The organism is Brevibacterium linens (assembly GCF_003999335.1).
Lineage (GTDB): Bacteria > Actinomycetota > Actinomycetes > Actinomycetales > Brevibacteriaceae > Brevibacterium > Brevibacterium linens.
In genome coordinates this window covers 285,967-401,309 of record NZ_CP026734.1, presented here as the reverse complement: position 1 = coordinate 401,309, position 115,343 = coordinate 285,967, and the positions used below count along the sequence as shown (strand labels likewise).

Genomic DNA, 115,343 nt, shown 5'->3' with positions numbered 1-115,343 from the left:
TGAGCCATCCCGAGGAAGGCCATCGTCACTCGGGTCGGGGCGGAATTCGAGATCGTGTCGGTGCCTGCGGTGATCATCGACACCGGGTACGGGCCGAAGCCGACGAGGAGCCCGAGCCCGGCGGCGCCGATGACGAAGAGCAGCAGGCAGCGCTTGATGCTGGAGAGTCGGCCGTCGAGCCAGGCGTAGCCGAACTGGTGGAAGCTCGCCCAGACGAGCAGATAGTTCGGATAGCCGGCGAGAGTGCTCTCGGTGACAATGCTGATGAGGTCGATGATGCCGGCCAAGCCGATGCCGGCGATGATCGACCACCAGCCCCATCGCTCCCACAGGATCAGACATGGTGGGGCGACGATGACGACGAGCAGGTACGCGGCGAGGAACCAGGTCGGCACGAGTGCCATCTGGGAGGCCAGCTGGACCGAGGCGGGTTCGGCGCCGGCGGCCAGGGCGATGACGCAGGTGGCCAGCCAGACGAGCAGCAGCGGGATGAGCGGAAGCCCGAGGCGCCGCAGGCGTGCCCGCAGCCACTCGGCGTAGCCGGTCTGTCGCCGCCTGGCCGAACGCCACGACAGGGCGTTGGAGTAGCCGCCGACGAGGAAGAAGATCGGCATCACCTGGAACACCCAGGTCAGAGGGTGCGTCCACCTGGCCTGGTCGAGCAATCCGTGAGGTTCGATGCCGTCGGTGGCGCTGACGGCGATGATCGTCCAGTGGCCGAGCACGACGACGGTGATCGCCGCGGCGCGGAGGAAGTCGACCTCGCGGCTGCGAGAATCCGGGGTCGCCTCATCGACCTTGCGAGCCTGGGCCAGGAACGAGCGGGGCATGCGGGGACGTCCTTGTCGGTTGGTCGAGGGAGCGGTCGGTCGAGGGGGCGGGCAGTGCGGGCCCCGCCCATCGCCGAGGCGGCCGGCCGCCTCGGCGAGGTCAGGCGCGGTATCTGATTTCGCCGCCGACGACGGTGAGCGCGACTCGGGTGTCGCGGATCGCCTCGGCGTGGGCGAACAGGGCTTCCTCGGAAGCGTAGCCGAGGAGCCCGTCGGCCGACGATTGTGAGAGGGTAGGGTCGCTCGACTGCGGGGCCGCCTCGGCGGTCACACCGGCAGCGGCGCGCGCGGCGACACTCGGGTGGTCAACGCTGAGACCTTCGGCCACGCATGGGTCGGTGTCGACGAGGATGAAGTCGGCGTCCATGCCCGGTGCCAGATATCCGCGCCGGTCCTCGAGGCCGGCGGCGAAGGCCGGTCCCTGAGTGTGCAGACGGATGGCCTCGACGGCACTCAGGCGGCGGTGCGGCTGGAAGGTCGTCGACGCGTCACCGGAGATGTCCGCCCTGGTCATCGCCGCATAGATCGCGGCGAAGGGGTTGGCGGGTTCGACGGGTCCGTCGGAGCCGAAGACGACGTGCGCGCCCGCCTTGAGCAGGTCCGGCCAGGCATAGGCGGCCAGCTGCGCGGACTCGTCGATGAGGTGGAGCAGGTGCAGATCGGAGATGCAGTGGCGTGGCTGCATGGACGCGAGCACCCCGAGCTCGGCGAATCGGGCGACGTCGGACGGTTGGATGAACTGGGCGTGTTCGACGCGGTGACGCAGGGGTCGGCCGAACTTCTCCTCCGCGGCCTTCGTCGTTTCCCGCAGGCGGTCGTAGACGGCGAGCACATGGTGGTTCGCCTGGTCGCCGATGGCGTGGATGGCCACGGAGATGCCCGCCTCGGTGGCGATGTGCGCCTGATCGAAGAGTTCGTCCTCGGTCATCTGCGCGATGCCGAAGTTCTCGGTCTCGCCGTCGGTTTCGGGGAACGGTGAGGACATGTGCGAGGTGTGCGAGCCGAGTGCCCCGTCGGAGAACAGCTTCAGTCCGCCGCACTGCAGCCAGTCGTCGCCGTCGCCGGTGTGCCACCCGGTTTCGATCGCCCACGGCACCTCGGGTGAGCGGAGGAACAGCGTGACCCGCATGTCCTGTCGACCGGCTTCGTGCAGGTCGTTCCACCCCAGTGTCGCGGAGATGCCGTCGAAGTCATGGATCCCGGTCAGGCCCTGGGACAAGAAGAGTTCCTGGGTGGTGGCCAGCCGTTCGACCTGGTCCTCGCGGCTGGGTTCGGGGATGAAGCGGGCGACGAGGTCAGTGGCGTCTTCGCGCACCAGACCGGTGAGCTGGCCGTCGTCGTCGTGGACGAAGCTGCCGCCCGAGGGGTCATCGGTCGTGGAGTCGATGCCGGCGATCTCGAGGGCGTGGGCGTTGACCCACAGGGTGTGCAGGTCGAGTGACCACATCGCCACGGGGTGGTCGGGAACCTCGGCGTCGAGGAGTTCCCGGTCCGGATAGGACGGGTCCTCCCACTTGTTGAGGTCCCAGCCGGAGCCGACCACCCAGGTGCCCACCGGAAGCGAATCGGCGCGTTCGCGGATGGCCTCGACCGCCTCGGCGAGCGATTTCGTCTGGGACAGGTCGAGGTCGGTGAGCGAATCGGCGTACATGATCGAGTGGATGTGGCCGTCGACGAATCCGGGCAGAATGACCTGCCCGCCGCAGTCGATCTCGTCGATCTCGAGGCCGGGGATGACCGTAGTGGCACCGACTCCACCCGCCGAGGCGAGCGCCGCCGTCGTCGACGATTCCGCGGCGGCGATGTCGAGAAGTTCGGCCCGGGTGCCGATGGCCACGATGGTCTCCCCATCGACGAGGATCGCATCCGGGGCCGCCTGTGTGAGGTCGAAGGTCGGGGCGGGGGCCTTGTCTGTGTTCGATTCGCTCGGGTCGGATGCGATCGACGCAGGGGTGTTCGAGTCGGGGGTACTCAAGGCGGGGGCACTCGAGGCGGCTCGGGGTGCGAAAGTGCGCACCACGGCGTTGGAGAACAGACGCATGGACACCAGTTTAGAGCGGGTGCGGCGAAGTCGCTGAGTGGTCCGATCACCACCCCTTCCTTGCTACCTGACGGCGGCCCAGATACCTCGCGCGAGGTTGCTGCGCCGCCGTCAGGTAGTAATTGGTGGGCGAAGGTGAGGGCGCAGCCCGTCTTTTCTACGAGGAGTAGAATTAAAGACATGACTCACTTCTTCAGCACCGATGACTCGCGGCTGGCGGCGAGCGCTCGGATCATCTTGCCCGCCGTCTGGCTCGGGCTCATCATCGGCATCTCGCTCATCGAAGCGCCGCTGAAGTTCACAGCCCCCGGCATCACGATCCCGCTGGGGCTGGGCATCGGTCGGCTGGTGTTCGGAGTGATGAACTGGGTCGAGCTCGTCATCGCCGTGATCCTGCTGTGGGCGCTGCTGAAGTCGGGTGTCGATCGTGTCTACCGCAGTGTGGCATGCGGGCTCATCGGAGTGCTCATCGTCAAGGTCATCGTCATTCGGCCGCTGCTCAATCAGCGCACGGATGCGGTTCTCGCCGGCGTCGACGAGGGTGGGTCGTCCTTGCATCTGCTCTACATCGTTGCTGACGGGCTGCTCATCGTGGGGCTCATCGCCGCACTCGTGCTGGCAGTGCGCCGTTGGGTGACGATCCGGCCGGCCGTCGAGGCAGACGACAAATAGAGGAGGCCGCCGGGTCTGCTCAGACCGAAAGCGCAGCCGCCTTCCGCGTCCTCACTTTGGTTGAGGAAGGCCGCGAAAAGGATCCGGCGGTCACGAACATCAGCGCCGTTCTCTTCGAGTGGCCAATGGAGGCCGACGCAGGAATTGGCACTGAACGGCGCCCTCACCGAGTGCCGAGGCGTCGTCACTCAGCGGCCTCCTCGGCGAATAATCGCTTTCTGATCAGATCATCGGTAGAAAACTCGATGCACCACACAAAACTCGATACCCAACTGCACAAAACCCGGTGGTCAACAGCTCGAAAGTCGATGCGCGAGCTCTGCATCATCCGTGGGGACTCCCGACCATCTGCTTCAGCTCCGGCACTTGTGTGAAGATCTTGTCCCGGAAGTCGTTGAGCCTGAATACGTCGTCGAAACTCAGATGGATGACCTTATACCCCAGACTGAGAAGCCGGTTGTGCTGTTCGCCTTCTCTCCGGATCAGCGAGGGTCCCACCAGAGCGTATTTCTCACTTCCGTCGACCGCGAGGATCGTTCGAGCCTGTTCGTTGAGAAAATCCACTCGCGCTATGAAGCCTTTGCTGTCTCGGACTTCGATCTGCTGTTCGAACCCCGTCAGATTCAAGGCGATGAGGTTGAATCGGCAGTTGCTCTCGGCAGGACTCTCTGAGAACGGATCGATCGCATCAACCATCCGCTGCGCGGTGACCTGGCCCGACCGCATGCGAGCAACCGCAGGGCAAAACGCCGTCGCGACAATTCGACGTGCCTCGGCCTGAAACTTCTCCGTATACCCGAATTTGGGATTGACGCCAGGGAATTGAGCGGTCGTCATCTGACGCAGCACCCATTCCATGGCTGCAAAAGCTTCACGTTGTCCCGAAATCCGAATGAGGTCCAAGGCCGTCCTGACCGCCGAGGTGGCCGTCAGATGACCGAATCGGACCTGATCCTCTGCGGGAACCTCGCCCCGTACACGGATGATCTCCTTCGTGTGCGAATTGCTCCGCGGGTGTCTGACCGTGATCGCTTTCGATGTGTCCTTGTACAGAGGGATTCCGTGGAGGACCGCTGCCGACTTGCCAACGATCACATCCTCTGGTCGATACCAGCGATAGCTGCGAATCCGAAGGGCACGGAGCTGAGTCTGGTACCTGAAATCATGCTTCAAGTCGGCCGGAGTTCTGTCGACATGGAAGCTGATCCAGTCGATGTCGCTGATCAATGCCGCAATTCGGCTGTGGTCTTTCACTCGGCACTCGCGGATCACCGAGTACACTCCGCGGCAGAGTCGAATAAGACAACAGTCCAACGCACTCTTGATCGTGTTGGAAGAGATGCCGGCGGCACTGAATTCTTCGCGATAGATCGTGTTCTTCATCTGGCGAGTATCGGCATCAGCGGCCCGAGTTCAGAAGCCCCTGCGCCAGGGTCGTGGACAACGTTTCGTCGTCCACAAGTCAACGACGGACGAGTCGAGTTCTTCTCCACAGGCCGCTGAGAACCGTCTTGGCTCAAGAATTTCTGAGATCACGCACCTGCTGAGCACCGCTGCGATGGGTTCCGTCCGTCGGAACCGAAGCTCGCACCGGCTGTCTGGATTCTCGCAAGTCGCCGGACGAGCAGGTCTTCCACAGTGTCTGGTGCGCGGGTGAGAACTCAGTCCACGTAAGCGCTAGTCCAGTAATCGCCTTTTGCGCCATCCGTGATCGACTTTCGTCCGAACCGTCATCGCCTTTTGATCGATGCATCGGGTTCGAACTCGATGATTCGGTCAAAAGGCGATGAGCGCCCGAAAGTTGCCTCAATGGGCGATGAGCGTGCAATCGAGACGCTGATCGGTGCTCTTTCGACGCTCTTTCGGCGCAGAAAGTCTGCTCCTACCGCGCCTTGTCGCAGCGACCGCCCTCGCCAGAGCGGCCAGGGCACGGCACCGCCCTCGCCAGGGCGGCCAGGGCAGGGCACCGGACGTTCGCAGCTGCCGACCACCCCGGCAACCACACGGGCAGAGTCACACGCGCGGACGATGCTCCGCAGCACACAACCAGATGCATCAGAAGTCCCCATCACCCGGCCCGGACTCAGAAATACACCGCCAGCGGGCCTCGAGGGCCGTCGACGACGTCGACCGGGGTGTCGAACACCCGGGACAGCACCTCACCGGTCATGATCTCCTCGGGCGTGCCGAACTCGACCACCGCACCGTCTTTGACCGCACAGATGTGGTCGGCGTAGTGACCGGCGAAGTTGATGTCGTGGAGGACGATGACGATAGTCCTGCCCATCTCGGCCGCCGCCCGGCGCAGGTGCTGCATCATCTGCACCGATCGCTTCATGTCGAGATTGTTCAGCGGCTCATCGAGCAGCACATAGTCGGTGTCCTGCGCCAGCACCATCGCCACATAGGCACGCTGCCGCTGCCCGCCGGACAGTTCGTCGATGAATCGGTTCTCCAGCTCACCGAGCTCGAGGAAGTCGATCGCCTGCGAGATGACTTCCTCATCGGCAGCCGTCAGGCGTCCCTTCGAATGCGGGAAGCGACCGAAGCCGACGAGCTGGCGGATCGTCAGCCGAGTGATGAAGTGGTTCTCCTGCCGCAGGATGGATACGATCTTCGCCAGGTCCTTGGACTTCGTCGACGACACATCGAAACCGGCCACCGAGATCGCTCCGGAATCGAGCCCGAGCAGCCGCCCGATCATCGTCAGCAGCGTCGACTTCCCCGCACCGTTCGGCCCGACCAGGGCGGTGACTCCCCCGGCCGGGATCTGCAGGTCGACGGGTCCGATCGAGACCTCGTCGTCGTAGGATTTGCGGACCGATTCGAGCGTGATCACAGGCGCCCCTTTCGCAGGATGACGAGCAGGAAGGCGCCGCCGCCGACGATCTCGATGATGATCGACACGACCCCCTCGGCGTAGAAGATGTTCTTCATGACGAAGTACGCCCCACCGAGGACGACGAACCCGAGGAGGGCGGCCATCGGGAAGAGACGCTTGTGGTCATAGGTGTCGGCGAACTGGTAGGCGAGCATCGCGACGAGGAAGCCGAGGAAGACCATCGGTCCGATCATCGACACGGACACCGCCATGAGGATGGAGACGAAGAAGAGGACTCTGATGAGTTCGCCCTTGAAGTTGAGCCCCAGGTTGCTCGTCATGTCCCGCCCCAGGGCCACCACATTCAGGCGTGAGGAACAGAGGTAGAGCCCGAGGCAGGCCAGCACACACAGCGGGATCGACACCGGCAGGTAGCTCGAATCCGAATTCGAGATCGACCCGAACAGGCGGGCCGAGAGGATGTCGAACTCGCTCGGAGTCAGCGTCCGCTGCATGAATGTCGCCACCGATCCGAGTCCGCCGCCGATGACCACGCCGATGAGCAGCATGAGCGCCACCGAGGAATGCCGCCCCGACAGCAGCCACCCGTAGAGCGCCAGCGACAGCCCGACCATGAGAATGAGTTGGACGACGAAGGGCACGAGCCCCTTGAGCTCGACGATCGCCGTGACCCCGAAGAAGTACATCGCCGAGGTCTGGATCGCCACGTAGAGGGACTCGAATCCCATGATCGAGGGCGTGATGATCCGGTTGTTCGTCACCGTCTGGAAGGCGACCGTGCCGAACGACTGGCACAGCGCGACCAGGGCGATGACGACGAGGTTCGTCAGCCGCAGCTCCGCGATCAGCCAGAACCCCGGGTCCGTGATCGGCATCGGATTGTCCCAGGCCAGGATGCCCAGAGCGATCCCCGCCGAGGCGACCGACAGCACGATGATCATCGTCCAGTACCGCCGCACGGACTTCGCCGTCGGCAGCGGACCCGACGACCGCTGAGCGGGCGAAGACCCTCGCCGAGGCGGCCGAACGACCCGTGCGCCCGCACCGGAACGATCCGTGCCGGTCGGGTCAATGACAGCGGGACGATCTCGGTCGACCGCCTCGGTGCCGGTGGACCGATCCCCGCCGTTCACGACGGTGGCCGCGGTCGGGTCGGCCGCCTCGGTGCCGGTGTCGACCGGGGATTCGTCCTTCGCGCGCATCGGCACTCACCCGACCTTCCGCTGACGCAGCAGCAGGGCGACGAACACGGCCGCGCCGACGACGCCGAGGATGAGGGAGACGGGCACTTCGAAGGGCATGACGATGATGCGGCCGATGAGGTCGCAGATGGTGACGATCGCGATGCCGAGCAGACACACCCACGGCAGATTCGAGCGCAGGTCGTCGCCGCGGATGAGCGAGACGATGTTGGGCACGATGAGGCCGAGGAACGGCAGGTTGCCGACGACGACGGTGACCACTCCGGTCGCAATCGCCACGAACACGGTGCCCAGCAGCAGGATCTGGTTGTAGTTGAGGCCGACGTTGGTGGCGATCTCCTTGCCGAGACCTGCCACGGTGAAGCGGTCGGCGAGAACGAAGATGGCGACGACGACGGCCGCGACGATCCACAGGGTCTCGTACTGGCCCCGCAGGATCGAGGTGAAGCTGCCGGCGAACCAGATGCCCAGGGATTGGAGCATGTCCGTCTGCACCGCGATGAATGTCGAGACGGCGCCGACGACGGCGCCGAGCATGATGCCGACGATGGGCACGATGAGCGAGGACTTCAGGGACACGCGGCGGAGAAAGACGAAGAAGACGAGGGTGCCGATGAACGCGGCGATGATCGCCCCGACCATCCGCGCCACGATCGAGGCATCGGGGTAGATGATGACGGTGAGCATGAGCCCCAGTCCCGCCCATTCGGTGGTGCCGGTCGTCGTCGGTTCGACGAAGCGGTTCTGGGTCAGCAGCTGCATGACCAGTCCGCACATCGCCATGGCGGCACCGGCCAGGACGAGGGCGATCGTGCGCGGGATCCGCGTGATCTGGAACATCTCTGCCCCGCCGTCGCCGCCGAAGACGTCATAGACGCCGGTGAGCAGCGAGATCGCGAGGAGGATGGCGACCCCGAGGATGCCCAGCACAAGCGGCCATCCGAACAGGGGTGTATTCGCCGAGGCGGCCCCACGTGGGGGCGAGGCTGCCGTCCCGCTGGGGGACAGAACCGCCGTCCCGTCTGGGGACGGGTCGGCCGTTCCCTGTGGGGACTCAGCCGTCCGGTTGCGTCGGGCTTCGTTCCGACGGCGGGCCGCCTCGGCGAGGGTCATCACTTCTGGTCTTCGAGCTTGTCGGCGAAGTCGTTGAAGAACTCGGTGTACGTCTGGATGCCTTCGTTGAGGTAGGTGTCCTCGGGGAAGTAGACGATCGCGTCGTCCTTGATCGCAGGGACATCCTTCAGCGCTTCGGAGTCTTCGAGAACTTCGGCGGCCGGGGCCGAACCTTCGTCGCGGTCCTCTGGGGCGAAGGAGGCATCGCGGTCGAGGACGATCATGAGGTCGGGCTGCGACTTCGCGATGGCTTCGACGGAGATGTCGTCGCCCTGGTGGTCTTCACTGCCCTCGTCGACCTCGAGGGCCGGGTCGAGATCGAGGATGTCGAAGACGGGACCGACGGTGCGGCCGACCGATGGTGCGGCGTAGCCGATGTCGCCGGCCGAGGTGATCAGGCCCATCACCTTGTCGCTGTCGTCGTAGGCGGACTGAGCACGTTCGATGGAGGCGTCGAAGTCGTCGACGAGCGCCTTCGCCTCGTCCTGCTTGCCGAAGACCTCGCCGAGCACCTCGGTCTGGCGGCGCAGTTCGGCGTCGAAGTCCTCACCGTCGCGGGGATCGAGTTCGAGCACCGTCGCGTCGGGAGCGAGCTTGGCCAGGTCGTCGTGGAACTGGGCGAATCGCTGGCCGTTGACGATGAGATCGGGCTCCGCTTCGACGACCTTCTCGAGGTCGGGTTCGCGGTGGTTGCCGAGGTCGAGGATCGAGTCGTCCTGGGTGTAGTCGAGGTCGTCGCTCATCAGGGCGACGGCGCCGCCGCTGAGTTCGATGCCCCAGTCGCTGAGGGTCTGGAACGTGCGGTTGTCGGTGGCGACGACGGACTTCGGCGGGGAGGCGACGGTCTGCTTGCCGTTGTTGTCCTCGACCTCGATCGTCGAGCCGGAGTCATCGGCCTGCGCCGAATCGGAGACGGCAGAGCCGCAGCCTGCCAGGGTGAGAGCGACAACGCCTGCCAGGGCGCTCAGTTGAAGGCGAGTCGAAACCATGGGTCCCACTTTCAGGAATGAACGAATAGGTCGAGCGTGTGCACACACTGAAAGTAAGCTTAGCCTATGCTTCAAAAATAAAGTCAAAGAAGTGTGACGTTATCTGCATCACACCTGAAGTGGGGCCGGATGGGCGTGCGGGCGGGCGGTGGGCTCCGCTGCGCCCCGGTCAGATGGCGGGCTCCGCTGCGCCCCGGTCAGATGGCGGCGATGAGCCTGTCGACCTCGTCCTGGGTGTCGGCGGCGGCTGTCGGGCCGCCGGATCCTCCGCGACTGACCTTGAGTCCGGCCTCTTCGACGATGACCGCCCCACCTGCGTAGTCGTAGATGCCCAGGCCGCGTTCGGCGTAGCCGTTGACTCGGCCCTCGGCGACCATGCACAGGTCGAGTGCGGCCGAGCCGCAGCGACGGATGTCGTCGTATCCGGTCATGAGGTTCTCGAGCTTGGCCAGTTGGACTCCGCGGTTGCTCAGGGCATAGGCGAAACCGGTGGCCAGGAGCCTGCCGGACAGCCCGGGCGGAGTCCCGCGCAGTCGTCGTGCCGGTATGGCGGCACCGGTCTCGCGGTGGTCGGCCAGACGTCCGTCGATCCGAAAGGCACCCAGGCCCGCGGCCGCCAGCCATGTAGCGTCCAGCCCGGGCGAGGCGACGAGTCCGATCTGCCAGTCGCCGAGTCCGAGGCCGGCGTCCTTCTCATCTGCCACCGCGCAGACGCCGACGGAGAAGGCATGGTGTTCGATGCTGCGGACATAGTTGACGGTGCCGTCGATCGGGTCGATATGCCATTCCAGCCGCGGACCGTCGTCAGCGATCTCGTTGAGTGCACCGGTCTCCGGATCGAATGCGTTGAGTCCCAGCAGGAAGTCCGCAGGGAAGAATGCGACCGGGTCGAGGGCTTCCGAACCCTCTTCGCCGACCATGAGGTCGTGGGGCCTGACTTGGTTGAGGTAGCCGCGCACGAGCGCCTCGATCTGCGCGTCGGCGCGAGTGACGAGGTCATTCGGCGAGGTCTTCGTGTCGACGACATTGGCGTCGAGGCTCGCGCCGAGCAGCGGCCTCCAGGCGAGCATCTGCTCCCAAGCCATGAGCGAGAGGTCTGAGGCGATGCGGATGAGCGGAAGGTCGACGATCTCAGCGGGCAGCGATTCGAGCTCGGAGTTCATACGGCCACTCTAGACACCCCGCCGCGCTCCTCGCCCGAGCGTCCGCCGGCAGAATCCTGCCCGTCCGCGCAGTCCGTTTCCCGGCTCTTCGCAGTTAGGGGTGTAATCGGGGTCTGAATCCTCCCGTCTCGAGCAAGCTTCGGGCGATGTAGTGGGTGAGGTTCCGGAACCCCAGCGCCGATCCACGTAGGTGTTCCAGCCTGCCATTCAATGCTTCCGTCGGACCGTTCGACGTCCCCGGCCGATCGAAATACGCCAACACATCCATAGCCCGCTTCTTCAACGTCCGCCCCAGCCGGCGCAGCTCAACAAGACCAGCAGGCACCCCGGACGAGATGGAGTCGATGATCGACTGCAGCGACTTCTTCCCCGCGGTTCGGTCCGGGTTGCGGTAGGCGGTGATGATGTCTTGGAACACGCTCCAGGTCACCTCCACATCAGCATGATTCTCATCAGCAAAGAGAGCGACGATCCGTTGCTGCTGCCGCTCGGTGAGTAACTGACACCCGGTGTGCAGAGTCCGCCGGGCCTGATACAACGGGTCGCCCTTCTTCCCGCGGTGCCCGGTCGTTTCCTGCTGAACACGCCTGCGGACCTCGTCCAGACTGTCCCCGGCGAGCTTGACGACATGGAAGGGATCCATCACTTCCACCGCGGCCGGCAGCTCTTCGACAGCAGCGGTCTTGAACCCGGTGAACCCATCCATCGCCACGACCTCGATTCCATCGCGGAAGGCCTTCGACTGCCGGGCCAGCCACGATTTGAACACGGCCTTCGATCGTCCCTCAACCATGTCCAGCAATCTCGCTGGTCCTGTCTGATCGCGGATCGGGGTGAGATCGATGATCACGGTCACGTACTTGTCACCCCGTCTGGTGTGCCGCCAGACATGTTCGTCGACGCCGATGACGCTCACGTTATCGAACCGGGAAGGATCGTCGATGAGAGCCCGATGTCCTTCGGCCAGGATCGCGTCATTAGCGGTGTGCCAGGATACAGCGAGCTTGGCCGCGATGACGGAGATCGTGGCGTGATCGACAACGAGTGCTTTCAAAGCCCATGCGAGTCCGGTGCGCGAGATCTTGGCCCTGGCTGGGGCTGCTTGGTCGGTGTCATGGCGCCACACGCGCCCACAGAGTTCGCACTTGTAGCGACGGAGTCGGATGAGCAGGGTGGTGGGACGGTGCCCGAAGGGTTCGTGAGCCAATTTCCGGGTCACAGTATCGCGGGGCCGGCCATGTCCGCCGCATCGGTGGCACCACTCATCGTCAGTGGTTGGGGTGCACAGGAGAACTGTTTCTGAATCGGTGACGTGTTGGCCCGTGCAGTGCAGGCCGAGTGTGTCGAGGTGGCAGAACGTGGTGAGGTCAGGGGTGGAGAACGTAAGGTGGTGCACGTCGAGGTCTTTCGGATGGTTTGTCTAGGAAATTCCATCTTCGAAAGGCCTCGACCTATTTCTGTGTAGCGACGCGCACCGGTTCTACACCCTCAACTGCGAAGAGCCGGTTTGTCTAGGAAATTCCATCTTCGAAAGGCCTCGACCTATTTCTGTGTAGCGACGCGCACCGGTTCTACACCCTCAACTGCGAAGAGCCCGTTTCCCACGGCCGCAGTCCGCCCCCTGTGTAACAAGACTGCAATACACCGGCGACTATGTACTTCTTGTATCTAATCCGCCCCCGGGGCCTCAGGAACTCCGATCGCACAGCTATTCTCGCCTCCCGGAAACGCACCTGCGGTTGCCGTCACCGCACTTCGATCCAGGTGATTTCACAAACAGAGGAAGTGTCGAATCCTGAAGCGATTTCCATGCCTCGAGCAGAATTTCACTTCGGAAATGTGTTCACCCAACAGGGCCATTGTCCCCGGAACGAGAATTCCCGCTTCCGGCACCTCGATGAATCGGTCACGCAACCGTCAGAGACCGTCCATGAATCGCACAAGGGCGGTGATCCATATCGATTAAGGATCACCGCCCTGGTTTCTGCGCGGGAAGTGCGGACACAGAGGGGGCAGGCGAATGCCATTCTTCCCCCGTGCTTCCTGTGATCAGGCGGGGTCGGCGACTCCGGCCTTCGGCTCACTGCGCTTGACCGGCCCGTGCCTGCGCACGATCTCCTGAACGGCCTGCGAGGAGGTGCCGGCCGCCTCGGCGATCGCACCGAAGGTCGCACCTTCTTCGCGGGCGCGCAGAATCGCCATCACATAGTCGGTGTTGATTTTGGAGCGCTGCCGTGCGACCTTTCGGACCGCACCGACTAATGCCGCCTGATCAACTGTCAATTCACGAGCTCGACGAGACATGGTTTCTTCCCCTGCATTCATGGTGTGGCCCGTTGCCACGAATTGGTGTAGTCCCATTAGATACCACGAATATGTCAAGACACCAAGAATTCCCGAATATAGGAACTCGGGCTACTGTGTAGCACCGTTCTGAGCACGTAAGATAACGAATATATAACATTACTTGGGTTTCAACGATGACCGTCGCTCGCAATGTTCCGGCATGGACGGTATCGATGTTCCGGCAACCCAAGTGGCACAATGCGGACATGACGACTATGGCCGATCCCACTGGAGCGAATCGGGCGACCGTCGACGAAGACGAGTCCCAGACGCCGCTTCCCACCGCACTCGCCGAACAGTTCCGCGCCGCGGGCATCCGTGATTTCAGCATCGACGATACCGACCGCGCCGCGTACTCCTCCGATGCCTCGCTCTTCCGACTAGTCCCTGCCGCCATCGTCTTCCCTCACGACGAGGGCGAGGTGGCTCGTGCCCTGTCTGTTGCGCGCCGCCTCGGTGTGCCCATCACCAGCCGCGGTGCCGGCACATCGATCGCCGGCAACGCCATCGGCCGCGGCATCGTCCTCGACTTCTCTCTCCATATGAACGCGGTCCTCGACCTCGATCCGGATGAGCAGGCGGCCTGGGTGCAGTCCGGCTGCGTCCACGCCCACCTGCAGAAACAGGCCAAACCGCACGGTCTGCGTTTCGGCCCGGACCCGTCCACCCACACCCGCTGCACGATCGGCGGGATGATCGGCAACAATGCCTGCGGGCCCCGGGCGCTGGGCTACGGACGCACGGGCGACAACATTCTCGCGCTGAAGATCATGCTCATCGACGGCACCGTCGTCATCCTCGATGACGCGGACGCCTCCACCACGTTCCCGCGGCTGCATGAACTCGTGGCACAGAACCTCGGCACCATCCGTACGAACTTCGGCACATTCTCCCGCCAGGTCTCCGGGTACGGACTCGAAGCCCTCCTTCCGGAGAACGGCTTCGACGTCCGCCGCGCCTTCGCCGGCACCGAGGGCACCTGGGGAGTCATCCTCGCGGCGAAGATGCGCCTGGTCAAGGATCCGAGTTTCACCTCGGCGGTGGTGCTCGGCTATGCGGACATGGTCGCCGCCGCCCACGATGCGCCGCTGCTGAAGGACTTCCCCGTCGCCGCCTGCGAGGGCCTCGATTCGCGCATGCTCGACCGGGTCATCGACACCAAGGGCGCCGAGGCGGTCCCGCCCCTTCCCGAGGGTGCGGGCTGGCTCGTCGTCGAACTCACCGGTGAGGACGAGGCCGCGCTCGAGACCGAGACTCAGCGCCTCATCTCCGAATCGACGTCACGCGACTCCGCAGTCCTCGACGCCCGGGCCGCGGCCGAGGTGTGGGCGATCCGCGCCGATGGCGCAGGTCTCGTCTCGCGCACCCCCGATGGGCGCGACGCCCACGCCGGCTGGGAGGATTCGGCGGTTCCGGTGGACCACCTCGGCGATTATCTGCATGACCTCATGGAGCTGCTCGAGGAGCACGGGCTGTGGGCGATTCCCTACGGGCACTTCGGCGACGGCTGCCTGCACATGCGCGTGGACTTCCCGCTCGAGGATCCGAACGGCGGGCAGGTGATGCGCGATTTCATGGTTGCGGCCACGAAGCTCGTCGCGCGCTACGGCGGGTCGGTCTCCGGGGAGCACGGGGACGGTCGGGCCCGCTCCGAACTGCTGCGCCTCATGTACACCCCGGCGGCGCTCGACCTGTTTTCCCAGGTCAAGCGGCTCTTCGATCCTCAGCATCTGCTCAATCCCGGTGTCATCGTCGACCCGGACGCCCTCGACGAGTCGGTCCGTCTCACTCAGCTGCCGCTGCGTCAGGAGCTGCCCGGAACCCTCGCGATGGCCTACGAAGGCGAGTCCGCCGGTTTCGCGTCGGCGGTGCACCGGTGCACCGGGGTCGGCAAGTGCCGTGCGGATTCGGCGGCCGGCGGCGGCATCATGTGCCCGTCGTACCAGGCCACACGGGATGAGCGGCATTCGACGCGGGGGCGTGCGCGAGTGCTGCAGGAGATGGTGTCCGGGGATCTTCTCGAGCCTCGCTGGGACTCCCCCGAGGTGCACGAGGCCCTTGACCTGTGCCTGTCATGCAAGGCCTGCGGGACCGAATGCCCGACCGGCACGGACATGTCCACGTACAAGGCCGAGGTGCTCTACCAGTCGTACAAGGGCAAGCTGCGGCCGATGAAGCACTATTCGCTCGGGTTCCTTCCGCAGCTCGCCCGTCTCATCACTCCTCTCGCACCCGCGGTCAACCGGGTCTCGGGGCTGACGGGGCTGACGACGCTGGCCAAGAAGATGGCCGGCATCGACGTCCGCCGGTCGATTCCGCAGTTCGCGTACACGACGTTCAGGAAATGGTGGGCCACCACCGCCGAGGCGGCACCGAAGTCGCACTCCCCCGCTGAGTCCCGCTCGAGCGCCGAGTCACCGGGCGCGGATTCGTCGCCGGCCGCGGATTCGTCAACGGCCGCAGAATCGCTGCGGCCCACGGCTGAGGTCGTGCTGTTCGCCGATTCCTGGTCGAACCATTTCGCTCCGCGCATCCTCGCCGCGGCCGTCGCCGTGCTCGAGCAGGCCGGGGTGCATGTGCGGGTGATCGATCAGACGGTGTGCTGCGGACTGCCGCTCATCTCGACCGGTCAGCTCGATGCCGCGAGGGCGCATCTGTCGGAGACGATCACCGCACTCGATGTCACCGGAGATGTGCCGATCATCGGCGTCGAGCCCTCGTGTTTGGCCACGCTCAAGGATGATTCGCTCAAGCTCGTCGCCGATGAGGCCTCGCACCGGGTGGCGAACCGGGTGCAGACACTGGCCCAGTATCTGCTGAGCATCGGTGCCGAACTGCCGGACCTGTCCGGGGTCGAAGCACTCGTGCAGCCGCACTGCCACCAGTCGGCGATCTTCGGCAACGCCGCCGATCAGGAGCTGCTGGCCCGGGCCGGAGCGGACACTGAGTTCCTCGGCGGGTGCTGCGGTCTGGCCGGGAACTTCGGCGTCGAAGACGGTCATTTCGAGACTTCGGTCGCCGTCGCCGAGGTGGCTCTGCTGCCGGCTCTGCGCAGACGCGGACGGGCCACCGGGGTGGAGGCTCGGGCCGATTCCGATAGCGTCACCGTTGCCGATACCGATACCGACGCTTCAGCTCATCGTGCGACGGAGGCTGTCTCAGATGCTTCGCGCGCTCGAGCAACGGGATCCGGCGCGGATGGGCGGTTGCAGGTCGTTCTTGCCGACGGGTATTCGTGCCGCACGCAGATCACGGATCTCAGCGACGCTGCGGGGGTGTCGCTGGCCGAGCTCCTCGCGTGGGGGTGGGGGCTGGAACCGCGGCGCTGAGTCCGAGGTCAGGGCCGCCTCGGCGAGGTTTCCGGCCTTGGCCGTCGTCTCGGGCCTTGGCCCTCGTCTCAAGCCTTGGCCGTCGCCTCAGTCCCTTGGCCGTCGTCTCAGGCCTTGGCCGTGAGCACCGGGACTTCGGCTTCGAGGAGGATGCGCTGGGCCTGCGAGCCGAGGATGAACTTCCCGATTGCCGAGCGTTTGCGCAGGCCGATGACGATGAGTTGGGCGTCGTACTCCTCGGCGAGGTCGTTGAGCGTGCCGGGCAGATCGTCTTCGTGATCGGGCTGGAGCACCTCGACCTCGACGTCCGATTCCCTGCCGAGGTCGACGATCCGCTTGATCTCGTCCTCACCGATCTCGGTCGGAGCTCCACTGGCACCTCGTCGCTGTGAGTTGATCACGACGGCAGCGCTCGACCGCAGTTCGGCCTCTGCGAAACCCGCACGCAGAGCAGCCTCACCCTCGGGAGCGGGTAGGTAGCCAATGAGAATCGTCATGGCCCCCAGTATATGGACTCATCCATGATTCGTTCACTTCGGGATCACTCTACGGTCAGGTAACCGCCACCCCACCCCCAGAACTACCTGACGGCGGCTGAGCAACCTCGCGCGAGGTTGCTGGGCCGCCGTCAGGTAGTAATTGTTAGGCGACGAAGGCTTCGGTGGGCTTGGACACCCGGTCGACCAGGTGGTCGGTGTAGGCCGGCATGGTGAGGAACTCGGCGAACTCCTCACCCAGCGCCGTCTCACGGAAGATCTCCACGGCCTCATCGAAGTGGTCATCGGCACGGCGCTGCATCAGAGCCAGCTCCTCTCCGAGGTAACGCTCCACCAGACGCGTGGTCAGCTGCTGACCGTTGTCCAGAGTCACCTCGTGGCGGATCCACTGCCAGATCTGCGAGCGGCAGATCTCGGCCGTCGACACGTCTTCGAGCTGGTTCTCCAGAGCCACGTGCCCATTGCCGCCGAGCCATTCGTTCATGTATCCGATGGCCACGCGGATGTTCACCCGCACGCCCTCTTCGGTCACGACCGGCTCGAGGCCGGTGCGGTCGAGGATGTTCTCGCTGGTCACCTGCACATCGGGGCGCTTGTTCTCCAGCTGGTGCGGCTGCGAGCCCAGAGCGGCGTCGAACACGGCCAGCGCTGCCGGAACCAGTGCCGGGTCGGCCACCCAGGTGCCGTCGAAGCCCTGCCAGGCCTCGCGGGCCTTGTCCTCACGCATGCGCTCGAACTCGGCGGCCACGAACTCCTCGTCCGGATGATCGGCCATGAGGTTGGACATCGTGCCGATCGCGTGTGCGCCGCGACGGTGGCAAGTGGCCACGAGCCGGTCAGTGAAGGCCTTCATCAGCGGCAGATCCATCGTCAGACGTTCGCGGTCGGGCAGAACGTAGTCGGTGGTGTTGCGCAGGTTCTTCACCACGGAGAACAGGTAGTCCCAACCGGCGGCCTCGAGACCTGCACAGTGCTCGCGCAGCTCGAAGAGGATCTCTTCCATCTGGAACACTGCGGTGATCGTCTCGATATGAGCGGTGGCCCGGATGGTGCCCCGTTCGATGCCGAGCATGTTCTGTGCCAGGACGAACACCTTGTTCCACAGGCGTGCTTCCTGCGAGGACTCGAGCTTCGGCAGGTAGAAGTACGGGCCGGAGCCGTTGTCGATGAGGTACCGAGCATTGTGGAAGAAGTAGAGACCGAAGTCGACCAGCGCTGCGGAGGTCGAGAACTCGGCTCCGTTGTCATCGACGTAGATCAGGTGCTTCTCGGGCAGGTGCCAACCGCGGGGGCGCAGCCCGATCGTCGGCTGGTTGTCGTTGTTGACGCCGGGCAGCTGACCGCGGATGGCGCGGAAGAGGTTGACCTGCCCGCCGATGACGTTGGCCCAGGTGGGGCTCGTGGCGTCTTCGAGATCGGCCAGCCACACCTTCGCCTGCGAGTTCAGTGCCGCCACGACCTCATCCTCGGTGACCGGCCCGGTGAGTTCCACGCGGCGGTCTTCGAGGCCGGGGGCACCGGCGGATCCGGCGACGGACCAGGAGCGGTCGGCGCGGATGCGTGCGGTCTCGGGCTTGAAGCGGGGGAGGGTTCCGCCGTTCATCTCGGCCGCGCGGGCCCGGCGCGTGCGCAGCACGTCGCAGATGGTGCCGGCGAACTCGTCGTGCAGCTTGGCGATGAACGTCAGAGCAGGCTCCGAAAGGACGGTGCCGAAGCCGGTTTCGAGCGGCGCGTTGATCTTGATGTAAGACATGGGCTTCTCCTCACCCGTCGTAGTGTGTGCCTGGAATGTGCGGCTGGTGCTGTGGGGGATCCTCGCCGAGGCGGCTGCCCCGTGTTCGTGAGCGTTCCCGTGGGATCGTGGCGGGGTTTCGATGCGTCTGTGGTGTGACGGAGCGGATCGACAATGTGAACCCCGTGAAAACACTGCCGATCCGCCCCGGGTTCTGGGTGGGTTTATCCCCGCTGGTCAGCGGGGCGAAAACCCGGTGCGGCTCACTGGAACTGAGCGGTTTCGGTGGAGCCGGCCAGCGCGGTGGTCGACGACTCGGGGTTGAGTGCAGTCGACACCAGATCGAAGTAGCCGGTGCCCACCTCACGCTGGTGGCGGGTCGCGGTGTATCCGCGCTCCTCGGCAGCGAACTCGCGCTCCTGCAGGTCGACGTATGCCTTCATCTGCTCGCGGGCGTAGCCGTGGGCCAGATCGAACATCGAGTAGTTCAGAGCGTGGAAGCCGGCCAGGGTGATGAACTGGAACTTGTAGCCCATGGCTCCGAGCTCGCGCTGGAACTTCGCGATGGTGGCATCGTCGAGGTGCTTGCGCCAGTTGAACGACGGCGAGCAGTTGTAGGACAGCATCTGGTCCGGGTACTCGGCGTGGATCGCCTCGGCGAACTGCTTGGCTGCTTCGAGGTCAGGTGTGGAGGTCTCCATCCACAGCAGATCCGCGTATGGAGCGTAGGACAGTCCGCGGGCGATGCCGGCTTCGAGTCCGTTCGTGATCTTGTAGAAGCCTTCGGCGGTGCGCTCACCGGTGACGAACTGCTGGTCGCGCTCGTCGATGTCCGAGGTCATCAGCGTGGCTGCCTCGGCGTCGGTGCGGGCGATGACCAGGCTGGGCACGTTCTCGACGTCGGCCGCGAGGCGGGCGGCGTTGAGGGTGCGGATGTGCTGCGAGGTCGGAACGAGGACCTTGCCGCCGAGGTGGCCGCACTTCTTCTCGGAACCGAGCTGATCCTCGAAGTGCACACCGGCCGCGCCGGCAGCGATCATCGAGCGCATGAGCTCGTAGACGTTGATCGTGCCGCCGAAGCCTGCTTCCGCGTCAGCGACGATCGGAGCGAACCAGTCATCGACCTGCTTGTTGCCCTCCGAGGTCTCGATCTGGTCGGCGCGCATCAGAGCGTTGTTGATGCGGCGGACGACCTGCGGGACCGAGTTGGCCGGGTAGATCGACTGGTCGGGGTAGGTCTGACCGGCGGCGTTCGCGTCGGCGGCGACCTGCCAGCCGGAGAGGTAGATGGCGTTGAGGCCGGCCTTGACCTGCTCGACTGCCTGGTTGCCGGTCAGTGCACCGAGTGCGTTGACGTAGTCACCGGAGTGGATGTCGCCGGCGGTGATCTGGTTCCAGAGGCGCTCGGCTCCGTGACGGGCCAGCGTGTGCTCCTCGATCAGCGAACCGCGCAGTTTGACGACATCCTCGGGCTCGTAGTCACGAGCGACTCCCGACCAGCGGGCGTTGGTGGCCCATTCGCGGCGGATGGCTTCAGCATCGTGCAAGCTGTTCTGCGTGGTGTTCTCAGTCATTGTCCTTCTCTTTCTCGATCTCTCGGGGTTGTTGATGTATCCAGTCTGCGGGGGCCGCAAGCGCTCTCGCATTGTTTTTTCGGATGAATAATCTCGATATTTCCGGTTTCAGAAATTTCGCGGTTCTGTCATACTGGTTTTCACGATTGTGAACCGGCCCACAGAAACCGAGGGAGGCGCCTTGAACAGCGTTGGCGCGGAATTTGAGAGCGAAGACCAGCAGACCGACCCGCTCAGCATCGGCAGAAGAATCCGTTTTTTTCGCAAGAAGCGTGGTTTGACTCTCAACGAGCTGGGGCAGGAAGTGGGGCGCGCAGCGTCCCAGATCTCGACGATCGAGAACGGCAAGCGAGAAACTTCTGTCACGCTCTTGGCCGCGATTGCGAAGGCACTGAAGACAGATGTCTCCGAGCTCATCGATCCGGCTCCGATCGACGAGCGTCAAGCCCTCGAATTGGAGGCCGAACGCAATCAGGCCTCCCCCATGTACTCCGCACTCGGGCTGCCGCAGGTGCGGATCAAGTCCCTGCCGGCCGATGCCCTCGAAGCGATCGTGGGTCTCCAGCGGCAGCTCGGCGAAGCCCTCGAACGGCGTGCGGCCACCCCGGAGGAGGCACGGCGGGCCAACCGGGAGCTGCGGGATCGGATGAGGGAGAAGAACAACTACTTCGCCGACCTCGAGGCCACCGCCGCGGAACTGCTCGACCTCGTCGGCTACGAATCCGGAACGGTGTCACAGCGGCAGACAGCGCTCATCGCCGAGAAGCTCGGTTTCAGCCTCCATTACGTCTCCGACCTGCCAGAATCGACTCGGTCGATCTCGGACACCGCGAACAAGCGCCTGTATCTGCCCAATGCCGATGCCGCCTTCGATCCGCGGTCGCACCTGCTCATGAGCCTGGCTCCGCATGTCCTCGGTTATGACTCCCCGAAGGACTTCCACGAGTTCCTCCAGCAGCGCGTCGAGGCCAACTATCTGGCTGCCGCGATCCTGCTGCCCGAGTCCGCGGCCGTGCCTATGCTCGAGGAGGAGAAGAAGAAGCGGGTGCTCTCCGTCGAGCATCTGCGCGATATGTTCGGCGTCGGCTACGAGATGGCTGCCCACCGGTTCACGAACCTCGCCACCGAGCATCTCGGACTGCCCGTGCACTTCATGAAGGTCCACAATTCCGGCACGATCCACAAGGCGTACTCGAACGACGGCCTGCCGTTCCCTACCGATCCGCTCGGAGCGATCGAGGGCCAGTTCGCGTGCAAGCGCTTCACCTCGCGCACCGTCTTCCGCGTCGCAGACCGGTTCAGCCCGTACTACCAATACACCGACACCCCGCACGGATCGTTCTGGTGCACAGCCCGCGTGCTGCCTGGCGGCGACTTCGCCATCAGCGTCGGCGTCCCGTTCTCCCACGTCCGCTGGTTCGAAGGTCGGGAGTCACCGATCCGCTCGCAGTCCGGATGCCCGGATCCGTCCTGCTGCCGGCAGGCCCCGGACGACCTGGCCGAGAAATGGGAGGATCAGGCGCTGCCGTCGGCCCGCATGCACGCCTCGCTGCTGGCCGCGGTTCCGCCCGGTGCCGTGCCCGGAGTCGACGACACCGAGGTCTACGAGTTCCTCGAACGCCATTCCGGCTGATCGTCGACAGAGATCGACGGCACAGGAATCCCACGCCGAGACGGCTCCCCCCACTCCGGGCGCCCCGTGACCGAGGCCGGTGAGCGTTCGGATCATTCCGCCAGGACTTCGGCCAGGCGGACGAGCATGAGTTCGCGCCACCACAGGTATTCGTGCCCGCCCACAAACGGTCGAGACACGATATCGATGCCGCGAGCGGCGAACTCCTCGGTGGCCTCGGCGACCGAGTCTGCAATGACCGTCTCCAGGGTCCCGTGGTCGACACAGAATGTCGGATGCGCGACGGCCTCGAGGGGCTCCGACTCGTGGGACTCCGACTCCCCGTCAGTGCCGTCAGATCTGTCGTCGGATCGGCTCGGCGCGAGATCCCAGATCCTGCGCCCCCGATCGTCGGATTCCCAGAACGACGGCGAAAGGCAGATCCCGCGGAACGCCTCCGGATGCCGCAGGGAGAAGAAGGCCGCGGCCAGTCCGCCATATGAGGTGCCCGCGACGATCGTACGGACCGGGACCTCCGGTGCCGTCTGACGAACGAGGGCGAGAACGTCGTCGCAGAACCGCGGATTCATCACGAGGTCGTCGGCGCGCTGACCGACGGCCGCGTCCTCATCGGGGCCGCCCTCCCCGACGGGAGCGTGGTCGATGGCGATGACCGCTGACGGCGGGGACACCAGCTCGTCGATCCCCGTGAGCAGTCCCCCGCGGATGAACCGCTCCCCGTCGAAGACGATGAGCACCGGCGCCGAGGCGGGGCCCCGCTGCGGTCGGTGGATCCAGGTCCGCCTCGGTGAGGAACCGAGGGTGATGACCTGTTCGTCGACGTCGGACCGCCCTTCCTCCTCCCTTCCGCTCGTGCCAGCGCCCGCTCTGGCTCCACCGGTCCAGTTCAAGGGCCGGGCATCGGGTGCGGCGAGTTCGAGGACCTGTTTTCGACGCATGTCCGTGACCGTGCGCAGGCCGTGATCACCGGTGGGAACGAAACCCTTCGCGAGGACATCGAGCCAGGTCGGACGGTCGGCGACCTGGAATCCTCGCGGCACGGACAGGAAGCGCAACGCCCCGCGATACCCCCGCGGAACCGCCAGTTCGATCGAATACCGCGTCGCGCCGGCACCGTCGACACTGTCGCCGCCCTCGTCCCCGGCCGGGCGTCGGACCATGATTCCGCCCGGCACATTCCGTCTGTTCGTGACGCCGTTGAGGTCGACGAAGATCTCCTGTCCGTCCTCGGGAGCCGCCTCGGCGGGAATGGATGAGGCCGGAAGATCCACCTGCAGCGTCCAGCTTTCGTCAGGACCGTTTTCGATCCACGTACACAGCGCGGGGACTTGCCGATTTTCGCTCACGAGCAGTATCCCTTTCACAGGATGGCAGGTTGGCCTCAACGGGCCGAGTTCTCGAACGCCCGATCGACGATCGTCTCGGCGATCGCCAGCGCCGAGGTGGCCGCCCACTTCGGCACGGACCTGACCATGGTCAGCCTGCCGCGCCTGGTCACAGTGAGTTCGTCGACGAGTCCGCCGTCGGCGGTCATCGCCTGAGCGCGGACTCCGCGGGTCCCGGGGACCACCGTGGTCGGGTCGAGCTCGGGGACGAAGCGGCGGATTCCGTCGACGAATGCGGTCCTGCTCACCAGCGGCCTGGCTCCGCGGGCCGCTGTCTTCGCTGTCTGGGCGGCGAACTTCCAGAATCCCTTGGATCTGGCGGTCGAGCTGATATCGGCGAGGTCGAATCCGTGGCGGTCGTAGGTTTCGCGGCCGAGGGCCACGAAGGTGTTCGGTCCGAGGATGATCCCATCGTCGAGTCCGCGGACGATCGAGGTTTCGGTGAAGGGGGCCTGCGGGTCGGGAACGGAGCCGATGATGCCGCGGACCACCTCGGTGCCGGTGGGGGCGTCTGTATCAGCAGCAGGGATCCGATAGAAGTCGCTGGTGAAAGGCACGATCCTCGGTTCGGCATTCAGTCCCGCGGCGGTCGCGAGGCGATCGGCCTGGAGGCCGGCGCAGACGATGACGATGTCGAAGGCGCCGAGCACTTCCTCGGCTGGAGCGTCCCGGACCGAGCCGTCGCGGCGCGACTTGCTGGGTGTGTCACCAGCGCGCGATCCTGCGCCACCAGTACGCGAGCCGTCGCGGTTCGCCCACGCGTCGGAGACCTTCTGCGTCCACTCGCCGATCGTCGATTCGGCCTGTCTGAACCAGTCCTGCCCACCGAAGCGATCGCGCAGCTCGTCGCCGATGCCGATGACGGGTTCGCGGCCTTCCTCCCCGCGGTAGGTGCGCGGCCGGTCGCGGACCTGTTCGTCGCGGCTGTCATGAGCGTCGGCATTCTCCGCGCCGCGGCCGTCAGGGCCGGCCGCGCCATCGTGTTCATCCCGCTCGTCGGCAGTGCCTTCACCCCGGGCGCTATCGCCGGATTCCGAGGCTGCAGCCGCATCCCCCGCCGGCAAGTCTTCTGCCGGGACCGGGCGCCCACGCAGTCGGACTTCGTTGCTCATGGCATCGACGCCGGTGACCTCGGTGCCGAAGCGGAATGTCCCTCCGGCGCCGCGCACATCGGAGGCGAGCGCGGCGGTGAGCGCCGAGAAGTCAGCAACGGCCGCATGGGGTGAGAAGAGTCCGAGGACTCCCCTGACCGCCGGTTCGACGGCTCCGATCTCGTGGCGTTCGAGCAGTCGCGCTCCGGGGACCTCATTGTCCTTGGCACGGGCGAAGATCTCTTCGAGTCGTTCGGCTTCGTCGGTGTTCTGGGCGATGAGCAGCTGCCCGCATTCCCGGTAGGGCACGCCGGCTTCGGCCATATAGGGAATGAGCAGCTCGAGGCCCCGTCGGGTGAGCTTCGCCTCCGTCGAGCCGGGTGTCTGATCGAGTCCGGAGTCGACGATTCCGGAGGTGTGACCGCTCTGATGTGCGGCGACGGTATCGGCCTTGTCGAAAACGGTGACCTCGGCGGCGGGGAACCTCATGGTGACTTCGCGGGCGGCGGCGACACCGAGGATGCCGGCACCGACGACGGCCACTCGTGAAATACTCATACAGCAATCTTGGCACCGTTCGGGGTGAAGGAGAAGGATGACGACCGTCTTGGAGTGGCCGGGCAAGGCCGCCGCCTTCGCCCTCGGCCACCGCCTCATCGCGGATGCCGACACCGGGCCCGGCCCCGGTGAACGGGGACCCGAGCACCACCTCGGTGACTGTGATACGGAACGCGAGCCCCGCCTCGGCGAGGGTGACGAGGGACCCGAGCACCACCTCGGCGAGGGCGCCCGCCGTCCTCACCTGCGCAAGGATGACGGATCGAGCGTCGCTCCCGATCCGCGGGAGAATCTGCTCATCGTCGGGGACAATCTGCCGGCTCTGCAGGCGCTGCTGGCCACGCATCGCGGGCGGGTCAAGGTCGTCTACATCGATCCGCCGTACAACACGGGCAACGCGCACACCTACAAGGATCACGGGCACGATCACGCCAGTTGGCTGTCCTTCATGACTCCGCGGCTGCTGCTCGCGCGCGAGCTCATGCGCGACGATGGGGTGCTGTTCCTCCATCTCGACGACAAGGAGAGCGCGTGGGCGCAGCTGCTCGGGCACGAGATCTTCGGTGAGGACAATTCGCTGGGCACGCTCATCCATCAGCGGGCCAAGGGCGGGGGCAATGCGCGGTCGTTCGTGCGCGGGCACGACTATGTGCATGTCTGGGCCCGCGAGGCAAGCCGGGTCGGGCCGTTCCTCACGGAGAAGAAGTCGCCGGCGAAGCTCGAGGTCATCGACGGCAGGCGGATGCTCGTGGAAACCGATGTGCTGCGCGCCGGTTTCGGCCGGTATGCGCGCGGGTCGGAGCGGCGGCTGATGTATGAGGACATCGTCGCCGTCAAAGGCGAGAGGAAACTCGCCGAGGTGGACGCGAAGCTGGCATCGGGCGAGTACATCCTCAGGTCGTGGGGAACCGAGGGCAAACACGCGGTGGTGCGGGTGACGCCGGCGGAGAAGGCGAGTTCGAAGATGTACTCGATCATCAAGGCGCTCGGCGGGCAGAACGATCTGGAGCCGCTGGGTCTGGCGGGGGTGTTCAGCTATCCGAAGCCGGTCGAGCTGGTCAAGGCGCTCGTGGCCTCGCAGACGTTCTTCGACCCCGATGCCATCGTCCTCGACTTCTTCGCCGGATCCGGGACCACGGCGCAGGCCGTGATGGAGGCCAATTCGCGCGACGCAGGTACGCGATCATTCGTGCTCGTGCAGACCCCGGAGCCGCTGCGGTCGAAGACTGCGAAGGCCGTAGTGGTCGGTGACGGAACGGGCCGGACCAGCGACGCCGAGTTCCCGACGATCAGTGAGCTCACCGCCGAACGCATCCGCCGTGCCGCCGCAGCCCACTCCCCCGGCCTGGACTTCACCCAGCTCGAGGTCAGCGAGGGCGAATAGTGGGCCACCCTACCCACCAGCCGGACACCTGAACACGACTCAGGTCAGCAGGAGCACCGTTCGCACCGCGAGTTCCGGACGATGCGTGACGGTTTTCGGGCGCTGCCCCCGCACGGATCGACCGAAACTCGGCACAGATACAGGCACAGGCAGGGTTCGCGCGCCCAGATACCCAGATACTGGACCCCTGCACGACATCGGTTCTGAGACTCTGCGAGCGACCAAGCGGACTCCTCAGACAGCATTCGGGTCGGAGTCGTAAGGTCGAGGTGAGCCAGCCGCTCACCGACAACCACTGCCTCTGATGAAAAGGAGCAATCATGTCAGTCGTCGCCATCAACGCGCTCTCCGTCCCCGAACCAGCTCGCGCGGAACTCGAAAAGCGCTTCGCCGAACGCAAGCATTCGGTCGACGGAGCTCCCGGCTTCGAGGGCTTCCAGCTGCTGCGCCCGGTCGCCGGCGGGGACCAGTACTTCGTCTACACCCAGTGGGCGACGAAGGAGGATTTCGAAAACTGGAAGCAGGGCCGCTCGTCCTCGCACGAATCGACCGGCAAGGCCCCGGTCTCCGAGCAGGCGAACCTCCTCGAGTTCGAGGTCGTCGACCTCGGCGACTGAAGCCCGCACCAGCACCCGGATCGGACGCGCCCGGCTCCGGGGCCGCCTCGTCGAGGGACCCTTGAAACCTCAGGCGCCTCCTCGGCGCGGTAATACCAATTGCCCAAGGACGTCGGCCTAAGCGTCGGCGTCCTTGTCCAATTCACTGAACGCTTCGACCTTCGTCGGGCTGCCGGCCACGAGGATCTCGTCGTCGGCGTAGAGGGTGACATCCCGGTCGGCGATGTCCCAATGGCCGCCGCCGCGACGTTTGAACGCGACGATCGTGACGTCATACGTCAAGCGCAGCCCCAGCGAAGCCAAAGGCACGTCGGTCGTGCGCACCGGCGGGGTGGTGCGCGCCAGGACGAAATCCTCGTCGATGGGCAGGAAGTCCGAGATATGCCCCCTGATCAGGTGGGCCAGCCGGCGGCCCATATCGTTCTCGGGGCTGATGACGTTGCCGATGCCCAACTGGTGGAGGATCTCCGCATGGGTTTCGCTGATCGCCTTCGCCCAGATGTGCCGATTGCCGAGCTTGAGGATCCGCGACGCCACGAGGATGCTCGCCTCGAGGTCGCTGCCGATGGCGATGACGACGCGGGAGACCTCGTCGATGCCCAGCTGTCGCAGCACCACCTCGTCGGTGGCATCGGCGCGGGAGGCATGGGCGAGAACGTCGGCGAACTCGGCCACGACCGATTCGTCGCGGTCGACGCCGATGGCCTCGACTCCATGCTCGGCGAGCTCACGTGCCAGTGACCCGCCGAAGCGGCCGAGCCCGATCACGGCCACAGCTCCGTCCTTCGCCAGCGGCGAGGGGTCGCCGGTGAAGAACGACGCGGACCGCGCCATCCAATTCTTCTTCTCGTTCATGGTCGTTTCCTTTCCGGCCCGGCGGCCTCAGCCGATCAGCGGGCGTTCCTTCGGCAGTTCGTAGCGGATGGGGCGCTCGCGCAGCGCCAGCCCGGAGGCGACGGTCACCGGGCCGAGCCGGCCGAGCACCATGGTCAGGATGAGCACGATCTGGCTGGGGCCGGACAGGTCTGCGGTGATCCCGGTCGACAGTCCGACGGTGCCGAAGCCGGAGATGACCTCGAAGAGGACCCGGCTGAGGCCGAACCTCGGATCGACGAGCAGGATGACCATCGTCGCTGCGAGCACCCAGCCGAGCGCCAGGACGATGACTGTCGTCGCCTGTCGGTGCACGTCACGGGAGATGCGGCGACCGAAGAGGGTCACGGCGCGGCCGCCGCGGATCTCCGTCCATGTCGTGGCCGCGAGCACCGCCATCGTCGTGATCTTGACCCCGCCCGCGGTGCCGGCCGGGCCGCCGCCGATGAACATGAGGACGTCCACCCCGAACCACGACACCGTGTGCATCTGGCTGATGTCGATCGAGTTGAACCCGGCCGTGCGCGTGATCGTCGATTGGAACGCCGCGGCCTGGACCTTCCCCCAGACATCGAAGTGGCCCATCGTCGCTGCGTTGTTCCATTCGATCGCGGCGATGAAGACGGTTCCGCCGATGAGCAGAACCGGAGTGAGCACGACAATGATGCGCGTGGTCAGACCCCACTTCAGCGGGGTTCGGTACCGCCGGACGAGTTCGATGAGGACGGGATAGCCGAGCCCGCCGAGGATGACCGCCAGCCCGATCGGACCGCAGATGAACGGGTCGGCCACATAGTCGACGAGGTTGTCCTGACGCAGCCCGAATCCGGCGTTGTTGAACGCGGAGATCGCATGGAAGATCGCGTCCCAAAGTGCCGCCGTGACGGGTTCGTCGTAGTGGAAGAAGAACCGGCAGAACAGCACCGAGGCGACCACGAGCTCCGTCCCGACGGTCAGTGCCGTGATGCGCAGGACGAGCGGCTTGACGCCGCCGATCGCGTCGCTCTTCGTCTCCGAGGCCACGGACTGGCGCAGCCGCAGGCCGGCTTTTCCGGCCAGCAGCAGGGCGAGCAGTGCGGTGAGCAGGAGCACCCCGAGGCCGCCGGCCTGGACGAGGCAGACGATGACGATCTGACCGAAGAGCGTGAAATCCTGACCGGTGTCGAGGACGACGAGTCCGGTGACGCTGAGCGCCGAGGTGGCTGTGAAGAGCGCCTTGAGCAGTGAGATGCCGCCGTCGGCGACGGTGGCCGCCGGGGTCATGAGCAGAGTGGTTCCGGTGACCAGTGCTGCCGTGTAGCCCGCGATGACGCGGACGATCGCCGCGCGATGTGAGCTGTGCACCTGACGAAATGTAGCACCATCGCAACGGTTCAGCGTCCCGGGCAGACAACTCACCGGTAACGGTCAGAATCCTGCTACTCTGCCTTATCGGAGCTGCCGTGATTCGGCTCACGCCGGCGGCACGGCCCAGTATCTGTTCGTCCGTCCACACAGAAGTCTCGAGGTACCCATGAGTCAATCGCAGGCAGCACCAACGGATCGAGGCCACGGCTTCGTCAAAGCCCTCGGCTCGCTCGATGCGCTCTTCATCGGATTCGGCGCGATGATCGGTTTCGGCTGGGTCGTGCTCACCGGCGAATGGCTGTCCGGCGCCGGCACCTTGGGCGCCATCCTCGCCTTCGTCGTCGGCGGCATCATCATGTGTTTCGTCGGCACCGTGTACTCCGAACTCGTGGCCGCCATGCCGCACGCCGGCGGTGAGCACAACTACCTGATCCGGGCGATGGGACCGCAGGTGTCCCTCTTCGGTTCATGGGCGATCACCGGCGGCTACATCAGCGTCGTCATGTTCGAAGCCGTCGCCGTACCGAAGACCGCCCTCTACCTCTTCCCGAACCTCGAGTTCGTCAAACTGTGGACGATCGCCGACTTCGATGTGTACCTGACCTGGGCGCTCGTCGGCACTGTCACTGCGATCATCATCTCCTGGATCAACATCCGCGGCGTGAAGATCGCCTCCCTCGCCCAGACCTTCGTCGTCTCCTTCCTCATCATCGTCGCCCTCATGCTCCTGGCCGGTGGCTTCACCGGCGGCGAGGCCGCGAACACCCAACCGCTGTTCACCGGCGGCGGATCCGGCTTCATCGCCGTCGTCGCGGTCGTGCCGTTCCTCTTCGTCGGCTTCGATGTCATCCCGCAGTCGGCGGAGGAGATCAACCTGCCGCCGGCGAAGATCGGCAAGCTCGTCGTCGTCTCGGTGCTCATGGCGATCACCTTCTACGTCATCGTCATCGGGATGACGTCTCTGGCGGCGCCCGCCTCCGACCTGGCCACACATGACCTCGTCACTGCGGATGCGCTGGCGGCCATGTTCAATTCCGCCGTCTGGGGCAAGATCGTCATCGCCGGTGGCCTGGCAGGCATCATCACCTCGTGGAACGCGTTCCTCATGGGCTCGTCTCGCCTGATGTGGGCGATGGCCGTGGCCGGCATGATCCCGGCCTGGTTCGGCAAGCTCCACCCGCGCTACCGCACTCCGGTCAACGCGATCCTCTTCATCGGGGCATTGTCAGCCCTCGCGCCGTTCCTCGGCTCGGCGGCGCTGGGCTGGATCGTCGATGCGGGGTCGCCTGCGATCGTCATCGCCTACTTCCTCGTCAGCGTCGCCTTCCTGGTCCTGCGCAAGCGCGAACCGGCGATGGACCGACCGCTGCGCATCGGAGGCAAGGGCAACTCCGGTTTCGCCATCGGTGTCATCGCGGCCGTGCTCACGCTCGTCCTCTTCGTTCTCTACCTGCCGATCACCCCGGTCTCCGCGCAGCTCGCCTGGCAGTCGTGGGCGATGTTCGGCCTGTGGCTGCTCATCGGAATCGTCTTCATGTTCCGCCTGCCGCGCGGAGTCAAGGCCGGCCCGAACGCCGAGAACGAACTGCTCGCCAAGGTCAAGGCGCTGCGCGGGAAGTGATCGCGGGCGTCCGGCTGGCCCAGGCGCATCCGTCACCGCCAGTCGCACTTCGCACGATTGCGAGCACCCCTCACCGTCAGCAACAGATCACCCCTTTGCATCGGGGCGAGCCGTCACTGACGGTGAGGGGTGCTCTGCTGACTGCAGGAACAGCCGCTGCGGGTGAGGGATGCGAACGCGGCCGCCGGCTCGAAGCAACGGCGACCGCGCTCGGTCTCGGGAGCGGGAGTCGACTCAGACGGCGGCGTCGAGGCCGCGCATCTTCAGACGCTCACGCTGGTTGGGGTTGACGCTCGGGCGGAACGGCATCTCGACCACCTCGGCGCGAACCGGGACTCCGGGAGCATCGGCGAACGGCTCCGGCAGATGCACCCAGTACTCGGTGCCGAGCTCGGTTGCCGACACCGGAACGTGCGCCATGGCGATATTTGCTTCGAATTCCGGCGAATACCACGGCGAGGTCACATACCCGACGGCCTCGCCATCAGCCGCGGCGGAGACGAGCCAGAAGTCCGGCGCGTAGTCCGTGATCGGTTTGCCGCCGATCAGCAGACCCACCAGCTGTGTGCGATACGGCGGGGTACCGGCCTCGATGAGATCGCGCACCTCCTCGAGGCGGGCCTTGCCGATATAGTCGGCCTCCTTCTTCCGCGGCACCTGATAGGACAGGTTGACCTGGAATGGGAGTGTCTCGAAGTCCATGCCCTGTCCCCACGAGAGGATGCCCGCGGCGATCCTGCGGTGGTGGCTGGGGGCGACGACCTTGAGGTTGTACGGCGCGCCGGCGTCGAGGACGGCGTTCCACATATCCTCGGCGTACTTCGTCGCATCCTTCAGGTAGATCTCGTAGCCCTTCTCCCCGGTGAATCCGGTCTGGGAGATGATGACATCGCGGCCGCCGACCTGGGCTTCCATGAGTCCGTAGCTCGGCAGCGTGCGACCCTCCTCCCCGACGAGGTCGGCGATGACGTCGACGGATTTCGGGCCCTGGACCTGCACGGGTGCGACGTCGATCTCAGCGATCGTGACGTCGAACCGGCCGCCGACGTTGACCCCCTGCAGCCAGAGCATGAGGTCGGTGTCGGAGAGGCTGAACCAGAACTCGTCGATGCCGACGCGCAGCAGGATCGGATCGTTGAGGATGCCGCCGGCTTCGTTGCACAGGATGACGTAGCGGGCACGCATCACCGGGATCTTCGTCGCGTCACGGGTGATGACGAAGTTGACGAACGCCTCGGCGTCGGGACCCTTGACCTGGATCTGCCGTTCGACGGCGACGTTCCACAGGGTCACATCGTTGACGAGGGACTGATACTCGGCCATCATCCCGCCCTCATCGCGGGTGATGTAGCCGCGCGGGTGGTACATCCGGTTGTAGATCGACGCCCGCCAGCATCCCTGCTGCATGGACAGTTCCCAGTAAGGGGACTTGCGGACACGGGTGTCGATGAGCATTTCGACCGGGGTCGGGCCGGACTGACGTAGGTTGATCGGGACTTGCCTGTCACTTTGGTCCACTGTGGGGACGTTGTTGTCCATGATGTTCCCCCTGCTCGCACAGTTTTATATTATGGAACTCAATTCCCATATCATGGGTACAATGAGTGTAGGATCGAAGGCACCGGGACGCAAGGGACTCGCACTTGCGAGTTTCATGAATCGACCTCCGAGAAGGAGACGAGGATGTCACAGTCAACGCTGCGCACGCTGTTGAGCACCGCCCGCTACGAAGTACTGCCCACGGCCGGCATCGTCGATCGCATCGAAGAGTACGTGGCACCGGGCCGCGAGATCACCGTGACCGCATCGACGGGGCTGACGCTTGAGGCGACGCTGTCCACGGCCGAACAGCTCCAGGCTTTGGGCTTCCGCGCCGTGCCCCACCTGGCCGCACGGATGATCCACGGCAGACCCGAGCTCACGGAGATCGTCGATCGCCTCGCCGAGGCGGCTGTGGACCGGATCTTCGTCCCCGCGGGGGACGCCACTCCCCCGGCCGGCGGGTACGTCGGAGCCCACGACCTCCTCGTCGATCTCTCTTCCATGGCCGCCCCGTTCCGCCATATCGGCGTCAGCGCCTATCCGGAATCGCACCCGATCATCCCCGATGATGTGACCGTCCAGGCGATGTGGGACAAACGCGACTACGCCACGCACCTGGTGTCGAATCTGTGCTTCGATCCGGCTCTCGTCGCCGCGTGGGTGGCCCGGGTGCGCTCGCGCAGCATCGAGCTGCCGCTGGTCCTCGGCATCGCCGGGAAGGTAGAGCTGGCGAAGCTCGCCCGCGTCGCGACGAAGATCGGGGTGGGCGAGTCCACGCGATTCCTGCGCAAGAACACGGCGACGTTCACGCGGATGGCCAAGCCAGGCGGCTACAACCCGCGGAAGTTCCTCGACAAGATCGGCCCGGTGCTCGACGACCCGGACATGGGCATCGCCGGCCTGCACATCTATACGTTCAATCAGATCAAGGACACCGAGGTCTGGCGCCGCAAGCAGCTCGCGGCCCTCGGCGGCGCCGAAGAGGTCTCGACGGCGTGGTGAGCAGCCACCGTAGACAGATAATAGGTCGCAATCGGACACGGCCACACGAATCCAGGTCACCATCGGATACTTTCAGCGCCGAAAAGTATCCGAAAGTGACCTATTTTCGCTCTATCTACCTGTGGGTGACCTTGCGCTTGAGGGTGCGCGAGAGCAGTCCCGCCTCGTCGACGAGCATTGCGCCGAGGCGGTCGTGGTGGTCGGCGATGCGCATCGTCGGTCCGGAGATGCCCACGGCGGCGACGACGTCTCCGTCGATGCCGAACACCGGTGCCGCCAGAGCGTCGAGGCCGATCTCGAATTCTTCGTGGACGATGGCGAATCCGCGTTCGCGCACCGTGTCGAGATCGTCGGTGAGCTCCTTGCGTGAGCCCAGGGTCTTCTCGGTGCGCCGTTCGAGCCGACCTGTCGGCAGCGGGATGACGTCGTAGGCGAACATGACCTTGCCCAGAGCCGAGCAGTGCGGCGGCACCTCGACGTCGGCCCAGTTCGTGGCCCCGAGGACGAAGGTCGAGTCGACCTGTGCGACCTGGACGACTCCCTTGGGGCCCGGCATGGCGAGGTTGACGGTCTCCCCGGTCTCTTCGCTGAGGCGCTGCAGGGTCGGATCGGCCGCGGAGACCAGGTTCTCCACCCGGTCAAAGCGGGAGGCATAGGTCGCGAACAGCGATCCGCCGCGATAGAGGCCCTCACCGTCGCGTTCGACGAGACCGTTGCGCTCGAGTGCGGAGAGCAGGCGTGAGACCGTCGACCGAGCCAATTCGGTCTCGTCGACCACCTCGGTGTAGGAGATCGGTTCGTCGGATCTGACGACCAACGACAGGATCTCTGCCGCCCGGTCGATCGACTGGGTCCCATTGCTCATCGTGCTCAGCTCCGTCGGGGAAAGGGGGTCGGCGGAATCGAGGCCCACCGACCGCACTCACCCTACCCCACGCCCTGAGACTCTGGCCGGGTTGCGCGTCGTGAGTTACAGTTTCGAAATGAGCAACAGCGAAGCGGGCTCGGGAGGCGTCCAATCCGTGGATCGGGCCGTGACGATCCTCGAGATCATCGCCCGCACCGGGCTCGCCGGGATCACCGAGATCGCCGGTGAGCTCGGGGTGCACAAATCGACGGCGTCGCGCATCGTCTCCACCCTGGAGGCCCGCGGACTCGTCGAAAAGGATCACCACCGCGGCCGATACCGCTTGGGCCTGTCCATCCTCCGTCTGGCCGGGGCGACGACCGCGCGCCTCGACATCGCTCAGGAGGCCCGCCCGATCACCAAGATGCTCGCCGAGGCGACCGGTGAGACGATCAATGTCGCCGTCCTCTCCGACGGCGCAGCCCTCTACCTCGACCAGGCCTCGTCGACGTCGTCGGTGCAGAGCCACAACTGGGTCGGTCAGCGCATTCCGCTGCACGCAACCTCCAACGGCAAGGTCCTGCTCTCGGGCCTGAGCGAGGACGGCATCCGCGAGACCCTGGGGGCGAAGCTGACCCGCTACACCCCGCACACGGTGACCTCGGTTCCCCAGCTGCTCACCCAGATCGCCGAGGTGGCCGCCACCGGATCCTCGCTCGTCATCGATGAGCTCGAGGTCGGGCTGACCGCGGTATCCGCTCCCGTGCGCAACGCCCACGGGGACGTCATCGCCTCGATCTCGGCATCGGGACCGAGCTTCCGCTTCACCACGGAGAAGGTCGCCTCGGCCAGAGACCTGCTCGCTCAGGCCGCCACCGACATCTCCGCCCGCCTCGGGTGGCGCGAACACTGATTCACAACGCTGAACCACGCGAGCTCGGCACGGACGCGCTGACGGCAGCCTCGCCGGTCACCCCTGAAGCCGCTCTCAACACGCTCGCTCGACCCGACGAAGACGGCACAGACAACCTCTTGACACTCCCGCCTCGGCGGAGGACGATCATCGTACGCAGTTCCACATAGCGCGCATCGTTGCATAATTCGCAACTATGCCGGTGAAGGCGACGAAGCCTTCAGAGAGGAGCCTGCTCATGGCTTCCGTCCCCGCCCAGGCCAGCGTCGTCGTTGTCGGAGCCGGCATCGTCGGCAACAGTCTCGTCCACCATCTCGCCGAACTCGGGTGGACCGATATCGTCCAGGTCGACAAGGGCCCGCTGCCGAACCCGGGCGGCTCGACCGGACACGCCTCGAACTTCATCTTCCCCGTCGATCACTCGCGTGAGATCACCGACCTCACCCTCGACAGCATGCGCCAGTACAAAGAGCTCGGCGTCTTCACCGAGTCCGGCGGCTTCGAGGTCGCCCGCACCGAGGAGCGCATGGAAGAGCTGCGGCGGCGCATGGCCTCGGCACGGGCCTGGGGCATCGAATCCTCCCTCGTCACCCCCGCCGAGGTCGCCGAGAAGGTGCCGTTCCTCGATCCCGATGTCATCCTCGGCGCGTTCTGGACTCCGACCGTCGGCGTCGTCGATTCGGTGCGGGCGGGCACGATGATGCGCGAATCCGCCGAATCGACAGGTGCGCTCACGGTCTCGCCCAACACCGAGGTGACCGGCATCGATGTCGACGTCGGGCAGATCACGGCCGTGCACACGACGAAGGGTGAGATCGCAACGCACCGCATCCTCGTCGCCTGCGGTGTGTGGTCTCCGCGCATCGCGGCCATGGCCGGTGCCGCGATCCCGCTGACTCCGGCCGTCCACCAGATGATCAGCGTCGGACCCGTCCCGCAGCTGGCCGAACGTCCCGGTGAGATCTCGTTTCCGATCGTGCGGGACATGGATACCTTCTGCTACGAGCGCCAACACGGCTCCGATATGGAGATCGGCTCCTATGCCCACCGGCCGATCCTCCACGACCCGGATGAGATCCCCTCGATCGAGGCGGCGAAGCTCTCCCCCACGGAGATGCCGTTCACGGACGAGGATTTCGATCCGCAGCTCGAACAGGCCGTCGAACTCATGCCCGAAGTGCTGTCGAATCCGGACGTCGAAATCCGCTATGCCATCAACGGTCTGCTCTCGCTGACCCCGGACGGGGGACCCATCCTCGGCGAATCACCCCAGGTCAAAGGCCTGTGGTCGGCGGCGGCCGTGTGGGTGAAGGAAGGGTCGGGCGTCGGTCGGGCCGTAGCCGAATGGATGACGAACGGCCTGCCCGAGATCGACGTGCAAGGTGCCGACATCGCACGCTTCCACTCTCACCAGCGCACCCGCGCCCACGTGACGGCGCGCACCTCGGAGGCCTTCAACAAGACCTATGGGATCGTCCATCCCGGCGAGCAGTGGAGTTCCGATCGCGACGTCCGCCGTTCACCGATGTGGCAGCGCGAGGTCGAGCTCGGGGCGGTGTTCTTCGAAGCCGGCGGGTGGGAGCGACCGCAGTGGTTCGAGTCGAATGCCGGACTGCTCGACGAGTTCGGCGACGCGGTGATGGATCGCAGCGCCGAATGGGATTCCCGTTGGTGGTCGCCGATCATCAATGCCGAGCACCTGGCGATGCGCAGGCGCGCCGGACTCGTCGACCTCTCGAGCTTCGTCATCTTCGACGTGTTCGGCCCCGCCGCCCTCGACGCGGTCCAGCACATCGCCCTGGCGCAGATGGATGTGGCCGTCGGTCGGGTCGTCTACACCCCGATCCTCGATGAGAACGGCGGGTTCCGTTCCGACCTGACCATCATGCGACTGGCACACGACCGCTTCCGCGTCGTCACGGGCGCCGCCCACGGAATGGTCGATCTCAAATGGTTCGCCGATCGCCTGCCCGATACGGGCGCGCAGATCGCCGATCTCACGAGTTCGTGGACGACGATCGGGCTGTGGGGACCGCGAGCCCGCGACATCCTCGGCGAGCTCACCAGCGCCGATGTCTCCCATGAGGGGTTCGGGTTCGGCACCGCCCGGGTCATCGAGATCGGTTCGCTCGAGGTGCTCGCCTCCCGCATCTCCTATGTCGGCGACCTCGGCTGGGAGCTCTACGTGCCGATGGAATCGGGGCTGACGCTCTGGGATGCGCTCATGGACGTCGGCCGAGGTCACGGACTCCTCCCCGTCGGTCTCGGCGTCTACGGCACCACTGGTCGGATCGAAAAGGGCTACCGCGCGTTCGGGGCCGAGCTCGATTCCGAGCGCAGCGTCGTCGAGGTCGGGATGAGCAGACCGAAGGTGAAGTCCCAGGATTTCGTCGGCAGGGCCGCACACCTGCGCCACCGCGAGGAGGAGCCGAAGACGGTCCTGTGCTCACTCACCGTCGATGACCACACGAGCGCCAGCGGTCAGATGCGGTACATGCTCGGCGGGGAACCCATCGTCTCTGCCGACGGCGATCCGCTGATCGACGGGCACGGCCGGACCTCCTATGTCACCTCGGCGGGGTCGGCTCCCAGCCTGGGCAGACACGTGCTCATGGCGTTCCTCCCACCCGCCGAGGCGGTGCTGGGCAACCGTCTGCAGGTCGTGTACATGGAGGAGTTCTATCCCGTCACGGTGGCATCGGTCGATTCGACGCCGCTGTTCGACCCCGACAACGAGTGCATCAGGAGATGAGATGAACATCCTCGTGTGCATCAAACGCGTCCCCGATATCGCCGGCTCCGTCACCGTCGATGCCACCGGCACCGGGATCGACGACTCCGGGCTCGGCCACACCATGTCCTCGCATGAGGAATGCGCCGTCGAGCTCGCGATCCAGACCGCGGCCGCGACCGGTGGGACGGTCACGGTGCTCACGGTCGGTCCCGCCGAGGCGGTCGAACAGCTGCGAGCGGCCGTGGCCGTGGGTGCGAACGACGGCATCCTCATCGAGGCGGCCGACCCGTCCGTGTTCGCACCCGAGGACATCGCGCAGATCATCGGCGATGTCATCCGCGATCGCGCCGAGGCGGGACAGACCTTCGATCTCGTCCTCACCGGCGACGATGCCGCCGACACCGGCGATTTCCAGGTCGGGATCCGCCTGGCCTACGACCTCGAGTACCCGGTGCTGACGAACATCCAGACGATCAGTGTCGGTGGGACGGATGAGGGCGGCGGGCCCGGCGGCGACCCCGGCTCCGGTCGCATCGAGGCGCGCGGGATCGGGCCGGCGGGAACGGAGATCTTCTCACTCGACCTGCCCGCCGTCGTCGCCGTCCACGAGGGCGGGGTCGACCCGCGCTACCCCTCGATCACCGGGCGGATGAAGGCGAAGAAGGCGCAAGTCGTCGAATACGACGCCCCCGAACCCGGGACGGGCAGCCTCCGCGTCCGACTCGAACTGCCCGAGGTGAAGGCGAGTTCGGTGACCATCCTCGGCGAGGGCCCCGAAGCGGCTCCCGCCCTGGTCGATGTACTCGAGGAGATCGGAGTGATCCGGCCATGACCATGGTTTTCGTCGAAACGGACCCGGCAGGCGAGGTCACACTCACCTCCGCCGAAGCCATCACCTTCGCCCGCAAAACCCCCCAATTGCTACCTGACGGGGGCGCAGCAACCTCGCGCGAGGTATCTGGGCCGCCGTCAGGTAGTCCTGAGGGGGTGGTGATCGGCCCGCTCAGTGATGCCGCCATCGAGGCGCTGGGGCGGCTCGGGGTCGGTGTCATCCATCATCTCGAGCATCCGGATCTTGCGGAGTATTCGGCGGCGGCCTGGGCGCAGGCGATCGTCGACGTCACTCCGGAGTCCGGAACGCTGCTCGCATCGGGCACCCCGCGTGGCATGGAGCTCATGGCCCACGCCGCTGTCCGCACCGGCGCCCGCATGGCTGCCAATGTCATGGCCGCCGACGAGGATGGTCTGCTGCGTCAGGTCCACGGCGGCACCGCCTTCGAACGCCTCCGCCTCGACGGGGATCTGCAGGTGCTCACGATCGCCGGCCACGCCTGCACTCCCGAAGAGACGACCCCGATCACCCCGGAGATCATCGCCTACGACCTCACCGTCGCCGAGGCGGACCTGGCCACCCGTGTCCAGCGCACCGAGGCAGAGGCCGCCGATGATGCATCCGGGCTGACCTCGGCCAGGGCCGTGGTCGGGGCAGGTCGCGGAGTCGGATCGGAGAACGGGTTCGCCGAAGTCCTCGAACTCGTCGACCACCTCGGCGGGGCCTTGGGCGTCTCCCGCGTGGTCACGGGCCTGGGCTGGCGCCCGCACGCCGAACAGGTCGGTCAGACCGGCAGTCGCATCTCCCCCGACGTCTACATCGCCTGCGGGATCTCCGGTGCGATCCAGCACATGGCCGGGATCGAAGGCGCGAAGACACTCGTGGCCATCAACACCGATGAGGAAGCGACGATGGTCCAGCGGGCCGACTACGCGATCATCGGCGACCTCCACGACGTGGTCGGAGCCGTCAACGAGGAGATCGTCCGCCGTCGCGGCTGAGCGCAGTTGGGCCCGGGCTCCGCCAAGGCCACTTCGGAGAGTACCAAAGCACTGAGAATTTCCGTTGGCGCGGGCCACCTGATTAACTATGGAACGATCGTTCAGACCTCGTTCCCAATCAGCTCCCGGAGGCAGTCATGGCCACTTTCGAACTCTCACCCGAAGTGCGCTGGTCGGATCAGGACCTGCTCGGCCACGTCAACAACGCACGGATGATTACCCTCATCGAGGAATGCCGCGTGCGCTGGATGCACGAGATCCGGGCCGGACACATCACCGGAGGCGGACTGCTCGTGGCCCGCCAGACCATCGACTACCTCGTGCCCGTCATGTACGGCCCCGAACTGAAGATGACCGTGACGGTGAAGAAGCTCGGCAACTCCTCATTCACCATCAACACCCGAGGTGACCAGGACGGACAGCAGGTCTTCGACCACGACTGCGTGCTCGTCCACATCGATCGGGACTCGCAGAAGCCCACCCCGCTGACGCCCGAGCTGCGCGCAGTCTTCGAACCCTACCTGCAGGACTGAGGCGCAACCCGCTCGCTTAGGTGGGAGAAATAGTCACGAGAATCGGCTCCGGGCGTGACCATTCAGCCCACCCAGTATGAGCCTATCGCCCGCCCGACAGCAGCGGGCACCTCCCGGGGGGACGCGCGATCATGGCCGATTCGTTCAAGCCGTCACCGCACCCATCCGCATAGTCTGAAGTCATGAAACTCGACGCGATCTCGATCATCACCGCAGACATGCCCGCCGCCATCACCTTCTACTCCGCTCTCGGTCTCGAACTCGCCGACGGCGGCCCGGACGCCCCACACACCGAGTTCTCCTCCGGGTCCCTGCGGGTCCTGCTCGACACCGAGGCGGTCATGCTCGGCATCGACCCCGAATGGACCCGGCCGACGGGCGGACACACGATGTCCTTGGCCTTCGACTGCTCCACCGCCGAGGCGGTCGATGCGACATTCGCCCGGCTCACCGGCCGTGGCGCTGAGAACTCCGCCCCCGTGGCCCGAGTCGTCCACGAACCCTGGGACGCATTCTGGGGGCAGCGCTACGCCGTGGTCTCCGATCCCGACGGCAACAAGGTCGACCTCTTCGCCACCCTCAACTCCTAATTGCTACTGTGAGTATTGATAGTGGCTGGTCTGGGACTGGCTGGCAGAGTAGGAACTGACCGTCTCATCGATCATCATGACTCTAATTGCTATTGACTCCAACGATGTCCTCGTCGGGATTTGTCTGATGATTGGTGGGCGGTCGGCACCGGCTCGGCCCACATCGATAACTTGATCAGAAGGTTGTCCGTTCCTGACCGAACGTGACTCATCACAGTAGTGTTTCGACGTGACTATCTCCCGGACCGGAGCCGACCGTTCGACGGTCGGACCTCATCCGTTCCGACACAGGAGAAGCACGAACCGTCATGACTATCATCTCGCATTTATACGCGTTTGTCGTTGGCGTCGACACCCACGCGAAGAACCACGTCTACAGTGTGCTCACCAAGTCTGGTGAGCACGTCGATACTGCCACGTTCCCGACGACCAAAGCCGGCATCAAACGAGCCCTGACGTGGGCCGGGCGTCGTACCGGCGGGGACCTTGAGACCCTGTGGGTGATCGAGGGTATCGGCACGTACGGAGCGATCCTGGCCGATCATGTCGCCGAGGCAGGCTATACGGTCGCCGAGGCCGCGAGCATGAATGCTCGCGACCGGCATGCCACGGGCAAGGACGACCGGATCGATGCCCGACGGATCGCTGGCGCGGTCCTGTCGATGGATGAGTCGCGGCTGCGGTTTCCCCGGCAGGCTGATGGGCCGCGTCAGGGACTGCGGATCTTGGTCAAGGCGCGGGAGTCCATGACTCGGGAGAAGACCCGGACGATCAATGCGCTCACTGCGCTGTTGCGTGGTCAGGACCTCGGTGTCGATGCGCGTCGGAAATTGTCGATGGTCACGATCCAGACGGTGGCGAAGTGGCGGATCAGGGACGAGTCTGTGGCACTGACCGAGGCTCGTCGGGAAGCCATCCGGTTAGCCAAACGTGTCGTCGAGCTCGATGCCGAAATCAAGGACTACGCCGCCCGGATCGAGGCCTTGGTCAAGGCCAGTCCGGGGGCGGTGTTGTTGGCTGAGCCGGGGATTGGTCCGATCACTGCGGCTGTGTTCTACCTGGCGTGGTCGCATCATGGGCGGGTGCGTTCCGAGGCGGCGTTCGCGAAGTTGGCGGGGGTCTGTCCGATCCCGGCGTCGTCGGGGAATGTGGTGAGGTTCCGGCTGAATCGCAGTGGTGATCGTCGGTTGAATTCTGCGTTGTACATGGTGGCAGTCACGCGGCTTTCTCACCATAAGAAGTCCCAGGCGTACATGGCTAGACGGCTGAGTGAGGGGAAGACGAAGAAGGAGACGATCCGGTGTATGAAGCGTGCCTTGGCCCGCTCGGTGTATCGGATTCTCGAGGCCACGAACCCGATCGGTCAAGCCGCTTGACAGACATAGAAGGATCCTGACGGGGGCCCAGCAACCTCGCGCGAGGTTGCTGGGCCCCCGTCAGGTAGTAAATGGGTGGGCGGACTGGTGGGACGAACGCCTAGAGCGCACCCTCATCCGATGAGCGAGCGCTCGTCTCTTCGCAGGTGAGCGGCATCGGCGTACCCGACTTCGGCCGCGGCCGCCGTGCGCGACCGGCCCGCATCAATGAGGTCTCGTGCGGCCTGCCAGCGCAGGATCTTCGCCAGATGCTTGGGCCCGTAGCCGAACCATTCCGCGCTCAGCCGGCGCAGCTGCCGCGGTGAATACGCGAACTGTGCGGCCGCCTCGGTGACGGTCTGGGCCGGCGAATTCGAGCGCACATCCAAGGCCCGGGCCAAGGCCATCGGACGCGGATCCAGCATGGCTCGGTCCGTCAGACCGCCGGCCGTATCAAGCAGCACCCGGGCAACTCCCATCACCGCAGCGGGCCCGCCCTCACCGACTTTCCCGCCACTGGCATGGCTGCCGCCGATGACAGCGTCGAGGGGCGTCACCCGATCGGCAAGCTCCCCCGCCGAGGTGGTCAACAGCTGCGCAAGCACGCCGGAGTCGAAGCGCAGGCCCACCGTCGGTGCGACCGAACCGTGGAACATCCGTGCCGTGGAATCGGCGCCGGCGATGAGTACCTGAGAATCGATGACGATGAGATCCATGCATCCGTCGGGGACGATGAGCGAGGGAGCCGCGGCAGGTGCGACAGTCGGCCCGGAAGCCAGACCGGCGGCATTGTTCCCACGATCAGGGTCTGCCGCCTCGGTGAGGGAATCGGCCTTGTCGGGAACGGAGACCCACAGGCTCGCCCGCAGACGTGGGATCCGGGTTTCGCGGTACACGGACTCGGCCTCCTGACGCTCTCGGCGGTAAACTCGTCTGTGTTCATCTGGTGCGAGCGGCGCGATCTGCCCCCAGAATAACGCGCGAATGGCCCGATAGAGGGTCGAACGCCCAAGCTCACGGGAAGGAATGATGGCTGCAGCATCCTCGGCGCCGGTATCGGCGCGCAGGCAGGCTCGCCATGTCACTGTCTTCCTCGATGTCGATGGCGTCCTCAATTCCTACCCTGTGCCAAAGCTGCGCGGCATGGCCGAGGGGCGGAAGAAGCTGCACGCGTGGCACTACGAACTCCATTACCGGCCGTCCGTCGTCGAATTCTTCGACCGCATCGTCGAGACCCACGAGGTCGATGTCGTCTGGCTGTCGACCTGGTCGCAGCGGTGCAAGTCCGAACTCGAACCGAAGTTCGGTCTGCGCAATTCCTTCGACGTCATCGAAATGCCCGATAAGACCCACAATCGCTTCGCTCACGATCTGCAGCAGTGGTGGAAAGCTCGTGCCATGGAGGACTGGCTGGCCACGCACGAACACGGGCGCGCGATCTGGATCGATGACGACCTGGCGTGGCCTGCCACCCGCAAGTACTTCCTCGAGAACTACTCGTCCAACCGCCTCAAACTCATCGCCCCGGACTTCTCCCACGGCCTGACGAAGGCCCATCTCAAGGAGATCCGGGAGTTCGCCTACCCGAGGACTGGCGTTCCGAAGACCGGCGACACCAAGCCCGGCGGCCCGAACGCCGGCGATTCGAAGACCAGAGAAGCCAAGACCGACGTTCCGACGACATCCGACCTGAAGGGGACTTCATGACGCGCATCGGCCTGCTCGATTCCGGACTCGGACTCCTCGGCACCGCCGACGCACTGTTCAACCTCGCTCCCGACGCAGATCTCGTCCTCGCGATGGACCCGGACTTCACCCCCTACGGCAGCCTGAGCACCGACACCCTCGAACAGCGGGCCCTGCAGTCGGCCGGGGTGCTCGCCGAATGGGAACCCGACGCCATCGTCATCGCCTGCAACACCGCCTCGGTGCAGGCCCTCGAGGCCGTCCGCGCCCGCCACGAACCGGCCATCCCCGTCATCGGCACCGTGCCGGCGGTGAAGATGGCCGCCGGCACCGGGCAGGACTTCGCGATCTGGGCGACCCCAGCAACCACGGGCAGCGAGTATCAGCAGAACCTCATCGACTCCTTCGCCGCCGACCTGCACGTGGCCAAGGTCGCCTGCCCCGGCTTGGCCGAGGCGATCAACGCCGCCGACCTGAACAAGATCGACACCGCCATCGAGGATGCCTTCACCCAGATGGGACCCGGAATGGAGACCGTGGTGCTCGGCTGCACCCACTACGGACTCGTCGCCGACCGGATCATGGCCGCCCGAGCCGGAGCCCTCACCGTCTTCGACTCCCCCATGCCGGTGGCCAAACAGACCCTGCGCCGCATCGGCCTCGAACCTGCCGGAGTCGGCGAGGAGCGTTCGGACACCGGACACGTGCTCGCGACCTTCGCCTCCGGCCGACGCGTCAGCCTCCCCCAGGCGCTGGAGGCCTACCCGGCCGGCAAACGACTGCTCGCCCGCGAGGCCTGAGCACCCCGCCTCCGCGTTCCCTCCGAGCCCGGTCTTTCCACGCCGCGCAGGCGTAAAATGGGGTAGACAGTCAATCGTCAAAGGAGGCGATTCGACATGTTGGCGCTCAGTATCCTCGCCGCACTTGTCGCACTCGGGATGACCGCGATCGTCCCCTTCGTCGACAAACTCGAGAAGGTCAACCTCCAGATCGTGACCATGCCCATCCCCGCGCAGGAGGGCATCACCCGCGACAATGTCACGGTCCGCGTCGATGCGGTCATCTATTTCAAAGTCGTCGACCCGCGCAAGGCCGTCGTCGACGTCGGGGATTATCAGCTCGCCGTCGGCCAGGTCGCCCAGATCTCGCTGCGCTCGATCATCGGCCAGAGCGAGCTCGATGACCTGCTGACCAACCGCGAACGCCTCTACCAGGGGCTGGCGATCATGATCGACAGCCCCGCCGTCGACTGGGGTGTCCACATCGACCGCGTCGAGATCAAGGACGTGGCCCTGCCGGAGACGATGAAACGCTCCATGTCGCGCCAGGCCGAAGCCGAACGCGAACGTCGATCCCGCGTCATCATCGCCGACGGCGAGCTGCAGGCCTCGAACAAACTCGCCAAGGCGTCCGAGGCCATGGCCCACACCCCGTCCGCCCTGCAGCTGCGCCTCCTCCAGACCATCGTCGAGGTGGCCGCGGAACGGAACTCGACCCTGGTCCTGCCCTTCCCCGTCGAGCTGCTGCGCTTCCTCGAGAACAACACCCCTGCCGCTCCTCCCACCACCGAGGCGGGAGCGAAGCCGTCCACGAATGCAGAAGCCACGACCGCGGGTTCAGAGACGGACACCCCCGCCGAGGCGGCTGACCGGTCCGAATCGGACACGACGTCGAGTGCCCCGGCCGACCTCGACGCCATCGTCCAGGCCATGTCCGAATCGCTCAAGCTCACCGGGCTGATGCCCGAGCAGGAGCGCGTGGCCTCGGACATGCCGGAACAGGAACGGACCACCTCGGAGTCGGCCGACCGGTCCGGCACGGTCGAACAGGAGGAGCACCTCGGGCACGCCTGACGTCTTCAGCGTCTGTCCAACCCTAAGGACTAGGCTGTATACATGGACCTCAAGCGCACTGGAAGAACAGTCATCGTCAACGGCGTCATCGCCCTCGTGATGGGTGCGCTGATGATGGTCTGGCCCGGCTCCTCCGCCGAGGTGGTTGTGCGGATCTTCGCCTGCTGGCTCGCCGTCATCGCCGTCTCCTCCCTCGTTTTCGCACCGCGAGGAGGCCGCACCGGCAGCTTGGTCACACGTGCGGTTCTGCTCATCCTCCTCGGCGTGCTCATCTTCCTCACCCCGATGCTGTTCGCGTCCATGGTCACAGTGCTGACCGGGTTCGCGATCATCTTCTTCAGCTTCCTCGCCCTGACCATGTCCTTCTTCATCCGCCGGATGGGTGTCAGGTCCTGGTGGGTGCTCACCACCATCGGGGTGCTGGGCATCATCCTCGGCGGTTTCTTCCTCTTCGCCCCGGGTGCCGGAGTGACGGCGCTGATCTTCACTCTTGCCGGATTCATCATCCTCGTCGGCATCGCCCTCATCGCCCTCGGCCGTCGCCTGCGCAGGGTCGACCGGCAGATGAGAACCGACCCGCACCGCAATCGTCCCGACGACGGCGACGGCGATGTCATCCGCGGGGAGATCATCGACTGATTCCGGCCGCCTCGGCGAGCTTCTCCCACTTCATTTGAGCCCGGGTCCGCGCAGATGCGGATCCGGGCTCGGTCTTACCCGCGTTTCGGGCTGCAGTGGTCATTGTCACACAGCGAATCTTGGTCCCCGGCACACCCCTGTGCCACCTTCCGACAGGGCCCGCCGATATAGCACCTGACCTGGAACATCACGTGAACACACGGCAAAACCTACCGACTGTGCATGAGCACTTCGTGAGTCTCGGACGCGGTGTTCACCGTCCGTTCACTTTCGCCGTAACCTGGCGGTCATTCGACCTGCGAATCATGGAGGCAGACAGACACTGCCTCATCGACTGAATCCCGCTAGGAGAACGAATGACCCAGGTTCTGGCCCCGGAGCGCCACACTCCGCCGCCGGCCGTCGGCCGCAGCAACGACCGCCTCTGGCATCTGGCCTTCGGTGGGCTGCTGGCGATCACCCTCATCGCCTTCACCCTGTGGTCCTTCGACTTCGTGGGCCGGGACGCTCCCCGCATGGTGCTCGTCACCACGGTCATCTTCGGCGCCTTCATGGCGTTCAACATCGGCGGCAACGATGTCGCCAACGCCTTCGGCACCTCCGTCGGCGCCGGCACCCTGACGATGAAGCAGGCACTGCTCGTGGCCGCGATCTTCGAGGTCAGCGGCGCCCTGCTGGCCGGCGGGAATGTCACTGACACGGTCAAGAGCGGCATCGTCGACCTCAGCGGGGTGGCGATCAATCCGATGGACTTCGCCTTCATCATGATGGCGGCCCTCCTCGGCGCCGCGGTGTGGCTGCTCGTGGCGACTCGGATGGGCTGGCCGGTGTCGACGACGCACTCGATCATCGGCGGCATCATCGGCGCATCTCTGACGATCGGCTTCGTCACCGGCACCGGCGGACTCGCCATGGTGCAGTGGTCCGAGGTCGGTCAGATCGCGATCTCCTGGGTGCTCTCCCCCGCCCTCGGCGGACTCGCCGCGTTCGTCATCTACGGGCTGATCAAGAAGTACGTGCTCGGCACGACACTGTCGCACACGCTCAGGCCGCACATGCTCGCCCCGGTCTCCGCAGCTGAGGGATCCGTCGACGCACAGATCGACACCGCCACCGAGGATGCCCCCACCGGCGAAGGATCGATCGGCACCCATTCGGCTCTGCAGCGGTGGGTTCCCCTCATCGCCGCCGCCGGCGCGGTCATCATCACTGCGATGCTGCTGTTCAAGGGTCTGAAGAACCTCGACATGAGCGTGACCACAGTCGGCGGCCTGCTCATCATGGCGATGATCGGCGCGGCCGTGTGGCTGGCCGTGTTCGTCTTCGCCAAGACCCTGCGCAAGCAGACGGTTCCCCGTGCCACCTACATCCTGTTCTCCTGGATGCAGGTGTTCACCGCCTCCGCATTCGCCTTCAGCCACGGGTCGAATGACATCGCCAACGCCGTCGGCCCCTTCGCCGCCGTCCTCGATGTGCTCCGCACCGACAGCATCAGCGGCGAGACGACCGTGCCGTTCGCGGCCATGCTCACCTGCGGCATCGCACTCATCGTCGGTCTCTGGTTCATCGGCCGCAAGGTCATCGCCACCGTCGGCACGAAACTCACCGAGATCCACCCGGCCTCCGGATTCGCCGCGGAGCTCGCTGCCGCGGGAATCGTCATGGCCGCCTCGGTGAGTGGTCTGCCGGTGTCGTCGACGCATATCCTCATCGGTGCGATCATCGGCGTCGGTCTGGTCAACCGTTCGGCGAACTGGAAGCTCATGAAGCCGATCGCGCTGGCATGGATCATCACCCTTCCGGCCGCCGCGGCCATCGGTTCGATCGGCGTCATCACCCTGCGCACCATGATGGGCTGACCCACTGACACGAACGCTCGCACGCGTCCGCCGGACCGCGTTCGAGACATCATGTCGAACGGATCCGCTCCTCGCCTCGTCGGCTTCCACGCGAAGTCTGCGGGGAGTTGGTCGTCCGAACCCTGGTCTCGGCAAAGACTCCTGTGCTATCTTGTTCGGCATGGGAACATTGAACAGCAGCGCAATGACTGCGCCTTGCTTCTTTATTCGTCACCGCAGCGCCTGACAGCGCGCCGGACGGATTCTTCTGCGATCGGCTGACCGACGACGGTCACCCTGATCTCCTCTGCAAGCGCGTTGTCCTCCCGGAGAGCCCTCGGCATCCGGGCGATGCGGCAATCGGCTGATCCCATTCCGATCCCCTGACCACTGCGATCATCAGTGATCGACCAGGTCATCGCGGATCGATCTGACTCACCACCATTGCGCTGCCTCGGGTGCCTCCATCTGATTCTTGGAGCACATCCCATTGCGATCCCGCACACCACGACACCATTCGACACGCAGACAGTCCCTTTCGCGTTCGGCCCCGCGGTCACAGCACGGCGGACGGCATGAACTCGGCCAGAATTTTCTGCGCTCATCGACCACCATCTCAACGATTGCGAGCCTGGCTCGTTCCACCTCCGGACCGATCATGGAGATCGGCCCCGGCGATGGGGCAGTCACCGCCGAGCTCTACCGACTCGGACGAGAGCTCACGCTCATCGAACTCGACGAAACGAGGTTGGATCACCTTGAAGTCACGTACCCGCGGGCCGAGGTCCGGCACGCCGACATCCTGACCACTCGGCTCGACCGGCCGGTCATCGTCGGCAATCTGCCGTTCCACCTCACCACTGCCATCCTCCGCAGGCTGCTGCGCTCCGGACGCTGGCAACAGGCCATCCTGCTCACGCAATGGGAAGTCGCCCGCAAACGCGCAGGAATCGGCGGATCGACCATGATGACCGCGCAATGGGCTCCGTGGTTCGACTTCCGCCTCATCACCCGCGTCCCTGCCGATGCGTTCACCCCGAAACCCAGCGTCGATGGCGGCATCCTCACCATCGATCGCTGTCCCACCGGATCGATTCCAACCGAGGCTCGATCCGATTATCAACAGTTCGTCCGTGCGGTCTTCACCGGTCGCGGGCGAGGAATGAAAGGAATCCTCTCGCAGATGAGCATCACCGATCACCGCAGCCTGCAATCGACCATGGACCGCAACGACATCAGAGGAGACACCTTACCCAAAGACCTCACCCCCGACCAGTGGACCGGACTGTTCACCGAACTGGCCGCCGAATCAGATCAGACGAATGCGAAGAAGGGATCGACCATGCGACACAACAAAGGAAACAAGAGCCCCATCACCGAGGCGGCCCCGCAGACACCGTTGATCACCGGAGCGATGCCCATCGTCGGCTCCAAACCGGCGACCGAGAAGCTGCAGGCGCCCATCCCGGGCACCGACCCGAAGGCGAAGAGCCATGACAAGGGCCATCTGCAGGCCGAACGCGGTTTCATGAACCAACATCAGAAACCGCAGCAGCCCCAGCCGAGGTGGAACCTGCCGCGGAGGTGAATCAACCCTGCAAGGCGTCCCGGTTCGAGGTACCAACTTCGCACCGGGACGCTGCTTTAATCACACAGCGCGGTCGTGCACCCGCCACTCGACGGTGCCGGATCCTGCGGTTGGGAGGAGGCCCTCGAGGTTCAGGTTCCCGGTCTCCTTGGACTTAGCCAGTATTCTGCCTACGTCGGCTATGGAATATGATTGTCAGCTCTCTCATTGTCTTCGGCGATCAAGAACCTGTGGCCTGGTCTCTCATGAGTTCTCTCCACTAGTTCTTCGAGAGCTTCGACTCCTCGCTTTTCGAGCCTGCGAAGTTGTCCAATCCGATCTCCGATCCTCTTCAGTCTCTGTTCGATGTCACGGTCGCTTCGTGTCGTGTCAACCCTGTAGCGAAGTCCTGTGAGGTCAAGGACGATGGATTCGCAATACTGCTTTCTTCGGTCCGGACCGAAATAGCGGATCATACCGGTCAATCGGTCGGGCGCCACCACTTCGCCCTTCCTTCGCTGCTCATCGAGCATGTTCCTATACAAGGAACGTCGAGAGTCCCCTGGACCGAACGTCAATCCCGGCCCTTGATACATCCGTCGGATGTACGAACCGTAGTCGTTCCTATTCGGCTCAGCGCTACTCAGGGAACTGTCGAATGCGATGGTCACGTTGTATGCAGCGCTCTGGCCGAAATTTTCCACGACAAAGTACATTCGACTCGAAGCCATTGCTTCAACAAACTTGGCAGTGACGTACGGCCGCGCACGGTCTCGACTGTCCTTGGCGCTCCGGATCATCGTGATCACAGCAATAATTGTTGTCACTAAAATACTTATGACTCCAACAAGCCCTGGGTCGATCATGCCGCCTGCACCTTCGCCAGCTCCTCCATCTGATCGATGACGAGCTGGATCGCCTCTTTGCGCCGATCCGGCGGGTACTTGTGCCGAATGAGCAGCAGCTTCACCGATGTCCGCAGCTTGGCACGAACGTCGTCGCGCACAGTCCAATCGGTCTTGACATCACGCTGCATGATGCCGACGAGTTCCCGGGCGATCTGCGCCAATGTGTCCGCCCCCTGGTTCTGCACTGCTGATTCGTTCTCCGCCACCGCATCATAGAAGGCCAGCTCCTTCCAATCCAGAGGGGGATCGAACTGCTGACCACGGTTGCCTTCGTCGGCCACCTCGCGCGCGAGCTCCACGAGCTCTGCGATCACCTCGGCTGATGTCAGCTGCTGATTCGTATACCTGTTCATCAGCTCTCGGATCCGCTCGGCGAACGCCTTCTGCCGCACGAGGTTGCTCTTCGTCAGCTGCGTCGCCCGGTCGGTGAGTACATCCCTGAGTGCTTCGATGGCCAGGTGGGGAGTCGGAGACTTCTGGGCTTGGTGGGTGAGATCCGGGGTCAAGTCCTGCAGCGACGGTTTCGCGAGCCCAGCGGCCTCATAGATGTCAACGATCTCCCCCGCATGGGTCGACTCCTCCAGCAGGCCCGCGAGCATCAGCTCGACGTCCTCGGATACCGGGCGTCCCGAAGCCTGCCGCTCCTGAGCGTCGAACTTCGCCATCCACACGCGCACCTCTTCGTAGAACTGCGCATCCGCACGCCTGTCTTTGAGTTCGTCGGAACCTCGGGCCAGTGCCCATGCTCGTGCCAGACTTCCGGACAGACGCCGATAGTTGTCGGCCAGGCCCGAGCCCTCAGGTGCATCCGTGGCCGAAGAGTTCTCGGTGCCGTCGTCGCCGAGCCCTCGAGGCTGTTGTGCCAGCGTCACATCCGCATGCGCGGGGTCGCGCAGATAGTTCGTCAACCCTAGAGCAGCCTTGATGTGACTGCCGGGCTTTCCGTCGAGTTTCGCCCGCCAGTCGTATCCGGCGCACAACGTGTCCAAGGCGTCGAGGAACTCGTGAACGACTCGCACAGCCTCGTCGAATTTGCGCCCCATCGGCTCGGTCTCCTGATCACGCGCCGTGTATTCGGCCAGCGCGTTGCGCAGGTTGTTCGCGATCGGAGCATAGGCAACCATGAGTCCGTCGGCTTTGCCCCGATAGGTGCGATTCACTCTCGCCAGGGTCTGCATGAGCAGCGCGTTCTTCAGAGGCCTGTCCAGATACAGCGTGTGCAGCTGTGGGGCGTCGAAGCCGGTGAGCATCATGTCCTTGACGATGACGAGTTCGAGTTCGTCGTCGACGTCTTTGATGCGCTTCTGAATCGTCTTGTTCTGCCCCTGCCTCCGGCGATGCTTGGCGATGAGTCCGGAATCCGACGAGTTCGATGAGTAGACGACCTTGATCTTGCCGGCGTCGACGTCGTCGCTGTGCCAATCCGGGCGCAGTTCGATGATCTCCTCGTAGAGTCGGGCGCAGATCTCACGCGTGGCGCAGACGATCATCGCCTTGCCGGGTGCGGCGATGAATGGCCGCATCGATTCTGAGCGCTGTTCCCAGTGCTCGACGATATCGGCGGCCAGCAGCTGCAGCCGTTCGTGGTTGCCGTAGACGGAGTTGATCACGGCGACCGACTGCTCCACGCGGGTGCGTTCGACATCGTCGAGGCCCGCGGTCGCCTCGTCGGCCGAGGTGTTGAGGTCGTCTTCGGAGACCTCCTGCCCCAGCCCCATCTCGATCAGCCGCGGCTCGTAGACGACCGGGACGGTGGCGCCGTCGCTGACGGCCCGGGAGAGGTCATAGGTGTCGATGACATCGCCGAACACCTCTTGGGTGTTGCGGTCGGCGAAGGAGATCGGGGTGCCGGTGAATGCAATGAACGAGGCTCTGGGCAGGGCGTCGCGAATGTGTCGGGCGAAGCCGTCGAGTTCGTCATAGTGGGACCGGTGTGCTTCATCGACAATGACGATGATGTTCCGGCGATTGCTCAGTTCCGGGTGGTCGAGCCCGTCGGCGCGTTCGCTGTCGGTGCGACCGAACTTCTGCAGCGTGCTGAAATAGATCCCACCCGTGGCCTTATGGGTCAGCGCCTCCCGGAGTTCCCGCCGGGAGGAGATCTTGACCGGATTTTCGGCTAGAAGTTGGGAGCGGTCGAAGGTTTCGAACAGCTGGGAGTCGAGTTCGGTTCGGTCCGTGACGACGACGATCGTCGGATTCTTCAGTTCGGGTCGGATCGCGACGAGATGGGCGTACAGTTCCATCTCCATGGACTTGCCCGATCCCTGCGTATGCCACACGACCCCCGCACGACCGTCGCTGCGCACCGCCTCGACGGTAGTGCCGACCGCCTTGGTGACCGCGAAGTACTGGTGCGGTTTGGCCACCCGTTTGGCCAGACCGTCCGCGCCTTCGTCGAAGGCCACGAAGTTGCGGATGATCTGTCCGAATCGCTCCTGATTGAACACCCCGTCGATGAGCACTTCGCTGCCGAGGCTCGCTCCCGTATCCGTGTGGTCGCGGCCGAGTGCAACCACCGCGCCGTCGTCGTCGACATTCCATGGTGAGTAGTGGTTGAAGGGGGTGAATGGGGTCCCATATTTCGCGTTCACTCCGTCGCTGACGACGGTGAGGGGGCAGCAGGAGAAAGCGTCGGGGAATTCCCGCAGGTACGTCTGCAGTTGCGCGTAGGCCTCTCGTTCGCCTGTGTTCGCGTCGCCGGCCCGTTTGATCTCCATGATCACCAGCGGGAACCCGTTAACGTAGAGAACGATGTCGAAGCGTCGTTCGATCTCACGGTTGCGGATCGTCACCTGGTTGATCGCCAGGTAGGAGTTGTCCTCGGGACGGTGGCTGAAGAGGCGGATCGTCGGGTTCTGTTCGGTTCCGTCAGCATCGATGTAGGAGATGCCCCGATAGCCATGGGTCAGGTATCCGTGGAACCTGAAGTTCTCCGCAATTGGATCCGCCGAGGCGGCCGCGAGGATCTCTCCCAGCGCTTCGTCGAGGTACCGCGGAGGAACGCCCGGGTTGAGCGTGCGCAGGGCCTGAGCTGCCCGAGTCTTGAGGACGAGGCCGTCCCATTCCGTCCGCCCATCGGTCTGCCCGGGTATGACCTCCGGGCCCGGTACGTGCTCCCACCCGTTCTCGACGAGGCGGTCGATGTGAAAGGTCTCCCATTCGGATTCGGGGATCATACTTCCTCGTTTCTGGCGATGAGGCGATAACTCTGTTTGGAACTCGACTGCGTGCCGACCCGTTCGACGATCCCTCGTTCCATCAGGGTTCTCAGCCGACGCCACACAGTGGTGTGACTCAAGCCCAATTGCGATGCGATCTCACTTGTCAGCGCATGGCCTGCACCAAGAGCCTGAACCACGGCATCGAGTTGCCCATCGATCCCGGGCTGACGAGACTGCATTTGTGAAGGTATCGCAGCAGCCATCGTCGGTTCGCCGGGCACAAGGTGGTAGCTGGCGTATCGTCTGCCGCCCTTAATTTCGGCTATTCGTCGATCAACAAGGTCTTTGAGGACGGCTCGGGCTTCGTCACCGGGCACGCTCCAGCCTTTGAGCATGGCGACGTTTGTTCGTCCGGCATTGATCATCATCGCGATTGCCAAATGATGAGTGTCCGACAGCCCGGCAAGACCCAGTCGGTTGATCCGGTCCATTGTCTGTGTCGACAACAGTGCCGTCCTCTGCATCGTCACTGTGAGGTGTCCTGGTGAAACGTCGAACTCGGGCGGAGACATTCCGACCGCTCTGAGTGCCGCTGTCACTCTGACCAGACCGGTTCCGCGGTTTTCAACGATGGTCTCCTTCTCCCCGATCACAGGCATATCGGAGAGGAGCTTCGCCAAAGTGGCATTTCGGGAGGTCGAGCCACCTTCGTCAGTGCCCAGCGATTCTGCCGCCACTTCCCCGTACAGTCCTCCGGGACTCCGCACTTCCAGTCGATCCGGGAACAGTTCGATCTGAATCTGGGTCCCCCGGGATTCCGGACTGTAGTCGCGATGAAGCAGGGCATTGGCGAAGACCTCTCGCAGAGCTTCGATCGGGTAGTCATAGCGGTCTTCGCGTCCGATTCCGTGAATGATCGCGGCTCGGCTCATGTGTTTGCGCATTGCGTCTATAGCCGCGTCAAGCTGATCGGGAATCGGACCGTCCAGGCTGAGGTTGTCGTAGAAGCGTTCCCCGGACGGCCCCAGGCTCGCTCGATCACGTCCAGGAAAGACTACGAACGAGATGAACAACTGAGGGAAGAACTGCTGAGGGTATTTTCCGACGGTCAGCAGTCCTGCCAAGGTGGGGCGAGTCTCTCCGCCGGCGGTCGTGAGAACCCCCAGTCCTGTCAGCACTTCGTCCTCGTTCTGGCCTTTGAACGCGCGCGGAGTGCGCTCTGTGGCCCTCTTGACGAGTTCGGTGCAGAGCTCGTCATCAAGGTGCTCTCTGCTTGCCTCCGCGACTTGTTCGCGGTCGTGAGTCTGCTGAATCGTATTCGTGAGCAGCTGGGTGACCTCATAGCCGGTCAGCTTCCGATCACCGTCCCCGCTGCGGATGAAAGAGCCCTGGTGCGCGCCACGGTCTGTGAGGTGGCAGGGTTTGTCCTTGGGCAGTGCTTCGGAAACAACAATGCGGACAATGGCGGAGCCCTCGAATTCGAGGACTTCGACTTCATCTCGAATCGGAGGTGTCAGTTTGTCAGCGCACGCACCGGCGAGAGCATCACGTATCGCAGCGGCGTCGAAGCCGTCAGCTGCGGTGAAGTCGGCCGATTCGTCGATGCCGAGTAAGACAGTTCCGCCCTGACCGTTGGCAAAAGCGCTCAAGGTCTCCGGAACCGTCTTCGGAAGCTTTCCAACCGATGCCTTGACCTCGACGTCGGCCGGCTCCACCCCGAGCGTTCGGAGGCGATGCACGGCTGCAGTCAGTTCAGCGTCTTGCACCTTTTCACCGACCTCCCTCCTTTTCAGAAACCTTACCACCTTTTCAATTCAGTGAAAGAGTTGTCGAAGTAGCTGTCCAAGTGGGCGCTCCCGGCTCAGACCGCGTCGCTCACTACCGCCTCCGCGTCCTTGACCGTGATCTTTCCGGACATCAGAAGCGGAAGCAGTTCGTCGCGGGAGCGGGCGAGAGCCCGGGACTCTGCCCCTAGCTTGGCTGCCAAATCTGCCCGCCGCTGCACTCCATGGCTGAAGCTTACGGCCGCACTGCGACCGGGCCAGCGGATGCTAGTTTCTGACAAATCTTTCCAACTCGTGCGAGGCATCCTTGTGCCTTCTGAAGAAGATACTGCCGCCGCCACAGTTTCTTTACTTCCAACCGCGGCAAGAATCAAACCAGCCAGATCCGCTTCCATAGCCCGGATCACCAAAATGTCAGTCGAGCACACACCACCGAACGGAGCCGAAACAACCTTATGAAAGTACGGACGCAGCTTCCCAAAGAGCACATCGCCTTCTTCGAACCTGGCCTTGGCACTTGTTATTTCACTTGTGTTCCCTTGGCCTGTCACCCAAAAATGCTCGCGCGGGAGGTGTTCAAGGCCAAGATAGATCGCCTCACCGGGCATCACCTCGGGTTTAACCTGGTCGCGGACGTTCTTAGCCAAGTCTCCAAGAGGTACATGTTCACCTTTCAGTGATAAGTATTCGAAGCGAATAAGATTATCCACCGTGGAAGATACACGCTCATTGGCGGCGATTTTGTCGTCGAGGGCGCCGAGGACTTCAGCGATCGCCCGCTGTTCAACCAACCCAGGCAAACGAGGCAAAGCAAAACTTCTGACGTCCGAAACATTCAGATGAGGAACTGTAGAACCTTCCGCGTAGCGGAGCAGAGCAGCTTGCTGGATGGGAGAGCTCAACAGGTAGTACAAATATTCAGCATTGACCTCGGTCGAGTTTGGCCGAATCAGTACCGTACGCTGCCCGGGAGCTACGTTGAGATTCTGCGGAATTCTAACGACGGGCCCAACAGGGGCTTCTCTAGCCAGGAGCAAGTCCCCAATCTCGGGTGAAAGCCGTCTGGTCCACTTAGCGAAGGTCTCTTCGCTTATTCGTCTCGCCTGCGAATAGTCAATTTGGTTACCTTTCATTGACGGGGTACCTACCGCAAAGAACATACCATTTGGATCTTCAGGCGCCGTCTTATGCTCGCAATCCACGATTGCTTTGCATACGTCCTGCAATGACACGGTTTCGCTCATCCCAAACGCTCCAACTGCTCGCGGACTACCGTTTCCAACCTGGCCGACTCGTCGAAGGCGTCGATCAGTTCCCCCTTGAGTCGCGCGATCTTCTCGTCGATCGGCTCCAAATCCTCGGGCTCGGGCGCCGACCCGACATAACGGCCCGGGGTCAGCGCGTATCCGGCTTCCTTGATCTCGGCCAACGGCACCGTCCGACAGAATCCGGGCACATCTTCGTACTCTCGTCCGGCCGCCTCGGCGGAGTCAGAGCCGATCCACGCATGGAACGTACCCGCGATCTCGGCGATGTCCTCATCGGACAGCGAACGCTCGGCACGGGAGATCATGTGCCCCATTTCGCGCGCATCGATGAAGAGGACTTCGCCAGCCCGAGCTCCCTTCTTCTTCGCGAAGAACCACACGCACACAGGAATACCGGTCGAGCGGAACAGCTGAGTCGGCAGCGCGAGCATGCACGAGACCAGGTCGGCCTCGACGATCCGAGCACGGATATCGCCCTCACCACCGGTGTTCGACGACATCGACCCGTTCGCCATGACCACGCCGGCCTTGCCCTCGTCGGTGAGTTTGGACAGGATGTGCTGGATCCAACCGTAGTTCGCGTTCTTCTCCGGCGGGACACCGAAGGTCCACCGCGGGTCCTCCTCGCTGCGTGCCCACACCTTGAGGTTGAACGGCGGGTTGGCCAGAACATAGTCCATCGGGGTATCCGCGTGGATGTCGCGGGCGAAGGTGTCTCCCCACTTCTCACCGAGACCCTGGACCTCGATCCCGTTGATCGCGAGGTTCATCTTCGCCATCCGCCAGGTCTCCTCGATGGATTCCTGGCCGTAGACCGCGATGTCCCTGGGGTCGCCGTTGTGGTCTTCGATGAATTTCTCCGACTGGACGAACATGCCGCCCGAGCCGCAGCACGGATCGTAGACCCGCCCCTTGAACGGTTCGAGGATCTCGACCATCGTGCGCACCACCGGTCGCGGGGTGAAGAACTCGCCGCCCCGCTTGCCCTCCGCGCGGGCGAACTCGCCGAGGAAGTACTCATAGACCTCCCCCATGAGGTCACGTGCCCGGAACTCTCCCTGCCGGGAGAAGCGCGTGCTGCTGAAGAGATCGACGAGCTCACCCAGACGACGCTGATCGAGATTGTCCTTGTTGTACAGGCGCGGCAAGGTTCCCCGCAGGGACGGGTTGGCCTTCATCAGCTGATCCATCGCCTCATCGATGAGAGCACCGATGGTCCTGCCGGCTTCGGCCCCCGAGGGTGCCTGCCCTTTGGCATTCTCTGCCAGGAAATCCCACTGCGCGGCGGAGGGAACGAGGAAGATACCTTCGCCGACGTAGGTATCCGGGTCCTGGAGCAGCTCGGCGATGTCCTCCTCGTCGATGCCTTGCTCTTCATAGTCGGACCGCAGCACCGACTGTTCCTCCTCGAACGCGTCCGAGACGTATTTGAGGAAGACGAGACCGAGAATCACGTCCTTGTACTGACTCGCGCTCAGCGAACCCCGCAGGCGGTCGGCCGCCTTCCACAGAGTCGCTTTGAGTTCGCTCATCGTCGTCGGCTGTTCGACGGCGTTCTTCTTCGTGGCCATGTCACCTTCCTTGTGATGGCTGCGGCTCGAGGCTGCTGCCCATCAGTTCCATCGTCCCGGCCGCGACACCGCTCAAGAGCGAATGCCCCAGCGTCTTCGCGGCACGTTCCTTCACCTGCAATTGTTGTCGATATCCGGCCAATCTCCGCATCGCGTCTTCGACTGCGTCGACCTGGTCGGCAGGAATGCGGGGAATCTGCCAGTTCGCATACTCCTTCGACTGCCCATCATTGATGACCGCGGCCAAGGTGTGCGGACCGATCGGGGCGCCACCGGCCCTCCGCAAGATCTTGTTCGGCGAGACCACCAGCGCCCCGCCCCGGTCATCAACCCACGCTGTCGGCGGATTCGAGCAGAAGACGACGTCTCCCGGTCGGGTTCTCATGCTGCGACGCAGCGAGCTTTCGGCGACGAAGGCATCAACTCGGAACACTTCGCCACCTCCCCTGGCATCGACGACCGGCACCGCACCAGTGTCCTCCGCCAGCGATTCGTCGATCCGACTGCCGCTGTGACGGGTGACCGTCCCGCCCTCGATCATCGTTCCGAGCGAAGTCGATCCCACCACCAGCGAGGCGGGGCGGTCGGTGACATAGATGTCGAAGACCTCGGTCGCCTCGGCGGTTTCGATCGAAGCGGCGCGCACGTCGTCGATGAAGTCCTGCCGCCCGGTCGCGAAGCTCACCGCTCGGGTGCCGGGCGGAACAACGGCCTCGCCGCCGAGGATCGACCGAAGATCACGCGACTTGACATACCGGAACGCGCGAGCGGGCAGCTCGTTCGGCACGGTTCCGGCAGCCAGCACTCCGGCCACATCGGTCGACAGATCAGACCGGTCGACCGGGACCTCGCTGAGATCGGCCACCCATGGGTGGTCGAGAGTGGCACCTCCTTTGAGCAGCCACAGTCCGCTGCTCTGTCGCGGAGCGTGTTTCCACAGACCGCGAGGCAGTCGCAGCGCACAGACGAGAGGTCCGTGGTTCGCAGAACGACTGCTTCGCAGTGATTCCGAACGCCGCTGCTCCGCAGTGCCGTCGAGTCGCCCGCAGAGCAGGTCGGCAGGACCGACGACGACCGCGTACTCGTTGAGGTTAAGATCGAGAATCACCTGATCGAGTCTTTCGAGCATCTCTGTGCTCTCCAAGCCGTAGACGGCGACGACTGACACCGTCGGTCGTTCGGCGTCGAGGGCCAGCCACCCGCGCAGAAGCGCCCTCCTTCGCAGGTCACGGATGTGGGGAGAGTCGGTGGTCACGTGCGAGGCCAAACCGTCCACCGTCTCCGCCACGGCGAGGAGGTCAACGTCCTCACACTCGAGGACGAGCTCCCCCGTCGCCGAGGATCCCAGCTCATCGGAGGCAGACTCGCCGTCAGCGACGGCTCCCTCGACGACGGAGGCGATGACATCCACGAGTCCGGGATCGAAACCTCGTCGCTCCTGGCTCCGGCTCAATCGCCCCGTTTCCAACCGGCCCAGGGCATCGGCGGCACCGAACGACGCAGCATAGAGGTCGTCGACGTAGTCCAGCGTGGCAGCGGCGAACTCGGTGTCGATGACCTCGCTGAGGAGAAATCGATCAGCAGGATCGAGGGAGGCGGCGATCTCGACGAGCATTGACTCACCGAGGTTGCTGAGATCGTCCTCGGCATTGTCCCTCAGACACAGAAGAACCAGCGCGTGGTCGATCGACACCCCAGTGGGAATGCCGGCGGCCGGAGCATCTTCGACGAACTCCGCATTGTTGCCGCGACCCGTGCGCCGCAGCCATTCGACGACAGCCTCGACATGGAAGAGTTCACGCCCGTCCGGGCCTTCGGTCCCCTCCGGGAAGGGGATTTCGCGACCTCTGACCGTGGTGCGTCTGCGCCATTGGGACACTGCCGGCCGGGAGACACCTGCCAAGTCGGCAATGTCCTGCATCGACATCATTGCGTCGCTCACTGTGCCTCCCGTTGCACTCGCGTTTTCCGTTGTGCCCCGATCCTAGGCGACCCTGCACAAGTTGATACATACATTCACTGTTAAGTCCACTTAACAGCGTATTCATTGCTCACTTCTATGCGGATGTCGTGAACTGAGTTCTCAACGACCGGCCGAACCATGCCGGCCAACGCACCCCGACCAGCGATAGGACGGCCCCGAATGAACTCGTTCCCACATCCGCCCCCTCACCACGACGGCGGACATCAACACCAACAGCCCTACAGTGCCCCATCCTCCCCGTTGCCCCTGACACCGCAGCGGTCCACGAAGCACATCTGGTTCGGGCTCGGCGGTCTGGTGATCGGGCTGCTCCTCGGAGTCGGAACGGTCGGGGGAATCGTCGGGATCAGTTCTCTTGCCGAAGCCGACGCGCAGGCGGCTCAGGCAGAGCTCATGGCCGACGGCTACGAGACATGCTCGCTCGGCTCGGTCGATGGAGCGACACTGAGCGCCGACAGGTTGAGCGTCGACTTCGACGGTGCCGGGATGTACTTCGGCCCGGATCTCGCCGACGTGTACTGCCTCGGCGACGCACTGGGCATGCCAGACTCAGTGAGCTCCCGGATGGGGCAGACACGGGCGCTCGACGGAACACAGACCGCGGAATGGGACTCGTTCTCCGTGTCGTGGAACTACCACCCCGATGACGGACTCGGTGCGATCTTCGAGTACGTCCCGGATTCGTGACCCTTCGCGAACAGTCCACCTGACTGCTCGCAGCCAGTCGGTGGCCTGCACCCCGCTCGCCGGTCGGCGCATCGCTGGCAGCCAGCCGAGGCGCCCCAAACGCCCATCACCGTCATGCACATCACACCGCTATACACACCCAAGGAGAATCATGTCCCACAACCCGCACGAACAGACCACCCGATTCGCCACTTCGAACAACAACCTGCCGCAGGAATCAGACAAAAGCTTCGTCCTCACCTGGCTCTTAGCGTGGTTCCTCGGCTTCTTCGGAGTCGACCGCTTCTACCTCGGCAAGGTCGGCACCGGCATTCTCAAACTGGTGACGCTCGCCGGATTCGGCATCTGGTGGCTGGTCGACGTCATCGTCGTCCTCGCCGGCAAGGCGACTGACAAGTCCAGGAAACCACTGTCGGGATACCGGCAACATCGCACTGTGGCGTTCGCGGTCACTGCCGGCTTCGTTGCAGTCGGCATCATCGGGAGCAGCATTGCCGGCGCCAGCAGCACCGAAGACGTCTCCGGACCGGCCGTCGCGGAAGACCAGCAGTCCGAGGAGACGTCGCCCGACGAGGACACGTCGGCGCAAGAAGCACCTGCGGAGGAGGCACCTGAAACCGCAGAGCCGGCGGGCGAGGAGCCCACGGCAGAGACCGCGCCAGACGAAGTCGACGCCGCATCCTGGGCAGACGACAAGTACGGAGCATTCAGCACCGTCAGCGAAAACGGAACCGGCGACTCGATCATCACGCTTCCATCCGATGCGGCCGCAGGGCTCGTCACTGCGACCAATACGGGCAGCGGCAACTTCGTCCTTGACGTCCTCGACGACTCCAATCAGTCGACCGGAGACCTCCTGGTCAATGAAATCGGTTCCTACGAAGGCACAACGGCCTATGGAATCAACTCCTTCGGAGAGGCTTCTTCTCTCCAGATCACATCCGATGGCAATTGGGACATCACGATCGAACCGATCTCCGCAGCACCGGAACTCGAACCGACCGGCACAGGAGACGCTGCGTTCCTCTACACCGGAGCGCCGACTCAGCTGACGGCCACCCATAACGGCGACTCGAACTTCGTCGTCTACGAAGACACCGACGAGTTCTCCATGGGGCTGCTCATCAACGAGATCGGCACGTACGAAGGCACTGTCCCCCTCTCGACCGGTCCGTCGCTCATCACCGTCAATGCCGATGGCGAGTGGAGTCTGACGACCAACTGATCCGCAACCGGCGAACAGGGCCGCCGAAAACAGACGGCGGCCGTGTTCGCACTGTTCAGACACGTTCGGCAGCTGAGTCGAGACGCGCCTCCGCTGCCCTTGTCACCCCCTCTCGCTACACTGATAACACGTTCGCGAGTTGTGGCCATCGGTACCTGGCCGGCCACACGGCAACCCGTCATCGACCGGGTGCCCCAGGGGAAGAACGGGCCCGGGCAGCCAGCCCGGGCAAGCTTCGATCCGGGTCAGCGCTGCCGAAGCGCGCCCGAGAAGGACGGTGTGCCATGTCCGCAGACTTCGACAACGACTCCGCCGACTCCCACAACGACGCCGAGAACCGTCGCAGGGCCGCTGAACAGTGGCCGGGATTCGACCCCGACGAGGCCCTGCACTGGTCGAAAGTGCTCCTCCACCACTCCCCCGACCCGCAGCGTGCCGGCATCAAAGCCCAGATGAGCTCGGCGATCAAACGGGGCATCCCGATTACCGGACCGGGTTGGGTGAGCACGGCCGATGCCGCGCGCAGTGATGGCTTCACACCGGTGCTCTATCAGACCCTGTTCGAAACGCTGCGAACCATTCCCAAGACGGCGTTCCGGTCCCACCCGTGGCATCGACGGAACACGCACGGAACCTACCTGCCCGGCACCCCCTATGAATCAGAACTCTGGGGCGACTGGCCGAAGCTCTTCCTCGCCGAAGGCTTCGACGCCCACGCGGCCACAGCACTGACCCTGCTGCGTGCCGAACCGAAGTTCCCCCGCCCGCGCACACGCGGCGAAGGCGAGAGTGCCTGACCCCGCGCGACGAAGGCGAGACTCCGGTCCCGCCCGTCACCTCGCCGCGGCCGCCTCCAGATACACGGCCGCGGCGAGCGCGGCAGCGATCGTCTCCCGCCTCCCGCCGATGTCCACGGTCACCGCGTCATCGGTGCGATCGACGACGTCGAGCGCGACATCGGGAAGCACACCCGCCTCGGCGAGCTTGCCCAGAACAACAGGATCGGCGTCGGAAACCCTCAGCACCATATAGGACCCGGCGGTCGCCTCGGCGAGGAGGGTCGGAGTATGGGAATCGACGGCACCATCGGCACCCGGGATGGGGTCGCCGTGCGGGTCGGACGTCGGGTGGCCGAGGAAGGCGTCGATGCGGTCGATGAGCCGATCCGAGGCGGCGTGCTCGAGGATCTCGGCCTCATCGTGGACCTCGTCCCAGCCGTACCCGAGCGACTTCACAAGGAACGTTTCGATGAGTCTGTGCCTGCGCACCATCGACAGGGCGATCGCCTTGCCCTGCTCGGTGAGCACGGGCGGACGGTAGGGCACGCGAGTGATGAGACCGAGTTCGTCGAGTCGTTTGAGCACCTCGGTGACATTGGCCTTCGTCGTTCCGAACCGCTTCGCGAGCTCGGTGGCCGTCATCGGGTCCCCGCCCCATTCCTGGGCCGACCAGATGGCCTTGAGGTAGTCCTGACTGACCTCGGAGACTTCACCTGCACGCATGCCCCCAGTATCCCATGGACGCATCGCCCCACCCGGAACTTCACTCGAAGTGAGCGATCGGGCACAGATGTTCCCAAACGATTACGACCGACCCACCCCATCGCCGAGGCGGCCCTGCCAGAATCACATTCATGACCTCCCATTCCCTCCCCTCCGACTCGGTTCACCCAGCCGATGACCCCGACCGACCGGACTCAGTGCGGCCCGCCGTCCCCGACGGCCCCTCACTCGCAGAGGGCGGCTGGTTGCCGTTCCGTGCGTTCCGCCGCTGGGCGAGGACCCGCAGAACGGACTCTCGCTCAGCAGCCCAGCGGGGACCCACCGCCCCGGACAGCCCGCGTCCGCGAGCAGAGCGGCTCACTGCACGCGGCCTGTTCCGTCCCGGCGAGATCGAATACGCGCGGCTGCGGAGCCTGCCGCCGTTCGACACCGATCTGCTCATCCTCACCAACGCGCGGATCATGCGGGTGCGCACCGACGCTCAGGGTTCCATCGCCCAGCTCTCGGAAGCGACGCTTCGGCAGGCAGCTGATGTCCGCGCCGAGGAATCCCGTGGACGGGCCACGGTGACCGTGGAGCTGCACGTCGGATCGTCGATGCGGTTGGAGGAGACCACCCCCGCCGAGGCGCAGCGCTTCGTCGACACCTTCACCGAGGTGGTTTCCCGCTCACGGACTTGAGCGCCGTCTCCCGAACCTGAACAGCCCCGTTCCCCGCCTGATCGGAGGCTTAATTTGGTCGGCCCTGCCCCTTAGTCTGCTACCTCAGAAGAGGGGGTGACGAATTTGTGAGAAACCTCCACTCGTAGAACGGATCGGGCCCATTTCGGGCCCTGTCCCTTTTTGTCTACCGGAGGTCGATGCGTGCAGGATCCGAACGAAGAGAAGTTGAAGCGCCCAGTCGTCGAACGTGAGCGATTCGGCGGCACCGACCGTGCGACGCGAATCAGCAGGGACATCGACCCCGAGAAGCGCGCTCCGATCGACAGCACGGAGATGAGCAAAGGCCCTGAGGAGCTCTCCGACGAACGCGGCTCCCGGGTCAACTGGCGAGTCTTCATCGTCGCCTCTCTCATCATCCTCGCATTCTCCGTGTGGGCGATACTGATGCCCGACTCGGCTCAGTCGACCATGAAGACGGCTGTGGACTGGATCGCAGAGAACCTCGGTTGGTTCTATGTCGTCACCGTCACCGTCGTCATCGGCTTCGTCCTCTGGGTGGCGCTGTCCAAGGAAGGCGGCGTCAGGCTCGGCCCGGACCACTCCCGTCCGCAGTACAACCTCTTCACTTGGGTCGCGATGCTCTTCGCCGCAGGCGTCGGCATCGACATGCTCTTCTACTCGGTGACCGGACCGATCACCCAGTATCTCCACCCGGTCAATGCCTCCCCCGAATCGGCGGCGGCCGCTCAGGACGCCGTCGTGTGGACGATGTTCCACTACGGCATCGCCGGCTGGTCGATGTACTCGCTGCTGGGCATGGCCATGGGCTACTTCGCCTATCGCTGGGGTATGCCCCTGTCGATCCGCGCGGTCCTTTACCCGCTGCTGGGCAAGCGCGTGCGCGGTGCCACCGGTGATGTCATCGACATCTTCGCCCTCGTCGGCACCGTCTTCGGCGTGGCCACCTCGATGGGCATCGGCGTCGTCCTGCTCAACGTCGGGTTCGCCACTCTCTTCGGTCTCGAAACCGGACTGGCTCTGCAGATCGCGCTCGTCATCGTGGCAGTCGTCATGACCGTCGCCGCCTGCACGTCGGGCGTGGACAAGGGCATCCGTCTCGTCTCCGAGCTCAACCTCTGGTCGTGCGCGGCGATGATGCTCTACATCCTCGTCACCGGCAAGACCGCGTTCCTGCTCAACGCCATGGTCGAGAACATCGGCCGCTTCATCTTCACCCTGCCCGAACGCACCCTGCAGACCTTCGCCTATGTCGACGGCGGCTCCGAATGGATGGGCGGCTGGACCCTCTTCTTCTGGGCCTTCTGGCTCGCTTGGGGTCCCTTCGTCGGACTGTTCCTCGCCCGCATCTCCCGCGGCCGCACCCTGCGTGAGTTCGTCATCGCAGCGATCACTGCTCCCGTGCTCTGTGACTTCATCATCGTCACGATCTTCGGCAACTCGGCTCTGTCCGAGGTGTTCAACGGCAACGATGAGTTCGCGAAGACGGCCATCGCCTCTCCGGAACAGGGCTGGTACGACCTGCTCGAGATGTTCCCGGGAGCGACTTTCCTCATCGGCCTGGCCACGCTGTCCGGTCTGCTCTTCTACCTCACGAGCGCGAACTCCGGCGCCATGGTGATGTCGAACTTCTCCTCCTCGATTCCCAATCCGGAAGAGGACGGCAAGAAGTGGCTGCGCATCTTCTGGGCGCTGGTGACCGCAGTGCTCACGATCGCCATGCTCGTCGCCGGCGGTGTGACGACGATGGAGTACGCGACGCTGATCTTCGCTCTGCCGGTGACGATCATCGCCTACCTCGTCATGGCCTCGTTCTCGAAGGTGCTGCGCATGGAGCGCGCCGAGCGTGAGAGACGGATCCGTCGTCGCCGCGCCACTGCCGCTCACGGCGGGCGTGCCCCGGAGAAGACCTGGCGTCAGCGTCTGGCGACTCTGCGGTCCTATCCGACGAAGAAATCCGTCGAACGCTTCGTCGCCGAGGTGGTCGGGCCGTCCCTGGACGCCGTGGCCACGGAGTTCCGCGAACTCGGCTACACCGTCGAGCACCTCCAGACCATGGACGAGGACACCGGCATCACGACGAACACGCTCAATGTCGACATGGGCGAGCAACGCGACTTCCACTACGAGGCCGCGGCCGTCGAAGCGAATGTGCCGTCGTTCGGTGCCCGCAACGCTCCCCGCGGAGACGACAAGTACCTCCGCATCGAGGTCTTCACCCAGACCGGTTCGGAAGGCTACGACCTCATGGGTCTGAGTTCGCAGCAGATCATCGACGACGTGCTCGACCGGTACGAGAACCACCTGTCGTTCCTCGCCTATTCGCACGAGCACTCCTACCAGTCGGTCGTCACCCCTCCCACGCCGCCGACCACGGATTCGATTCCGGCGGTGCCCACAGCTGCCGACGAGGTCGAGGAGCTCGAAGAATCGAAGCACTGAACCATGCCCCGCGCCGAGGCGGCCGTGCCCACCCGTGCACAGCAGCCTCGGTGACGGGGTGGGCGCAGAAGGAGCGGTGACCGATACGGTCACCGCTCCTTCTGTGTCGTGACGGGGAATCTGAGCGGGGACCGCTCGAATGTGTCAGGACCGCTACCAGCACACCATCGGTGCCGACCGCGGTGGTGACACAATCGAATCATGAAGTTCAGGGGCCCGACCATCGGCATGATCGTCCTCTTCGGACTGCTCATCGCCGGAATCTCACTTGCCGCCTTCACCTCGACGAATGCGGGAGTCGCATCGAAGCACAGTCCCGACGAATTCGGCGGCGACCCGTACTTGGCGCCGTCCGTGATCTTCGGAATCCTCCTCGCCGTACATTCTGTCGCAATCGCGGCGATGGCCATCCTCAGCGGGGACGATCATTCCGACAGCGCCGAGGCGAATCCGCACACTCCACGGCAGCCGAAGTCGGTCACCCAGTTCGTCCGTGCTCCGCTGTCGCGGGTTCTCCTCGTCGGACCTATCTGGGCGCTCTGCTCTTTGGTGGCACTGTTCATCGGCCATTCGTATGCCGCGGACCCCGGCTTGTCGGGAACTGTCTGGGGAGACCTCACCGGCAACCCGCTCTCCGCCCTGTCGATCGTGTTCCTCTGCTGGGCGACGGCGAACATGTCCTTCGCCTGGTCCTCTCTGGCCGAAGCGTTCAACCGGGATCGCCGCTCGGCCCCGCTCACGGTTCTCATCTGCGGGCTCGGCCTGGGGTGTCTGACGGCCGGTCTCTTCGGCTACTTCGGACTCGCCACACTTCCGACGATCATTGCGTTTCCGCTGGGTGTGGTCTGTCTGATCGTCTCGACTGCTCTGCTCATCCCGCTCAGATGGTGGGCGATCAGACGAGTCGACCGTTACGACTCCGGCGAACGGCCATCTGCTGGCAGTCGGCGAGGTCCCGGCCGGTCCACCCAACCGCCTGCAGACGCCCTCCAGCCCGGCGAGCGGGTTCTGACCAGCTACCTCGGAAAGGCATTGGACGCCCATTCGAACGGCAACACCACCGACCCGCAGATGCTCGTGTTGACCGACCGGCGGATCTTCCGTGCCTCGATCATTACGCCGGGGCGCACGTTCGTCCTCGAACAGGCCGAGCCCGGCCAACTGAGCGGCGGCTCATCGGAGCTGCACAGCAACCGTGTGATCACTACGGTGCTGTTCAACGACCGGCAGCCGATGAGCGTTCCAGGCGGAACTGCGGAGGCATCCGGTCGCTTCGCCGAGGCGATCACCGTCCTTGCTCGGACGGGTCGTCTTCCCCGCTGACCAGAGGGGCACATTCAGACATAACGCTGACCCCGACGCAACGGATCCGCAACATCGCAGCGCCGCGGACTCGCAGAGTTCCTGCGAGGATGGAGGTATGAATAGGGACAGACGCTCCAGGAGCACGACGCTCGTGTTCGGGATCGGGTTCGCAGTCTTCGCCTCGATTGCCTTCTTCCTCGCCAATGCCGGCATCAACCCGCTCCGCAATCACGTACTCAGAGGCATCAACCCGGACCAGGCGCCGAGCATCGGGATCCTGGTCCTGTTCTTCTTCTCGGCCATCGCCGCCTTCGCCTTCTATGAGGACAAGCCGCCCGCTGGCAGCGATGCCGCCCGTGCGCAGCAGGCCGCGGATCCGCATGGAGTGAAACGCAGACAGCCGCCCACCGCTTTCGTCCGGAATCCATGGCCTCGAGTGTTCGCCGTCGGACCGGTATGGGCCGTCTGCGGAGTCATCGCCGCATTCGTCTGGCACGCCTTCGCTAAGGACTCCGGCATTCCCGGAACCGTCTGGGGCGACCTCACCGCATCGCCTCTGCCGGCCTTCGCCCTGCTCTTCGGACTGTGGGCCACCGTCAATTTCAGCTTCACCCTCGGAGCGATCGCCGACGCCTTCCACCGCACGCTCTGGGCGATCTTCCTCATCGTCTCAATCCTCATCGCGATTCTGGCCATCACCATCGGCGTCGTGGCCTCGAACATTTTCACGATGTCGCCGGTCGCGGCTCTGGCAGTGACCGCCGTCTGCCTCCTCATCACCACGGTCGCCCTGATCCCTGCCCGTCTGTTCGCCGTTGCCCGCGCACGCGTCACCAACCGGATCGATGCCGCCCACGAAACTCGACTGCAGTCGCTGCTGACAGCCCTCGCCCCAGGTGAGGACCTCATGCTCCACTTCGCCGACAGGGAGAACCCTGCCGGACAGATCCTCGCCGCCACGAACCAGCGGCTCCTCCTGGCTGCACCCACCAGCACGGGAACCGGACCGACCCGACCGGGACAGGTCCGCATCCTCGACCAGGCCCATCCAGGACAGCTGCACGGAGCCAGCACCAAGTTCCTCCCAGCCGGGCACACCACCTCGGTGCACTTCCGAGACCGCCCGGACATGGAACTCATCGGAGGGGACCCGAGCGAGGCAGACACGTTCGCCGAGGCACTGACCTCACTGGCCAGGACCGGCCGTCTTCCGCAGGAGGAGGATACTTAAGCCATGGAACTCAGCCAGGTGGTCGCTCTGCTCACCGCTGGCGACTACACGATCTCCCGCGAGATCATCCAACGCGGTATCGCGTTGCTCTTCCTCATCGCCTTCGCTTCCGCGTTCAACCAGTTCCCGGCACTGCTGGGCGAACGGGGACTCACCCCTGCTCCACGATTCATCGCTCTGACCTCGACCCGACAGGCTCCGACGATCTTCCGCTGGAAGCGGTTTGCGTATTCGGACCGGCGACTCCGCCTCGTCTGCGTGGCCGGAATGGTTCTGGCCGCCTCGGCGATCATCGGGCTGCCCCAGGCCGGTCCCGCATGGGTGCCGATCCCGGTGTTCTTAGGCATGTGGGCGCTGTACTTCTCGATCGTGTCGATCGGGCAGCGCTTCTACGGATTCGGTTGGGAATCGCTGCTGCTCGAGGCCGGATTCCTCATCGGCTTCCTCGGCTCCCACGAGGTGGCCCCGACGTGGGCGATGATCCTGCTGCTGCGCTGGTTCGTCATCCGCGTCGAATTCGGAGCCGGAATGATCAAGATGCGCGGGGACTCATCCTGGCGCGACCTCACCGCGATGGACTATCACCATCAGACCCAGCCGATGCCGAACCCTGCCAGCCGACTCGCCCACCTCATGCCCGGCTGGTGGCACAGGAGTGAGACGCTGGGCAGCCATATCGTCCAACTCGCCGCGCCGTGGCTGCTGTTCCTGCCCCAGCCGATCGCCTCGTTCGCGGCTGTCGCCATCATCATCACCCAGCTCGCTCTCGTCATCAGCGGCAACTATGCGTGGCTGAACTGGGCGACGATCCTGCTCGCCTGCTCCGGAATCAGCGATACGTTCTTCCGGTGGATCGTGGGCGGCCCGTTCCCCGGATGGGGGTGGAATTCCGTGGCCGCGATCGTCACCGATCCCACCGTCACCGAGGCGGGAGGTTCGTCCGCGGGTGCCGGTCCCTCTCAGCCGATGCCCGTGTGGTGGCTGATCATCGTCCTCGTATTCGTCGCGTGGCAGGCCTGGCTGAACGTGCCAGCGCTGCGCAACCTCTTCTCTTCTGGTCAGCTGATGAACGCGAGCTTCAATCGGCTCGGGCTCGGCAACGCCTACGGCGCCTTCGGGTCGATGACCGAGACCCGCAACGAGATCATCATCGAAGGGTGGATCGACGACGGAGACGCCCCTGGCACAAGAGCCGACGATCCCGGCCACGATGACGCCGACGCAGGCTGGCGCGAGTATCGGTTCAAGGGCAAACCCGGTGACGTTCTTCGTCGCGGGCCCGTCGTCGCGCCCTATCATCTGCGCCTCGACTGGCTCATGTGGTTCGCCGCGCTCGGCGACTACCGGCAGACGTGGTTCACCGAGCTGCTGCGCGCGATCGGCTCCGGTGATCCGCAGATCCGCCGCCTCATGGGCCCCGACCCCTTCGACGGTGCCGCCCCAGACCTCATCCGCGTCCGCGTCTTCACCTACCGCTATGCCACCCGCGCCGAACGGCAGGCCGCCGTCGCTGCCGGAGAACCGAAGCCGTGGTGGGTGCGCTCGGACCCGCGGATCCTCATCCGTCCGATTGACCTGCGTCAGGGCTGAGCGGCAGTGCACGGCCGCCTCGGCGAGGGTCACTCCACCCCGAGAGCCAACAGAACGATGAGGACGACGTTGAGGACGATGATGAGCGCCGAGGCGGCCGCCGCGATGATCGTGATCCATCGCGCGTTCGCGAATTCGCCCATCACCCGGCGACTGTTCGTGAGCCTGACCAGGGGAATCATCGCGAACGGGATGCCGAGGCTGAGCACGACCTGGCTGAGCACGAGCGCCCAGGTGGGGTCGACTCCGATGGCGAGGACGACGAGTGCCGGGATCATCGTGAACGCGCGCTGCCACACGATCGGAAAGTTCACGCGCAGCAGGCCCTGCATGATCGACGCACCCGCATAGGATCCGACGGCGCTCGAAGCCAGCCCCGAGGCCAGCAGTCCGATGCCGAAGAAGAGGCCGACGACCTCGCCGAGGTTGGCCGTGACGACCGCGTGCGCTCCTTCGATGGTGTCGGTGCCGGTCTGCCCGCGCAGCGCCGCGGCGGCCAACAGCAGCATGGCGATATTCACGGACCCGGCGATGACGAGGGAGAGCACGACGTCCCAGCGGCTGGCGCGCAGCAGCTGCCCGATCGAGGTGGTCGCATTGTCCCGGTGACGGTCGACCGAGAGCGCCGAGTGGAGGTAGATCGCATGGGGCATGACGGTGGCGCCGAGCATGCTCGCGGCCAGGACCACGGAGTTCGTGCCCTCGAGCCGTGGCACGATTCCACCTGCGGCTTGCCCCCAATTCACACCCCCGACGAACAGGCCTGCTAGAAAGCCGATGGCGATGATGACCAGGAAGGCGATGATGACGAACTCGAAGGGACGCTGACCGCGGGTGGATTGGATCGAGAGCAGGAACAGCGACACCACGCCGACGATAACGCCCCCGAGCAGGAGCGGTAAGTCGAAGAGGATCTTCAGGGCGATCGCACCGCCGATGACTTCGGCGAGGTCGGTGGCGATGGCGACGACCTCGGCCTGCCCCCAGTACGCGAGTCGGCTTCTCTTGCGGAGGCGATCACCGAGGAGGCTCGGCAGCGACTGCCCGGAGACGAGTCCGAGCTTCGAGGACAGGTACTGGACGAGAACGGCGATGAGGTTCGCAGCCACGAGCACCCAGACGAGGAGATATCCGTACTCCGCACCCGCGGTGAGATTGGCCGCGACGTTGCCCGGATCGACATACGCGATGGCCGCAACGAAAGCAGGGCCGAGGAGGACTGCAGTGGAGATCTTCTTCCGGCCATGCTTCTTCAGTCCACGCTCGCGGGTGCGCACCGATGCTGAGGGATCGACGTTCATGAAGTTAAGGTACATTAACTTTCCTGCCGAAGACAACACGACACTTGGTCTGGAAAGTGAACACGGAAGGGCTTAGGGTTCGAGCATGGTCAGTGAACACGTTCAATCGAGGTCGGGAAAGCGCCAGAAGACCGAGGATCGGATCATCGGTGCCGCCGCCGAACTGTTCCTCAAGCATGGCTTCAAGGCCACGACCATCCGGGCGATCGCCAGGGCCGCCGAGGTGTCGGTGGGCCGAGTGATGTCGGTCGGTGACAAGGACGTCATCCTCGTCCGATGCTTCGATCGGTGGATCGGGCAGCTGCAGAACGGGACGTACACGGCATCGCCTCGGCGAGGCAGTCTCTCGCAGCGCGGGAGCTCGTCGGTGCAGCGTCATCTGCTCGAACTCTTCCTGCCGTTCCTCGAGTTCTTCGCCGAACACGAGGATCTGTCCCGCGACTATGCGGCGGCGATGATGCGGGTCAGGGGCGAGCCGGAGGTATTCAACACCCTCGCCGTGGACCTGCAGAGCCGCCTGAGCGAGTCACTGGTCTCGATCGGGATCAATGAGGGCCACGCACGCGCGAGCGCCGCAGCTCTCTACGACTCGTACCTGGGCATCCTCTTCCGGTGGGCGGCGACGACGATGAGTCTCGACGACGCCGTCGAGGCGATGCTGGCCAGCATCGTCTTCCATACGAGAGTCAGGGGTTCGCTGTGAAGGGTTCACCGTGATCCTGCTGCCCGATCCGGTCAGGCCGGTCGTCGTCCTCGCGGTCATCGTCTTCGGCGACGCCCTGCTCACCTTCCGTCCCCCGCGGGCGATCGCCGCCTGCCTCGACGGGGTCGGCTTCCCGCGGGAGTGGTGGTGGGTACTCGCCGTCGTGAAGTTCCTCGCCGCGGCCGGACTGGTGACGGGGATCTGGATTCCCGGGCTCGGCGCAGCAGCCGCGGCGGGCCTCGTCGTCTACTTCCTCTGCGCCGCTGCCGCTCACCTGCGAGCGAGGTATGTCGGTCGGGATTTCTGGCTCAATTGCCTGGGAATGCTCGTCGTCTGCATCGCGGTGCTCGTGTTCTGCTTCCTCTGAATAGCCCATGCCTCAGTCCGGAGAATTCTTCGCCATATCCCGCTCCTCGATCCTGTTTTGGCCTAGAGTCGAAGTACGGCACCCGCGCCCCTGCGGCGCCCAGCCGTCCGGCAGAGTTGCAGAACTGCTCGGTGATGGTGCCGAGCCACCCGGCAGAGGAGTGTGGACATGCCCGAATATGCCGACAGCAGTCGCACGCGCGACGAGACTCCCCACGAACGCCACGAGCGATGGGCCTGGATCCATGAGACGGCGGCGATGACCGGGTGGGATTTCTCCCCACTGGCCGGCCGCCTCGTCGCCGATGATCCGCCGTGGGACTTCGATCAGATCTGCCTCGATGCGATGGCCGAGTCGAGCAGATGCCTCGACATGGGCACGGGAGGCGGCGAGCGCCTCGCCGAACTCATCGATCGCCTCGAGGATGCCCGACCTCCCGGCGAACCCTCGCCGACGATCTCCGCGACCGAGGGGTGGGAACCCAACGTGCCCCTGGCCGCCTCGATGCTGGAGGACTACGGCGTCGAGGTCACCCGGTACGACAGCGATCACCACCCGGAGATGCCCTGGGATGACGACGAGTTCGACCTTGTGATGAACCGCCACGAAAGCTATGACCTCGCCGAGGTGGCCCGCGTGCTCTCCCCGGGCGGACTGTTCCTCACACAACAGGTCGACGGCACAGAGGCGCAGGAGTTCCGTGACCTCTTCGGGGGCGGGGTGGGCGATCTGCGCCAGCAGCTCGAGCCATGCATCAGCGACGTCGAGAGTCAGGGACTGGCAATCGAGGCGGCCCGCAAGTGGCAGGGAACGATGCGCTTCACCGACGTCGAGGCGGTCATCGAATACCTCGCCTATATTCCGTGGGATGTCCCCGGGTTCTCCGTCAGGTCCAACCTCGATGTCCTCAGACGCTTGGCCGAGTCGAGTGAGCCGATCGCGGTCACGCAGAAGAGGTTCCTCATCGTCGCCCGCAAGCCCTGACTCGCGCTGCCTGCAGGGTGGTTTTCCCGACCCCACTCTTGGGATAGCAGGGTGGGGCGCCGCCTTTCTGCGACGATAGCGTCGAAGCATGACTTCGACGGACTTCTCGTACCCCCAGCCCACCGACGATGAGCTCGCGGCACAGCAGCCCCGAGTCCCCGCCCCTCCCGTCCATCCCGTCTATGCCTCGCCGCGGCCCGACGATCTGGCTGATGCGCACAACGGCGTCAACACTCGAATGGATGGCGCCGCCTCGGTGAAGTCGCCGGCGCTGGGCAAGGTGGCCGTGGCGCTCTCGATCGTCGCCATGGCCCTGAGCCTGGCCGCCTCGGTGATCTTGGGCGTGACCGTCGGGCCGTCCGAGGCGGCGTCCGGCTACTACTTCACGGACACACCGGATTGGTATCAGACCTTGGCGACCATGCTCGTCGGAGTCCAGGGCCTGTGCACCTGCTTGGGTCTCACGGGAATCCTCCTCGGCATCACGGCCGCGGTCACCGGGCGGGGCCGTACGCCCGGCATCATCGCCATCGCCGTCGCTGCGATCGCCCCGTTCGTTTCATTCGGCACCTTCGTCGCCCTCGCCTTCATCGCCGCCTGATTTCCTGGCGCGCGCCTCTCCCGACTTCGCCGAAAAACGGGCTGAGCGCCGAAGAACGCGTGTGCGCATGCGTTTCTCGACACTCACCCCGTTTTTCGACGAACTGTCCGAAATTATCTACGGCTGCCGGACGGTCCGGGTCAACGATTCCGGGGGCCGATCACCGACTAGAATTGCGGGATGACGACCTTGCCGCTCTCCCTCGCCTCGGCGGATCATGGGCGCCTGCATTGCGGGTATTTCGAGCGCGGGAAATGCCGTTCCTGCGCCCTCATCGAAACGCCCTACGAGCAGCAGATCACGGACAAGGAATCGTGGTGTCGGGAGACCCTCGCCGAGGCGGCTCCACGTGAATGGCTGCCAACCTTCGCCGGCGGGGTGCGGGACTTCAGGAACCGGGCGAAGCTCGCCGTCGGAGGGTCAGCCGGGCACGCCACCTTGGGCATCCTCGATCAGGAGTTCCACGGTGTCGATCTGCGTGACTGCGGGATTCAGGCCCCCGCGATCCGTGCAGTGATTCCGGTACTCGCGGAATTCCTCGATGGCACGGGACTCGAGCCCTATGATGTCGTAGCGCGCCGCGGGGAATTGAAGTTCGTCCATGTCACGGCGGCCCCGTCGGGGGACCTGATGATCAGGTTCGTCGTGCGCACCCAGCACGGACTCGATGTGCTGCGTTCGCGGCGGACCGCGCTGTTCGAGGCAGTGCCTGAGGCGACCGTGGTATCGGTGAATCAGCTGCCCGAGCACAAGGCCGTGCTCGAGGGCGATCGCGAGGAAATGCTGCAGGGTCGGTCCCTGCGGATGAACCTCGACCGGGTGAATCTGCATCTGCGGCCGCAGAGTTTCTTTCAGACGAACACCGCCGTGGCCATCGGACTGTACAACCAGGTCGCCGAATGGGTGGACTCAGTGGAGGCCAAGAACCTGTGGGATCTCTACTGCGGCGTCGGCGGATTCGCGCTCTACTGTGCAGACAGCTCCCGCCACGTCACCGGTGTCGAGATCAGCGAGCAGGCGATCGAATCCGCGAAGATCAGTGCCAGCGAGCTCGGCATCGACGCACGATTCCTCGCCGGCGATGCCACAGAGTTCGCCGAGGAGCACCTGGGTGGTGCTGGTTCCTCGCCCCTGGTCGACGTTCCCGCCTCGTGCGCTGAGGAACACCTAGCCACGGATGAACGGCCGGACTGCGTGGTCGTCAACCCCCCTCGGCGCGGGATCGGGGCCAAGCTGTCGTCTGTGCTCGAGGATTCGGGTGTCGAGCACATCGTGTATTCGAGCTGCAATCCCGTCTCCCTGGCCAAGGACATCGCCCGGATGCCGAGCTATACCGTCGAGCGGGCGCGGATCTTCGACATGTTTCCGCACACGAAGCACCTCGAGGTCGCGGCCCTGCTGCGCCGGCAGTGAGAACGGAGGACTCACAGCGTTGGAAACTCACACCGTGTAATCCATACCCTCGGCCATGCGCACCTCGGCAAGCGTCGCCTCGGATGGCATTGGCCCGCTCGTTGCCGGCGGACAGGATGCGCCTCACCGCAGCTTCGCGGTCACCTCGGCGGCCGTGGCGATGACCTTCTCGGCCAGCGACGCCAATGGATCGGAGTCCACCCCAGACCCCTGATCCAGGTCCTTCCCCGCGCCCTTATCCGCCCCCGTTCCAGCGGCCTTCACGCTGTCGGACACTGACAGTCCGACGGCGGCGATCGGGCGTCCCAGCACATCGAACACCGGTGCCGCGATCGTCGAGATGCCCGGCGTCACCTCTCCGTGTTCGATCGCCCAGCCGACTCGCCTCTCCTGGGCGAGCACGGCGTTGAGGGCCTTGACCGAGGTCGGGCCCTTACCGGTGCGGGTGACGAATCCGGTCTCGGACTGCAACATCGCGAGCACCTCGGACTTCGGCAGCTGCGCGAGGATCGCCCGCCCCGTCGCGGTGAGGTAGCTGGGCATGCGCACCCCGGTGGCGGTGATGACGGCAACCGACTTCAGCGACTGCTCCTTGAGCACATACTCGGTCTCCCAACCGCGGATGATCGCGAGCTGTGCCGTGGCGGCTGTGTCTTCGGCCAGCTGTCGCACGATCGGCTGCGCCAACCGCTGCAGCGGGTTCGTCCGCAGGTAGGACGCCCCGAGCTCGTGCACGCCGGCCCCGAGCACGTACCCGGAATCAGTGCGCGCCACGAGCCCGAGCTCCTCGAGGACGTTGAGGATGTCGTAGGCGCTCGATCGCGGAATGTCGAGGGACCGGACCAGCGCGCCGGCCGTGATCGCCCGGTTCGACACCGCCATGTGCCGCAGGATCGCGATCGCCCTGCGCAGCGCGGGAACCTCAGCCACGGCGACCACTTCCGATCCCGGCAACCCCGGCGTGCCTGCCCGCAACGACCTCAGCCACGATTCAGCCTTCCATCTCCAGCGCCGCGAACGCCTGCGCGTAGAGCTCGGAGATGTCCCCGAGTTCGGCGTGCACGCCGTCGCGCACGCGCACTCGACCGCCGCTGACGGTCAAGGACACGTCCGCCGAGGTGGCCGTGAGGATGATCTGTTCGTCCAGTGATCCCATGGTGCGCATGCTGTCGGTGCGCAGGGTGACGAAATCGCACGCCTTCCCGACCTCGAGCGCGCCGACGGGCAGGTCGAGGCTGCGTGCCCCTCCTTCGGTGAGTGCCGTGATGAGTTCGGTCGGTGAGAATCGGCCGCGCTGACCGGAGCGCAGGCGTTCGCCGGCTTCGAGCCCTTGGGTCTCGCGCAGGGCGTCGAGGACGACGTGCTGGTCGGAGCCGAGCGAGATCACAGCTCCGGCGTCGGCGAGTTCCCGGGCCGGTCCGATGCCGTCAGCGAGGTCCGCCTCGGTGCACGGGCACATGACGATCGTCGACCGGGAGCCGCCGAGGATCGCGATGTCCTCCTCGCTCAGGTGGGTAGCGTGGACGGCCGAGAGCCGGTCGGTGACGACTCCGGAACGTCCGAGCACCTCGGTGGGACTGGCTCCGTACGCACTCTGGCAGGCCTCGTTCTCCGCGGGCTGTTCGGACAGGTGCACGTGCACGGGCCCGGTGAGTTCGGCGAACCTCGGCAGGTTCGCGGCCGGGACTGCGCGGATCGAGTGGATGGCCGCGCCGACGTGGACGAAGCTCTCACCTGGAGCGTTGACAGGGAACTCCTCGGCGAAAGCTTCGGTGAGTCCGGCATGACGGTCCATGTATCCGTCGATCGTGCCGTCGCCGAATCGGGACTGTTCGGCCGAGAGTTCGGCGTCGATGCCCCCGGTGAGATAGCAGGTGTCGAGCAGTCGGATGCGGATCCCCGCCGAGGCGGCCGCCCGTGCCAGCGCTCGTTCCATCGCGTGGGCGCGCAGTTCGTCATCGTTCGCGTCCCCGCGGGGACGTGCGGTGTGGTCGTCCGCCTCGGCGACCGGATCCGCCGCGTCCCCGCGGGGACGTTCCGTGCCGTAAGGGGTTCCGTCCTGTGCATGGTGGACGTAGTGGAACTCCCCCACCGAGGTGTAGCCGCCGGCGAGCATCTCGGCGAACACGGCGCGGGCCACGGTCTCGTAGGACTGGGGGTCGAGTTTCGCGGCGACGGAGTACATGACTTCGCGCCAGGTCCAGAAAGTGCCGCCGTCGCCGTGGGTGCGGCCGCGCAGCATCCGGTGGAAGGCATGGGAGTGTGCGTTGACTCCGCCGGGCAGGATGAACCCGTGCACCGCCTCGGCGTCGGACGGGGCGGTGTCGATCCCGGTTTCGACGGCGGTGAGCGTTCCGGTGTCGTCGGCGCTCAGTAGGACTCCGCGGGCGACGGCTCCGTCGACCCAGGCGGATTCGCACCAGTAACGGGTGCTCATCGTGCACCTCCGTTCGTCGGGCCTCCGACACTGCCGTCGACAACGGCGTGTTCGATGCCGAGTTCGCGGGCGAGCACGTTGACGAGCGCGTCGACCCCGGCCCTCTGGTCGTCGACCTCGCAGGCCTCTTCGGGAGCGTGAGAGACGCCGGTCGGGTTGCGGACGTAGAGCATCGCCGACGGCACGTGAGGTGCGAGGATTCCGGCATCGTGTCCGGCTCCCGAAGGCAGGAGCGGAGCGTCCGGCAGCACCGAAGTCAGGCGCGAGTTGAGGCCGGCGGTGAAGTGAGTCGTCGGAGAGTAGGACTCCTGCGAGATGGTCACCTCGACACCGGAATCAGCGCCATGGTCCTGGGCACGACGGCTGATCGCCTCGAGCACCTGCTTGACGACGGCATCGTCAGGGTGGCGGATGTCGAGCCAGAAGCTCATGGTCGAAGCGATGACGTTCGTCCCGCCGGGGTGGATGAGGGTGCGGCCCACGGTCGCCACGGCGCTCGCGTCAGTGGCGGCCGCTAGGGTCGGGATGTCCCCGATCACGCGGGAGGCCGCGACCACAGGGTCGGCGCGATGGCTCATCGGAGTCGTGCCGGCGTGGTTGCCCTGACCGGAGAAGGCGAAGTGCCAGCGCCCGTGGCCGATGATCGAGGAGCCGATGGCGACGGCCTGATCGGTGTTGATCAGACCGACGCCCTGTTCGACATGGAGTTCGATGAAGGAACCGATTCCGGCCAGCCGAGACTGGTCACGCCCGATCCGATCCGGGTCGAGGCCATAGCCACGGGCGACGTCGGCGAAGGTGTCACCGGCGGCGTCCTTGAGGCCGAGCGCGCGGTCAGCGTCGATGGCGCCGGTGAGCAGCCGCGAGCCGAGACAGGCGACGCCGAAGCGTGAGCCTTCTTCTTCGGGGAACACTGCCAGAGCGAAGGGCCGGGTGGCCTGGTCGAGCGCGCCGGAGGCCTTGAGCACATCGAAGGCCGCCAGCGCCGAGGCGACACCGAGAGGACCGTCGAACTCGCCGCCGCCGGGCACCGAGTCAAGGTGGGAACCGGTGACCACGGCATTGTCACCAGGCGGGGTGGCCCAGGCCCACGTGATTCCGTTGGCGTCGATCTCCGTGTCGAGGCCACGGCGGTCCGCCTCGGCTAGGAACCACTCACGCAGCTTCCGTTCGGTGGCCGAGAATCCGGGCCGCTGGTAGCCCGGCCCGCGGGTGCCGCGGCCGGTGTCCTCGATCTGGCTCAGCAGCGAGACGACATCGCTCATTAACAGTTCACTCCGTTCGAAATCGGTCGGGCCCGGTGATGTGTCGGTCCTGCAGTCGGCCGGCCCTGGCGTAATACGCCCGACGGTCAGGTCCGGTCGGCGACAAGCCCCTGCCCCGTGTCAGTCCTGGTGGGTGGTGGCTGCAGAGGTGCCCGAAGCTTCGGCGGCGGCTTCGAGGTTACCCAGCGCAGTGAACTCTGGATCGTTGACGGCCGGTCCGCCGTCTTCCGGCTGCCAGGTTCCGGCAGCAGCGGTGACGGTGTGGGTCAGCGGTGCAACCGCCTCGGCGGCGGCGATAAGCGAACCGTCCTTGACCTTCGCAATGGTCTCGGCGAGTTCGGGCGAGAGGAACCGGTCGGGTCCGGGTCCGGGCACGGTCTCACGGATCGCCGCGATCACGGCTCCGGTCACCGGTGCCGGTGCGGCGTCGCGCATATCGCAGGCACGGGAGGCGGCATAGAGTTCGATGCCGACGACGGAGGCGAGGTTGTCGATGACCTTGCGCAGCTTGCGTGCGGCCGACCACCCCATGGACACGTGGTCTTCCTGCATGGCCGAGGACGGGATCGAGTCGACCGAGGCCGGGGTAGCGCCGCGTTTGGCCTCGGAGACCATGGCCGCCTGCGTGTAGTGGGCGATCATGAGCCCTGAGTCGACGCCGGCGTCATCGGCGAGGAACGGGGTGAGGTCCTGGTTGCGGGCCACATCCATCATCCGGTCGGTGCGTCGTTCCGACATCGAGGCGACGTCGGCGGCGACGATCGCGAGGAAGTCGAGGGCGTGGGCCAGGGGCGCACCGTGGAAGTTGCCGTTCGAGGACACCATTCCGTTGGTGAGTACGACCGGGTTGTCGATCGCCGAGCGCAGTTCGCGTTCGGCGACTCCGACGGCGAAGCCCACGGCATCGCGGGCGGCACCGTTGACCTGCGGGGCGCAGCGCATCGAGTAGGCGTCCTGGACGAGGTGGGTGGAGTCGCGGTGGCTGGCGGTGATGCCCGAGTCCTTGAGCGAGGCGAGCATGTTCGCGGCCGAGGCGGCCTGACCGTCGTGCGGGCGCAGGGCGTAGTGGAGTTCGGGAGCGAAGACGGCGTCGGTGCCGAATAGACCCTCGATGCTCATGGCTGCGGACACGTCGACGGCGGTGAGCAGGTTCTCGAGGTCGGTGAGCGCCATGATGAGCATGCCGAGCATGCCGTCGGTGCCGTTGACCAGCGCCAGGCCCTCCTTCTCAGCCAAGGTGACCGGGGTGATTCCGGCCTTTGCGAGGATCTCGTCGGCCGGTCCCGCCACTCCGTCGGGCCCTTCGGCCACGCCTTCGCCCATGACGACGAGGGCACACGCCGACAGGGGCGCGAGGTCGCCGGAGCAGCCGAGTGATCCGTATTCGTGGACGACCGGGGTGATTCCGGCGTTGAGCAGGTCGACGTAGGTCTGGAGGACTTCGGCGCGGACGCCGGCCCGACCGGTGGCGAGTGTCCGGGCGCGCAGCAGCATGAGGGCGCGCACGACTTCGCGTTCAACGGGCTCGCCGACGCCGGCGGCGTGGGAACGGATGAGGGATTTCTGCAGCTGGGTGCGCAGTTCGGCGGGGATGTGGCGCTGCGCGAGCGCGCCGAATCCGGTGGAGACCCCATAGACGGGCTTCTCGGCCTGGGCGAGGGCGTCGATGGCCTCGCGGTACTTGTTCACCCGGGCCAGGGTGGCTTCGGACAGGGAGACTTTTGCGTCGCGGCGGGCGACGTCGACCACCTCGGCGAAGGTCAGTGTGTCGGGGTCGAGATCGATGAATGTGGTCATGAAGAGCCTTTCCTTGTGTTCGTCGTGGATGAAGTTCAGTCGCGGGATCGGTTGTCGACGATGAGCTCACCGCCGGAGTAGACCCTCTCGACCAGCTGGACACCCGGCCGGTAGGCCAGGTGGCGGTAGCTGGGTGCGTCGAGGATGGCCAGGTCGGCGCGGGCTCCCGCTCCGAGGTGGCCGACATCGGTGCGCTGCAGGGCGTTGGCTCCGCCGGCTGTCGCCGCCCACACTGCCTGTTCGACGGTGAAGTGCATGTCGCGAACGCCGATGGCGATGACGAAGGGCATGCTGTTGGAGAACCCGGAGCCGGGATTGCAGTCGCTGGCGATCGCCAACGAGACTCCCGCGTCGACGTAGCGGCGCGCGTCCGGGTAGGGCTGTCGGGTGGAGAATTCGATGCTCGGCAGCAGGGTGACGACGGTGCCCGCCTCGGCGAGGACGGCAAGGTCCTCGTCGGAGGCGAAGGTAGCGTGGTCGACGGACACGCAGCCGAGTTCGGCGCCGAGCTTGAGCGCCCCTCCCTCGGTGAGCTGGTTGGCGTGCAGCCGCGGTTTCATTCCGACGGCCTTGCCGGCTTCGATGATCCGCCGGGTCTGATCCTCGGTGAAGGCACCGGTTTCGCAGAACACATCGATCCACTTCGCCTTGCCCCCGGCCGCAGGGATGATCTCGTCGATGACGAGGTCGACGTAGCCTTCCGGATTCTCTTTGAATTCAGGCGGGACGACGTGCGCGGCGATGAGGGTCGATTCCTCGGTGTGCCGGTTGATGATGTCGAGGGCCTGGATCTCGTCGGGCACGGTCAGCCCGTAGCCGGACTTGATCTCGAACGTCGTCGTTCCCTGCCGCCTGGCCTGATCGAGCAGGTGGACGAGGTTCGCCTCGAGTTCGGATTCCGTCGCTGCGCGGGTGGCGGCCACGGTGGTGGCGATGCCCCCGGCCGAGTACTTCTGCCCGGCCATCCGCGCCGCGAATTCCTCGGACCGATCACCGGCGAAGATGAGGTGATTGTGGCTGTCGACGAAGCCCGGGATGACGGCGTTCCCATCGAGGTCGATCGTCTCGAGTCCGCCCAATTCATTCGCCGAGGTGACTTCCCCATTGACGATGTCATCGTCGTTGACGTCGTGTGCGATCGCCTCGCCGAGGTAGTTCTGCACCGCCGTGTCCGCCTGTGCGGACGACCCCGACCAGATGATCCGACCGTCTTCGACGAGCAGAGCGGCATCTGTGACGACATCGAGTTCGCCGAGGCTGTCGAGGTCGTTGACGACCAATTCGCTGATCCCGGTGAATAGCTGCATGACGGTCGGCCCTTTCCGATCGAGTGTGGTCCACAACCAGTATGGACCGCGCGGAGACAACAGAGAACGACCCGAAACGAGATTCGTCCGACATTTCGGACAGTGGGCGAGGGCAGCTGCCTGGCACGAAGAGGTTCAACGCCACCGCACGCGACCTGCCGTCCGGCGCAACAGACCAGCGGTGCACGCGATCTGCCGACAAGCAGAGCGGCGGCGCACCTCGCGACTCGCCGTCGGCAACCGCCCGCGGCACACAAAAAGTCGAGCAGCACTGTTTCAAATCAGTGCTGCTCGACTTTTCTCGAGCTGTTCGGCGCCCTTACTGCAGGGCGGAATCCACGTTTGGTACACCCTATTCTGAAATGCCCACCGAGTGTTGCTACCACCGATAGATTCCGCCGTGAGCAATTCAGAACAGCCTGTACCAAAGTGCCCGCTTGAGCCGCGACCGCGCCCGTCGACGCAGCGCACGTGTACGCACCTGCGCCGCAGACTGCTTACTGTGCGGCGGAATCCTCGTCGCGCTTGTCGAGCTCGGGGATCATCGGCACGCGCTGACCGCGCTCCTCGGCCACCTCGGAGGCGCGGTCGTAGCCGGCGTCGACGTGGCGGATGACGCCCATGCCCGGGTCGTTCGTGAGCAGGCGGGCGAGCTTCTTCGCGGCCAGTTCGGTGCCGTCGGCCACGGAGACCTGTCCGGCGTGGATGGAGCGGCCGATGCCGACGCCGCCGCCGTGGTGGATCGACACCCAGGTCGCACCCGAGGAGGTGTTGACCAGGGCGTTGAGCAGCGGCCAGTCGGCCACGGCGTCCGTGCCGTCGAGCATGGATTCGGTTTCGCGGTAGGGGCTGGCGACGGAACCGGAGTCGAGGTGGTCACGGCCGATGACGATCGGGGCCGAGATCTTGCCTTCCGCGACGAGCTGGTTGAACAGCAGACCGGCCTGGTGGCGTTCCTTGTATCCGAGCCAGCAGATGCGTGCCGGCAGGCCTTCGAACTCGACGTATTCGTTGGCGGCGTCGAGCCAGGTGTGGAGGTGTTCGTCGTCGGGGAAGAGTTCCTTGAGAGCCTGGTCGGTGACCTCGATGTCCTTCGGGTCGCCGGACAGCGCCACCCAGCGGAAGGGTCCGAGGCCTTCGCAGAAGAGGGGGCGGATATAGGCGGGGACGAAGCCCGGGAACTCGAAGGCGCGGTCATAGCCGGCCTTGCGGGCTTCGTCGCGGATCGAGTTGCCGTAGTCGAAGACCTCGGCGCCGCGGTCCTGGAATTCGACCATGGCCTTCACGTGCTTGGCCATGGATTCTTCGGCGCGGATGGTGAACTTCTCGGCATCCTGCTCGGCCTCATCACTCCAGTCGTCGACGCTCACGCCCACCGGCAGGTAGGACAGCGGGTCGTGGGCCGAGGTCTGGTCGGTGACGATGTCGACTTCAGCAGCCTCGGGGCGATCGAGGATGAGCGGGAGGATCTCGGCGGCGTTGCCGACGAGTCCGACGGACAGGGCCTGCTTGTTCTTCTTCGCTTCGATGACCTTGGCCAGTGCGGTGTCGAGGTCGGTTTCGACTTCGTCGAGGTAGCGCTTGCCCTTGCGGCGATCGAGGCGGGTCTTGTCGACGTCGATGATGAGGCAGGCGCCGCCGTTGAGGGTCACGGACAGCGGCTGGGCTCCGCCCATTCCGCCGCAGCCGGCGGTGATGGTCAGGGTGCCGGCCAGGGTGCCGTCGAAGCGCTTGCGGGCGATGGCGCCGAAGGTCTCGTAGGTGCCCTGGAGGATGCCCTGTGTGGCGATGTAGATCCAGGAACCGGCGGTCATCTGGCCGTACATCATGAGGCCTTCGGCCTCGAGCTCGCGGAAGTGCTCCCAGTTGGCCCAGTCGCCGACGAGGTTGGAGTTCGCGATGAGCACGCGTGGGGCCCATTCGTGGGTGCGCATGACGCCGACCGGCTTGCCGGACTGGATGAGCAGGGTCTCGTCGTCCTCGAGGTCGTCGAGGGTGCGCACGATTGCGTCATATGCTTCCCAGGAGCGGGCGGCGCGGCCGGTGCCGCCGTAGACGACGAGGTCTTCGGGACGCTCGGCGACCTCGGGGTCGAGGTTGTTCATGAGCATGCGCTTGGGGGCTTCGGTCTGCCACGACTTCGCGGTGATCTCGGTTCCGCGGTCGGCGCGGATGACCCGGGAAGGGTCGTGCTGGGTGAACGACGGCTTGGTGGTCATGGGTTCTCCTTGTCGCTGTGTCCGACAACGCGGATACTGGTCTGCGGGTTCGGCAGGAAACCGACTATCGGCCCGTCCTGCGCTGTCTGCTCTGACTACACATCCCATTCTGGCGGCTGGAGAGGATCGTGGAAGTAGTCCGGATCAGGTTCTGTCCGATATTTCGGACGTGCTCGAGATATGCGCCGCACACCCAATTGCCGACCGCTATAAAACAGCTCAGGCATTGATTACCCAGCGTGCAATAATGATGGCCACCCGCATGTCCGACCGCCTGAACGCCTGACGAGGGAGAACGTCCATGGAGCTGCAGCAGATCCGCGCCTTCGTCGCCGTCGCCGAAGAACTCCACTTCGGCCGCGCCGCCGAACGCCTCGGCATGGCCCAACCCCCGCTGAGCCGCACCATCCGCTCCCTGGAGACCGACCTCGGCGCTTCTCTGTTCCAACGCACGACCCGCTCAGTCAGCCTCTCCCCCGCCGGCGAAGCCCTGCTCGAGCCGGCCAAGCACATGCTCGCCACCCAGCAGGCCGCCGTCGAATCCGTCCACCGCTCCTCCAGCGGTGAGGTCGGCCGCGTCCGCTTCGGCTACTCACACCCGTCTTCCCGCGACCTCGCCGCCACCCTCGTGGCGGCCTCACACGAACGCAATCCGGGCATCACCTTCCACCTCGAGTCGACGGTCTATGCCGACGAAGGCCTCGAGAGGATCATGGACGGCACTCTCGACCTCGCCCTGGTTCGCTGGCAACGGAGGCCCCCGCTCATCGCCGGCCGCCCCGTGGCCATCGAGCGCCCATGCGTCGCCATGCCGAGTTCGCACCGACTGGCGAAACGAAAGAAGATCGGCGTCGCCGAGCTCGCCGATGAGCCCTTCGTCCTCCTGCCCGCGCGGCCGAATTCGAACCTGCGCGAGACCGCCATGCGACTGTGCCTCGATGCCGGGTTCAGCCCGCGCACGGTCCAGGAGGCCCCCGACTCGCAGTCGATCTCCGCGCTCGTGGCCGCCGGGATGGGCGTGACGATTACGTTCGATTCCGTCGCCGCCGGCTATGACTCGCGGATCGCCGCGGTTCCGCTCGATCTCCCGAACGAAGCCACCCAGCTCCACCTCGCCTACCGACTCGATCAGCAGGACGCAGCCCTGAACACGGTGCTCGATGTCGCCGAGGCGGTCCTGCCGACAGTCCGCTGAGCGGCCTGGCCGCCGCAAGCCGGCCAGGCTGGCGAATCTTGCGAATCGAATCCAGCGACCCCGCATACCGTCACCGAGGCGACCCACCCACCAGTGCCGCGCCGTCACGATGAGGCCCATTCAATGAGACGCACCCTTGTCAGGCGCAATCCATTCGGATATGTTCATAAATGGGAAAGTATTAATACCAAATTCGGCAGTGATGCCGATCGTGTCGACGTTCCGGCCCCACAAGCAGGACGGCTCGATCACAACCCAAAGGGAGACCCTGTGTCCGAAGACATCGTCATCTGTGAACCTCTCCGCTCCCCCGTGGGCGGATTCGGCGGACAGTTCAAGGACGTTCCGCACGAGGAGCTCGGCCGTCAGGTCCTGAAAGCTCTGCTGGAGAAGACCAACCTGCCGGGTGAAGCCATTGAGGATGTCGTCCTCGGCAACTGCTATCCGCACATGGAGACCCCGGCGATCGGCCGCGTCGTCGCCCTCAACGCGGGACTGCCGATCACCGTTCCGGGCCGTCAGGTCGACCGCCGCTGCGGCTCCGGCCTGCAGGCGATCGCTGACGCCCACGCGATGATCTCGGCCGGTTATGCGGACCTCGTCGTCGCCGGCGGCGTCGAGTCGATGAGCCGCGCACCGTTCTTCAATGAGGAGATCCGCTGGGGCATCAGGGGCGGCAACGTCGAGCTCAAAGACGGCCTCGTCCGCGGCCGCCTCACCGCCGGCGGCAATGACTACCGGGTGCCGGGCGGAATGATCGAAACCGCGGAGAACCTGCGCCGTGAGTACAAGATCTCGCGGGAGGACCAGGACGCCTACGCCGTGGAATCGCACCGTCGTGCCGCCTCGGCGACTGAGGAAGGGAAGTTCGCCGACGAGATCGTGCCGATCACGCTGCCAGCCACCCGGAAGACCCCCGAACAGGTCATCACGACCGATGAGCACATCCGTCCCGGGTCGACGGTCGAGAAGCTCGCGAAGCTCAAGCCGATGCTCGGGAAGTCCGACGATGAGGCCACGGTGACTGCCGGCAATGCCTCAGGCCAGAACGACGGCGCTGCTCTGTGCATCGTCACCACCGCGGCCAAGGCCGCCGAGCTGGGTCTGCGGGTCTTCGCCCGCATGCGCAGCTGGGCCGTGGCCGGTGTGCCGCCGAAAACCATGGGCATCGGCCCGGTCCCGGCGACCGCGACGGCACTGCAGCGCGCGGGTCTCGAACTCGGCGATATCGACCTCATCGAACTCAACGAGGCATTCGCGGCGCAGGTGCTCGCCTGCACGACCGAATGGAAACTGTCCGAATCCGACTTCGCCGAGCGTCTCAACGTCAACGGCTCGGGCATCTCACTGGGCCACCCGGTCGGCGCGACCGGTGGGCGCATCCTCGCCACCTTGCTGCGGGAGATGGATCGCCGCGGTTCCCGCTACGGAGTCGAGACCATGTGCATCGGCGGCGGCCAGGGCATGGCTGCGGTCTTCGAACGCGTAGCCTGAGGCCCGCTCGTCTCACGACGAGAAGAACTCAGTGCACTGCCCTGGCCGGAAGCTCTTCCGGCCAGGGCAACGTGCATTGAGTGCCGGAACTCCGCCCCGGGGGCAGACGGCCCGTCGGAGCTTCGGGACGTCCGACACCTCCGTCCGACACTTCGGACGAAATCCCGTCACACCCCGTTGTCCTCGCCCAGGTCAACGCCGAGGATGAGAGTCATGAACGCAACGAAGCAGCTCCTGACCGGGGTTCGGGTCGCCGATTTCTCCCGAGTTCTCGCCGGTCCCTACGCCACCGCCATGCTCGCCGATCAGGGCGCCGAGGTCATCAAGATCGAGATGCCCGGCCACGGTGACGATTCCCGACATCTCGGACCCTTCACCGATTCCGGGTCGACGTACTTCACCGGACTCAACCGCGGCAAGCGATCGATCGAGGCCAATCTCAAGGATCCCGAGCACCATGCACGCCTCCTCGAGTTCATCAAGAGCTGCGATGTCGTCGTCGAGAACTTCCGTCCCGGCGTCGCGGCGAAACTCGGCCTCTCCTACGCCGACATCAAGGCCGTGAAGCCCGATATCGTCTATGCCTCGATCTCCGGTTTCGGACAGGCCGGCAGCCAGGCGGGACGACCTGCCTATGACACGGTCATCCAGGCACTGAGCGGACTCATGGCCTCGACCGGCTTCGCCGACGGCTCTCCCACCCGAGTCGGAGAATCGATCGCCGATGTCTCCGCTGGAGTGTTCGCGGCCTTCGGCATCTCCTCGGCGCTCTTCCACCGTCAGACCACCGGCGAGGGAGCCCATATCGACATTCCGATGCTCGATGTCATGCTCGCCATGCAGCCGACGAATGCCTCCCTCCACGCGGCCGGCTCCTCTCCGTCGCGGGTCGGCAACCGCCACCCCGTCTCCGCCCCCTTCGACACCTACCGCGCCGCCGACGGACTCGTCGTCATCGCCGTGGCCAACGACCGCCTCTTCGGCACTCTCGCCGCCACGCTCGGCAAGCCGGAGCTCGCCGCCGACCCGCGCTTCGCCACCGACGGCCATCGCTCGGACAACGACGAGGCACTGCGCATCGAGATCGAAGAGTTCACCAGCGGGCGCACCGTGACCGAGCTGTGCGAGATCTTCGATGCCGCCGGAGTCCCCAACTCCCCCGTCCTCGATTTCGCCGAGGCGGTCACCGGGCCCATCGGCAAAGGTCGCGGACTCACTGCCGCCGATCCGCGCACCGGTCACACCTATCTCGGCCATCCGCTCCTCGTCAACGGAGCGCGGCCCGCGTCCGCGCTGCCGGCGCCCCACCTCGGCGAACACAATGCCGACTTCGCCGAGGCGGGGCGGATGAAGCCGTCGGACCCAACGGATTCGACGGACTCGGCCGAACCGACCGAGTCGGCGAACTGAGCCGCGGGACGAAGGATTCGGCTCCTCCCGCCGACGCCTCCCTCCACGCACATCCTCTGCACCTCACGATCAACCCACCTCCAAGGAGCACTCATGGCCTTCGACATCACCGCCGACGAACAGGAACTCGTCGACGCCGTCGCCCAGATCAGCAAGGACGTCCTCGCCCCGCAGGCGGCCTCCGCAGACGCGAACGAACGTGTCTCGGATGAGACGTTGAAGACCCTCGCCGAGGTGGGGGTCATGGGGCTCAACCTGCCCGAGGAATTCGGCGGGCCCGGCGTCGGTTCGGTGGCGATGAGCCAGATGGTCGCCGCCATCACCGAGGCGTGCGCATCGACCGCGTCGATCGTCACCGCGCAGTTCCTCGCCACCGACTCGATCCTGCTCGGCGGCACCGACGCCCAGTGCGAGGCGTGGCTGCCGCGGGCCGCCGCCGGCGAAGTCATCGGCTCCTTCGGACTCACCGAGCCGGGGGCCGGGTCCAACCCGGCAGAGATGTCGACGAAGGCCACTCGCGTCGACGGCGGATGGCATATCAAGGGCACGAAGTGCTTCATCACCAACGCCGGCTTCGCGGACTTCATCATCGTCTACGCGAAGACCGACGTCGACGCCGGCCACAAGGGAATCAGCGCATTCATCGTCGACACCGCGGTCGCCTCGGCGGGGCTGGACTTCAATCCCCCGGAGAAGACGATGGGTCTTCGCGGAAGTCCGGTCTACGAGTTCGTCATCGACACCGTGGTTCCCGAGGACGCCCTCCTCGGGAAGGCAGGCGAAGGCTTCACGACGGCCATGCGCGTGCTTGACCGCGGCCGCATCGAGGTGGCTGCGATGAGCCTGGGAATCGGCAAGGCTGCCCTCGACGCCGCCGTGGCGTGGGCCGGCGAGCGCAAGATCAACGGCAAGCCGCTGAACAGGCTCCAAGGCATCGCATTCAAGCTCGCGGACATGTACACGAAGTACCGGTCGGCATGGCTGCTGACGATGGACGCCGCCGAACAGCGCGATTCGGGGGTCGATTTCACTCGGTCTTCGGCGACCGCGAAGCTCGCCGCCTCCGAGGCGGCCGCCTTCATCGCCGACGAGGCTCTGCAGATCCACGGCGGCTACGGTTTCACCCGGGACTTTCCGCTCGAACGCTATGTCCGCGATGCGAGGATCTATCGCATCTACGAAGGCTCCTCGGAGATCCAGCGCACGATCATCGCGCGCTCTCTGTCCTGATGAGGCGGCTGAAACAAGCCGGAGAATCGAGCGAAACAGAACAGAAATCCGTCCGAGATTACGATCGAAGCGGGGCTGAGGGGCGATTCGTTCGCCGTTGAGTCCCGCTATTCATTTCACCCCGCAGATGATCCGAAATATCGGACAGAATGTGTGATTCAGGTCTCGTCTCTCATCGTCTTTGGGTGTTGACTGAGTCTGATTCATCACTCAAAGGAGAAATTCATGGCTAGTACGACCAATTCGGGGATCGAGAAGCGATCCATCGAGATGGTGCCTGACGCCGAGCGTCACGGAACGCCACGTTCCCAGTTCACCCTGTGGTTCGGCGCCAACACTCAGATCACCGCGATCGTCGACGGGGCCTTGGCCGTCGTCTTCGGCGCCGACGCACTCTGGGCGATCATCGGCCTGCTCATCGGCAACATCATCGGCGGAATCGTCATGGCACTCCACTCGGCGCAGGGTCCGCAGCTGGGTCTGCCGCAGATGATCTCCTCGCGCGCCCAGTTCGGCATCATCGGCGCGATCATCCCGCTCGTGCTCGTCGTGCTCATGTACATCGGCTTCGCCTCGACCGGCGCGGTGCTGTCCGGCCAGGCCGTCAACCTCATCATCGGCGTTCAGACCCCATGGGTCGGCATCGTCATCTTCGGTGCGCTCACGGCGTTGGTGGCCCTGCTGGGATACAAGTACATCCACGTGCTCGGTCGGATCTCCTCGGTGACGGGCCTGCTCGGCTTCCTCTTCATCACCTACTGCGTACTCACCCAGGTCGACGTCCCCGGACTGATCTCGGGTTCGTCGTTCGCCTTCCCCGCCTTCCTCTCGGCCATCGCCCTGTCCGTGGGCTGGCAGCTGACCTACGGACCGTATGTGGCTGACTACTCGCGCTACCTGCCGCGCTCGACCCCATCCTCGAAGACCTTCTGGTTCACCTTCGGCGGATCGGTCATCGGTTCGCAGTGGTCGATGACCCTGGGCGCGCTCATCGGTGCGGCCGCCATGACCGAGTCCGGCAACGAATTCGTCGAGAATCAGGTCGCCTATGTCGGCGACATCGTCGGCGGGGGTGTGTTCGCCCTGCTCATCTTCATCGTCATCCTGCTGGGCAAGCTCACGGTCAACACCCTCAACGCCTATGGCGCGTTCATGTGCACGCTGACGATCCTCACCTCCTTTGGCAACAGGGCGACCATCCGTCGATGGACCCGCGCCGTCTTCGTCATCGGCATCGTCACCGTCACCGTGCTCGTTGCGCTGCTCGCCTCGGCGGACTTCCTCGCGAACTTCAAGAACTTCGTCCTCACGCTGCTCATGGTCTTCACCCCATGGTCGGTCATCAACCTCACCGACTACTACCTGATCTCGAAGGACCGCTTCGACATCCCCGCCTTCTACGACCGTCACGGTCGCTACGGCAACTGGAACTGGCGTGCACTGGTCGCCTACGGCATCGGCGTCATCGTTCAGATCCCGTTCCTCGCGCAGTCTTTCTACACCGGGCCGCTGGTCGCGAAGCTCGGCGGCGCGGACATCTCGTGGCTCGTGGGCATCGTCGTCACCTTCGTGCTCTACTTCGTGCTTATCCGCAATAAGGGAGTCGCCCCGAAGGAGACGATCTACCCGAGCCTCGAGGAACTCGAGCGCAAGTGAGACCCACCCCCGCCGAGGCGGCCCTGCCCACTCCGGGCAGCTGACCTCGGCGGGGTGGTTCGGCTCCTCCAACGGCCGTCGGCCGGCAGCGTGCTTCGCTGTCGACCGGCGGCCGTCGACGTGTCTCTCCACCAGGCAACAGACCGAATCTGCACTTAACTACCACTCAGTTCTACTATCAAGTAATGTGTGTGGTGCCCGTCACAACCAGAACGTCCAACGGTGAACACTCTGGTCGACTGCACCCCGTCGCGACTCTGATCTCACCGTCACGGTGTACACCGCTGCGGTCTGCACCGACACCACTGTCCCGCACCTTCTCAATGCCGAGAGACATGGCAGAACAGGCCCACGCCTATGAGCACGCCAACCACAGCACTGCCGACCACCTCCTCACACGGTTCCCGTCGTCGCCTCCAGGCCCTGAGCGCCGCAGCCGTCGTCGGCCTCGCACTCACTTTGTGCACGACAACCGCTCCCGCCCATGCCGCCGAGCTCGTTCCGCAGACCGAGGCCGAAGCCGAACAGTTCCTCGACGACCGTGCGGCGGAGGATCCGAGCACGCTCGATCGCCACAGCGTCCCCGAGGGCATCAGCGTCGAAGAGGCACAGAAGGCCGTCGAAGAGTCCGATGAGATCACCACGGCCGATGTCGAATACGCCGCCGCGCAGGAGGAGCTTCCGGCATCGGGGGTTCCCGGGAACTTCTATCAGACCCCGGACTCACTGCCGAGCGAGGACGGCGCAGTGGTCAAGCAGGCCGAATCCGAGTTCTACCTCGATCCGGTGAAGCTCATCAAGCATGACGCGAAGTCGACGGTCTTCATGTACAAGACCACCGATGAGAAGGGACAGGCCCGAGCCGCCACCGCCACTCTGCTCACCCCGAACGGCGCGAGCGGCCACGCTGAGGATGCCGTCGTCATCGCGCCGGGCACCCAGGGCATCGCCGACAAGTGCGCTCCGAGCCGCCAGATGGGCATGGGCACCGAATACGAAGGCATCTCCGTCGCATCGGCGCTGGCCGCAAAGCATCCGGTTGTCGTCGTCGACTACATGGGCCTCGGCACCGAAGGCACCCACCACTACGTCAACCGTGTCGAAGAGGGGCGCTCCGTCCTCGACGCGGCACGTGCCGTCCAGCAGGTCGATGGCAGCGAGATCGATGAGGACACCAAGCTCCAGCTGCGCGGCTACTCGCAGGGCGGTCATGCTACGACGGCGGCCCTGGAGCTCCAGAAGGAGTGGGCGCCCGAGCTCAACATCGCCTCCGCTTCGGCCGGCGCGGTGCCGACCGACCTGTACAAGACCGTCTCCGGTCTCTCGAGCGTCTATACGGCATTCGCACTCTACGGCGTCGTCGGGTTCGCCGATCAGGCTGACATCGATCTGTCAGAATTCCTCAACGAGAAGGGGCAGAAGGTGGTCGCCGAAACAGCGGACAAGTGCACCGTCCAAGCCCTGCTCTCGACTGCCTTCACGGATGGGAAGTCGCTGACGAAGAACGGCGAGTCGTTCCCTGAGGTCATCGACGAGAACTTCGCGGACATCGTTGACCGGCAGCGGTTGGGTAAGGCCGAAGTGCCTGATATTCCGCTGCTGGTCAACCACAGCCGCCTCGACGACGTCATCTCGTTCGATCAGGGCAAGGAGCTCGCGTCGACCTGGTGCAGAGCCGGTCACAAGGTGGCCTTCGAGGACAATCTCGGGCCCACTCACTTAGGCGGCTACGTCGCAGCCCTGCCCCGCATCGAGACCTTCACCAGTCGCACCTTCGCGGGCAAGGCTCCGCTCGACAGCTGCTGGAGGCTGTGACCTCCCACCCTCACCGAGGCGGCCCTCCCTGATCGGATCACGCATCCGAACGACGTGGCCCATCCTCGCCGCGGCGGCCCGCACCGTTGGGAAGCCCATGCACACGAGGCGGCCCTCCCGAAATGGGAGGGCCGCCTCGGCGGTATCTGAATTGGGTTCACCCCAGCCGCGAGGCGAAGGCGAGCAGGTCGCGGTCACCACCCGGGCGACCGACCAGCTGCACCGCCCGCGGTCCTGAGCTGGCTCCAGTTCCAACGCCGTTTCCGTTTCCAACGCCAGCTCCGTTTCCGACGCCGGCCCCGGGCAGCGGGATCGTCAATGCCGGCCAGCCGAGCACGTTGAACGGCATCGAATAGCGCATGAACTTCGCCGCCGATCCGGAGTCGATCTCATCCCAGCGGACCACCGGCCCGTCGAGCGCTGGAGTGAGCAGGAAATCGGCGGCGCCGAAGACCGACAGCGACCGCTCCCGCAGTTCGGCGAGCGCGTCCAACTGCTTCCGGTATTCGGCCTCGCCGAGGTCCCGGCCGGCCTCGATCTTCTTGGCCACGCCCGGTTGGTAGTCCGCGGCGTGCTCGGCGAAGAGGTCCTTGTGGACCTCGTAAGCCTCATAGAGGCGGATGAAGTCGTAGGTCGGCGCAAGGTCGTCGAGGAGTTCGCCCAGGGCCGGGCCATTCGCCGAGGTGATCGTGAGCTCCGGGACCGTCATGAGCAGGTCTCTCGCCCGGCTATCGTCGTCGCCGAAGAGGCTGACATCGATCGTCCGTTCGCCGCTGCCGATGAGGCCGATCGCTGCATTCAGGTCAGGTACCTCGCCGGACTCGTCGCCAGCGATCACATCGAAGGCCGTGGTCAGCACGCCGAGGTCCGAGGCGAACAGGCCGACGGTGTCGAAGGCAGGCGACAGCGGGAAGACTCCGTCGACGGGCACGACGCCGAAGGTCGGTTTGAACCCGAACACGCCCTGGCAGGCCGCGGGCACGCGCACGGACCCGGCCGTGTCCGTGCCCAAGGCCAAAGGTACCGCGTTGGCGGCGACGAGCGCGGCCGATCCGGAGCTCGATCCGGCGGTGCACAGTGCGGGATCGACGGGGTTGATCACGCGGCCGAAGGCGGATTCGTCGCCGAGGATTCCGTAGGAGTATTCCTGGCAGTTCGTCTTCGCGACCGGGATCGCCCCCGCTGCTTCGAGTCGGTCCACGACCGGCGCCGAGGCGGTCGCCGGGGCATCGCTGCGCACCGCCGATCCCATCGTCGTCGGGTAGCCGACCAGGTCGATGACGTCCTTGATGGCGAAGGAAACCCCCTCCAATCGCCGAGGCGGCTGCCCGGAATCGCGGCGGCGGATCGATTCCGCGGTGAGGGCATCCGCGCGGTCGACGGTCATCGCTGTGACGGCGTTGAACTGCGTTCCGGCACGTTCCACCTCGGCGATGGTGTGCTCATCCATCGGATGAGCCTGTTCCGTCGTCGGCTGCTCCTGTCCGTCGGTCATCTGTCTGCTCCTGGTCACTGGCTCAGCGCCTTGTTCCTCGTGTCGAAGAGGACGAATATCCCTGCCAACAGGTTAGCCGCGACGAGGTAGAGCGCGACCGGCACCCACGATTCGAAGGCCGTGAACAGCAGCACGGAGATCATCGGCGCCGGGGCTGAGGAGATGAGCCCGCCGATCTGGTAGGAGATCGATGCTCCGGTGTAGCGGACCTCGGGGTCGAAGAGTCCCGAGATGAAGCCCGAGGAGGTGGCGTAGACGATCGAGTGCGCGATCGGGAATGCGATGATCATCGCCAGCACCGCACCGAGGAAGGTCCCGGTGTTCATCGCCCAGAAGATCGGGATGGCGGCGACGGCGGTGACGAGGCTGCCGACGAGCATCATCGTGCGTTTGCCATGGCGGTCGGCGAAGATCGCGACGAGAGGGATGGCGATGACGTCGAAGGACGCACCGATCGCTATGGCCAGGAGCACCTCGCCGCGGTTGAGTCCGGTGGAGTCGGGCGCGTAGGAGAGCAGGTAGACGCTGGCGATGTAGAAGAGCGTGTTCGATCCGACGAGGCAGAAGATGCCGATGAGCAGCGACTTCTTCGAGGTCTTGAACAGTTCGAGGAAGGGCAGGCTCGCAACCTTCTTCTCTTCCTTGACCTCGTTGAGTTCGGGCGACTCGGTCAGGCGCAGGCGGATGAAGAGGCCGATGAGGACGAGGACGGCGGAGATGAGGAACGGGATCCGCCACCCCCAGGACATGAACTGCTCATTGGGCATGAGCTGGACGAGGAAGAACACGAGGCTGGAGAGCACGGAACCGGCGGGCACACCGGCCTGCGGCCAGGCTCCGTAGAACGCCTTCTTATGAGGTGGAGCGTGTTCGACAGCCATGAGCACGGCCCCGCCCCATTCGCCGCCGACGCCGAAGCCTTGGACCACGCGGAGGAGGACGAGGAGGATCGGAGCGGCCACGCCGATTGTGCTGTAGCCGGGCAGCAGCCCGATCGCGAAAGTCGCGAAGCCCATCATGAGCAGGGACAGCACGAGCATCGACTTGCGGCTGAGCTTGTCACCGAAGTGCCCGAAGATCACTCCGCCCAAGGGCCGCGCGACGAAGGCGATGGCGAAGGTCGACAGCGACGCCAGCTGTCCGGCCAAGGGGTCGAGCGAGGGGAAGAACTGGTCGTTGAGCACGAGCACAGCCGCGGTGCCGAAGAGGAAGTAGTCGTACCATTCGACGGTCGTGCCGATGAAGCTCGCGAAGGCGACCTTGCCCGGGTTGGTGCTGCTCGGATCGGCTGAATGCGTGGTGGTTCCGACGGGGTCGTCGGGGCGAACTGATTGCGGATCAGACGTCATTGTGGGTCCTTCTTGCTGTTTCAGGGGCGCCGAGTCCGGTCGTCACAGCGGTGCGAGACCGGACCACGGGCAGAGCTCTTCGATTGCCGCGGCGACGTCGAAGGCGCGGACGTCGTCATAGGGGTGGGCGATGACCTGGACGCCAGTGGGGATGCCGCAGTCGGCCATGCCGGAAGGCACATTGACGATCGGCACGCGGTTGCAGATATTGAACGGCATCGTCATATGCGCCTGCCAGTAATGGTCGAGCCGGACGTCGTCCCCGCCGTCATTCCCGCTCGCACCACCTGACCTGGCAACTTCGCGACCGACGCCGCCGGCACCGACCCAGATCCCGTCGAGATAGCTCGCATCGGCCTCCAGCCCCGCCACCGCCGAGGTGGGCGCCACGAGCACATCGAACCCGTCCATCGCAGACGCCAGCTCTACCTGGATCTGCGCTTCCATGGCGAGTCCGTCATAGAAGGACCGGCGTGCGGCGACGGCTTCCGCATCGGCCATGAACCGCACCGTGTAGTCGGCCAACGTGTCCTCGTGGCCGCGAGTGGCCTTTCGCATGGCGGGCGCGAGCAGGTTTCCGAAGTGCGTGAACGCGGTCTCGAAGATCCGCTCGGACGTCCACGGCAGTGCGATCTCCTCGACGTCGGCTCCGGCCGATTCCAGCGCCGAGGCGACCGCGCGGGTATTCGCTTCGATGTCCTTCCCGACGGGGAAGTCCCCCAATCGCACGCACAGCGCGACCCTGCGTCCGCGGAGTCGGTCGGCCGCCTCGGCGGGGTCGAAGTCGTCGAGGAACCCGGGCGAGGCGATCGTCGCGTGATCTCTCGGATCGACGCCGACCATGACGCGGGCGAGCAGGGCGGAGTCGGCCACGGTGCGCGCCATCGGCCCATCCCCGCGGTACCAGTCGGCGGCCAGCGGCTGGGCGCCGGGGATCCGACCGTACGGGGCTTTGTACCCGACGGTGCCAGTGAACGCGGCGGGCAGCCTCGTCGAACCGGCGATGTCGGAGGCGGTGGCCAGGGGCGCAAACCCGGCGGCGAGCGCAGCACCGGACCCGCCGGAGGACCCGCCGGGTGAGAGGTCGAGGTTCCACGGGTTGCGGGTCACGCCCCACATCGGCGAGTGCGTGATCGTCGCGCAGCTGAACTCCGGCGAGGTGGCTCGGGCGTGGACGAATCCCCCGGCGGCGCGGATGCGGGCGATGATCGCGGCATCGTTGTCGGCGATGGTGTCGCGTTCGTGGAGCAGCCCTTGGGTGAGGCCGCGGCCGGCCAGGGCGTGTTTCTCCTTGGCGATCACGGGAAGTCCGAGCAATGGCCGGGCGGCGGCCGCCTCGGCGAGGTCATCGTCGGTGGCGTTCGCATAGAACGTCTCGGCTTCCCGCGCCGAGGTGACCGCCTCCTCGACGACTTCGGTGACCGCATTGATGCGCTCATCGTCGGAGGTGATCCGGCCGATGAGCGAGCTCAGGTAGTCGACCGGGGACAGCTCCTTGGTCCGGAAGGCAGCGAGCGCCTCGGTGGCGGACAGGGTCCAGGGTTGAGTGGGGTCGGGCGCTGTGGCTGGACCGGTTGCATTGGCGGTCATGGGGTCACCTCGATGTGAGTTCGCAGGAGGTCGCTGCTGTCACCGTAGCGGATGCGCTGAATATCGGTGCTCATGCGCGCGCCTCGGCGACGGAGGAACCGACCCACACGGCACCGTCACGGACGTCGGCGAGTTCACCGCGGACGAGTTCGCCGGCCACCGAGGTGAGGACGCGGACTCCGCGGAGCATGTCGTCGTCGGTGGTGAATTCGCGTTCGCAGTGGGAGACGCCGTCGACGCTGGGCACGAACATCATCACGGCGGGCACGCGGTGATTCATCGCCACGGAATCGTGGCCGGCCATCGTCTCCAACCGGCGGATGCTCAGGCCTTCGTTGGCGACAGCCTTCTCGGCGAGTTCGACGCCCTCGGTCGGGAAGTGGCGTTTGTCGCGGATGTCGAAGTCGCGGGCGTCGATAGTGATGTCGTGGGTGCGGGCGATCTCGGTGATCTGCGTCTTCAGTGAGTTGCGGGCGGCTTGGACGATGGCGGGATCCGAGGAGCGGAGGTCGGCGACCATGTGGACGCGGCGGGGAACGACGATCGGCGAGTTCGGTTCGACGACGTGCTGGCCGACCGAGGAGACGAGTGCTTCTTCCTCGAACTCGTCAACCACCTCGGCGACGGCGAGGACGACCTTCGCGGCTGCGACGAGCGCATCGTGGCGGTCAGCCATGGCTGTGGCACCCGTGTGCGACTGTTCGCCGAGGACGTCGATGTCGAGTTTCTGCGTGTACCAGCTGGATTCGACGACGCCGATGTCCGTGGTTTCGCGCTCGAGGATTCGGCCCTGCTCGATGTGGATCTCGGCGTAGGAGATCGCCTCGGGCGGTGTATCGGTGCCGGCGTAGCCGATGGCGCCCAGCGCCTCAGCGACGGTGGTGCCGTCGAGGTCGGTGACGGCGAGCATCTCGTCGAGGTCGAAGAGCCCAGCGTAGACGGAACTGCCCATGATCGACGGGGCGAAACGGCCGCCTTCCTCGTTGAACCAGTTGACGACGGCGAGGTTGTAGGTCGGTTGCAGGCCGGATTCGGCGAGTTCCTCTTTGACCCGCAGGGCCGCGAAGAGGGCGGCGATGACTCCGTAGGCTCCGTCGAAGCGACCCCCGAGCGGCTGCGAATCGAGGTGGGAGCCGATGAGGACGTACGGGGCGCCGGGAACGAATTCGAGGCACGCGAACATGTTTCCGATCGCGTCGACGCGCACGTCGAAGCCTTTGTCCGTCGCCCAGCCGCGCATCCAGTCACGCGTCTGCTTGTCTTCGGCCGTCAGCGCCTGCCGGTCGACGCCGTTGTTGTCGGTGGCACCGATGGTGGCGACGAAGTGGAAGTCGGCGAGGAAGGCTGCGTCGGAGGACGGGGCTGCCTGATGGTTCATTGCTGATCGCTTCTCTCATGAGGGTGGGATGTGGTTTGCAAGGGACTAGGGGCGCGGGTGGCAGGCGCGGGTGGGGCTCGCACATCGCTTTGAGTTCAGTTCATCGCTTTTCATCCCGATGATCTGTACAAAATGTGATGTGAAAGTGGACGAAACTCGATGCCAATGCAGGCTCACCCGTGCTCACCCCAGACGTCCACGGGTCTCGGGCAGACGCGTGACGAAGATGAGGACGAGGCACAGGGAAGCGACGGCGGCCATGTAGTAGCCGGGAGCGGTGTTGACGCCGGTGATGTCGACGAGCCAGGTGCCGACGAACGGTGCGGTGCCGCCGAGCACTGCGTACGAGATGTTGTAGCTGATGGCCGCCGAGGTGAACCGCGTCTTCGTCGAGAAGCGCTCACAGAAGAAGGTGTAGCAGCCGCCACCGTAGCAGCAGAGGGCGAGGACGAAGATCGTCTGCCCGAGGAAGGCCAGCCCCATGTGTCCGCTGGTCACAAGGCCGAACGCCGGCACCGAGGTGACCGCCAGCAGAATCGTGCCCGCGATGAGCATGGGGCGCCGACCGAACCGATCACCGAGGTGACCTGCGATGGGCAGGAAGATCGTGTAGCTGGCCATGGCGATCGCATTGATGAGCAGCGACTGCTCACGGCTGAGGTCACCCGTGGTCTGGATGTAGGTGACGAAGTAGGCCGAGAGCATGTAGAAGCCGAGTGCGGTGACGCCGAGGACGAAGAAGACCTGGAGCATGCCGACCCAGTTCTCGCGGAAGGATTCGCGGATCGGGCTGAACTCCTTGGGGCGTTCCGCAGCAGTCTGCTTGAACAGCTCGGATTCGTCGGTCTTCGACCGGATCCACAGACCGACGGCCGACAGCGGCAGGGCCAGCAGGAACGGCACTCGCCAACCCCAGGAATCGAAGGAGGCATCGCTCATCACCGTCGACAGCACCAGGATCAGACCGCCGGCGAACACCGAGGGCAGAGCGGTCGCGGCCAGAGTGATGTTGATCCACAGGCCGCGCTTGGCCACCGGGGCGTGTTCGTAGACGAAGGAGGGTCCGCCCACGGATTCGCCGCCGGCAGAGAAGCCCTGGCCGAGTCGGGCGAGGATGAGCAGGATCGGGGCGAACCATCCGATCGTGTCGAATCCGGGCAGGATGCCGATGAGCGCCGTGCAGGCTCCGACGAGGAAGATCGTGATGGTCAGCGTCTTCCGCCGGCCCACCTTGTCCCCGAGGGCTCCGAAGAACAGCCCGCCGAGGGGACGCATGACGAAGGCGACGCCGAAGGTCGCGAAGATGACCAGCAGGCCGGTGATCCGGTCGCCGTCGGGAAAGAAGTATTCGGACAGAATGACTGCCGAGAGTCCGTACAACGTGAAGTCGTAGAACTCGACGAACTGGCCGATGCTGCCGCCGAGCAGCACTTTCCGCTGCATGCTCGTGGACGTGCGTCCCTGCTCAACTGTTGGGGTGGACATCGAGGTGCTCCTGGAGTCGCGTGATGGTTGGCACCATCTTTGCGGCACAGATCACATCAGTCCAACAGTTACTTTTTGGGTAGCTCATAGATCCGATTGATGACCGGACGCCGGGCCGAGGATCTCCTTCGTCAGCTCGCAGTAGGCCCGGCCGCGCCGATTGAGACGGACGTCGTTGGGCCAGATGAGTGCGAGGTCGATGCTCGGGAAGTCGTCGAGGAGCGGGATGTCGACGGTCTTCGAACCGATGTAGGTCCCCGAGGAGACACTCTGGCTGAGCAGGGAATAGCCGAGCCCCATCGCCACGAACGAGCGCACTGTCTCGTACCCGGAGAACGAGTGGCGAATACGCGGGACGACCCCGGCGATCCGGAACAGCTCGTCGTAGTACTGGCGAGAGTAGGGAAGATCGAGCTGGATGTAGTTCTCGTCCGCCAGCTCGCGCAGATGCACGGGGCGGGGACACCCTCCGGCCCCGAGGCGGTGCTCGAGTGATACGAGGACGTGCGGCCTGACGACATCGATGAGATACGTGTCGAAGCGGTCGCTCAGTCCCAGCGTGTACGTCAGGGCGATGTCGCAGTCACCGGCTGTGACCGCACGCTGCAGCTCTTCCAGGTCCGCTTCGAGGTAGTTGACCCGCACGTCCGGATAGCGCTTCTCGAACTCATCGTGGATGAGCGGCAGCCTCGTCGGCGCAATCGGCGAGAACACGCCGACGGTCAGCTGACCGCTCAGCGACCGAGAGAGCCCGAGCGCGGTCTCACCGAGGTTGTCGGAGGACTCGAGGAACGGTGTGACCTCCGTGAGGAAGCGCTTTCCCGCCGGGGAGAGTACGACCGACCGGTTCTTCTGTCGGATGAAGAGGTCGAGGCCGAGGGTCCGCTCGAGCTGCGCCATCGCCGTCGAGATCGCCGATTGGGTGACGTTGAGCTGCTTCGCCGCCTCGGTCATATGCTCCCGCCGGGCGACCTCCTGGAAGTACCGCAGCTGCACGAGCGTGAAATCGAGTGCCATAATCCCTCATCATCCCACCCGCAGCGGCCATGCATGCAGACACAGCCCCGCCGAGGCGGTTCGCCGCGGAGCCTTTGACCGCCGCGGCAATCCGCGTCGATCTCGGGTCAGTTTCACGTCGATCTCGTGTCGGTGCCGACAGATAGAATCATCCTCAAACACGTCAATGACGCGGTGACCATCATCTCAATAGTCATTCTCAAGTGTAACGACAATTCTAATCGAATGTTTTTCGAAGTTTCTATTGTTTTCTCCATCACGACTGCCTATAATTTCAGTAAGAGACCTTCAACGGCGAACGGAACTCGACAGCGATGACATTCACCCCCGACCGCAAGCGACGCAAGTCAGGAAAGCGCGACCGCCGCGCTGCCGCTGACTCACGCGGCGGGGCGAGTCGACGGCCACCGAACGCCTCGGTCCCCACAGATCCCACCAACGTCCCCTCTCGTGCCGCTCGTGACGCCGCGGACAACGCCCCCGCGCACCCCGAAAGCGAGTCACCACGCCCTGAATCTCTGGCTGAGCAGCTCAAGGCAGCCGGCCTCGACCTCAGCGGCCACCACTTCGCCGAGGTCTTCGAGGCCCTTGACCCCGTGGCGACCGACCCCGTAGCGACTGGCCCCGTCTCGAACGACGGCGAAGAGCAGAACGAAGCTGCGTCGACTGCCGACACCGAACACCCGAATGCAGCCGACGCTTCAGCATCATCCACCGAGGTCGAGCCGAACGCTCCGACGGACTCGCTTTCACAGCCGAACCCGACCGCACTGTTCGAAACAAGTGAGCAAAACCGCTCAACCACGCAGCCTGCATCCACTGATTCCGCCGCCCCGGCCACCACAAGCACCCCCGCCGCCGCTCAGCTCGAGACTGGAGACGATACTCAGCGACCGACCTCGCTTCACCCAGTCCTCACCGACTCCGCTTGGAACGATCTTGCCGCGAGCACTCCCGAGATCACCGACTCGATCGCCTCCCTGACCGGACTGGTCGCAGGGCTTCGGGCATTCGACCGGCCGATGGGGCCCGGCGAAGCCCTGCAGGTCATCGATGGGGCTGAGGCGCTGCGTCGGCTGAGTGAATCCCTGTCCACACTGGCACTTGCCGTCTACGAACGCGTCGGCACCCCCAAAGACAGCGGCGCCAAGTCGACCAAGGCGCTCATCCAGGAACGCCTCAACCTCTCGGGTCGAGAAGCGAACCGTCGGGCAAAGCTCGCGGAGAATCTCGGCGGACGAGTCGCTCTCGACGGCCAACCGCTTGAGCCCGAACACCCGCTCGTCGCCGAACAGCTCCACCTCGGCACCCTGCCCACGGAACATCTCACTGTCATCGAAGACTGCCTCAAGGCGCTGCCCGCCTGGGTGGACCACGAGACGAGGTCCCGCGTGGAAACCGACCTCGTCAAGTACGGGAAGTCGGTGACTGTCAGCGAGCTCCGCGACATCTTCCGTCAGATGCTCGCTGTCATCGACCCCGACGGCGCCGAGCCGCTCGACCCCAGCGACCGTTCCGCCTATTTCATCACTGCCCGGCCCAAGCGCAACGGAGACTGGAGGCTGGAGGGCGTCCTCGACCCTGTAGCGGGATCCGAACTGCACGGACTGCTGACCTCAAGAATCCAATCCGCGAAAGACGCCACAGCGACAGACAACACAACAAGCACAGCTGGATCCTCGAGCGCCGAGGAAAAGTTCGAGCCTCTCGACGCCGTCCTCACCGGAGATCGCTTCGATGCTCCACCGTGGGCCGTCATCGAGGCCGCCGGCGAATCCGAAGACTCCTCTGCCAATCGGTCCGTTCCTGCCGGCCACGGTGTCCGCCCCGATGGAGCGTCCGTCGATCTCATGAGCGAGCAGCCTAATGCGAAGGCCTGGATCTACGAGCGTTTCGCCACTCTCATCTCGCGCATCAGCATGAAAGAAGCCGCCAAGGGCTCGCCCTACGCTCTGGTCGTCACAGCAAAAGCGTCCGACATCGCCAACGGCACCGGCGAAGCCACCACAGGCTCCGGCGACCGTTTCCCTATGGACGACATCACTCGACGTGGTCTCAACGGCACTGTCTTCTTCCATCTGATGGACGAAAAGGCTCGCACGGTGGAAGTCTGCACAGATCAGCGCTTCGCCAACAAGAAGCAGACCGCGATCATCACCGCTCGAGACCGCGGATGCGTGTTCCCCGGATGTGACGCGCCCCCTGGATGGTGCGATGTGAACCATGTTGTGCCGCACGCCAGGGGCGGCAAGACCGACATCAACAACATGTGTTGTCTTTGCTCCTTCCACCACCACCTCATGGATCGCTCCGACTGGGAAGTCTTCATGCTCACCGACGGGCGACCGGCATGGCGACCGCCCGAAAGCATCGACCCCGCTCGCACGCCGATCCTCCACTCGAGGTTCATCACCGACGACATCATCGACGGCCTCTTCGGCACGTAGCTGCGCAGGACTGCTTCAAGGGCACCGCTGTGCCAACACGCACCCGTCGGCCCGCACCACCGGCCACTGCCTGCCGCACGCTCAGTTCCAGCGAATGCGCGATTCCCAGCCACCACAAATAGACTGGGCTCATGCCTGCAGTTCCCACGAGCGCACTCCTCGCCGAGACCCCCCTTCCGCACGACATCTCGGCAGCGATCCCCAGCCCGTCCATCTCGAGCTTCCAACTCGGACCGCTGACGATCCACTTCTATGCGCTGTGCATCCTCGTGGGCATCATCATCGCCATCGTGCTGACCAACCGTCGCCTGACCAAGCGCGGCGTCGAGGACTGGCAGGTCCTCGACATCGCGACTCTGGCCGTCCCGATGGCCATCGTCTTCGCCCGCATCTACCACGTCATCACGCACTACACGGACTACTTCGGACCCGGCCGCAATCCCTGGAATCCGTTCGAACCCGGCTCGGTCTGGGCGATCTGGGAGGGCGGCATCGCCATCTTCGGCTCGCTCATCGGCGGCACCTTGGGCGCGTGGATCATGTGCCGCAGGCTCGGCCTCAAACTCACCACCCTGCTCGATGCCCTGGCCCCGGGCCTCATCCTCGCCCAAGCCTGCGGACGCTTCGGCAACTGGTTCAACCAGGAGCTCTTCGGCCTGCCGACCACCCTGCCCTGGGGTCTCGAGATCGATCCCGGCAACCCGGCCATTCCGCTGGGCACTCCCCCCGGCACGCTCTTCCACCCGACGTTCCTCTACGAGGTCATCTGGAACAGCCTCGGCGCGCTCGTCCTGCTCTACCTGTCCCGCCACATCTTCTTCCAGTGGGGACGCCTCTTCGCCGTCTACCTCATGTGGTACGGCGCCGGCCGCATCGTCTGGGAATCCATCCGCCTCGACCCGAGCTTCGTCATCCTCGGCCTGCGGACGAATGTCTGGGGCGCGATCGGCGCCGTCGCACTCGGCGTCATCATCATGCTCGTCCAGTGGAAACGCCACCCCGAACCCGAAGAATCACCGTTCATCCCCGGGCACGAACCCCAGCCTGCGAAGGACTGACGGAAACCCTCGCCGAGGCGGGTCCTCAGGTCCATGGCAGCGTTTCCCATCCGTGGTGACGCCTCACCCGAGGCGGATCTCCAAGCCCGGGGCCGCGCCCCCGCCCCTGGTAACGCCTGATCCGTGGTGACGTTCCCCTCCGCAGTGACGCCCACCCAGCAGAATGCGGTGCCGCCTATCTGACGAAGCAGAGGGCCCCACGCAGAAAGATACCGTGAAGTAACATAGATCGTATGCACTTCTTCCGCATGATTCTGCACCTGCTCAGGTCCCATCGACGCACTGCGCGCGATATCTGGGACACGTACTCCCTGCCCATGCGCGTTCACCTGGGCGAGATCGACATCTTCATGCATCTCAACAACGGCAAATACTTCTCGATCATGGACCTCGGTCGACTCGACATGATGGTGCGCAGCGGAGCATGGCAGGCGATGCGTGAGCGCGGCTGGACCGGCGTCGTCAGTGCCGAGACCATCAGCTTCCGCAAGTCGCTGAAACTCTGGCAGCGCTACAGCCTCGAGACCAAGATCTGCGGCATCGATGAGCGCACCGTGTTCTTCGAACACCGTCTGGTCGTCGACGGAGAGATCTACACCCGCGCCTATGTCGCCACACGCGTGATCTCAGACAGTGGCCCGCTCACCAGGGACGACCTCATCGAGGCGTTCGGGGTGCCGGAGAATGCACCTGAACTGCCCGACTGGCTCCACGAGTGGCGCCGCGACAATGCACTGCCGAGCACTCGGCGGCCTGCCCGGAGCAGCTGGAACTAGCCGAGCCGCCGTCGTGCGTGGCTTGCACTCTCGGCTGCACCCGAATCGCCATTGCCGGCCGCCCCACCGCACGGCCGGCCCCGGCCGGTTCAGGATTCGATCCACTCCTTGAGGCGGCCCAGGCCGCGAGTGATCGCGGTTTCATCGATACCCGAATAGGCCAGTCGGATATATGACCGGTCCTCCCCGGGCTGCGGTGAGCCGAAGTGCTCGCGGGTGCAGAATGAGACACCCGTGGCATGCAGCGCCTCGGTGGAGAAGTCCGCCAGAGTCGCGATCCCCTTCGACTCCATCGCCTCGGTGACATCGGGGAAGACGTAGAACGTCGAGCCCGGTGTCGCCACACTCATGCCGGGGATCTCATTGATGAGTCGACAGGTGGCATCGCGCCGTTTGCGCAGCACCTCCAACATCTGCCCCACCGGCCCCTGCGGTCCGCGCAGGGCAGCGATGCCCGCCCACTGCACGTACTGGTTCGTGCACGATTCGTCGTTGGTGTTCATCAGCGAGATCGCCTCGGCGACTTCCTTCGGCGCCACCGCACAGCCGAGCCGTGACCCGGTCATCGCGTACTTCTTCGAGAACGTGTAGAGGATGACGGTGCGCTCGCGCATGCCCGGCAGCGCGGCGATCGACTGCGACTTCCCGCGATAGCGCATCTCGAAGTACGCCTCATCGGAGAGCACCCACAGGTCGAATTCCTGCGCGATCGCGGCGATGGCCTCACGCTCACCCGGGGTGGATTCCGCGGAGATCGGATTCTGCAGGTCGTTGTAGATGATGGCCGTGGTGTTCTCATCGATCGATGCCCGCAGGTGGTCGAGGTCGATGGCGAACCCGTCGGAGGTCGGGACGTACCGGTAGGGAAGCGCCGTGCCGCCGAGGTATTCGATCTGGGACTCGTAGATGGGGAACCCGGGATTCGGGTAGAGCACACCTTCGCCGGGGTTCATCACCGCTTGGAGGAATTTCGTGATCACGGGCTTGCCCCCGGTGGTCACGACCGCCTCGGCGGGGTCGATCGTCATTCCGCGCCGCGAGCCGATGTCATCGGCGAGCGCCTCCCGCAGTTCCGGGATTCCCGGTCCCGGGCAGTAGCCGGTCTTGCCGTCGGCGATCGCCTGGTCGAGGGCTTCGACGATGTGGCCGGCCAGCGGGAAATTGAGATCGCCGAGGTGGAACGGGAACACCTCATTGCCGCGAGCCTTCCAGTCGGCCGCGGCTTGGGCCACGCGGAACGCGGTCTCGGTGCCGAGGTTGTCCAAGCGGCGAGCAGTCTTCATCGTCGGCTCCTTCTTCGTGGTCCATCTCTTCGAGGGCAATACTGAGGTATCCGTGCTGGGGTGTCCGTGGGTGCTGCGCGCCGTAGGACGGAACCGTCCCAGGGCACGGTGTGCACCGGTTCACTCACGATAGAGCACCTGACCAGGGGTTGTCAGCGGTGTCCGAGTTTCATCCGGCGCTGAGCGCGCTGCGACCAGCCAGCAGACACCACAGGCCGATGCCGAGGAATACCGGAGCACCGAGGGTGCCGCACCAGAAGCTCGGCGCTGCGGTCTCGCGCGGCAAGATGAACGCGACCACCGCGACGATGGTCAGCAGCAGCCCCGCCAGATGAAGGACGGGCTGGCCGAAGACGACGGCGAGCACGAAGAAGTGGACTCCGACGATCGCGAAGATGAGCGGGGCGACGTTCTCGGCCTGACCTACGCGAATGAGGTAGAAGCTCGCCACCGCCCCGATGATGATCTCCGCCCAGAATACGATGAGGTAGAGCGTGAACGCGGACGTCCCGGCGCTGAAGGCACTGGGTTCCGCCCAATTGCCGATGGCGGTGAGAATGCTCGGTACGGCGAGGGCGAGTCCCGCGACTCCAAGCCCGGCGAGCACGAGTCGCCAGACCAGTGCTTTGGGCGGTGCTTCCTGTGCCCAGCCCGACCAGATGAACGCAGCAAGTCCGAAGATCGCGCCGATCATGACGAGGTCGCGCGGGTGGGCCAAGTCGATCATCGTCGATCCCTTTCGTCCGATCGGGCTGTCTTCGACAATACTCAACGAGGATGATCCGCGCCCCTGACGTTTTCCCGACTCCCTCAGCCCCGCGCACCCTGCTCACCAGAAGTTCACCCTTCGCTGGGCGCGATGAACAGCTTCCGCAGCGGCGCCCCATCGATGTACCAGCGGGTCTTCATCCCGGCATCGAGGCGGACCAGCGACCCCGGCACCAGTTCGATGGGGTCACGAAGGGGTTCGTCGAATTCGACGCGTCCGGTCCCGGAGATGACGAGGAAGACCTCGTGACCTTCGATATCGCGCATCGATCCCGCGCTCATCTCCCACAGGCCGAAGTCGGCTCCCCCGATGGTGCCGAGTTCGGCGAATCCCGTCGTCACCGACTCCTTCGCCGAGGCGGCCGATCCTTCCGTCTCGACCGAGCCGACCGTGTCGGCTTCTCCCGCCGAGGCGGCCGAAACATTCTGCCATTCCTCGACGGGTTCGTGGCTGAGTGGGAAATCGTGGGTGTTGATCGGCTCCATTGCGCTCATGCGACCAGTGTAGGCAGACAGCCCGCCCACTCTCCGCAAGGCGAAGAAATCAGTAGGGTGCCGAGCTCGTTTCAGCATCTGATCTGAACCGACGCAACTATTTACTTCCCGTCGGTCGTGGGATAGAACTGATTCCGTAGGCGACCGTCTGGTCTGCCTCGAGTTCAGGAGTTGATCCGTGTCCTACTTCAATGGTGAAGCCTCGCACTGGCTGGCGGCCTCCCCCGCCGACGACGTCGACGCCGCACCGCTGCCACGCGAGAAGCAGGATCTCGTCATCGTCGGCGGCGGACTGACCGGCCTGTGGTCGGCTTATTACGCCAGGCAGGCCCACCCCGATTGGGCGATCACCATCATCGAGGCCCGCCACATCGGCTACGGCGCTTCCGGTCGCAACGGTGGGTGGCTGTCGACCCTGATGCCGGGCAACCGCGCCAAGTTCGCCGAGGCGGTCGACCGTGCCCGGAAGAACAATCCCTCCGGACCGGTCGGCTCGGCAGGGCTCGACGGTGTGGCCAGCGTCAGCGCCTTCCAGTCCGCGCTCTTCGACTCCATCGACGAGGTCCTCGCCGTCTGCAAAGCTGAAAGCATCGATGCCCACCAAATCCGCGGCGGCCATATCGACATTGCTCAAACGGAGGCCGGCCTGTCCCGGCTGCGCGATCTTGAGGCCGGCAATGAGCAGTTCGGATATGGGCCCGAAGACATGCAGTTCCTCGACGCCGAGGCGACTCGGAAACGCATCAATGTCGACGGGGCGCTTGGCAGCCTCTACTTCCCCGGTACCGCCGCCATTGATCCTGCACTGCTCACCCGGGGACTCGGCCACGTGCTCAGGGAACAGGGCGTAACCATCTGTGAGGCCACCTCGGCGAGGCATATCCGAAAGAATTCGGTCGCCACGGACCGCGGGCCGGTGCGCGCGGACACGATCTTCGTGTGTCTCGAGGGGTATTCGGACACGGTCGGCGGCGACCTGCCGGGCCTGGCCGGACGTCAGGTCATCCCGGTGTTCTCGTCGATGATCGCAACCGAGCCGCTGGCGGACGAGGCGTGGGCGTCGATCGGCTGGGAGGGGCGCGAATGCCTCGGCGACACGGCGCACACGTTCATCTATGCCCAGCGCACGGCCGATGGCCGGATCGCGCTCGGCGGCCGTGGGGCGCCCTATGCTTTCCGGTCGGGTCTGCCCGGTGACGGTGAGGTCCCCGCCGAGGTGGTCGACCTGTTGGCCGGGCGCCTGTCCTCGCTCTTCCCGGACCTCGAGTTCGAGGTTGCTCATGCCTGGCGCGGTGCGCTCGGAGTGACCAGAGACTGGTGCGCCGGCATCTTCTTCGATCCCACACAGCGCATCGGAGTGGCCCGCGGCTATGCCGGACACGGGGTGACGGCGACTCATCTGGCGGCGAAGACACTGCTCGATCGGGCTGCCGGAGCATCAACGCCCTTGACCGCGCTGCCGTGGAACGATCACTTCTCCGGGCAGTGGGAGCCCGAACCGATTCGGTGGTTGGGCATCCGGTCGATGTACAAGATCTTCGGCCTCGCCGACTCGTGGGAGTCGGTGACCGGGGCGAAGAAGACGAGCCTGCTCGCCCGACTCGGATCCCGGCTGGCGGGCCTGCACGAGTAGGCCGGTCGAGAGTGACCGGTCCGGCACCACCACCGCTGATGTCCAGCGAATCATAGATCTCGAGAAAGAGAACCGGAAACTGCTCCGAGCTGACCAGATCCTGTAGTCGGCTTTCTTCGCGGCGGACCGCACCTGCCCCCTCGGAAAGCGGCACCTCCAATGTTCACAGAGCGGGCTTACGTCGGTCGTGATCACCTGCGAGATCGTCGGCTGGCAGGTATCGAGGTCGTCGCGTACCGAGGTGGCTCGGGACGCCCCGCAGATGGGGATCCGCCAGCGTCGACGTGCCGATGGGGATCTGCCCGGTCTGGTGCATCGCTCGAATCCCAGGGTCCGGTATCGAGCATTCCGCTGTCGCGAGGACCTGGCCGAACAAGACACCGTCGGGCCTGTCGGATCTCGTGGCGATTCATCCGATAATGACCTTGCCAAGGCACTGAACTCACGTGGCAAAGCCGAGCTGATTCGAAATAGGGGGCCGTGAAGGGGCACTGCTGGTGTCGAGATCGCCACTGCAGATTGGGTTCACTGGTGCAACGCGTACCGACCGCATGGCCTGCTGGGGGCCGTAGAACTAGGGCAGCTCTCGCCACGATCCCAGCTCCACAAAAAATTGGTGACGAACCAGGCCCTAGGCCACCGAGGTGCCGAACAGCATACCCACAAGGAATGTCGCGGCGAGCGCAATCGCGCCGCCGATACAGGTGCGGGCGACGGCGGACCACCTGTTCGCGCCGCCGACCCACGCCGCCACGTAGCCGGTGATCGCGAGGGCGACGATGGTCGCACCAAACGTCACCGGGATATTCATCGACGTCGGCAGGAAGAGGATAGTGAGCATCGGCAGGAGCGCGCCGACGAAGAACGAGAGCGCGGAGGCGAGCGCTGCTTGCCACGGGTTCACAACGTCGTCCTCGTCGATGTTGAGCTCCGTCGAGAGGTGCGCCTTGAGCGCATCCTTCTCGGTGAGCTCCTTCGCCACCACCTCCGCGGTGCTGCGCGTGAGCCCCTGAGTCTCATACAGCCCGATGAGCTCCTCGAGCTCGCCATCTGGGTCGACTCGGAGCTCCTCTCGCTCTTTGTCGATCAGGGCCCGCTCGCTGTCACGCTGGCTCGAGACCGAAACGTACTCGCCGAGGGCCATCGAAATCGCCCCACCGACAACGGCGGCCGCGCCGGCAAGCAGGACCGGCGTGAAGCTGTTCGTCGCGCCAGCGACTCCGACCACGACGGCGGCGGTCGAAACGATGCCGTCGTTCGCGCCGAGCACTCCGGCACGAAGCCAGTTGAGTCGCTGTGCCAGGCCATCGATCTGGTGTGGTTCTTCTCGCTCGGCTTCGTGGCCGCGGGTGTTCCTCATGGTGCAGATTGTAGGCGCTGTGACGCCGCGCACGTAAACGGCGGAGCGAGGCACGTAGGACCGACGTAGGACCGTTCCACCAAGCCGACACGGAGCCCGTGGGAACCGTCCTCGGGTCTTACGCAGCGGTGCCCTCTGCCTCCGCTCGCGAGGAAGGGGCAGACTGAAGCCATGACGAAATCCCGCATCTCCCCCATGGCCGCCTCCTACCCGGCCTCAGACATCCGCAAGATGTTCAACCTCGCCCTTGACTTCCCCGATGCCGTGAAGCTCACCGTCGGCGAACCGGACTTCACCACTCCGGAGCACATCAAGGCCGCCGGCATCCGAGCGATCGAGAACGATAACACCCGCTATGTCGCGAACGCCGGCATCCCCGAACTGAGGCAGGCCATCGCCGGGAAGTATTCGGAGCGGTGGAATCGCAGCATCGCGCCCGAGAACGTCATGGTCTCCTTCGGCGCGATGGAAGCACTCACCTTCGCCCTCGATGTCACCGTCTCCCCCGGCGACGAGGTCATCATCCCCGACCCCAGCTTCCCGAACTATCTGGGGCAGGTGCACCGCCTCGGCGGGGTTGCCGTGTCCGTTCCCGTCACCGAAGACAACGATTTCAAGCTCCGCGCCGAGGATGTCCGCTCAGTGATCACGGACAAGACCGCGGCCGTGATCATCAACAGTCCGTCGAACCCTTTGGGCTCGGTCATGGATCGGGCCGACCTCGAGCAGATCGCTGCGCTGGCCGATGAGCATGGGTTCACCGTCATCTCCGATGAGGTCTATGACGAGATGGTCTTCGATGTGGAATACACCTCCATCGCCGAGGTGAAACCGTCCACCGCCGAGGTGGGAGCTGAGTTCGATCGGTTCCTGGCCATCGGCAGCTTCTCGAAGACCTATGCCATGACCGGCTGGCGGTGCGGTTTCGTCATCGGTTCGCAAGATTTCATCGCGCCGATGGCACTGCTGCAGGAGGGGCTGACCTCGAGTCTGCCCGGGTTCGTCCAGGAGGCAGCGGTCGCCGCAATCGAGGGGCCGCAGATTGCGGTCGATGAGATGGTCGCTTCGTATGCCAGGCGGCGTGAGCTCATGGTCAAGCGCGTCAACGCCATCGCGGGCTTGAGTCTGCTGCGCCCGGCGGCGACGTTCTACGCCTGGGTGAACGTGTCCGAGTGGAGGCTGGACTCCTGGGACCTCGCAACCCGACTGCTCGAGGACCACAATCTCGCGACGATTCCCGGTTCGGCCTTCGGCCCGGCCGGTGAGGGCTACCTGCGGCTGACCTTCGCGGTCTCGGACGAGACCATCACCACCGCCTGCAACCGGCTGGAGGCCTTCGCCGCTGGGCGGTGATGCCGAAGCTCGGTGAGCTAGCGAGCGCTGAGCCCGCTGGAGCTGAGCCCGCGGTGGCTGGGCCGGCGAACGATGAGCCCGCGGGAGCTGGGCCGGCGAACGATCAGCCAGCGGTAGCTGGGCCGCCGAGCGCTCAACTTAGCGTCGACCGCGCAGTGTATAACGCGAGCGGTCGGTGGGACGATGCGCGGTCGATGAAGAATGGCCCTCAACAGGCACTGCCCGACACTCAGCTGTCGTCGTAGCTGATTTCGACGCGTCGGTTCTTCGCCCGTCCCTGCGGGTTGTCCTCACCCTTCTTCGTCGTGTTCTTCGCCACCGGGTCTGCTTCGCCGAGGCCTTTGACCGTCAGGTCGAGGCCGGACCGTGAGTCGGCGATGACATCGGCCACAGCCTGCGCCCGCTTCTTCGACAGCTTCTTGTTCGCCGCATCGTCGCCGATCGAATCGGTGTATCCGGAGACTGTGACCTTTGTACCGTCGGGAACGTTCTCCACGGTCTTCGCGATGGCCTTCTCGGCCTTGTCGGAGATCTCGGCGCTGCTGAAGTCGAAGAGGATGTCGCTGGCCAGGGTGATGACCGCGTCGTCGCCGTCCTTCTTGTTCGTCACGAGTGGGACGACGGATTCCGAGGTGTTCCATTCCTGGACATTGTTCGGCTCCCACCGCTGGACCGAGTAATCCAGCTGCTCCTGTGTCGGTTCAGGCAGGTCCGCCGGGGACGTCGGATCGGATTCGGCGGCGATGCCGGCGCCGGCACCGGCCGTCGCGCCTGCCCCGGAACCGATCAGCAGTCCGACGCCGACGAGAACAGCGGTGCACTTCCTGGTGTTCCCTCGACGCATCATGACTCCGTGATCGGGATGTCGGTGAACTTCGGCCAGTTCTCCTGAGCCCGGATGTCGACGGCATCGATGTCGTTCTCCGGAGCCTTGAAGACGGCCCACACGATCATCGGCCGGTTGTTCTTCGTCTCCGTGAACACCGAATCCGAGGCCCACATTTCGTAGGTGTCCGAGATCGGGGAATAGACCTTGAGGTTGTCCGTATCGACAAGTTGCGGGTCGAACTTGTTCTCGCCCCAGACGTCGTAGACGCTGATCGAAGCGTCGCTGTCGGCCGTGGTGAAGTGCGGCGTGACGACCATCGTCAAGGTCTGCGTCTTCCCGTCGACCTCGAGCGAGTGGATGGCAATGGTCGCCTTGTTCTTGTCGGATCCCGGGACAGTGACGTCCTGTTTGACGATGACGTCGTCGGGATCGATGTTCTCAACGCCGGGCGTCGCGCCGTCGCTGCTGCCGTTCCCGCCGTCGGCCGCCGAGTCCTTGTCGTTGGAGTCCGAATCCTGCGACGAGGTGCAGCCTGTGAGGGCCAGAGCGCAGAGGGCCGCACCGGCGAGGCCCCGGGCGAGTTTGGTCGAGATCACGATCAATTGTCTTTCCGTCGTCGGTCATGGCACGAAACCACCGATGCCGACAGCCCCGTCATTCTCGATTGTCCACGGTAGCACCGGTGGGGTCGACGGCGAAGAAGTCCCCGTCAGACAAGTCC

General features: G+C 65.0%; 89 protein-coding genes, 1 pseudogene and 1 riboswitch (1 of these 91 running past the window's edge). Of the genes and pseudogenes, 44 read left to right on the top strand and 46 right to left on the bottom strand.

What is annotated here, in order from left to right; translation table 11 throughout:
- Window positions 1-830 carry the 5' portion of an acyltransferase family protein gene (locus CXR29_RS01710; protein WP_127363700.1) on the bottom strand. 484 nt of this gene lie to the left of the window's left edge, so 830 of the gene's 1,314 nt are visible here — the first part of the coding sequence; its start codon is at window positions 828-830; its stop codon lies beyond the left edge, outside the window.
- Between the two features lie 100 nt (window positions 831-930).
- Window positions 931-2,871 (bottom strand): amidohydrolase, encoded by a 1,941-nt coding sequence (locus CXR29_RS01705; protein ID WP_127363699.1) that lies wholly within the window; start codon window positions 2,869-2,871, stop codon window positions 931-933.
- A gap of 180 nt (window positions 2,872-3,051) precedes the next feature.
- Here CXR29_RS01705 and CXR29_RS01700 point away from each other — a divergent pair, with 180 nt between their 5' ends.
- Entirely contained in the window at window positions 3,052-3,543 is a 492-nt protein-coding gene (locus tag CXR29_RS01700; protein ID WP_101554795.1) for a hypothetical protein, read from the top strand.
- Window positions 3,544-3,867: 324 nt separating this feature from the next.
- Here CXR29_RS01700 and CXR29_RS01695 read toward each other — a convergent pair whose 3' ends face one another.
- The 8 genes from CXR29_RS01695 to CXR29_RS17220 form a co-directional block, all read right to left on the bottom strand.
- Window positions 3,868-4,926 (bottom strand): RAP domain-containing protein, encoded by a 1,059-nt coding sequence (locus CXR29_RS01695; RefSeq protein ID WP_101554794.1) that lies wholly within the window; start codon window positions 4,924-4,926, stop codon window positions 3,868-3,870.
- Window positions 4,927-5,626: 700 nt separating this feature from the next.
- The gene (locus tag CXR29_RS01690) at window positions 5,627-6,382 is read right to left on the bottom strand and encodes an iron ABC transporter ATP-binding protein (protein WP_101554793.1); all 756 of its coding nucleotides are present in this window, start codon (window positions 6,380-6,382) and stop codon (window positions 5,627-5,629) included.
- A complete protein-coding gene (locus tag CXR29_RS01685; RefSeq protein WP_240812005.1) occupies window positions 6,379-7,593 on the bottom strand; it encodes an iron chelate uptake ABC transporter family permease subunit in 1,215 nt (404 codons plus the stop codon). Before CXR29_RS01685 ends, CXR29_RS01690 begins: the two co-directional genes overlap by 4 nt.
- Window positions 7,594-8,700: an ABC transporter permease gene (locus CXR29_RS01680; protein WP_101554792.1), complete on the bottom strand. Its 1,107-nt coding sequence runs from the start codon at window positions 8,698-8,700 to the stop codon at window positions 7,594-7,596. It lies immediately after the preceding gene.
- Window positions 8,700-9,689 carry a siderophore ABC transporter substrate-binding protein gene (locus tag CXR29_RS01675; protein WP_127363698.1) on the bottom strand — a complete coding sequence of 330 codons (990 nt, stop codon included), beginning with the start codon at window positions 9,687-9,689 and terminating at the stop codon, window positions 8,700-8,702. The genes CXR29_RS01680 and CXR29_RS01675 overlap by 1 nt, the downstream gene beginning before the upstream one ends.
- A gap of 197 nt (window positions 9,690-9,886) precedes the next feature.
- Window positions 9,887-10,852 carry an inositol monophosphatase family protein gene (locus CXR29_RS01670; protein WP_127363697.1) on the bottom strand — a complete coding sequence of 322 codons (966 nt, stop codon included), beginning with the start codon at window positions 10,850-10,852 and terminating at the stop codon, window positions 9,887-9,889.
- A 94-nt stretch (window positions 10,853-10,946) separates the two neighbouring features.
- Window positions 10,947-12,248, bottom strand: a complete 1,302-nt coding sequence (locus tag CXR29_RS01665) for an ISL3 family transposase (RefSeq protein ID WP_009881950.1) — start codon at window positions 12,246-12,248, stop codon at window positions 10,947-10,949.
- Window positions 12,249-12,901: 653 nt separating this feature from the next.
- Window positions 12,902-13,054 (bottom strand): hypothetical protein, encoded by a 153-nt coding sequence (locus CXR29_RS17220; protein ID WP_164742748.1) that lies wholly within the window; start codon window positions 13,052-13,054, stop codon window positions 12,902-12,904.
- A gap of 350 nt (window positions 13,055-13,404) precedes the next feature.
- On the opposite strand from CXR29_RS17220, the gene CXR29_RS01660 reads away from it, so the two are divergent.
- Window positions 13,405-16,527, top strand: coding sequence for an FAD-binding and (Fe-S)-binding domain-containing protein (locus tag CXR29_RS01660; RefSeq protein WP_241241544.1), 3,123 nt, complete (start codon window positions 13,405-13,407; stop codon window positions 16,525-16,527).
- A 107-nt stretch (window positions 16,528-16,634) separates the two neighbouring features.
- On the opposite strand, the gene CXR29_RS01655 is transcribed toward CXR29_RS01660, so the two are convergent.
- From CXR29_RS01655 to aceA, 3 genes are all read right to left on the bottom strand, one after another.
- On the bottom strand, window positions 16,635-17,024 hold the full coding sequence (locus tag CXR29_RS01655) for a universal stress protein (RefSeq protein ID WP_025778484.1): 390 nt from the start codon (window positions 17,022-17,024) through the stop codon (window positions 16,635-16,637).
- A gap of 145 nt (window positions 17,025-17,169) precedes the next feature.
- On the bottom strand, window positions 17,170-18,777 hold the full coding sequence (gene aceB, locus CXR29_RS01650) for a malate synthase A (protein ID WP_127363696.1): 1,608 nt from the start codon (window positions 18,775-18,777) through the stop codon (window positions 17,170-17,172).
- Between the two features lie 242 nt (window positions 18,778-19,019).
- On the bottom strand, window positions 19,020-20,330 hold the full coding sequence (aceA, locus tag CXR29_RS01645) for an isocitrate lyase (RefSeq protein WP_127363695.1): 1,311 nt from the start codon (window positions 20,328-20,330) through the stop codon (window positions 19,020-19,022).
- A gap of 181 nt (window positions 20,331-20,511) precedes the next feature.
- On the opposite strand from aceA, the gene CXR29_RS01640 reads away from it, so the two are divergent.
- Window positions 20,512-21,963: a helix-turn-helix domain-containing protein gene (locus CXR29_RS01640; protein ID WP_241241543.1), complete on the top strand. Its 1,452-nt coding sequence runs from the start codon at window positions 20,512-20,514 to the stop codon at window positions 21,961-21,963.
- A 92-nt stretch (window positions 21,964-22,055) separates the two neighbouring features.
- Here CXR29_RS01640 and CXR29_RS01635 read toward each other — a convergent pair whose 3' ends face one another.
- Together CXR29_RS01635 and CXR29_RS01630 are read right to left on the bottom strand one after the other, a co-directional pair.
- The gene (locus CXR29_RS01635; protein WP_127363694.1) at window positions 22,056-23,234 is read right to left on the bottom strand and encodes an alpha/beta hydrolase; all 1,179 of its coding nucleotides are present in this window, start codon (window positions 23,232-23,234) and stop codon (window positions 22,056-22,058) included.
- Window positions 23,235-23,344: 110 nt separating this feature from the next.
- The gene (locus CXR29_RS01630) at window positions 23,345-24,997 is read right to left on the bottom strand and encodes an FAD-dependent oxidoreductase (protein ID WP_241241542.1); all 1,653 of its coding nucleotides are present in this window, start codon (window positions 24,995-24,997) and stop codon (window positions 23,345-23,347) included.
- A gap of 37 nt (window positions 24,998-25,034) precedes the next feature.
- Between CXR29_RS01630 and CXR29_RS01625 the strand changes: the two genes are divergently transcribed.
- Entirely contained in the window at window positions 25,035-26,381 is a 1,347-nt protein-coding gene (locus CXR29_RS01625; protein WP_241241541.1) for a site-specific DNA-methyltransferase, read from the top strand.
- 320 nt (window positions 26,382-26,701) lie between these two features.
- The gene (locus CXR29_RS01620) at window positions 26,702-26,998 is read left to right on the top strand and encodes an antibiotic biosynthesis monooxygenase family protein (protein WP_127363693.1); all 297 of its coding nucleotides are present in this window, start codon (window positions 26,702-26,704) and stop codon (window positions 26,996-26,998) included.
- A 117-nt stretch (window positions 26,999-27,115) separates the two neighbouring features.
- Here the strand turns inward: CXR29_RS01620 and CXR29_RS01615 are convergent, their stop codons facing one another.
- Both CXR29_RS01615 and CXR29_RS01610 read right to left on the bottom strand, forming a co-directional pair.
- Complete coding sequence (locus CXR29_RS01615; RefSeq protein ID WP_127363692.1) at window positions 27,116-27,853, bottom strand: potassium channel family protein; 738 nt, start codon at window positions 27,851-27,853, stop codon at window positions 27,116-27,118.
- A 27-nt stretch (window positions 27,854-27,880) separates the two neighbouring features.
- Window positions 27,881-29,215, bottom strand: coding sequence for a TrkH family potassium uptake protein (locus CXR29_RS01610; protein ID WP_164742747.1), 1,335 nt, complete (start codon window positions 29,213-29,215; stop codon window positions 27,881-27,883).
- Between the two features lie 169 nt (window positions 29,216-29,384).
- Here CXR29_RS01610 and CXR29_RS01605 point away from each other — a divergent pair, with 169 nt between their 5' ends.
- Entirely contained in the window at window positions 29,385-30,839 is a 1,455-nt protein-coding gene (locus CXR29_RS01605; protein WP_127363691.1) for an APC family permease, read from the top strand.
- A 234-nt stretch (window positions 30,840-31,073) separates the two neighbouring features.
- Here CXR29_RS01605 and CXR29_RS01600 read toward each other — a convergent pair whose 3' ends face one another.
- On the bottom strand, window positions 31,074-32,378 hold the full coding sequence (locus tag CXR29_RS01600) for a glycine cleavage T C-terminal barrel domain-containing protein (RefSeq protein ID WP_241241540.1): 1,305 nt from the start codon (window positions 32,376-32,378) through the stop codon (window positions 31,074-31,076).
- 144 nt (window positions 32,379-32,522) lie between these two features.
- Here CXR29_RS01600 and CXR29_RS01595 point away from each other — a divergent pair, with 144 nt between their 5' ends.
- On the top strand, window positions 32,523-33,383 hold the full coding sequence (locus CXR29_RS01595; protein WP_127363689.1) for a methylenetetrahydrofolate reductase: 861 nt from the start codon (window positions 32,523-32,525) through the stop codon (window positions 33,381-33,383).
- Between the two features lie 115 nt (window positions 33,384-33,498).
- Here the strand turns inward: CXR29_RS01595 and CXR29_RS01590 are convergent, their stop codons facing one another.
- Window positions 33,499-34,248: an IclR family transcriptional regulator gene (locus CXR29_RS01590; protein WP_101554830.1), complete on the bottom strand. Its 750-nt coding sequence runs from the start codon at window positions 34,246-34,248 to the stop codon at window positions 33,499-33,501.
- Window positions 34,249-34,366: 118 nt separating this feature from the next.
- Between CXR29_RS01590 and CXR29_RS01585 the strand changes: the two genes are divergently transcribed.
- From CXR29_RS01585 to CXR29_RS01555, 7 genes are all read left to right on the top strand, one after another.
- Window positions 34,367-35,143 carry an IclR family transcriptional regulator gene (locus CXR29_RS01585; protein ID WP_127363688.1) on the top strand — a complete coding sequence of 259 codons (777 nt, stop codon included), beginning with the start codon at window positions 34,367-34,369 and terminating at the stop codon, window positions 35,141-35,143.
- Window positions 35,144-35,381: 238 nt separating this feature from the next.
- The gene (locus CXR29_RS01580) at window positions 35,382-37,895 is read left to right on the top strand and encodes a GcvT family protein (RefSeq protein ID WP_127363687.1); all 2,514 of its coding nucleotides are present in this window, start codon (window positions 35,382-35,384) and stop codon (window positions 37,893-37,895) included.
- A gap of 1 nt (window position 37,896) precedes the next feature.
- Window positions 37,897-38,709, top strand: a complete 813-nt coding sequence (locus tag CXR29_RS01575) for an electron transfer flavoprotein subunit beta/FixA family protein (protein ID WP_127363686.1) — start codon at window positions 37,897-37,899, stop codon at window positions 38,707-38,709.
- On the top strand, window positions 38,706-39,710 hold the full coding sequence (locus CXR29_RS01570; protein ID WP_127363685.1) for an electron transfer flavoprotein subunit alpha/FixB family protein: 1,005 nt from the start codon (window positions 38,706-38,708) through the stop codon (window positions 39,708-39,710). The genes CXR29_RS01575 and CXR29_RS01570 overlap by 4 nt, the downstream gene beginning before the upstream one ends.
- A 137-nt stretch (window positions 39,711-39,847) precedes the next feature.
- On the top strand, window positions 39,848-40,243 hold the full coding sequence (locus CXR29_RS01565) for an acyl-CoA thioesterase (protein ID WP_127363684.1): 396 nt from the start codon (window positions 39,848-39,850) through the stop codon (window positions 40,241-40,243).
- A gap of 182 nt (window positions 40,244-40,425) precedes the next feature.
- Complete coding sequence (locus CXR29_RS01560; RefSeq protein WP_127363683.1) at window positions 40,426-40,833, top strand: VOC family protein; 408 nt, start codon at window positions 40,426-40,428, stop codon at window positions 40,831-40,833.
- A 308-nt stretch (window positions 40,834-41,141) separates the two neighbouring features.
- Entirely contained in the window at window positions 41,142-42,209 is a 1,068-nt protein-coding gene (locus CXR29_RS01555) for an IS110 family RNA-guided transposase (protein ID WP_127363682.1), read from the top strand.
- Window positions 42,210-42,322: 113 nt separating this feature from the next.
- On the opposite strand, the gene CXR29_RS01550 is transcribed toward CXR29_RS01555, so the two are convergent.
- Window positions 42,323-43,084 (bottom strand): helix-turn-helix domain-containing protein, encoded by a 762-nt coding sequence (locus CXR29_RS01550; RefSeq protein ID WP_127363681.1) that lies wholly within the window; start codon window positions 43,082-43,084, stop codon window positions 42,323-42,325.
- A gap of 133 nt (window positions 43,085-43,217) precedes the next feature.
- Between CXR29_RS01550 and CXR29_RS01545 the strand changes: the two genes are divergently transcribed.
- The 6 genes and pseudogenes from CXR29_RS01545 to erm form a co-directional block, all read left to right on the top strand.
- A complete protein-coding gene (locus CXR29_RS01545; protein WP_164742745.1) occupies window positions 43,218-43,895 on the top strand; it encodes an HAD domain-containing protein in 678 nt (225 codons plus the stop codon).
- Window positions 43,892-44,674 carry a glutamate racemase gene (locus tag CXR29_RS01540; protein ID WP_127363680.1) on the top strand — a complete coding sequence of 261 codons (783 nt, stop codon included), beginning with the start codon at window positions 43,892-43,894 and terminating at the stop codon, window positions 44,672-44,674. The genes CXR29_RS01545 and CXR29_RS01540 overlap by 4 nt, the downstream gene beginning before the upstream one ends.
- 96 nt (window positions 44,675-44,770) lie before the next feature.
- On the top strand, window positions 44,771-45,727 hold the full coding sequence (locus tag CXR29_RS01535; protein WP_127363679.1) for a slipin family protein: 957 nt from the start codon (window positions 44,771-44,773) through the stop codon (window positions 45,725-45,727).
- 42 nt (window positions 45,728-45,769) lie between these two features.
- Window positions 45,770-46,366: an HdeD family acid-resistance protein gene (locus tag CXR29_RS01530; RefSeq protein WP_127363678.1), complete on the top strand. Its 597-nt coding sequence runs from the start codon at window positions 45,770-45,772 to the stop codon at window positions 46,364-46,366.
- 356 nt (window positions 46,367-46,722) lie between these two features.
- Window positions 46,723-48,225: an inorganic phosphate transporter gene (locus CXR29_RS01525; RefSeq protein WP_127363677.1), complete on the top strand. Its 1,503-nt coding sequence runs from the start codon at window positions 46,723-46,725 to the stop codon at window positions 48,223-48,225.
- 469 nt (window positions 48,226-48,694) lie between these two features.
- A pseudogene (gene erm, locus CXR29_RS01520) lies at window positions 48,695-49,495 on the top strand (23S ribosomal RNA methyltransferase Erm); the annotation flags it as partial.
- 476 nt (window positions 49,496-49,971) lie between these two features.
- Here the strand turns inward: erm and CXR29_RS01515 are convergent.
- From CXR29_RS01515 to CXR29_RS01490, 6 genes are all read right to left on the bottom strand, one after another.
- Entirely contained in the window at window positions 49,972-50,637 is a 666-nt protein-coding gene (locus tag CXR29_RS01515) for a hypothetical protein (protein ID WP_127363675.1), read from the bottom strand.
- Window positions 50,634-53,858, bottom strand: a complete 3,225-nt coding sequence (locus CXR29_RS01510) for a type I restriction endonuclease subunit R (RefSeq protein WP_127363674.1) — start codon at window positions 53,856-53,858, stop codon at window positions 50,634-50,636. Before CXR29_RS01510 ends, CXR29_RS01515 begins: the two co-directional genes overlap by 4 nt.
- On the bottom strand, window positions 53,855-55,609 hold the full coding sequence (locus CXR29_RS01505) for an ATP-binding protein (RefSeq protein WP_206516247.1): 1,755 nt from the start codon (window positions 55,607-55,609) through the stop codon (window positions 53,855-53,857). Before CXR29_RS01505 ends, CXR29_RS01510 begins: the two co-directional genes overlap by 4 nt.
- A gap of 95 nt (window positions 55,610-55,704) precedes the next feature.
- Window positions 55,705-56,871, bottom strand: coding sequence for a restriction endonuclease subunit S (locus tag CXR29_RS01500; protein ID WP_127363673.1), 1,167 nt, complete (start codon window positions 56,869-56,871; stop codon window positions 55,705-55,707).
- Complete coding sequence (locus tag CXR29_RS01495) at window positions 56,868-58,466, bottom strand: class I SAM-dependent DNA methyltransferase (protein ID WP_127363672.1); 1,599 nt, start codon at window positions 58,464-58,466, stop codon at window positions 56,868-56,870. The genes CXR29_RS01500 and CXR29_RS01495 overlap by 4 nt, the downstream gene beginning before the upstream one ends.
- Window position 58,467: 1 nt before the next feature.
- Window positions 58,468-60,408, bottom strand: a complete 1,941-nt coding sequence (locus CXR29_RS01490) for a helix-turn-helix domain-containing protein (protein ID WP_127363671.1) — start codon at window positions 60,406-60,408, stop codon at window positions 58,468-58,470.
- Window positions 60,409-60,690: 282 nt separating this feature from the next.
- Here CXR29_RS01490 and CXR29_RS01485 point away from each other — a divergent pair, with 282 nt between their 5' ends.
- The 3 genes from CXR29_RS01485 (at window position 60,691) to CXR29_RS01475 (ending at window position 63,159) form a co-directional block, all read left to right on the top strand.
- Window positions 60,691-61,137, top strand: a complete 447-nt coding sequence (locus CXR29_RS01485) for a hypothetical protein (protein WP_206516246.1) — start codon at window positions 60,691-60,693, stop codon at window positions 61,135-61,137.
- A gap of 151 nt (window positions 61,138-61,288) precedes the next feature.
- Window positions 61,289-62,362 (top strand): TM2 domain-containing protein, encoded by a 1,074-nt coding sequence (locus CXR29_RS01480; protein WP_101596115.1) that lies wholly within the window; start codon window positions 61,289-61,291, stop codon window positions 62,360-62,362.
- 130 nt (window positions 62,363-62,492) lie between these two features.
- A riboswitch (SAM riboswitch) is annotated at window positions 62,493-62,603 on the top strand.
- Between the two features lie 43 nt (window positions 62,604-62,646).
- Window positions 62,647-63,159: a hypothetical protein gene (locus CXR29_RS01475; protein ID WP_101554755.1), complete on the top strand. Its 513-nt coding sequence runs from the start codon at window positions 62,647-62,649 to the stop codon at window positions 63,157-63,159.
- A gap of 36 nt (window positions 63,160-63,195) precedes the next feature.
- On the opposite strand, the gene CXR29_RS01470 is transcribed toward CXR29_RS01475, so the two are convergent.
- Window positions 63,196-63,864, bottom strand: a complete 669-nt coding sequence (locus CXR29_RS01470; protein WP_127363669.1) for a metal-dependent transcriptional regulator — start codon at window positions 63,862-63,864, stop codon at window positions 63,196-63,198.
- Window positions 63,865-63,995: 131 nt separating this feature from the next.
- Between CXR29_RS01470 and CXR29_RS01465 the strand changes: the two genes are divergently transcribed.
- From CXR29_RS01465 to CXR29_RS01445, 5 genes are all read left to right on the top strand, one after another.
- Window positions 63,996-64,544, top strand: a complete 549-nt coding sequence (locus CXR29_RS01465; RefSeq protein WP_127363668.1) for a hypothetical protein — start codon at window positions 63,996-63,998, stop codon at window positions 64,542-64,544.
- 183 nt (window positions 64,545-64,727) lie between these two features.
- Complete coding sequence (betT, locus tag CXR29_RS01460) at window positions 64,728-66,986, top strand: choline BCCT transporter BetT (RefSeq protein ID WP_127363667.1); 2,259 nt, start codon at window positions 64,728-64,730, stop codon at window positions 66,984-66,986.
- Window positions 66,987-67,187: 201 nt separating this feature from the next.
- Window positions 67,188-68,309, top strand: a complete 1,122-nt coding sequence (locus CXR29_RS01455; protein ID WP_101596121.1) for a hypothetical protein — start codon at window positions 67,188-67,190, stop codon at window positions 68,307-68,309.
- A gap of 97 nt (window positions 68,310-68,406) precedes the next feature.
- Window positions 68,407-69,522, top strand: coding sequence for a hypothetical protein (locus tag CXR29_RS01450; RefSeq protein ID WP_127363666.1), 1,116 nt, complete (start codon window positions 68,407-68,409; stop codon window positions 69,520-69,522).
- Window positions 69,523-69,525: 3 nt separating this feature from the next.
- The gene (locus tag CXR29_RS01445) at window positions 69,526-71,112 is read left to right on the top strand and encodes a lipase maturation factor family protein (protein WP_101596124.1); all 1,587 of its coding nucleotides are present in this window, start codon (window positions 69,526-69,528) and stop codon (window positions 71,110-71,112) included.
- 29 nt (window positions 71,113-71,141) lie between these two features.
- Here the strand turns inward: CXR29_RS01445 and CXR29_RS01440 are convergent, their stop codons facing one another.
- Window positions 71,142-72,428: an Nramp family divalent metal transporter gene (locus tag CXR29_RS01440; RefSeq protein ID WP_127363665.1), complete on the bottom strand. Its 1,287-nt coding sequence runs from the start codon at window positions 72,426-72,428 to the stop codon at window positions 71,142-71,144.
- A 70-nt stretch (window positions 72,429-72,498) separates the two neighbouring features.
- Here CXR29_RS01440 and CXR29_RS01435 point away from each other — a divergent pair, with 70 nt between their 5' ends.
- From CXR29_RS01435 to CXR29_RS01415, 5 genes are all read left to right on the top strand, one after another.
- Complete coding sequence (locus CXR29_RS01435; protein ID WP_101554747.1) at window positions 72,499-73,116, top strand: TetR/AcrR family transcriptional regulator; 618 nt, start codon at window positions 72,499-72,501, stop codon at window positions 73,114-73,116.
- Window positions 73,117-73,126: 10 nt separating this feature from the next.
- Window positions 73,127-73,483 carry a DoxX family protein gene (locus CXR29_RS01430; RefSeq protein WP_101554746.1) on the top strand — a complete coding sequence of 119 codons (357 nt, stop codon included), beginning with the start codon at window positions 73,127-73,129 and terminating at the stop codon, window positions 73,481-73,483.
- A gap of 168 nt (window positions 73,484-73,651) precedes the next feature.
- Window positions 73,652-74,467, top strand: coding sequence for a class I SAM-dependent methyltransferase (locus tag CXR29_RS01425; RefSeq protein WP_127363664.1), 816 nt, complete (start codon window positions 73,652-73,654; stop codon window positions 74,465-74,467).
- A gap of 88 nt (window positions 74,468-74,555) precedes the next feature.
- Complete coding sequence (locus tag CXR29_RS01420) at window positions 74,556-75,068, top strand: hypothetical protein (protein WP_127363663.1); 513 nt, start codon at window positions 74,556-74,558, stop codon at window positions 75,066-75,068.
- A 180-nt stretch (window positions 75,069-75,248) separates the two neighbouring features.
- Complete coding sequence (locus tag CXR29_RS01415) at window positions 75,249-76,481, top strand: methyltransferase domain-containing protein (protein ID WP_127363662.1); 1,233 nt, start codon at window positions 75,249-75,251, stop codon at window positions 76,479-76,481.
- Between the two features lie 123 nt (window positions 76,482-76,604).
- Here the strand turns inward: CXR29_RS01415 and CXR29_RS01410 are convergent, their stop codons facing one another.
- The 6 genes from CXR29_RS01410 to hutU form a co-directional block, all read right to left on the bottom strand.
- Entirely contained in the window at window positions 76,605-77,411 is an 807-nt protein-coding gene (locus CXR29_RS01410) for an IclR family transcriptional regulator (RefSeq protein ID WP_101554827.1), read from the bottom strand.
- Between the two features lie 61 nt (window positions 77,412-77,472).
- Window positions 77,473-78,918 carry an amidohydrolase family protein gene (locus CXR29_RS01405; protein WP_127363661.1) on the bottom strand — a complete coding sequence of 482 codons (1,446 nt, stop codon included), beginning with the start codon at window positions 78,916-78,918 and terminating at the stop codon, window positions 77,473-77,475.
- Window positions 78,915-80,183, bottom strand: coding sequence for an allantoate amidohydrolase (locus CXR29_RS01400; protein ID WP_127363660.1), 1,269 nt, complete (start codon window positions 80,181-80,183; stop codon window positions 78,915-78,917). The genes CXR29_RS01405 and CXR29_RS01400 overlap by 4 nt, the downstream gene beginning before the upstream one ends.
- A 120-nt stretch (window positions 80,184-80,303) precedes the next feature.
- Window positions 80,304-81,980 carry a histidine ammonia-lyase gene (gene hutH, locus CXR29_RS01395; RefSeq protein WP_127363659.1) on the bottom strand — a complete coding sequence of 559 codons (1,677 nt, stop codon included), beginning with the start codon at window positions 81,978-81,980 and terminating at the stop codon, window positions 80,304-80,306.
- 35 nt (window positions 81,981-82,015) lie between these two features.
- Entirely contained in the window at window positions 82,016-83,287 is a 1,272-nt protein-coding gene (gene hutI / locus CXR29_RS01390; protein WP_206516245.1) for an imidazolonepropionase, read from the bottom strand.
- A gap of 497 nt (window positions 83,288-83,784) precedes the next feature.
- Complete coding sequence (hutU, locus tag CXR29_RS01385; RefSeq protein WP_127363658.1) at window positions 83,785-85,506, bottom strand: urocanate hydratase; 1,722 nt, start codon at window positions 85,504-85,506, stop codon at window positions 83,785-83,787.
- A 301-nt stretch (window positions 85,507-85,807) separates the two neighbouring features.
- On the opposite strand from hutU, the gene CXR29_RS01380 reads away from it, so the two are divergent.
- The 6 genes from CXR29_RS01380 to CXR29_RS01355 all read left to right on the top strand — a co-directional run bounded on the left by CXR29_RS01380 (window position 85,808) and on the right by CXR29_RS01355 (window position 94,306).
- The gene (locus tag CXR29_RS01380) at window positions 85,808-86,701 is read left to right on the top strand and encodes a LysR family transcriptional regulator (protein ID WP_127363657.1); all 894 of its coding nucleotides are present in this window, start codon (window positions 85,808-85,810) and stop codon (window positions 86,699-86,701) included.
- A gap of 270 nt (window positions 86,702-86,971) precedes the next feature.
- Window positions 86,972-88,195, top strand: a complete 1,224-nt coding sequence (locus CXR29_RS01375) for an acetyl-CoA C-acetyltransferase (RefSeq protein WP_241241539.1) — start codon at window positions 86,972-86,974, stop codon at window positions 88,193-88,195.
- Between the two features lie 213 nt (window positions 88,196-88,408).
- On the top strand, window positions 88,409-89,605 hold the full coding sequence (locus tag CXR29_RS01370; RefSeq protein ID WP_127363655.1) for a CaiB/BaiF CoA transferase family protein: 1,197 nt from the start codon (window positions 88,409-88,411) through the stop codon (window positions 89,603-89,605).
- Between the two features lie 93 nt (window positions 89,606-89,698).
- Window positions 89,699-90,835, top strand: a complete 1,137-nt coding sequence (locus CXR29_RS01365; RefSeq protein ID WP_127363654.1) for an acyl-CoA dehydrogenase family protein — start codon at window positions 89,699-89,701, stop codon at window positions 90,833-90,835.
- Between the two features lie 225 nt (window positions 90,836-91,060).
- Entirely contained in the window at window positions 91,061-92,491 is a 1,431-nt protein-coding gene (locus CXR29_RS01360; RefSeq protein WP_127363653.1) for a purine-cytosine permease family protein, read from the top strand.
- A 357-nt stretch (window positions 92,492-92,848) separates the two neighbouring features.
- Window positions 92,849-94,306: a lipase family protein gene (locus CXR29_RS01355; RefSeq protein WP_127363652.1), complete on the top strand. Its 1,458-nt coding sequence runs from the start codon at window positions 92,849-92,851 to the stop codon at window positions 94,304-94,306.
- A gap of 157 nt (window positions 94,307-94,463) precedes the next feature.
- On the opposite strand, the gene CXR29_RS01350 is transcribed toward CXR29_RS01355, so the two are convergent.
- The 6 genes from CXR29_RS01350 to CXR29_RS01325 all read right to left on the bottom strand — a co-directional run bounded on the left by CXR29_RS01350 (window position 94,464) and on the right by CXR29_RS01325 (window position 102,620).
- Complete coding sequence (locus CXR29_RS01350; RefSeq protein ID WP_127363651.1) at window positions 94,464-95,801, bottom strand: amidase; 1,338 nt, start codon at window positions 95,799-95,801, stop codon at window positions 94,464-94,466.
- A 14-nt stretch (window positions 95,802-95,815) separates the two neighbouring features.
- Entirely contained in the window at window positions 95,816-97,150 is a 1,335-nt protein-coding gene (locus tag CXR29_RS01345) for an MFS transporter (RefSeq protein WP_127363650.1), read from the bottom strand.
- Between the two features lie 42 nt (window positions 97,151-97,192).
- On the bottom strand, window positions 97,193-98,740 hold the full coding sequence (locus CXR29_RS01340) for an amidase (RefSeq protein WP_127363649.1): 1,548 nt from the start codon (window positions 98,738-98,740) through the stop codon (window positions 97,193-97,195).
- A 70-nt stretch (window positions 98,741-98,810) separates the two neighbouring features.
- A complete protein-coding gene (locus CXR29_RS01335; RefSeq protein WP_127363648.1) occupies window positions 98,811-100,118 on the bottom strand; it encodes a M20 family metallo-hydrolase in 1,308 nt (435 codons plus the stop codon).
- A 183-nt stretch (window positions 100,119-100,301) separates the two neighbouring features.
- Window positions 100,302-101,603 (bottom strand): MFS transporter, encoded by a 1,302-nt coding sequence (locus CXR29_RS01330; RefSeq protein WP_241241538.1) that lies wholly within the window; start codon window positions 101,601-101,603, stop codon window positions 100,302-100,304.
- Between the two features lie 84 nt (window positions 101,604-101,687).
- Entirely contained in the window at window positions 101,688-102,620 is a 933-nt protein-coding gene (locus tag CXR29_RS01325; protein WP_101596151.1) for a LysR family transcriptional regulator, read from the bottom strand.
- Window positions 102,621-102,934: 314 nt separating this feature from the next.
- Between CXR29_RS01325 and CXR29_RS01320 the strand changes: the two genes are divergently transcribed.
- The 3 genes from CXR29_RS01320 to CXR29_RS01310 all read left to right on the top strand — a co-directional run bounded on the left by CXR29_RS01320 (window position 102,935) and on the right by CXR29_RS01310 (window position 106,901).
- On the top strand, window positions 102,935-105,067 hold the full coding sequence (locus CXR29_RS01320; protein ID WP_101596152.1) for an HNH endonuclease signature motif containing protein: 2,133 nt from the start codon (window positions 102,935-102,937) through the stop codon (window positions 105,065-105,067).
- Between the two features lie 131 nt (window positions 105,068-105,198).
- Window positions 105,199-106,125 carry a prolipoprotein diacylglyceryl transferase gene (gene lgt, locus CXR29_RS01315; RefSeq protein WP_101554726.1) on the top strand — a complete coding sequence of 309 codons (927 nt, stop codon included), beginning with the start codon at window positions 105,199-105,201 and terminating at the stop codon, window positions 106,123-106,125.
- 233 nt (window positions 106,126-106,358) lie between these two features.
- Complete coding sequence (locus CXR29_RS01310) at window positions 106,359-106,901, top strand: acyl-CoA thioesterase (protein ID WP_127363647.1); 543 nt, start codon at window positions 106,359-106,361, stop codon at window positions 106,899-106,901.
- An 89-nt stretch (window positions 106,902-106,990) separates the two neighbouring features.
- Here CXR29_RS01310 and CXR29_RS01305 read toward each other — a convergent pair whose 3' ends face one another.
- The 3 genes from CXR29_RS01305 to CXR29_RS01295 form a co-directional block, all read right to left on the bottom strand.
- Complete coding sequence (locus CXR29_RS01305) at window positions 106,991-108,184, bottom strand: pyridoxal phosphate-dependent aminotransferase (protein WP_127363646.1); 1,194 nt, start codon at window positions 108,182-108,184, stop codon at window positions 106,991-106,993.
- Window positions 108,185-108,353: 169 nt separating this feature from the next.
- On the bottom strand, window positions 108,354-108,911 hold the full coding sequence (locus CXR29_RS01300) for a hypothetical protein (protein ID WP_127363645.1): 558 nt from the start codon (window positions 108,909-108,911) through the stop codon (window positions 108,354-108,356).
- A gap of 113 nt (window positions 108,912-109,024) precedes the next feature.
- Window positions 109,025-109,447, bottom strand: coding sequence for a cupin domain-containing protein (locus CXR29_RS01295; RefSeq protein ID WP_127363644.1), 423 nt, complete (start codon window positions 109,445-109,447; stop codon window positions 109,025-109,027).
- Between the two features lie 178 nt (window positions 109,448-109,625).
- Here CXR29_RS01295 and CXR29_RS01290 point away from each other — a divergent pair, with 178 nt between their 5' ends.
- On the top strand, window positions 109,626-111,080 hold the full coding sequence (locus CXR29_RS01290) for an NAD(P)/FAD-dependent oxidoreductase (RefSeq protein WP_127363643.1): 1,455 nt from the start codon (window positions 109,626-109,628) through the stop codon (window positions 111,078-111,080).
- 631 nt (window positions 111,081-111,711) lie between these two features.
- Here the strand turns inward: CXR29_RS01290 and CXR29_RS01285 are convergent.
- On the bottom strand, window positions 111,712-112,440 hold the full coding sequence (locus CXR29_RS01285) for a VIT1/CCC1 transporter family protein (protein WP_101555800.1): 729 nt from the start codon (window positions 112,438-112,440) through the stop codon (window positions 111,712-111,714).
- A 171-nt stretch (window positions 112,441-112,611) separates the two neighbouring features.
- Here CXR29_RS01285 and CXR29_RS01280 point away from each other — a divergent pair, with 171 nt between their 5' ends.
- Window positions 112,612-113,793, top strand: a complete 1,182-nt coding sequence (locus tag CXR29_RS01280; protein WP_127363642.1) for a pyridoxal phosphate-dependent aminotransferase — start codon at window positions 112,612-112,614, stop codon at window positions 113,791-113,793.
- Window positions 113,794-114,022: 229 nt separating this feature from the next.
- Here CXR29_RS01280 and CXR29_RS01275 read toward each other — a convergent pair whose 3' ends face one another.
- Both CXR29_RS01275 and CXR29_RS01270 read right to left on the bottom strand, forming a co-directional pair.
- A complete protein-coding gene (locus CXR29_RS01275) occupies window positions 114,023-114,640 on the bottom strand; it encodes an OmpA family protein (RefSeq protein WP_240812185.1) in 618 nt (205 codons plus the stop codon).
- Window positions 114,637-115,218: a hypothetical protein gene (locus CXR29_RS01270; RefSeq protein ID WP_127363641.1), complete on the bottom strand. Its 582-nt coding sequence runs from the start codon at window positions 115,216-115,218 to the stop codon at window positions 114,637-114,639. Before CXR29_RS01270 ends, CXR29_RS01275 begins: the two co-directional genes overlap by 4 nt.
- Between the last annotated feature and the right edge of the window lie 125 nt (window positions 115,219-115,343).

Excerpts from the sequence above, each read along its gene's own strand:
- CXR29_RS01670 (WP_127363697.1), bottom strand. The coding sequence starts at position 10,852 with ATGAACTCCGAGCTCGAATCGCTGCCCGCTGAGATCGTCGACCTTCCG.
- CXR29_RS01480 (WP_101596115.1), top strand. The coding sequence starts at position 61,289 with ATGTCCCACAACCCGCACGAACAGACCACCCGATTCGCCACTTCGAAC.
- CXR29_RS01540 (WP_127363680.1), top strand. The coding sequence starts at position 43,892 with ATGACGCGCATCGGCCTGCTCGATTCCGGACTCGGACTCCTCGGCACC.
- CXR29_RS01625 (WP_241241541.1), top strand. The coding sequence starts at position 25,035 with ATGACGACCGTCTTGGAGTGGCCGGGCAAGGCCGCCGCCTTCGCCCTC.
- aceB (WP_127363696.1), bottom strand. The coding sequence starts at position 18,777 with ATGTCTTACATCAAGATCAACGCGCCGCTCGAAACCGGCTTCGGCACC.
- CXR29_RS01655 (WP_025778484.1), bottom strand. The coding sequence starts at position 17,024 with ATGACGATTCTCATTGGCTACCTACCCGCTCCCGAGGGTGAGGCTGCT.
- CXR29_RS01535 (WP_127363679.1), top strand. The coding sequence starts at position 44,771 with ATGTTGGCGCTCAGTATCCTCGCCGCACTTGTCGCACTCGGGATGACC.
- lgt (WP_101554726.1), top strand. The coding sequence starts at position 105,199 with ATGCCTGCAGTTCCCACGAGCGCACTCCTCGCCGAGACCCCCCTTCCG.
- CXR29_RS01510 (WP_127363674.1), bottom strand. The coding sequence starts at position 53,858 with ATGATCCCCGAATCCGAATGGGAGACCTTTCACATCGACCGCCTCGTC.
- CXR29_RS01590 (WP_101554830.1), bottom strand. The coding sequence starts at position 34,248 with ATGAGCAATGGGACCCAGTCGATCGACCGGGCGGCAGAGATCCTGTCG.
- CXR29_RS01295 (WP_127363644.1), bottom strand. The coding sequence starts at position 109,447 with ATGAGCGCAATGGAGCCGATCAACACCCACGATTTCCCACTCAGCCAC.
- CXR29_RS01325 (WP_101596151.1), bottom strand. The coding sequence starts at position 102,620 with ATGGCACTCGATTTCACGCTCGTGCAGCTGCGGTACTTCCAGGAGGTC.
- CXR29_RS01455 (WP_101596121.1), top strand. The coding sequence starts at position 67,188 with ATGAAGTTCAGGGGCCCGACCATCGGCATGATCGTCCTCTTCGGACTG.
- CXR29_RS01700 (WP_101554795.1), top strand. The coding sequence starts at position 3,052 with ATGACTCACTTCTTCAGCACCGATGACTCGCGGCTGGCGGCGAGCGCT.
- CXR29_RS01360 (WP_127363653.1), top strand. The coding sequence starts at position 91,061 with ATGGCTAGTACGACCAATTCGGGGATCGAGAAGCGATCCATCGAGATG.
- CXR29_RS17220 (WP_164742748.1), bottom strand. The coding sequence starts at position 13,054 with ATGGCGATTCTGCGCGCCCGCGAAGAAGGTGCGACCTTCGGTGCGATC.
- CXR29_RS01675 (WP_127363698.1), bottom strand. The coding sequence starts at position 9,689 with ATGGTTTCGACTCGCCTTCAACTGAGCGCCCTGGCAGGCGTTGTCGCT.
- CXR29_RS01355 (WP_127363652.1), top strand. The coding sequence starts at position 92,849 with ATGAGCACGCCAACCACAGCACTGCCGACCACCTCCTCACACGGTTCC.
- CXR29_RS01335 (WP_127363648.1), bottom strand. The coding sequence starts at position 100,118 with ATGAACCATCAGGCAGCCCCGTCCTCCGACGCAGCCTTCCTCGCCGAC.
- CXR29_RS01300 (WP_127363645.1), bottom strand. The coding sequence starts at position 108,911 with ATGATCGACTTGGCCCACCCGCGCGACCTCGTCATGATCGGCGCGATC.
- CXR29_RS01380 (WP_127363657.1), top strand. The coding sequence starts at position 85,808 with ATGGAGCTGCAGCAGATCCGCGCCTTCGTCGCCGTCGCCGAAGAACTC.
- CXR29_RS01405 (WP_127363661.1), bottom strand. The coding sequence starts at position 78,918 with ATGAGCACCCGTTACTGGTGCGAATCCGCCTGGGTCGACGGAGCCGTC.
- CXR29_RS01280 (WP_127363642.1), top strand. The coding sequence starts at position 112,612 with ATGACGAAATCCCGCATCTCCCCCATGGCCGCCTCCTACCCGGCCTCA.
- CXR29_RS01330 (WP_241241538.1), bottom strand. The coding sequence starts at position 101,603 with ATGTCCACCCCAACAGTTGAGCAGGGACGCACGTCCACGAGCATGCAG.
- CXR29_RS01585 (WP_127363688.1), top strand. The coding sequence starts at position 34,367 with ATGAGCAACAGCGAAGCGGGCTCGGGAGGCGTCCAATCCGTGGATCGG.
- CXR29_RS01545 (WP_164742745.1), top strand. The coding sequence starts at position 43,218 with ATGGCTGCAGCATCCTCGGCGCCGGTATCGGCGCGCAGGCAGGCTCGC.
- aceA (WP_127363695.1), bottom strand. The coding sequence starts at position 20,330 with ATGACTGAGAACACCACGCAGAACAGCTTGCACGATGCTGAAGCCATC.
- CXR29_RS01580 (WP_127363687.1), top strand. The coding sequence starts at position 35,382 with ATGGCTTCCGTCCCCGCCCAGGCCAGCGTCGTCGTTGTCGGAGCCGGC.
- CXR29_RS01680 (WP_101554792.1), bottom strand. The coding sequence starts at position 8,700 with ATGACCCTCGCCGAGGCGGCCCGCCGTCGGAACGAAGCCCGACGCAAC.
- CXR29_RS01435 (WP_101554747.1), top strand. The coding sequence starts at position 72,499 with ATGGTCAGTGAACACGTTCAATCGAGGTCGGGAAAGCGCCAGAAGACC.
- hutH (WP_127363659.1), bottom strand. The coding sequence starts at position 81,980 with ATGACCACATTCATCGATCTCGACCCCGACACACTGACCTTCGCCGAG.
- hutU (WP_127363658.1), bottom strand. The coding sequence starts at position 85,506 with ATGACCACCAAGCCGTCGTTCACCCAGCACGACCCTTCCCGGGTCATC.
- CXR29_RS01420 (WP_127363663.1), top strand. The coding sequence starts at position 74,556 with ATGACTTCGACGGACTTCTCGTACCCCCAGCCCACCGACGATGAGCTC.
- CXR29_RS01605 (WP_127363691.1), top strand. The coding sequence starts at position 29,385 with ATGAGTCAATCGCAGGCAGCACCAACGGATCGAGGCCACGGCTTCGTC.
- CXR29_RS01495 (WP_127363672.1), bottom strand. The coding sequence starts at position 58,466 with ATGGCCACGAAGAAGAACGCCGTCGAACAGCCGACGACGATGAGCGAA.
- CXR29_RS01370 (WP_127363655.1), top strand. The coding sequence starts at position 88,409 with ATGAACGCAACGAAGCAGCTCCTGACCGGGGTTCGGGTCGCCGATTTC.
- CXR29_RS01415 (WP_127363662.1), top strand. The coding sequence starts at position 75,249 with ATGACGACCTTGCCGCTCTCCCTCGCCTCGGCGGATCATGGGCGCCTG.
- CXR29_RS01445 (WP_101596124.1), top strand. The coding sequence starts at position 69,526 with ATGGAACTCAGCCAGGTGGTCGCTCTGCTCACCGCTGGCGACTACACG.
- CXR29_RS01600 (WP_241241540.1), bottom strand. The coding sequence starts at position 32,378 with ATGGACAACAACGTCCCCACAGTGGACCAAAGTGACAGGCAAGTCCCG.
- CXR29_RS01285 (WP_101555800.1), bottom strand. The coding sequence starts at position 112,440 with ATGAGGAACACCCGCGGCCACGAAGCCGAGCGAGAAGAACCACACCAG.
- CXR29_RS01350 (WP_127363651.1), bottom strand. The coding sequence starts at position 95,801 with ATGACCGACGGACAGGAGCAGCCGACGACGGAACAGGCTCATCCGATG.
- CXR29_RS01570 (WP_127363685.1), top strand. The coding sequence starts at position 38,706 with ATGACCATGGTTTTCGTCGAAACGGACCCGGCAGGCGAGGTCACACTC.
- CXR29_RS01515 (WP_127363675.1), bottom strand. The coding sequence starts at position 50,637 with ATGATCGACCCAGGGCTTGTTGGAGTCATAAGTATTTTAGTGACAACA.
- CXR29_RS01575 (WP_127363686.1), top strand. The coding sequence starts at position 37,897 with ATGAACATCCTCGTGTGCATCAAACGCGTCCCCGATATCGCCGGCTCC.
- CXR29_RS01425 (WP_127363664.1), top strand. The coding sequence starts at position 73,652 with ATGCCCGAATATGCCGACAGCAGTCGCACGCGCGACGAGACTCCCCAC.
- CXR29_RS01620 (WP_127363693.1), top strand. The coding sequence starts at position 26,702 with ATGTCAGTCGTCGCCATCAACGCGCTCTCCGTCCCCGAACCAGCTCGC.
- CXR29_RS01560 (WP_127363683.1), top strand. The coding sequence starts at position 40,426 with ATGAAACTCGACGCGATCTCGATCATCACCGCAGACATGCCCGCCGCC.
- CXR29_RS01345 (WP_127363650.1), bottom strand. The coding sequence starts at position 97,150 with ATGACGTCTGATCCGCAATCAGTTCGCCCCGACGACCCCGTCGGAACC.
- CXR29_RS01400 (WP_127363660.1), bottom strand. The coding sequence starts at position 80,183 with ATGAGCGATGTCGTCTCGCTGCTGAGCCAGATCGAGGACACCGGCCGC.
- CXR29_RS01465 (WP_127363668.1), top strand. The coding sequence starts at position 63,996 with ATGACCTCCCATTCCCTCCCCTCCGACTCGGTTCACCCAGCCGATGAC.
- CXR29_RS01530 (WP_127363678.1), top strand. The coding sequence starts at position 45,770 with ATGGACCTCAAGCGCACTGGAAGAACAGTCATCGTCAACGGCGTCATC.
- CXR29_RS01615 (WP_127363692.1), bottom strand. The coding sequence starts at position 27,853 with ATGAACGAGAAGAAGAATTGGATGGCGCGGTCCGCGTCGTTCTTCACC.
- CXR29_RS01365 (WP_127363654.1), top strand. The coding sequence starts at position 89,699 with ATGGCCTTCGACATCACCGCCGACGAACAGGAACTCGTCGACGCCGTC.
- CXR29_RS01500 (WP_127363673.1), bottom strand. The coding sequence starts at position 56,871 with ATGAGCGAAACCGTGTCATTGCAGGACGTATGCAAAGCAATCGTGGAT.
- CXR29_RS01305 (WP_127363646.1), bottom strand. The coding sequence starts at position 108,184 with ATGAAGACTGCTCGCCGCTTGGACAACCTCGGCACCGAGACCGCGTTC.
- CXR29_RS01320 (WP_101596152.1), top strand. The coding sequence starts at position 102,935 with ATGACATTCACCCCCGACCGCAAGCGACGCAAGTCAGGAAAGCGCGAC.
- CXR29_RS01340 (WP_127363649.1), bottom strand. The coding sequence starts at position 98,740 with ATGACCGCCAATGCAACCGGTCCAGCCACAGCGCCCGACCCCACTCAA.
- CXR29_RS01310 (WP_127363647.1), top strand. The coding sequence starts at position 106,359 with ATGCACTTCTTCCGCATGATTCTGCACCTGCTCAGGTCCCATCGACGC.
- CXR29_RS01555 (WP_127363682.1), top strand. The coding sequence starts at position 41,142 with ATGACTATCATCTCGCATTTATACGCGTTTGTCGTTGGCGTCGACACC.
- CXR29_RS01705 (WP_127363699.1), bottom strand. The coding sequence starts at position 2,871 with ATGCGTCTGTTCTCCAACGCCGTGGTGCGCACTTTCGCACCCCGAGCC.
- CXR29_RS01525 (WP_127363677.1), top strand. The coding sequence starts at position 46,723 with ATGACCCAGGTTCTGGCCCCGGAGCGCCACACTCCGCCGCCGGCCGTC.
- hutI (WP_206516245.1), bottom strand. The coding sequence starts at position 83,287 with ATGCAGCTATTCACCGGGATCAGCGAATTGGTCGTCAACGACCTCGAC.
- CXR29_RS01695 (WP_101554794.1), bottom strand. The coding sequence starts at position 4,926 with ATGAAGAACACGATCTATCGCGAAGAATTCAGTGCCGCCGGCATCTCT.
- CXR29_RS01450 (WP_127363666.1), top strand. The coding sequence starts at position 68,407 with ATGAATAGGGACAGACGCTCCAGGAGCACGACGCTCGTGTTCGGGATC.
- CXR29_RS01565 (WP_127363684.1), top strand. The coding sequence starts at position 39,848 with ATGGCCACTTTCGAACTCTCACCCGAAGTGCGCTGGTCGGATCAGGAC.
- CXR29_RS01660 (WP_241241544.1), top strand. The coding sequence starts at position 13,405 with ATGACGACTATGGCCGATCCCACTGGAGCGAATCGGGCGACCGTCGAC.
- CXR29_RS01470 (WP_127363669.1), bottom strand. The coding sequence starts at position 63,864 with ATGCGTGCAGGTGAAGTCTCCGAGGTCAGTCAGGACTACCTCAAGGCC.
- CXR29_RS01440 (WP_127363665.1), bottom strand. The coding sequence starts at position 72,428 with ATGTACCTTAACTTCATGAACGTCGATCCCTCAGCATCGGTGCGCACC.
- CXR29_RS01595 (WP_127363689.1), top strand. The coding sequence starts at position 32,523 with ATGTCACAGTCAACGCTGCGCACGCTGTTGAGCACCGCCCGCTACGAA.
- CXR29_RS01275 (WP_240812185.1), bottom strand. The coding sequence starts at position 114,640 with ATGATGCGTCGAGGGAACACCAGGAAGTGCACCGCTGTTCTCGTCGGC.
- CXR29_RS01630 (WP_241241542.1), bottom strand. The coding sequence starts at position 24,997 with ATGAGTATTTCACGAGTGGCCGTCGTCGGTGCCGGCATCCTCGGTGTC.
- CXR29_RS01475 (WP_101554755.1), top strand. The coding sequence starts at position 62,647 with ATGTCCGCAGACTTCGACAACGACTCCGCCGACTCCCACAACGACGCC.